Annotated in this window: 99 protein-coding genes and 15 pseudogenes; 88 read left to right on the forward strand and 26 right to left on the reverse strand. The window is 68.4% G+C overall.

Annotated elements, in window-relative coordinates; genetic code table 11:
• Positions 1–470 (forward strand): hypothetical protein (locus L1066_RS21395; RefSeq protein ID WP_235738428.1); only part of this gene is annotated, 470 nt, incomplete at its 5' end.
• Positions 471–953: 483 nt separating this feature from the next.
• Here L1066_RS21395 and L1066_RS28960 read toward each other — a convergent pair.
• Positions 954–1,094 (reverse strand): annotated as a pseudogene (locus tag L1066_RS28960) (S8 family serine peptidase); the annotation flags it as partial.
• A gap of 8 nt (positions 1,095–1,102) precedes the next feature.
• Positions 1,103–2,590: a S8 family serine peptidase gene (locus L1066_RS21400; protein WP_235738429.1), complete on the reverse strand. Its 1,488-nt coding sequence runs from the start codon at positions 2,588–2,590 to the stop codon at positions 1,103–1,105.
• A gap of 158 nt (positions 2,591–2,748) precedes the next feature.
• Here L1066_RS21400 and L1066_RS27130 point away from each other — a divergent pair, with 158 nt between their 5' ends.
• On the forward strand, positions 2,749–3,144 hold the full coding sequence (locus L1066_RS27130) for a cold-shock protein (protein ID WP_312008451.1): 396 nt from the start codon (positions 2,749–2,751) through the stop codon (positions 3,142–3,144).
• 34 nt (positions 3,145–3,178) lie between these two features.
• On the opposite strand, the gene L1066_RS21410 is transcribed toward L1066_RS27130, so the two are convergent.
• Both L1066_RS21410 and L1066_RS21415 read right to left on the reverse strand, forming a co-directional pair.
• Positions 3,179–4,024, reverse strand: a complete 846-nt coding sequence (locus L1066_RS21410; RefSeq protein WP_235738430.1) for an MFS transporter — start codon at positions 4,022–4,024, stop codon at positions 3,179–3,181.
• Positions 4,021–4,584, reverse strand: a complete 564-nt coding sequence (locus tag L1066_RS21415; RefSeq protein ID WP_235738431.1) for a hypothetical protein — start codon at positions 4,582–4,584, stop codon at positions 4,021–4,023. Before L1066_RS21415 ends, L1066_RS21410 begins: the two co-directional genes overlap by 4 nt.
• A 162-nt stretch (positions 4,585–4,746) precedes the next feature.
• Between L1066_RS21415 and L1066_RS21420 the strand changes: the two genes are divergently transcribed.
• Positions 4,747–5,517, forward strand: coding sequence for a DUF3027 domain-containing protein (locus L1066_RS21420; protein WP_235738432.1), 771 nt, complete (start codon positions 4,747–4,749; stop codon positions 5,515–5,517).
• Positions 5,518–5,551: 34 nt separating this feature from the next.
• Here the strand turns inward: L1066_RS21420 and L1066_RS21425 are convergent, their stop codons facing one another.
• Complete coding sequence (locus tag L1066_RS21425; protein ID WP_235738433.1) at positions 5,552–5,827, reverse strand: DUF2530 domain-containing protein; 276 nt, start codon at positions 5,825–5,827, stop codon at positions 5,552–5,554.
• Between the two features lie 103 nt (positions 5,828–5,930).
• On the opposite strand from L1066_RS21425, the gene L1066_RS21430 reads away from it, so the two are divergent.
• From L1066_RS21430 to map, 35 genes and pseudogenes are all read left to right on the forward strand, one after another.
• Positions 5,931–7,397: an NCS2 family permease gene (locus L1066_RS21430; protein WP_235738434.1), complete on the forward strand. Its 1,467-nt coding sequence runs from the start codon at positions 5,931–5,933 to the stop codon at positions 7,395–7,397.
• Between the two features lie 105 nt (positions 7,398–7,502).
• Positions 7,503–7,952: a MarR family winged helix-turn-helix transcriptional regulator gene (locus L1066_RS21435; protein WP_235738435.1), complete on the forward strand. Its 450-nt coding sequence runs from the start codon at positions 7,503–7,505 to the stop codon at positions 7,950–7,952.
• Positions 7,953–7,961: 9 nt separating this feature from the next.
• Positions 7,962–9,275, forward strand: coding sequence for an MFS transporter (locus L1066_RS21440; protein WP_235738436.1), 1,314 nt, complete (start codon positions 7,962–7,964; stop codon positions 9,273–9,275).
• A 134-nt stretch (positions 9,276–9,409) separates the two neighbouring features.
• Positions 9,410–9,784 (forward strand): 30S ribosomal protein S12, encoded by a 375-nt coding sequence (gene rpsL / locus L1066_RS21445; protein WP_235738437.1) that lies wholly within the window; start codon positions 9,410–9,412, stop codon positions 9,782–9,784.
• The gene (rpsG, locus tag L1066_RS21450) at positions 9,784–10,254 is read left to right on the forward strand and encodes a 30S ribosomal protein S7 (protein ID WP_235738438.1); all 471 of its coding nucleotides are present in this window, start codon (positions 9,784–9,786) and stop codon (positions 10,252–10,254) included. Before rpsL ends, rpsG begins: the two co-directional genes overlap by 1 nt.
• 56 nt (positions 10,255–10,310) lie before the next feature.
• The gene (gene fusA / locus L1066_RS21455) at positions 10,311–12,425 is read left to right on the forward strand and encodes an elongation factor G (RefSeq protein ID WP_312008456.1); all 2,115 of its coding nucleotides are present in this window, start codon (positions 10,311–10,313) and stop codon (positions 12,423–12,425) included.
• 85 nt (positions 12,426–12,510) lie between these two features.
• Entirely contained in the window at positions 12,511–13,704 is a 1,194-nt protein-coding gene (gene tuf, locus L1066_RS21460) for an elongation factor Tu (protein ID WP_235738439.1), read from the forward strand.
• Positions 13,705–13,801: 97 nt separating this feature from the next.
• On the forward strand, positions 13,802–15,592 hold the full coding sequence (locus L1066_RS21465) for a DEAD/DEAH box helicase (protein WP_235738440.1): 1,791 nt from the start codon (positions 13,802–13,804) through the stop codon (positions 15,590–15,592).
• The gene (locus L1066_RS21470; RefSeq protein ID WP_235738441.1) at positions 15,513–16,355 is read left to right on the forward strand and encodes an ATP-dependent helicase C-terminal domain-containing protein; all 843 of its coding nucleotides are present in this window, start codon (positions 15,513–15,515) and stop codon (positions 16,353–16,355) included. Before L1066_RS21465 ends, L1066_RS21470 begins: the two co-directional genes overlap by 80 nt.
• 33 nt (positions 16,356–16,388) lie before the next feature.
• The gene (gene ilvA, locus L1066_RS21475; RefSeq protein ID WP_235738442.1) at positions 16,389–17,645 is read left to right on the forward strand and encodes a threonine ammonia-lyase IlvA; all 1,257 of its coding nucleotides are present in this window, start codon (positions 16,389–16,391) and stop codon (positions 17,643–17,645) included.
• 34 nt (positions 17,646–17,679) lie between these two features.
• Positions 17,680–18,333, forward strand: a complete 654-nt coding sequence (locus L1066_RS21480) for a tRNA (guanine(46)-N(7))-methyltransferase TrmB (RefSeq protein WP_235738443.1) — start codon at positions 17,680–17,682, stop codon at positions 18,331–18,333.
• Between the two features lie 475 nt (positions 18,334–18,808).
• Positions 18,809–19,117: a 30S ribosomal protein S10 gene (gene rpsJ, locus L1066_RS21485; RefSeq protein ID WP_008360994.1), complete on the forward strand. Its 309-nt coding sequence runs from the start codon at positions 18,809–18,811 to the stop codon at positions 19,115–19,117.
• Positions 19,118–19,128: 11 nt separating this feature from the next.
• Positions 19,129–19,788, forward strand: a complete 660-nt coding sequence (gene rplC, locus L1066_RS21490; RefSeq protein WP_235738444.1) for a 50S ribosomal protein L3 — start codon at positions 19,129–19,131, stop codon at positions 19,786–19,788.
• Positions 19,785–20,392, forward strand: a pseudogene (gene rplD / locus L1066_RS21495) (50S ribosomal protein L4); the annotation flags it as partial. The gene rplC and the pseudogene rplD, both read left to right, overlap by 4 nt.
• 14 nt (positions 20,393–20,406) lie before the next feature.
• Positions 20,407–20,706, forward strand: coding sequence for a 50S ribosomal protein L23 (gene rplW, locus L1066_RS21500; RefSeq protein ID WP_235738445.1), 300 nt, complete (start codon positions 20,407–20,409; stop codon positions 20,704–20,706).
• Positions 20,706–21,542 (forward strand): 50S ribosomal protein L2, encoded by an 837-nt coding sequence (rplB, locus tag L1066_RS21505; RefSeq protein ID WP_235738446.1) that lies wholly within the window; start codon positions 20,706–20,708, stop codon positions 21,540–21,542. The genes rplW and rplB overlap by 1 nt, the downstream gene beginning before the upstream one ends.
• A 6-nt stretch (positions 21,543–21,548) precedes the next feature.
• Complete coding sequence (gene rpsS / locus L1066_RS21510; protein WP_235738447.1) at positions 21,549–21,830, forward strand: 30S ribosomal protein S19; 282 nt, start codon at positions 21,549–21,551, stop codon at positions 21,828–21,830.
• A gap of 40 nt (positions 21,831–21,870) precedes the next feature.
• Positions 21,871–22,295, forward strand: a pseudogene (gene rplV, locus L1066_RS21515) (50S ribosomal protein L22).
• Positions 22,295–23,131, forward strand: a complete 837-nt coding sequence (rpsC, locus tag L1066_RS21520) for a 30S ribosomal protein S3 (RefSeq protein ID WP_235738448.1) — start codon at positions 22,295–22,297, stop codon at positions 23,129–23,131. The pseudogene rplV and the gene rpsC overlap by 1 nt, the downstream one beginning before the upstream one ends.
• 5 nt (positions 23,132–23,136) lie before the next feature.
• Entirely contained in the window at positions 23,137–23,556 is a 420-nt protein-coding gene (gene rplP, locus L1066_RS21525; RefSeq protein ID WP_235738449.1) for a 50S ribosomal protein L16, read from the forward strand.
• On the forward strand, positions 23,556–23,801 hold the full coding sequence (gene rpmC / locus L1066_RS21530) for a 50S ribosomal protein L29 (RefSeq protein WP_235738450.1): 246 nt from the start codon (positions 23,556–23,558) through the stop codon (positions 23,799–23,801). The genes rplP and rpmC overlap by 1 nt, the downstream gene beginning before the upstream one ends.
• Entirely contained in the window at positions 23,798–24,064 is a 267-nt protein-coding gene (gene rpsQ, locus L1066_RS21535) for a 30S ribosomal protein S17 (protein WP_235738451.1), read from the forward strand. The genes rpmC and rpsQ overlap by 4 nt, the downstream gene beginning before the upstream one ends.
• Positions 24,065–24,182: 118 nt before the next feature.
• A complete protein-coding gene (rplN, locus tag L1066_RS21540; RefSeq protein ID WP_235738452.1) occupies positions 24,183–24,551 on the forward strand; it encodes a 50S ribosomal protein L14 in 369 nt (122 codons plus the stop codon).
• On the forward strand, positions 24,551–24,913 hold the full coding sequence (rplX, locus tag L1066_RS21545; RefSeq protein ID WP_235738453.1) for a 50S ribosomal protein L24: 363 nt from the start codon (positions 24,551–24,553) through the stop codon (positions 24,911–24,913). Before rplN ends, rplX begins: the two co-directional genes overlap by 1 nt.
• A 1-nt stretch (position 24,914) precedes the next feature.
• Positions 24,915–25,475: a 50S ribosomal protein L5 gene (gene rplE / locus L1066_RS21550; RefSeq protein ID WP_235738454.1), complete on the forward strand. Its 561-nt coding sequence runs from the start codon at positions 24,915–24,917 to the stop codon at positions 25,473–25,475.
• 9 nt (positions 25,476–25,484) lie between these two features.
• Positions 25,485–25,670 carry a type Z 30S ribosomal protein S14 gene (locus tag L1066_RS21555; RefSeq protein ID WP_011757321.1) on the forward strand — a complete coding sequence of 62 codons (186 nt, stop codon included), beginning with the start codon at positions 25,485–25,487 and terminating at the stop codon, positions 25,668–25,670.
• 117 nt (positions 25,671–25,787) lie between these two features.
• Positions 25,788–26,207 (forward strand): 30S ribosomal protein S8, encoded by a 420-nt coding sequence (gene rpsH, locus L1066_RS21560; protein ID WP_235738455.1) that lies wholly within the window; start codon positions 25,788–25,790, stop codon positions 26,205–26,207.
• Between the two features lie 32 nt (positions 26,208–26,239).
• Entirely contained in the window at positions 26,240–26,782 is a 543-nt protein-coding gene (gene rplF / locus L1066_RS21565; RefSeq protein ID WP_235738456.1) for a 50S ribosomal protein L6, read from the forward strand.
• Positions 26,783–26,784: 2 nt separating this feature from the next.
• Positions 26,785–27,168 (forward strand): 50S ribosomal protein L18, encoded by a 384-nt coding sequence (gene rplR, locus L1066_RS21570; RefSeq protein ID WP_235738457.1) that lies wholly within the window; start codon positions 26,785–26,787, stop codon positions 27,166–27,168.
• Between the two features lie 36 nt (positions 27,169–27,204).
• Positions 27,205–27,810 (forward strand): 30S ribosomal protein S5, encoded by a 606-nt coding sequence (gene rpsE / locus L1066_RS21575; protein ID WP_235738458.1) that lies wholly within the window; start codon positions 27,205–27,207, stop codon positions 27,808–27,810.
• Positions 27,810–28,001 (forward strand): 50S ribosomal protein L30, encoded by a 192-nt coding sequence (rpmD, locus tag L1066_RS21580; RefSeq protein ID WP_235738459.1) that lies wholly within the window; start codon positions 27,810–27,812, stop codon positions 27,999–28,001. Before rpsE ends, rpmD begins: the two co-directional genes overlap by 1 nt.
• Position 28,002: 1 nt before the next feature.
• Positions 28,003–28,443, forward strand: a complete 441-nt coding sequence (rplO, locus tag L1066_RS21585; RefSeq protein ID WP_235738460.1) for a 50S ribosomal protein L15 — start codon at positions 28,003–28,005, stop codon at positions 28,441–28,443.
• Between the two features lie 179 nt (positions 28,444–28,622).
• Positions 28,623–29,927: a preprotein translocase subunit SecY gene (gene secY / locus L1066_RS21590; RefSeq protein WP_235738461.1), complete on the forward strand. Its 1,305-nt coding sequence runs from the start codon at positions 28,623–28,625 to the stop codon at positions 29,925–29,927.
• Positions 29,908–30,495, forward strand: coding sequence for an adenylate kinase (locus L1066_RS21595; protein ID WP_376707718.1), 588 nt, complete (start codon positions 29,908–29,910; stop codon positions 30,493–30,495). Before secY ends, L1066_RS21595 begins: the two co-directional genes overlap by 20 nt.
• A 4-nt stretch (positions 30,496–30,499) precedes the next feature.
• Entirely contained in the window at positions 30,500–31,321 is an 822-nt protein-coding gene (map, locus tag L1066_RS21600) for a type I methionyl aminopeptidase (RefSeq protein ID WP_235738462.1), read from the forward strand.
• A 74-nt stretch (positions 31,322–31,395) separates the two neighbouring features.
• Here the strand turns inward: map and L1066_RS21605 are convergent, their stop codons facing one another.
• Both L1066_RS21605 and L1066_RS27135 read right to left on the reverse strand, forming a co-directional pair.
• Entirely contained in the window at positions 31,396–32,562 is a 1,167-nt protein-coding gene (locus L1066_RS21605; RefSeq protein WP_235738463.1) for a hypothetical protein, read from the reverse strand.
• Between the two features lie 104 nt (positions 32,563–32,666).
• Positions 32,667–34,649: a beta-propeller fold lactonase family protein gene (locus L1066_RS27135; RefSeq protein ID WP_283095555.1), complete on the reverse strand. Its 1,983-nt coding sequence runs from the start codon at positions 34,647–34,649 to the stop codon at positions 32,667–32,669.
• 223 nt (positions 34,650–34,872) lie between these two features.
• On the opposite strand from L1066_RS27135, the gene L1066_RS21620 reads away from it, so the two are divergent.
• From L1066_RS21620 to rplQ, 10 genes and pseudogenes are all read left to right on the forward strand, one after another.
• On the forward strand, positions 34,873–37,251 hold the full coding sequence (locus tag L1066_RS21620) for an FHA domain-containing protein (RefSeq protein ID WP_235738464.1): 2,379 nt from the start codon (positions 34,873–34,875) through the stop codon (positions 37,249–37,251).
• 16 nt (positions 37,252–37,267) lie between these two features.
• A pseudogene (locus L1066_RS27140) lies at positions 37,268–37,615 on the forward strand (LLM class flavin-dependent oxidoreductase); the annotation flags it as partial.
• Between the two features lie 122 nt (positions 37,616–37,737).
• Positions 37,738–38,343, forward strand: a complete 606-nt coding sequence (locus L1066_RS27145; RefSeq protein WP_283095556.1) for an LLM class flavin-dependent oxidoreductase — start codon at positions 37,738–37,740, stop codon at positions 38,341–38,343.
• Positions 38,344–38,595: 252 nt separating this feature from the next.
• On the forward strand, positions 38,596–38,817 hold the full coding sequence (gene infA / locus L1066_RS21630) for a translation initiation factor IF-1 (protein ID WP_011757309.1): 222 nt from the start codon (positions 38,596–38,598) through the stop codon (positions 38,815–38,817).
• Between the two features lie 83 nt (positions 38,818–38,900).
• Positions 38,901–39,014, forward strand: coding sequence for a 50S ribosomal protein L36 (gene rpmJ, locus L1066_RS21635; protein ID WP_004008316.1), 114 nt, complete (start codon positions 38,901–38,903; stop codon positions 39,012–39,014).
• A 214-nt stretch (positions 39,015–39,228) separates the two neighbouring features.
• Positions 39,229–39,600 (forward strand): 30S ribosomal protein S13, encoded by a 372-nt coding sequence (gene rpsM, locus L1066_RS21640; RefSeq protein ID WP_235738465.1) that lies wholly within the window; start codon positions 39,229–39,231, stop codon positions 39,598–39,600.
• Positions 39,601–39,685: 85 nt separating this feature from the next.
• Complete coding sequence (rpsK, locus tag L1066_RS21645; RefSeq protein WP_235738466.1) at positions 39,686–40,093, forward strand: 30S ribosomal protein S11; 408 nt, start codon at positions 39,686–39,688, stop codon at positions 40,091–40,093.
• Between the two features lie 36 nt (positions 40,094–40,129).
• The gene (rpsD, locus tag L1066_RS21650) at positions 40,130–40,738 is read left to right on the forward strand and encodes a 30S ribosomal protein S4 (protein WP_235738467.1); all 609 of its coding nucleotides are present in this window, start codon (positions 40,130–40,132) and stop codon (positions 40,736–40,738) included.
• Between the two features lie 105 nt (positions 40,739–40,843).
• On the forward strand, positions 40,844–41,863 hold the full coding sequence (locus L1066_RS21655) for a DNA-directed RNA polymerase subunit alpha (RefSeq protein WP_235738468.1): 1,020 nt from the start codon (positions 40,844–40,846) through the stop codon (positions 41,861–41,863).
• Positions 41,864–41,993: 130 nt separating this feature from the next.
• Positions 41,994–42,518, forward strand: a complete 525-nt coding sequence (gene rplQ / locus L1066_RS21660) for a 50S ribosomal protein L17 (RefSeq protein WP_235738469.1) — start codon at positions 41,994–41,996, stop codon at positions 42,516–42,518.
• 799 nt (positions 42,519–43,317) lie between these two features.
• On the opposite strand, the gene L1066_RS21665 is transcribed toward rplQ, so the two are convergent.
• Complete coding sequence (locus tag L1066_RS21665; RefSeq protein ID WP_235738470.1) at positions 43,318–44,841, reverse strand: HNH endonuclease signature motif containing protein; 1,524 nt, start codon at positions 44,839–44,841, stop codon at positions 43,318–43,320.
• Between the two features lie 413 nt (positions 44,842–45,254).
• On the opposite strand from L1066_RS21665, the pseudogene truA reads away from it, so the two are divergent.
• The 3 genes and pseudogenes from truA (at position 45,255) to L1066_RS21680 (ending at position 48,088) form a co-directional block, all read left to right on the forward strand.
• Positions 45,255–46,126 (forward strand): annotated as a pseudogene (gene truA, locus L1066_RS21670) (tRNA pseudouridine(38-40) synthase TruA).
• Positions 46,119–46,715, forward strand: a complete 597-nt coding sequence (locus L1066_RS21675) for a class I SAM-dependent methyltransferase (protein ID WP_235738471.1) — start codon at positions 46,119–46,121, stop codon at positions 46,713–46,715. The pseudogene truA and the gene L1066_RS21675 overlap by 8 nt, the downstream one beginning before the upstream one ends.
• A complete protein-coding gene (locus L1066_RS21680) occupies positions 46,712–48,088 on the forward strand; it encodes an FAD-dependent oxidoreductase (protein WP_235738472.1) in 1,377 nt (458 codons plus the stop codon). Before L1066_RS21675 ends, L1066_RS21680 begins: the two co-directional genes overlap by 4 nt.
• A 25-nt stretch (positions 48,089–48,113) precedes the next feature.
• Here L1066_RS21680 and L1066_RS21685 read toward each other — a convergent pair whose 3' ends face one another.
• Complete coding sequence (locus L1066_RS21685; RefSeq protein ID WP_235738473.1) at positions 48,114–49,064, reverse strand: phosphatase PAP2 family protein; 951 nt, start codon at positions 49,062–49,064, stop codon at positions 48,114–48,116.
• Between the two features lie 271 nt (positions 49,065–49,335).
• Here L1066_RS21685 and L1066_RS21690 point away from each other — a divergent pair.
• Positions 49,336–51,011: pseudogene (locus tag L1066_RS21690) on the forward strand (ABC-F family ATP-binding cassette domain-containing protein).
• Between the two features lie 13 nt (positions 51,012–51,024).
• Here L1066_RS21690 and L1066_RS21695 read toward each other — a convergent pair.
• A complete protein-coding gene (locus L1066_RS21695) occupies positions 51,025–52,299 on the reverse strand; it encodes a S1C family serine protease (RefSeq protein ID WP_235738474.1) in 1,275 nt (424 codons plus the stop codon).
• 116 nt (positions 52,300–52,415) lie between these two features.
• On the opposite strand from L1066_RS21695, the pseudogene L1066_RS28965 reads away from it, so the two are divergent.
• The 4 genes and pseudogenes from L1066_RS28965 to L1066_RS21715 all read left to right on the forward strand — a co-directional run.
• A pseudogene (locus tag L1066_RS28965) lies at positions 52,416–52,706 on the forward strand (acyltransferase family protein); the annotation flags it as partial.
• A gap of 95 nt (positions 52,707–52,801) precedes the next feature.
• Positions 52,802–54,487 (forward strand): acyltransferase family protein, encoded by a 1,686-nt coding sequence (locus L1066_RS27150; RefSeq protein WP_283095557.1) that lies wholly within the window; start codon positions 52,802–52,804, stop codon positions 54,485–54,487.
• Positions 54,488–54,557: 70 nt separating this feature from the next.
• Entirely contained in the window at positions 54,558–56,132 is a 1,575-nt protein-coding gene (locus tag L1066_RS21710; RefSeq protein WP_235738475.1) for a long-chain-fatty-acid--CoA ligase, read from the forward strand.
• Positions 56,133–56,322: 190 nt separating this feature from the next.
• Positions 56,323–57,033 carry an SMP-30/gluconolactonase/LRE family protein gene (locus L1066_RS21715; RefSeq protein WP_235738476.1) on the forward strand — a complete coding sequence of 237 codons (711 nt, stop codon included), beginning with the start codon at positions 56,323–56,325 and terminating at the stop codon, positions 57,031–57,033.
• Between the two features lie 72 nt (positions 57,034–57,105).
• Here L1066_RS21715 and L1066_RS21720 read toward each other — a convergent pair whose 3' ends face one another.
• Positions 57,106–58,425, reverse strand: coding sequence for a citrate synthase (locus L1066_RS21720; protein WP_312008505.1), 1,320 nt, complete (start codon positions 58,423–58,425; stop codon positions 57,106–57,108).
• Positions 58,426–58,782: 357 nt separating this feature from the next.
• On the opposite strand from L1066_RS21720, the gene rplM reads away from it, so the two are divergent.
• The 4 genes and pseudogenes from rplM (at position 58,783) to L1066_RS21740 (ending at position 61,992) form a co-directional block, all read left to right on the forward strand.
• Entirely contained in the window at positions 58,783–59,226 is a 444-nt protein-coding gene (rplM, locus tag L1066_RS21725) for a 50S ribosomal protein L13 (protein ID WP_235738518.1), read from the forward strand.
• 20 nt (positions 59,227–59,246) lie between these two features.
• Entirely contained in the window at positions 59,247–59,747 is a 501-nt protein-coding gene (gene rpsI, locus L1066_RS21730; protein WP_235738477.1) for a 30S ribosomal protein S9, read from the forward strand.
• Between the two features lie 95 nt (positions 59,748–59,842).
• Positions 59,843–61,190, forward strand: a pseudogene (gene glmM, locus L1066_RS21735) (phosphoglucosamine mutase).
• 46 nt (positions 61,191–61,236) lie between these two features.
• Entirely contained in the window at positions 61,237–61,992 is a 756-nt protein-coding gene (locus tag L1066_RS21740; RefSeq protein ID WP_235738478.1) for a DUF8017 domain-containing protein, read from the forward strand.
• Positions 61,993–62,011: 19 nt separating this feature from the next.
• Here the strand turns inward: L1066_RS21740 and coaA are convergent, their stop codons facing one another.
• On the reverse strand, positions 62,012–62,989 hold the full coding sequence (coaA, locus tag L1066_RS21745; RefSeq protein ID WP_235738479.1) for a type I pantothenate kinase: 978 nt from the start codon (positions 62,987–62,989) through the stop codon (positions 62,012–62,014).
• An 87-nt stretch (positions 62,990–63,076) separates the two neighbouring features.
• On the opposite strand from coaA, the pseudogene glmS reads away from it, so the two are divergent.
• Both glmS and L1066_RS21755 read left to right on the forward strand, forming a co-directional pair.
• Positions 63,077–64,920: pseudogene (gene glmS, locus L1066_RS21750) on the forward strand (glutamine--fructose-6-phosphate transaminase (isomerizing)).
• Positions 64,917–65,267 carry a holo-ACP synthase gene (locus L1066_RS21755; RefSeq protein WP_235738480.1) on the forward strand — a complete coding sequence of 117 codons (351 nt, stop codon included), beginning with the start codon at positions 64,917–64,919 and terminating at the stop codon, positions 65,265–65,267. The pseudogene glmS and the gene L1066_RS21755 overlap by 4 nt, the downstream one beginning before the upstream one ends.
• A gap of 15 nt (positions 65,268–65,282) precedes the next feature.
• On the opposite strand, the gene L1066_RS21760 is transcribed toward L1066_RS21755, so the two are convergent.
• Positions 65,283–65,660 carry a hypothetical protein gene (locus L1066_RS21760; protein ID WP_235738481.1) on the reverse strand — a complete coding sequence of 126 codons (378 nt, stop codon included), beginning with the start codon at positions 65,658–65,660 and terminating at the stop codon, positions 65,283–65,285.
• Positions 65,661–65,753: 93 nt separating this feature from the next.
• On the opposite strand from L1066_RS21760, the gene L1066_RS21765 reads away from it, so the two are divergent.
• The 7 genes from L1066_RS21765 to tsaD are packed head-to-tail and all read left to right on the forward strand — an operon-like array spanning position 65,754 to position 71,433.
• Positions 65,754–67,124, forward strand: coding sequence for a bifunctional ADP-dependent NAD(P)H-hydrate dehydratase/NAD(P)H-hydrate epimerase (locus tag L1066_RS21765; RefSeq protein WP_235738482.1), 1,371 nt, complete (start codon positions 65,754–65,756; stop codon positions 67,122–67,124).
• Positions 67,125–67,178: 54 nt separating this feature from the next.
• Positions 67,179–68,336, forward strand: coding sequence for an alanine racemase (gene alr, locus L1066_RS21770; RefSeq protein ID WP_235738483.1), 1,158 nt, complete (start codon positions 67,179–67,181; stop codon positions 68,334–68,336).
• Positions 68,333–68,794 (forward strand): GNAT family N-acetyltransferase, encoded by a 462-nt coding sequence (locus L1066_RS21775; RefSeq protein ID WP_235738484.1) that lies wholly within the window; start codon positions 68,333–68,335, stop codon positions 68,792–68,794. Before alr ends, L1066_RS21775 begins: the two co-directional genes overlap by 4 nt.
• Positions 68,728–69,264 (forward strand): tRNA (adenosine(37)-N6)-threonylcarbamoyltransferase complex ATPase subunit type 1 TsaE, encoded by a 537-nt coding sequence (gene tsaE / locus L1066_RS21780; RefSeq protein WP_235738485.1) that lies wholly within the window; start codon positions 68,728–68,730, stop codon positions 69,262–69,264. Before L1066_RS21775 ends, tsaE begins: the two co-directional genes overlap by 67 nt.
• 2 nt (positions 69,265–69,266) lie before the next feature.
• Complete coding sequence (gene tsaB, locus L1066_RS21785; protein ID WP_235738486.1) at positions 69,267–69,914, forward strand: tRNA (adenosine(37)-N6)-threonylcarbamoyltransferase complex dimerization subunit type 1 TsaB; 648 nt, start codon at positions 69,267–69,269, stop codon at positions 69,912–69,914.
• A complete protein-coding gene (locus tag L1066_RS21790) occupies positions 69,911–70,390 on the forward strand; it encodes a GNAT family N-acetyltransferase (protein ID WP_235738487.1) in 480 nt (159 codons plus the stop codon). Before tsaB ends, L1066_RS21790 begins: the two co-directional genes overlap by 4 nt.
• Entirely contained in the window at positions 70,387–71,433 is a 1,047-nt protein-coding gene (gene tsaD, locus L1066_RS21795; RefSeq protein WP_235738488.1) for a tRNA (adenosine(37)-N6)-threonylcarbamoyltransferase complex transferase subunit TsaD, read from the forward strand. Before L1066_RS21790 ends, tsaD begins: the two co-directional genes overlap by 4 nt.
• Here the strand turns inward: tsaD and L1066_RS21800 are convergent.
• From L1066_RS21800 to L1066_RS28090, 3 genes are all read right to left on the reverse strand, one after another.
• On the reverse strand, positions 71,414–72,715 hold the full coding sequence (locus L1066_RS21800; protein WP_235738489.1) for a hypothetical protein: 1,302 nt from the start codon (positions 72,713–72,715) through the stop codon (positions 71,414–71,416). The two genes, tsaD and L1066_RS21800, sit on opposite strands and share 20 nt — an antisense overlap.
• Positions 72,712–73,278: a SigE family RNA polymerase sigma factor gene (locus L1066_RS21805; protein WP_235738490.1), complete on the reverse strand. Its 567-nt coding sequence runs from the start codon at positions 73,276–73,278 to the stop codon at positions 72,712–72,714. Before L1066_RS21805 ends, L1066_RS21800 begins: the two co-directional genes overlap by 4 nt.
• 99 nt (positions 73,279–73,377) lie before the next feature.
• On the reverse strand, positions 73,378–74,535 hold the full coding sequence (locus L1066_RS28090) for a DUF5005 domain-containing protein (RefSeq protein WP_235738491.1): 1,158 nt from the start codon (positions 74,533–74,535) through the stop codon (positions 73,378–73,380).
• Positions 74,536–74,697: 162 nt separating this feature from the next.
• Between L1066_RS28090 and L1066_RS28095 the strand changes: the two are divergent.
• Positions 74,698–75,809: pseudogene (locus L1066_RS28095) on the forward strand (S-(hydroxymethyl)mycothiol dehydrogenase).
• Positions 75,809–76,417, forward strand: coding sequence for an MBL fold metallo-hydrolase (locus tag L1066_RS21825; protein WP_235738494.1), 609 nt, complete (start codon positions 75,809–75,811; stop codon positions 76,415–76,417). Before L1066_RS28095 ends, L1066_RS21825 begins: the two are co-directional and overlap by 1 nt.
• A 133-nt stretch (positions 76,418–76,550) precedes the next feature.
• On the opposite strand, the gene L1066_RS21830 is transcribed toward L1066_RS21825, so the two are convergent.
• Positions 76,551–77,738: a THUMP-like domain-containing protein gene (locus L1066_RS21830; protein WP_235738495.1), complete on the reverse strand. Its 1,188-nt coding sequence runs from the start codon at positions 77,736–77,738 to the stop codon at positions 76,551–76,553.
• A gap of 204 nt (positions 77,739–77,942) precedes the next feature.
• On the opposite strand from L1066_RS21830, the gene groES reads away from it, so the two are divergent.
• The 7 genes and pseudogenes from groES to L1066_RS21865 all read left to right on the forward strand — a co-directional run bounded on the left by groES (position 77,943) and on the right by L1066_RS21865 (position 84,748).
• Positions 77,943–78,236 carry a co-chaperone GroES gene (gene groES, locus L1066_RS21835; protein ID WP_235738496.1) on the forward strand — a complete coding sequence of 98 codons (294 nt, stop codon included), beginning with the start codon at positions 77,943–77,945 and terminating at the stop codon, positions 78,234–78,236.
• Between the two features lie 94 nt (positions 78,237–78,330).
• Positions 78,331–79,953: a chaperonin GroEL gene (groL, locus tag L1066_RS21840; RefSeq protein ID WP_235738497.1), complete on the forward strand. Its 1,623-nt coding sequence runs from the start codon at positions 78,331–78,333 to the stop codon at positions 79,951–79,953.
• A gap of 79 nt (positions 79,954–80,032) precedes the next feature.
• Positions 80,033–81,232 (forward strand): multidrug effflux MFS transporter, encoded by a 1,200-nt coding sequence (locus L1066_RS21845; protein WP_235738498.1) that lies wholly within the window; start codon positions 80,033–80,035, stop codon positions 81,230–81,232.
• A 43-nt stretch (positions 81,233–81,275) separates the two neighbouring features.
• A pseudogene (guaB, locus tag L1066_RS21850) lies at positions 81,276–82,777 on the forward strand (IMP dehydrogenase).
• A 58-nt stretch (positions 82,778–82,835) separates the two neighbouring features.
• Positions 82,836–83,941: pseudogene (locus L1066_RS21855) on the forward strand (GuaB3 family IMP dehydrogenase-related protein).
• 4 nt (positions 83,942–83,945) lie between these two features.
• Positions 83,946–84,083, forward strand: a complete 138-nt coding sequence (locus L1066_RS21860) for a hypothetical protein (RefSeq protein WP_235738499.1) — start codon at positions 83,946–83,948, stop codon at positions 84,081–84,083.
• On the forward strand, positions 84,062–84,748 hold the full coding sequence (locus L1066_RS21865) for a carbon-nitrogen hydrolase family protein (protein ID WP_235738500.1): 687 nt from the start codon (positions 84,062–84,064) through the stop codon (positions 84,746–84,748). The genes L1066_RS21860 and L1066_RS21865 overlap by 22 nt, the downstream gene beginning before the upstream one ends.
• A gap of 9 nt (positions 84,749–84,757) precedes the next feature.
• Here the strand turns inward: L1066_RS21865 and L1066_RS21870 are convergent, their stop codons facing one another.
• Complete coding sequence (locus L1066_RS21870) at positions 84,758–85,276, reverse strand: hypothetical protein (RefSeq protein WP_235738501.1); 519 nt, start codon at positions 85,274–85,276, stop codon at positions 84,758–84,760.
• A gap of 261 nt (positions 85,277–85,537) precedes the next feature.
• Between L1066_RS21870 and L1066_RS21875 the strand changes: the two genes are divergently transcribed.
• Entirely contained in the window at positions 85,538–87,292 is a 1,755-nt protein-coding gene (locus L1066_RS21875) for a glycerol-3-phosphate dehydrogenase/oxidase (RefSeq protein ID WP_235738520.1), read from the forward strand.
• Here the strand turns inward: L1066_RS21875 and L1066_RS21880 are convergent.
• Together L1066_RS21880 and L1066_RS28970 are read right to left on the reverse strand one after the other, a co-directional pair.
• Positions 87,234–87,704, reverse strand: a complete 471-nt coding sequence (locus L1066_RS21880; RefSeq protein WP_283095559.1) for a TetR-like C-terminal domain-containing protein — start codon at positions 87,702–87,704, stop codon at positions 87,234–87,236. The two genes, L1066_RS21875 and L1066_RS21880, sit on opposite strands and share 59 nt — an antisense overlap.
• Positions 87,611–87,880 (reverse strand): helix-turn-helix domain-containing protein, encoded by a 270-nt coding sequence (locus tag L1066_RS28970; protein ID WP_376707719.1) that lies wholly within the window; start codon positions 87,878–87,880, stop codon positions 87,611–87,613. Before L1066_RS28970 ends, L1066_RS21880 begins: the two co-directional genes overlap by 94 nt.
• 44 nt (positions 87,881–87,924) lie before the next feature.
• Between L1066_RS28970 and L1066_RS21885 the strand changes: the two genes are divergently transcribed.
• The 9 genes and pseudogenes from L1066_RS21885 to L1066_RS21930 all read left to right on the forward strand — a co-directional run bounded on the left by L1066_RS21885 (position 87,925) and on the right by L1066_RS21930 (position 98,743).
• Entirely contained in the window at positions 87,925–88,638 is a 714-nt protein-coding gene (locus L1066_RS21885) for a protein kinase family protein (RefSeq protein ID WP_235738502.1), read from the forward strand.
• 25 nt (positions 88,639–88,663) lie between these two features.
• Positions 88,664–89,047 carry a protein kinase family protein gene (locus L1066_RS21890; RefSeq protein ID WP_235738503.1) on the forward strand — a complete coding sequence of 128 codons (384 nt, stop codon included), beginning with the start codon at positions 88,664–88,666 and terminating at the stop codon, positions 89,045–89,047.
• Positions 89,044–89,292 carry an Rv3169 family protein gene (locus L1066_RS21895; RefSeq protein ID WP_235738504.1) on the forward strand — a complete coding sequence of 83 codons (249 nt, stop codon included), beginning with the start codon at positions 89,044–89,046 and terminating at the stop codon, positions 89,290–89,292. Before L1066_RS21890 ends, L1066_RS21895 begins: the two co-directional genes overlap by 4 nt.
• A pseudogene (locus L1066_RS29355) lies at positions 89,289–90,166 on the forward strand (Rv3169 family protein). Before L1066_RS21895 ends, L1066_RS29355 begins: the two are co-directional and overlap by 4 nt.
• A gap of 206 nt (positions 90,167–90,372) precedes the next feature.
• Positions 90,373–91,682 (forward strand): annotated as a pseudogene (locus tag L1066_RS21905) (aldehyde dehydrogenase).
• 84 nt (positions 91,683–91,766) lie between these two features.
• Positions 91,767–93,381, forward strand: a pseudogene (locus L1066_RS28975) (succinic semialdehyde dehydrogenase).
• Positions 93,381–95,099, forward strand: a complete 1,719-nt coding sequence (locus L1066_RS21920; protein ID WP_235738508.1) for a GMC family oxidoreductase N-terminal domain-containing protein — start codon at positions 93,381–93,383, stop codon at positions 95,097–95,099. The pseudogene L1066_RS28975 and the gene L1066_RS21920 overlap by 1 nt, the downstream one beginning before the upstream one ends.
• A gap of 208 nt (positions 95,100–95,307) precedes the next feature.
• Positions 95,308–96,885, forward strand: coding sequence for a glutamine-hydrolyzing GMP synthase (guaA, locus tag L1066_RS21925; RefSeq protein WP_235738509.1), 1,578 nt, complete (start codon positions 95,308–95,310; stop codon positions 96,883–96,885).
• 205 nt (positions 96,886–97,090) lie between these two features.
• Positions 97,091–98,743 carry an ABC-F family ATP-binding cassette domain-containing protein gene (locus tag L1066_RS21930; protein ID WP_235738510.1) on the forward strand — a complete coding sequence of 551 codons (1,653 nt, stop codon included), beginning with the start codon at positions 97,091–97,093 and terminating at the stop codon, positions 98,741–98,743.
• Between the two features lie 22 nt (positions 98,744–98,765).
• Here the strand turns inward: L1066_RS21930 and L1066_RS21935 are convergent, their stop codons facing one another.
• The 6 genes from L1066_RS21935 to L1066_RS21960 all read right to left on the reverse strand — a co-directional run bounded on the left by L1066_RS21935 (position 98,766) and on the right by L1066_RS21960 (position 103,837).
• Positions 98,766–99,773, reverse strand: coding sequence for a TerC family protein (locus L1066_RS21935; RefSeq protein ID WP_235738522.1), 1,008 nt, complete (start codon positions 99,771–99,773; stop codon positions 98,766–98,768).
• Positions 99,774–100,066: 293 nt separating this feature from the next.
• Positions 100,067–101,110, reverse strand: a complete 1,044-nt coding sequence (locus tag L1066_RS21940; protein ID WP_235738511.1) for an LLM class F420-dependent oxidoreductase — start codon at positions 101,108–101,110, stop codon at positions 100,067–100,069.
• A gap of 68 nt (positions 101,111–101,178) precedes the next feature.
• Positions 101,179–102,366, reverse strand: coding sequence for an acyl-CoA dehydrogenase family protein (locus L1066_RS21945; protein WP_312008525.1), 1,188 nt, complete (start codon positions 102,364–102,366; stop codon positions 101,179–101,181).
• A gap of 33 nt (positions 102,367–102,399) precedes the next feature.
• Positions 102,400–102,921 carry a YbaK/EbsC family protein gene (locus L1066_RS21950; RefSeq protein WP_235738512.1) on the reverse strand — a complete coding sequence of 174 codons (522 nt, stop codon included), beginning with the start codon at positions 102,919–102,921 and terminating at the stop codon, positions 102,400–102,402.
• A 23-nt stretch (positions 102,922–102,944) separates the two neighbouring features.
• Positions 102,945–103,253 carry a hypothetical protein gene (locus L1066_RS21955; protein ID WP_235738513.1) on the reverse strand — a complete coding sequence of 103 codons (309 nt, stop codon included), beginning with the start codon at positions 103,251–103,253 and terminating at the stop codon, positions 102,945–102,947.
• Complete coding sequence (locus L1066_RS21960; RefSeq protein WP_235738514.1) at positions 103,253–103,837, reverse strand: cell wall-active antibiotics response protein; 585 nt, start codon at positions 103,835–103,837, stop codon at positions 103,253–103,255. The genes L1066_RS21955 and L1066_RS21960 overlap by 1 nt, the downstream gene beginning before the upstream one ends.
• Between the last annotated feature and the right edge of the window lie 160 nt (positions 103,838–103,997).

A 103,997-nucleotide genomic window follows, 5' to 3' on the forward strand; every position in this document is an offset into this window, starting at 1 on the left:
CCGTGGTGGTGATCATCAGCTGCGTGTTGTCCCTGCTGGTCACGTTGGTCTGGTTCAGTGGGCTGTCGTTCGAGTTCGACTTCCCCTACCTGATCCTGGCGGTTCTCAAGCGCATCGCCTTCACGGTGCTGCTCACCTGGCTGGCGATGGGCGCCACGGTGCTGATCAGGCACCAGACCTTCTCGCTGGTGATGCTCTACCTGTGGCCTCTCGGCGTGGAGACGATGATGCGGTTGCTGGCGCTGGCCATGGCGGGGGTGACCGGCAACAAGGACCTCTACGACACCACCCGGTTCCTGCCCTTCAACGCGGGTGGGCGGATCATGCAGAACTGGCAGGGCGACTTCCAGGAGAACCTGGACGTGTTCGGTGAGCCGATGAGTGCCGTCGGAGGACTGATCGTCTTCGGAGGCTTCACCGCCGTGGTGCTGGCTGGAAGCTACGCGGCCTTCCTCAAGCGCGACGCCTGACGAGGACGCTGGGCCGGGACGCGCTGCTCCCGGCTCAGCCGACCCGCAGCGGGAAGCGGACGGTGCGCTCGGCGTCGTTGCGCCAGGTGACGAATCCCTGTTCGGGACCGCCGCCACCGGAGACCCGGATGCGGACCGTTGCCCGCTCACCCGGTTCGAGCCGGATCGCCTGGGGAAGACGTCGACGCGGTGCCTGCCGAAACCGGTGGCCCGCACCGACCAGTAGCCCGCACGCTTGCCTGCGTTGGTGAGCGTGCGGGTCACGACGGTGGTGCCGCCGGAGGTGGTCGTGCCGGAGGGCAGGTTGAGGTCGTCGAGCTCGCCACCGAGATGCTTGCGGTAGTGGCCGGACGGCAGGTCGTGGACCAGGACGGTCTTGTCGGCTGCGTCCGCATCGACCAGCCCGGTACCCGAGCGGAGGACGCCGGCACGCACCCGCGTGCTGCTGGTGGTGATCGCGGAGCGGATCCGCGCCGCCGACCACGTGGGTCGGCGTTGGCGCAGCTCCGCGGCCAGTCCGGCGACCAGTGCGCCAGCCGCGGAGGAGCCGCTGATCTGGTCCCCACGAGCCGTGGCCGGCTCCGGGGCTGGTGGCCGCGAGCAGGCCGACCCCGGGGCGACCACGTCGGGCTTCAGGAACTCCGACCCCTTCTGGCCCCTGGCGGACCAGGAGAGGACCTCCGGGAGGAGTCGTCATCGGCGCTGGCCACCAGCCGCGCCCGCAGCTTCCCGGCTGCCATGGCCGTGCGCAGGTGCCGGCCGGCAGCGGTCGAGGTTGACGGTCGGCACCTCGTGCAGGTCGACCGTGAGGTCGACACCGCGGCCGTTGAGCAGCACCATGCCGGCCCCGCCGGCAAGCCGGACCGCGTGGGACTTCTCCAGGCGACTTCCTGCACCCGGCGGCGGCACGACGATCGCTTCCGTCGGCGCGGGCTGCGTCGAGACTCCGCGAGCGGCACTGGGCGGCGCGCGCGGGGAGACCCCGGCAGCGCCAGCTGACGGGCGTCCACGACGGGGACGGAGTCCGCGAGCGCGCGCGGACTGAGGGTGCCTTCGAAGCGGGTGCCGTCGGCGAGTTCGACCGCCCCGGCGGAGTCGCCCGTGCGCGCGGCTCCCACGGTGGTCACCCACGCGGCATCGTGTCCGATCTGGCCACCGTCGTTGCCGGCTGGAGTCACGACCACGATGTCGCTCTCGGCGGCACCGAGTGTCGCCAGGTCGACGGTGTCGAGCCCGGCGCGACCGGTCATCCCGAGGTTGAGCACGTCGACGCCATCGGCGACGGCGGCATCGATCGCCGACACCACGTCGGCAGAGGAGCACCCGTCGTCCTCCGGGTCCGGTGCCTCCCAGCAGGCCTTGTAGACGGCAACCCGCGCATCCGGAGCCGCACCGGAGAACCGCTTGGCCACGTGCCGCGCGGTGCCGGTCGGCGAAGCCCGGTTGCCAGCTGCGAGGGCAGCGACCATGGTGCCGTGACCCTGGTCGTCGGCCGGGGAGAGCGAGGCGCCCGAGCGCAGTCGATCGGCCCCGAAGGCGTCGACGAAGTGACGCGCGGTCACGACCTTGCGATTGCACAGCTCCGCTGCGTCGCGGCAGTCACCGTTGAAGGAATTCGGCAGGCTGCCCAGGGCGGGCGAGTCGGCGAAGACCGGACCGTCCACGTGCAGGCCGCTGTCGACGAAGCCGATGACCGTGCCGCTCCCGCCCGTGCGTACGCCGCTCGGGACGCCCAGCGACGGTGCGGCGGCCTGGGTGGCCGCGAGGCGGCGTACGTCGTCACGCTCGACGAGTCGCACGCCGGGGAGTCTGTTCAGCCGAGCGGCGTCACCGGCGTCGATCTCCACCGCGAAGCCGCTGAGGGCGGTGGTCCAGCGCTGGAGCGGTTCGGGATCGCCGACGAGAGCCAGGGCCTCGTCCTGGCGTCGGAGCAGGCCGGTGCGGTAGTCGGCGGTGCTGAACCCACCGGTGTAGCCGGCGGTGCCGGGGCCGACCATGGTGACCAGGTAGAGGTCGTCGTCGAACGCGGCGACGGAGTTGGCGGGGAGGCGACCGCCTGCGCAGACGTCAGGGCAGCCAGCAGCGCCACCCCGGACAGGGTGAGGCGTCGCAGCGTCCATCGCATCGTGGCCCCCACAGGTCACTCAGACTCCAGAAGGAACCATGGTGGCAGGGAACCGACGCCGCATCAATTCGTTCTTCCACATAGGCTGCGCCGGGTAGTCCCGGACCCCCTGTCCGTGGACCGTGGAGTCATCGGAAGGTTGGTTGGAGTCACGTGCCCACTGGCAAGGTGAAGTGGTACGACGCCGAGAAGGGATTCGGCTTCCTCTCACGAGAGGACGGGCCCGACGTCTACGTGCGCGACGAAGCGCTCCCCGAGGGCGTCAAGACGCTCAAGCCCGGCACTCGCGTCGAGTTCGGGATCGCCCAGGGGCGCCGCGGTGAGCAGGCGCTGCAGGTTCGGGTGCTGGAGTCGCGCGGATCGCTCTCGCGTGAGCAGTCACGCGCCCAGCGCAAGGCACCGGAGACCATGGTCGGCATCGTCGAGGACCTGATCCGACTCCTCGACGGCATCGGCGAGGGCTACCGCCACGGTCGTCACCCGGACCCCAAGGCAGCCAAGCCCACCGCCAAGCTGCTGCGCGCGCTGGCCGACGAGCTGGAGCTCTGAGCTCGGAGCCGCGTCGGGCTCCCGGGCGCGGGGATCAGGCGGCGGGTGGCACCGTTCGGGAAGCGGCGGGCGGTGCCATGCGCTTGCGGATCCGATCGCCGAGCAGGTAGACGGTCCACGCCGCGAGGACGACGAAGGCGACGCCCAGGCCCAGGCGCGGGTTGAGGGGCATCGCCAGGCCCGTGAAGCCGCCGATGACCCAAGCGAACTGCAGGACGGTGTCGGACCTGCCGAACGCGCTGGTCTGCACCTTCTCGTGCACGTGGGCCTGGATGGTCGAGTCCAGCGACAACTTGCCCAGTGACTGGCACATGCCCGCGCACAGGCCGAGTGCGAGCAGCGGGATGAAGCCGTAGAAGAGGGCACAGATCAGCACCATCGTGGCGTCGATGAGCAGCACCAGGACCACGGTGATCGCCGGATTGATCTTCTTCAGGATCGACGCGAGGGCCACGCCGATGGTGTTTCCGGCGCCGGCAGCGCCGATGACCGCACCCAGCAGCAGCTCTGGTCTGTGTTCCCAGCCGTCGATCGGATTGTCTCGCAGCAGGAACGCCATGAACATGGTCAAGAACCCGACCAGGAACTTCGGCCCACAGTTGGCGCGCAGCGCGAAGGCCACCTGCTTGGGGACGCCGTACGTCGCCCGCTTCGGGTTGTCGGCGGCCGACGGACCCGGCATGAGTGCCAGGTGGACCTCGCCGGCCGAGGAGTCGACCCGGGCCGGGAGCAGGATCGCCAGGATGGTCGCGAAGGCGAAGACAGCGAAGCCGTAGCGCAGCACCCACTCGGGGCCGAGCAGCGAGAACAGACCCGCGATGGGAGCTGAGATCGAGGCGCCGACCACGCCGGAGAGCGAGATCCGGGCGTTGGCCTTCACCAGCGTGAACCCCTCGGGGACGAGGCGGGGGCTGCGGCGGCCTTGGCGATGCCGTAGGCCTTGGAGGAGACGAGCACGCCGAGGGCCGCCGGGAAGAGCAACGCCGACTCGGTGATCACGGCGGAGGCGAGGATCCAGCACAGGAACCCGCGCACCGCCATCGTCGCGCCGATCGCCCACCGGCGACCGTGGCTGAAGCGATCGAGGAACGGACCGATCAGCGGTGCCACGATGGCGAAGGGCAGCATCGTGAGCGCGAGGAAGAGGGCCACCTGCCCGCGGGCGTCGCTGGTCGCACCGGCGAAGAACAAGGTGTTGGCCAACGCGATCGCCACGGCGGTGTCGCCAGCGGTGTTGACGGCGTGCACCTCGATGAGGCGATACATCCCCGAGTCGCCAGCCCCTTGGGCGTGCGAGGCCCGCCGGGCGACCCGAACGGTCGCCTTGGAGAAGCGGGCGCTGCCCCTGGCCACGGCCTTGGCGCCGGTCCCCGTCGCCTTGGCGAAGCGGAGGGCGTTCTCGCCGGGGAGCGCTGATGGCTCGCCGGGTCCTCGTCCCACATCGACTGCGTGGGTCGCTCCCGCCTGGGGTCACCGGGCGGCTCCGTGGTCATGTCCCCCATCCTGCCCTGCTCCCTCCGTTCCCATGCCGCTGGCCGAACTCGGCGCGCCTGCTCGGACCCGGCAAGACAATACGCGGCCCCATGGGACACAATCACGCATGTGATCGTCAGCCGCGCCAAGTCAGACCCGACCCTCGCGGCCGCCCTCGAGGTGGCCCGAGCCGCCCTCGTCGAGGACGCAGGCACGACCGATGTCGGGGAACACCTCGGATTCGAGGTCGAGGGGGAGCGCATCGGGTCCCACCTCTTCGCCTGCACCCGCCCCGGATACCGGGGCTGGCGTTGGTCGGTGACCGTGGTCCGCGCGGCCCGGCAGCGCGTGGTCACCGTGGCCGAGGTCGTGTTGATCCCCGGTGCCGAGTCGATCGTCGCGCCGGCATGGGTCCCCTACCGGGAGCGGATCAAGCCCGGCGACCTGTCGCCCGGCGACCTCCTGCCGGTGGACGACGACGACCCGCGGCTGGTGCCGACGTGGTCCTTCGGGGACGACCCGCTGGACGACGAGGCGCAGGCCCAGGTCCGGCGGGTCGCGGGCGATCTCGGTCTCGGCCGGGTGCGCACTCTCTCGCCCGAGGGCCTCGACGAGGCAGCCGAGCGTTGGTACGACGGCCCCGGCGGTCCGGCGACCCCACTCGCGCAGTCTGCCCCGGGACGGTGCTGGTCGTGCGGCTTCCTGGTGCGCATCAGCGGCCACCTCGCGCAGACCTTCGGTGTCTGTGCCAACGGTGACGCGAACGACGACGGCCGTGTGGTCTCGGTCAACCACGGCTGCGGCGCGCACTCCGAGGTCAAGCTCAGCAAGAAGCAGCAGCCGCTGCCGCTGCCCGACCCGGTGTTCGACACCCTGAGCCACGACGTCGAGACCATCTGACCCACGGCGCCGCGTCGTACGACGAGCGTCCGGGTCAGCCTCGGGTGCGTGCTGCCCGACGGCGCCGGCAGTACTCGAGGCCGATGAGACCCAGCCCGAAACCGGACAGGCAGGTCCACAGCCACCACAGCCGGCCGTCGTCCTCCAGGCTCTTGTAGAACGGCAGCAGGGCCACGAAGGCAACCAGCCACAGGCCGGTCCCGACCTCGAGCGTGCGCACCCCGTCGACGTCGAGAGGCGGCACATCGGCGACCAGGAAGGTGCGCTTGCCGATCTCGTGCTCGGTGGGTGGGTCCTCGGGCGGTTTCACCCCTTCACGTTATCGCGCCGCCCGGCTCGTGACGTGCCCGGAGGGCCCCGTGCGTGGAGCCGGGGTGACGTTGCTGAGAGCAATCTGAGAAGGTACGTGTCTCGTGAGCACAAACACCGAGGGCGCGAGCGCGCTGCAACGCTATTTCAAGATCTCCGAACGAGGCTCGACCGTTGGTCAGGAGATTCGTGGTGGCCTCGTCACCTTCTTGACGATGGCCTACATCATCGTCCTCAACCCGCTCATCCTCGGCTTCGTGCCGGACTCGGAGGGCAACTTCCTCGCGGGCGGTACGACGCCCGGTGGCGGGCTCGAGGCGATCGCTGCGGGCACGGCCCTGGTTGCCGGTGTGCTCACGATCTCGATGGGTGCGGTCGCCAACTTCCCTCTGGCACTGGCCGCCGGTCTCGGCCTCAACGCCTTCGTGGCCCAGTCGATCGCCAGGAACTCCACCTGGGGTGACGCGATGGGCCTCGTGGTCCTGGAGGGCATCGTGATCCTGGTGCTCGTGGTCACCGGCTTCCGCAAGGCCGTCTTCCACGCCGTACCGCAGCAGCTCAAGGTGGCCATCTCGGTCGGTATCGGTCTCTTCATCGCGCTCATCGGCTTCGTCGATGCCCGCTTCGTCACGCGGATCCCGGATGCCGCCCTGACCACGGTCCCGGTGCAGCTGGGCGAGAACAACCACCTCGCCGGTTGGCCGGTGCTGGTCTTCGTCGTGGGTCTGTTGCTGATGATCGCGCTGTGGGTCCGCAAGGTCCGCGGCGCCATCCTCATCGGCATTGCCGTCACCACCTTGCTCGCCGTGGTCGTCGAAGCCGTGGGCGATCTCGGCTCCTCCGGTGACAAGGCCGGTGGCTGGGCGCTCAGCGTGCCCACCCTGGACGGCTCGCCCTTCGGCGTGCCCGATCTCGGCACGTTGGGTGAGTTCAACCTGTTCGGCGCCTTCAGCAGCCTTGAAGGTGGCGTGCTCGCCGCGCTGCTGCTCGTCTTCTCGCTGATGCTGGCCGACTTCTTCGACACCATGGGCACGATGACCGCCATCGGCGCCGAGGCCGGTCTCAACGACGAGGAAGGGGTGCCGCCGAACACCCAGCGCATCCTGATCGTCGACTCCGTCGCTGCCATCGCGGGTGGTGCAGCAGGTGTCTCCTCCAACACCTCCTACGTCGAGTCCGCCTCCGGCGTCGGCGAGGGTGCGCGGACCGGCCTCGCCTCCATCGTCACGGGCGCGCTCTTCCTGGCCGCGACCTTCGTGACGCCGCTCGTGGCCGCCATCCCGTCAGAGGCCGCGGTGCCTGCGTTGGTGCTGGTCGGTTTCTTGATGATGCAGCAGGTCAGCGACATCGACTGGCGTGACGTCGAGATCGCCATCCCCGCCTTCCTCACGATCGTCCTGATGCCGTTCGCCTACTCGATCAGCACTGGTATCGGCGCCGGTTTCGTGGCCTACGTCCTGATCAAGGTCGTGGTCGGCAAGGTGCGCGACATCCACCCGCTGATGTGGGTGGTGGCGGCGCTGTTCGTCATCTACTTCGCCTACCACCCGATCAGCGGATGGATCTCCTGACCGTCTGAGACTCCGCCGCTGTGGCCCGCTCCCGACTCGGGAGCGGGCCGCAGTGCGTTGTGACGACTGGAACAATTACTCTGGGTAATGAGTTAGGGTAATGACATGCCCGAATCGGAACTCGACCTCTCCAGCCACTCGGGCCTCGCCGCAGGGCTGAGGCTCGCGGTGATGCGACTGCGTCGCCGCCTCGTGGGTGAGCGGCACCCCGACAACGAGCTGAGCATGAGCGCGATGGCCGTGCTCGGCTGCCTCCACGTCCGCGGTGAGCAGACCGCCGCCGACCTGGCCCGTCACGAGCGGGTGCAACCGCCCACGATGACCCGGATGGTCAAGGCGATGGAGGAGGACGGCTTCGTCGTCAGGCGCCCCCACGAGACCGACGGTCGCCAGATCCTGGTCTCGATCACGGCCCAGGGGCGTGCTGTCGTGCTCGCCGACAAGGAGCGCCGGGATGCCTGGCTCGCCACCCGTCTGGAGCGGATCACTCCGCAGGAGCGTGCCGTCCTGGAGCAGGCCGTCCCGATCCTCACTCGCCTCGCCCAAGGAGACTGACCCGACCTGTTGAGCCCGACCTTCCGTTCCCTCCGCAACCCGAACTACCGGCGCTACGCGCTCGGCAGCCTGGTGTCGAACATCGGCACGTGGATGCAGCGCATGGCCCAGGACTGGCTGGTCCTGGTGCTCACCGGCAGCGGCACGGCGCTCGGCATCACCACCGGGCTCCAGTTCCTCCCGGTGCTGTTGCTGTCGCCGTACGCCGGCGTCATCGCCGACCGGATGTCGAAGCGACGGCTGCTCCAGCTGACACAGCTGGCGATGGGCGTCTCCTCCCTGGCGCTGGGCCTGTTGGCGGTCACCGGGATGGCCGAGGTGTGGCACGTCTACGTCATTGCGCTGCTCTTCGGCATCGGGTCCGCCTTCGACGCACCGGCGCGTCAGTCGTTCGTCTCGGAGCTGGTCGGGCGTGACGACATCACCAACGCGGTGAGCCTCAACTCGGCCACCTTCAACCTCGCCCGCATCCTCGGCCCCGGTCTCGCCGGGCTCCTGGTCGGGGCGCTCGGCGGTGGTGCGCGGGCCACCGGTTGGGCGATCCTCATCAACGCCGTCTCCTACGCTGCGGTGATCTGGCAGCTCGAGAAGATGGACACGGCGCTGCTCCACTCGCCGAAGCCCGCGGCCAGGGAGAAGGGAATGCTTCGAGCCGGTGTCGCCTACATCCGGACCCAACCGCGCATGGTCCTGATCCTGATCATCGTCTTCTTCGCCGGAACCTTCGGCATGAACTTCCAGATCACCTCCGCACTCATGGCCACCGAGGCCTACGGCAAGGGTGCGGGTGAGTTCGGTCTCCTCGGCTCGGTGGTCGCGATCGGGTCGTTGGTCGGAGCACTGCTCGCCGCCCGCCGGGTGCGGGTGCGGATCCGCCTGCTCGTCGGGGCGGGGATCGGTTTCGGTGCCGCCAACATGGTCTCCGCGATCCTGCCGACCTACTGGACCTTCGTGGTGTTCTCGCCGATCGTCGGGTTCTGCATGATCACGCTCCTGAACTCGGCGAACGCGGTGCTCCAGCTCGAGTCCGCGCCGCTGCTGCGGGGGCGGGTGATGGCGATCTACATGACCATCGTGATGGGTGGCACGCCCCTCGGTTCACCCGTGATCGGCTGGGTGGGGGAGACGCTCGGTCCCCGCTGGACCCTCCTCACCGGTGGCGCGCTGACGATCGCCGGGGTGTTCCTGGCCCTGTTCGTCCACGCCCGCATGACTCGGGGCGGTGAACGAGGTGATGGCTCGATTTTGACCGCCCCAATCGCTGCGAGTACCGTTGGTCCTCGTGTCTGGGCCAGCCAGTTCGTTGCGCGTGCGCGGAAATAGCCGTCCGGCTTCACCGCACACGTTCCGACCGGATCCTCGCAACCCCGGCTGAACGCACCACTCGGACACGCAAGTTCCATCGTCCTCGGCAAATGGCCGGGTTCTGAGAGTAGAAAAGAAGGGGAACCACCACGGTGCCCACCATTCAGCAGTTGGTCCGCAAGGGCCGCCAGGACAAGGTGTCCAAGAGCAAGACGCCTGCCCTCAAGGGGTCGCCCCAGCGTCGCGGTGTCTGCACCCGCGTCTACACGACCACCCCGAAGAAGCCGAACTCCGCGCTGCGCAAGGTTGCCCGTGTGCGCCTGTCCAGCCAGGTCGAGGTCACCGCTTACATCCCCGGTGTGGGTCACAACCTGCAGGAGCACTCCATCGTGCTCGTCCGTGGCGGGCGTGTGAAGGACCTCCCCGGTGTTCGCTACAAGATCATTCGCGGCACCCTCGACACCCAGGGTGTCAAGAACCGCAAGCAGGCTCGTAGCCGCTACGGCGCGAAGAAGGAGAAGAGCTGATGCCACGCAAGGGTCCCGCTCCGAAGCGCCCGATCGACGTCGACCCCGTCTACGGGTCGCCGCTGGTCTCCCAGTTGGTCAGCAAGGTCCTTGTTGACGGCAAGAAGCAGGTTGCTCAGCGCATCGTCTACACCGCGCTCGAGGGTTGCCGCGAGAAGACGGGCACCGACCCGGTCGTCACGCTGAAGCGTGGTCTGGACAACGTGCGTCCCGCGATCGAGGTCAAGTCCCGCCGTGTCGGTGGTGCCACCTACCAGGTGCCGATCGAGGTCAAGCCGGGCCGCAGCACCACGCTGGCCCTGCGCTGGCTGGTCGGCTACGCCAAGGACCGTCGTGAGAAGACGATGTCCGAGCGGCTGATGAACGAGATCCTCGACGCGAGCAACGGCCTGGGTGCCGCTGTGAAGAAGCGCGAGGACACTCACAAGATGGCTGAGTCCAACAAGGCCTTCGCCCACTACCGCTGGTGACCTGGCCCACGGGCCCGGATTCACCCCCGCAACTCTTCCGAGGGGACAACACTTAAGTGGCTGTCGACATCACCACGGACCTCAATGTGGTCCGCAACATCGGCATCATGGCGCACATCGACGCCGGCAAGACCACCACCACCGAGCGGATCCTGTTCTACACCGGTATCAACTACAAGATCGGCGACACCCACGAGGGGTCGGCGACGATGGACTGGATGGAGCAGGAGCAGGAGCGTGGCATCACGATCACGTCTGCTGCGACCACGTGCTGGTGGAAGGACCACCAGATCAACATCATCGACACCCCGGGTCACGTCGACTTCACCGCCGAGGTCGAGCGCTCGCTGCGCGTCCTCGACGGCGCTGTCGCCGTGTTCGACGGTGTGGCCGGTGTTGAGCCCCAGTCGATGACCGTGTGGCGCCAGGCGAACAAGTACTCCGTGCCCCGCATGTGCTTCGTCAACAAGATGGACCGCACCGGTGCAGACTTCTTCCGCTGCGTCGACATGATCGTGTCCAAGCTCAACTCGACGCCGCTGGTTCTCCAGATCCCGATCGGTGCCGAGCAGGACTTCCTGGGTGTCATCGACCTGGTGGGCATGCGTGCGCTCACCTGGCGCGGTGAGACCAAGATCGGTGAGGACTACGAGGTCGAGGAGATCCCGGCCGAGCTCGCCGACCAGGCCGCCGAATGGCGCGAGAAGCTCGTCGAGACCCTTGCCGAGACCGACGACGACCTCATGGAGCGCTACCTCGAAGAGGGCGACGTCTTCACCGCCGAGGAGCTCGACGTCGCGATCCGCACCGCCACCCTGGCCGACAAGATCAACCCGGTGCTCACCGGCACGGCGTTCAAGAACAAGGGCGTCCAGCCCCTGCTCGACGCCGTCGTCAAGTACCTTCCGTCGCCGCTCGACATCGACGCCATCAAGGGCCACGCTGTCAACGACGAGGAGAAGGTCATCGAGCGTCAGCCGTCCGACTCCGAGCCGTTCTCCGGTCTGGCCTACAAGATCGCCTCCGACCCGCACCTGGGCAAGCTGATCTATGTCCGCGTCTACTCCGGCAAGCTCGAGGCTGGATCCAGCGTCCTCAACTCGGTGAGCGGGCGCAAGGAGCGCATCGGCAAGGTCTACCAGATGCACGCCAACAAGCGTGAGGAGATCGCGTCGGTCGGCGCCGGCCAGATCGTGGCCGTCATGGGCCTCAAGGACACCAAGACGGGTCACACCCTGTGCGACGCGTCCAACCCGGTGGTCCTCGAGTCGATGACCTTCCCGGCCCCGGTCATCGAGGTCGCCATCGAGCCCAAGACCAAGGGTGACCAGGAGAAGCTGGGTGTCGCCATCCAGCGCCTCTCCGACGAGGACCCGACCTTCACCGTCAAGACGGACGAAGAGACCGGTCAGACCATCATCGCGGGCATGGGCGAGCTCCACCTGGAGATCCTCGTCGACCGGATGAAGCGTGAGTTCCGCGTCGAGGCGACCGTCGGCAAGCCGCAGGTCGCCTACCGCGAGACCATTCGCCAGAAGGTCGCCAACCACTCCTACACGCACAAGAAGCAGACCGGTGGTTCGGGTCAGTTCGCCAAGGTGGTCATCTCCATCGAGCCGAGCATCGACCCCGAGACCGGCCTCGGTGCGGGTTACGAGTTCGCCAACAACGTCTCCGGCGGTCGCGTTCCTCGCGAATACATCCCGTCGGTCGACCAGGGCGCCCAGTCCTCCATGGAGTTCGGCGTTCTCGCCGGCTTCCCGATGGTGGACGTCAAGGTCAGCCTCGAGGACGGCGCCTACCACGACGTCGACTCCTCGGAGCTGGCGTTCAAGATCGCCGGTCAGCAGGCCTTCAAGGAAGCTGCCCGGATGGCAAAGCCCGTGCTGCTGGAGCCGATGTTCGCCGTCGAGGTGACCACGCCCGAGGACTTCCTCGGCACGGTCATCGGTGACATCAACAGCCGTCGCGGTCAGATTCAGGCGCAGGAGGAGCGGCACGGTGACCTCGTGGTCGCGGCCCTCGTCCCGCTGTCTGAGATGTTCGGGTACGTTGGCGACCTGAGGTCCAAGACCTCCGGTCAGGCGTCGTACTCGATGGAGTTTGACTCGTACGCCGAGGTTCCCACGAACGTCGCCGACGAGATCATCAAGAAGGTCCGGGGCGAGTAGTCCCTGACTACCCGCCGGGGGCACTCGGCGTAGCACCCAGCACCACCCCATACGAGTCAAGAAACAACAACAGGAGGAGCCCACAGTGGCTAAGGCGAAGTTCGAGCGGACCAAGCCGCACGTCAACATCGGCACGATTGGTCACATCGACCACGGCAAGACGACGCTGACCGCGGCAATCACCAAGGTGCTGCACGACAAGTTCCCCGACCTCAACGAGGCCTCGGCGTTCGAAGACGTCGACAAGGCTCCCGAGGAGCGTCAGCGCGGCATCACGATCTCGATCTCGCACGTCGAGTACCAGACCGAGAGCCGTCACTACGCGCACGTCGACTGCCCCGGTCACGCCGACTACATCAAGAACATGATCACGGGTGCGGCGCAGATGGACGGCGCCATCCTGGTGGTTGCCGCCACCGACGGTCCCATGCCCCAGACGCGTGAGCACGTGCTGCTCGCCCGCCAGGTCGGCGTGCCCTACATGGTCGTGGCGCTCAACAAGTGCGACATGGTCGACGACGAGGAGCTCATCGAGCTCGTCGAGATGGAGGTGCGCGAGCTCCTCAGCGAGTACGACTTCCCGGGCGACGACATCCCCGTCGTGCGCGTGGCCGCCTACCCGGCGCTCCAGGGCGACGCCAAGTGGGGCGACTCGATCGCCGAGCTCATGCAGGCCGTGGACAGCTACATCCCGCAGCCGGAGCGTGACCTCGACAAGCCGTTCATGATGCCCGTTGAGGACGTCTTCACGATCACCGGTCGTGGCACCGTCATCACCGGTCGTATCGAGCGCGGCATCATCAAGGTCAACGAGGAGGTCGAGATCGTCGGCATCCGCGAGACGTCGGCCAAGACGACCGTGACCGGTGTCGAGATGTTCCGCAAGCTGCTCGACGAGGGCCAGGCCGGTGAGAACGTCGGTCTGCTGCTTCGCGGCACCAAGCGTGAGGACGTCGAGCGCGGCCAGGTCGTCTGCAAGCCCGGGTCGATCACCCCGCACACCGACTTCGAGGCTTCGGTCTACATCCTCTCGAAGGAGGAGGGCGGCCGTCACACGCCGTTCTTCAACAACTACCGTCCGCAGTTCTACTTCCGGACCACGGACGTGACCGGCGTGGTGACCCTCCCCGAGGGCACCGAGATGGTCATGCCCGGCGACAACACCGAAATGAACATCGAGCTGATTCAGCCGATCGCCATGGAGGAAGGCCTCAAGTTCAACATCCGTGAGGGTGGCCGCACCGTCGGCGCTGGCCGCGTCACCAAGATCAACAAGTGACCTCAGGTCACCAGTGATCGACTGATCCGCCTGCAAGGCCCCGGACCCGTGTGGTCCGGGGCCTTGTGCCATTTCGTGGCCCGGCACAATGTGGTGCGTGGGCGCACCGGGGTTCGACGTCGAGACGATCAGCCGGGGCCTCGCCTTCGCCGATGCAGTCGATGACCTCGCAGCTGCTGTCCGGCCCGCGGGGGCGAACGTCGTCGTCGTGGCGCCCCCGGGCACCGGCAAGACCACGGTGGTGCCTGCGGTCCTTGCCGACGCGGTGCGCGGTCGGGTCATCGTCACCCAGCCGCGACGCATCGCCGTCCGGGCAGCGGCGCGGCGGCTTGCCCAGCTCGACCGGACCCAGCTCGGCACCCGGGTCGGATTCAGCGTTCGCGGTGAGCGGGTCCTCGGCCCGGCGGCCCGCGTGGAGTTCGTGACCCCGGGCCTGCTGCTGCGCAGGCTGCTCGCGGACCCGGAGCTCGACGGTGTCTCGGCGGTGGTCCTCGACGAGGTCCACGAACGCCAGCTCGACACCGATCTGCTCCTGGCCCTGCTCGCGGATCTCCGGGCCCTGCGTGAGGACCTGACCGCTGTGGTGATGTCAGCGACCCTGGACGCCGAGCGGTACGCCGATCTCCTCGAGACCACCGGCCGGCCAGCCCGGGTGGTACGGGTCGAGGCTCCTGCCCACCCGTTGACCGTGCGTTGGGAGCCCTGCCCGACGCCCCGCCTCGACGCCCGCGGTGTGAGTCGCGCGTTCCTGGACCACGTCGCGGGAAGCGCCGCACGTGCCCACTCCCAGGAGCTTGCCGCAGACGCAACCACGGATGCGCTGGTGTTCCTACCCGGTGCTGCGGAGGTGGACCATGTGGTCGCGGCGCTCTCCCGCCTTGCCCCGAAGACGGAGGTGCTGGCCCTGCACGGTCGCGTCGACGCCGCGGCCCAGGACCGGGCCATCAGCGGGCGGCGCCACGACCAGCCACCGCGGATCGTGGTCTCCACCGCCCTTGCGGAGTCGTCGCTGACCGTTCCCGGCGTCCGCCTGGTGGTCGACGCCGGGTTGGCCCGTGAGCCGCGAGTGGACCGGGCTCGCGCGATGGCAGGGCTCATCACGCTCGCCTGCTCGAAGGCGACAGCCGTTCAACGGGCTGGCCGTGCGACCCGGCAGGCGCCGGGTGTCGTCGTGCGCTGCTACGAGGAACGCACCCATGCCGGTGCCGCCGACCACCTCACCCCGGAGATCGTGAGCTCGGAGCTGTCCGCGGCGATGCTGCTGCTGGCAGCGTGGGGCACTCCGGGCGGGAACGGCCTCCGCTGGCTCGATCCGCCTCCCGCCGCCGCCGTGGCCGACGCCACGGCCGTCCTCCGTTCGCTGGGAGCCGTCGATGCCGAGGGGCGGATCACCCAGGTCGGCCGACGTCTGGTCGCGATGCCGCTCGATCCGCGGTGGGGAGCGCGTTGCTGGAAGCGGCACGGTCGTACGGCGCCTCCCGTGCCGCCGAGGTCGTCGCTGCTGCATCCGGAGACTTCCGCCCTCGTGGAGGTGACCTCGGTGGGCTGTTGCGTTCGCTGCGAGCGGGACGGCATCCGCAGACGGCTGCCTGGCGTCGCGAGGCGACGAGGTTGGGCCACGTCGCGGCGGGTGAGGCGAAGGCAGCCAGCCTTGCCGGAACGAGTGCAGATGCCTTGGCGCTGGCCGTGGCCACCGCGTGGCCGGAGCGGGTCGCACGCCGCGTCGAGGGCACGACCTACGAGTTGGCCCACGGCACGCGGGCTGCCCTTCCGTCGGACAGCCCGCTGCTGGGGAGGAGTGGCTGGCGGTGGCAGCAGTGGATCGGGCCGAGGGGCGGACCGCGGCCGGCACGGGTGCCGTGATCCGCGCCGCTGTGTCCCTGCCTGACGAGCTCGTGCGCACGTCGCCGCTCCTGAGGGATCGGACGACAGCGGAGTTCGTCGACGGCCGGATACGCGGTCGTCAGGTCCGCAGCCTGGGTGCCATCGTGCTTGCGGTGACACCGGTGCGACTGGGAGCGGCTGAGGGAGGGCAAGCGGTCGCCGAGGCCCTGAACCGTGACGGCCTCGGGATGCTCACCTTCTCTCCGGCAGCCGATGCGTTGCGCCGCCGGTTGGCGTTCCTGCATCGCGAGGTCGCGGCGCCGTGGCCCGCGGTGGACGACGCAGCATTGCTGGGGCGTTGGCAGCAATGGCTGGCACCTGAGCTGCAGCGGCTCGCCGAAGGGGAGTCGGTGGGTCGGCTGGACCTGCTGGATGCCGTACGTCGCCTGCTCCCGTGGCCGGAGGCGGGCAGGCTCGAGGAGCTGGCTCCGGCTGAGCTCCCCGTGCCGTCGGGGCGCCGGGTCCGGGTCCGCTATCCCGGTGTTGGGGAAGGTGGGCCGCCGGTGGTGGAGGTCAAGCTCCAGGAGTGCTTCGGGTTGGCAGTGAGCCCCCGGATCGTCGGGGTGCCGGTGCTCTTCCACCTGCTCTCCCCTGCAGGCCGGCCGGTGGCGGTGACCGACGACCTCGCCAGCTTCTGGTCGGGCGCCTACGCGCAGGTGCGCGCCGAGATGCGGGGACGTTATCCGAGGCATCCGTGGCCCGAGGACCCGTGGACCTCGCCGGCCACCCGGGGCACCAAGCATCCACGGGGCTCCAGAGGCGGCTGAAGCGCCCGGGTACTCCGGCCGTAGGCTTGACCGGTGAGTTCCCCTGAGTTGTCCGCCGCTGGAGTCGAGAAGGCTGCCGCCGTGCTGGCCCCGGTGGTGCACCGCACCCCGCTCGAGCACAGCCCCCGTCTCTCCGAGATCGTCGGGGCCTCCGTCGTGCTGAAACGGGAGAACCGCCAGATCGCGCGCTCCTACAAGGTGCGTGGCGCCTACCACTTCATCAGTGGGCTGTCCGAGGCGGAGCAGGCACGCGGCGTGGTGTGCGCCAGCGCCGGCAACCACGGTCAGGGTGTCGCGTGGAGCTGCGCGCGTCTCGGGCTCCGCGGACGTGTCTACGTGCCCGGCAACACCCCTCGACAGAAGCGTCAGCGCATCCTCGCGCTGGGCGAGGGCGCCGTCGAGCTCGTCGTCGCCGGCAGCTCCTACGACGAGGCCGGTGCCGCAGCACTGGCCGATGCCGAGAAGTCCGGTGCGGTGTTCGTGCATCCCTTCGACGACGCCCGGACCATCTTGGGGCAGGGCAGCGTCGCCGTCGAGTTCATGCAGCAGGCCGAGAAGCCGGTCCACACCGTCGTCGTCCCCGTGGGCGGCGGTGGTCTCCTCTCCGGCATCGCGCTGTGGCTGAAGGAGCGCCACCCCGACGTACGCATCGTCGGTGTGGAGCCCGCAGGAGCCGCAAGCATGCAGGCGGCGATCGCTGCCGGCGCTCCGGTCGCACTGCCGGGTGTGGACACCTTCGTCGACGGCGCGGCGGTCGCCAAGGTGGGAGCGCTGACCTTCCCGCTGGTGCGAGACCTCGTCGACGAGGTCATGTCGGTGGCCGAGGGCGCGGTGTGCACCGAGATGCTGGAGCTCTACCAGGTGGAGGGCATCATCGCCGAGCCGGCCGGTGCGCTGGCCACCACCGCGGCCAAGACCCTCGCCGGCACGATCCCCGCCGACCAGGCGGTCGTCTGCATCGTCTCGGGTGGCAACAACGACGTCAGCCGCTACGCCGAGATCGTCGAGCGCTCCCTCATCCACGAGGGCCTGCGCCACTACTTCCTCGTCACCTTCCCCCAGGAGCCCGGCGCCTTGCGGCACTTCCTCGACGACGTCCTCAGCGAGGGAGAGGACATCGTGGTCTTCGAATACGTGAAGAAGAACAACCGGGAGACCGGCCCGGCAATGGTCGGCATCGAGCTCGAGGAGGCATCCGGTCTCGGTCCCCTCCTGGAGCGGATGGATGCCAGCCCCCTGCAGATCGAACAGGTGCCGCCGGGGTCACCGCTGTTCACCTTCCTGGCCTGAAGCATTCCGGCGCCCTGGCCTAGACTCGACCCTCGTGTCCGAACAACTGCCGCCCGCGCGTCCGCACCTGAAGTTCACCGACGACGGTCGCCGGATGCGTGAGGTCCTGAGCTACTCGCGGCGGGGCAGCCGGTTCACCCCTCGTCAGCAGGAGGCCTGGGACGCCTACGCCGACCGCTACGTCATCGCCGATGAAGCGGTCGACGCGCCGGGTTTCTCGCTCCAGGGCTCCTTCGACTCCGAGCAGCCCCTCATCGTCGAGATCGGTTGCGGGATCGGTGAGGCGACGGCAGCGCTGGCAGCTGCGCGCCCGACGTACAACATCTTGGGCCTGGAGGTCTGGCGGCCCGGCGTCGCCGACTGCGTGGGGCGCTTCGGTGAGCTCGGCCTCGACAACGTGCGCATGTGCAGCGTCGACGCGGTCTGGATCATGGAGCACCTGATCGGTGACGGGCAGCTCGAGGAGTTGTGGACGTTCTTCCCCGACCCCTGGCCCAAGAAGCGCCATCACAAGCGCCGCCTCGTCACCGGTTCGTTCGCCGCCCTCGTCGCAGGCCGGCTCCGGCCGGGAGGGAGTGGCGCCTGGCGACCGACTGGGCCGACTACGCCGGGCAGATGCAGGAGGTCCTCGACGCCGAGCCCGCCCTCTCCGGAGGCGCGGTGCCGCGCTGGGAGGACCGGCCGGTGACTCGTTTCGAGCGCAAGGGTGTGGCTGCGGGGCGCGACATCACCGACCTGCGCTACCGACGCGACTGACGTCACGTCGGCGCCCGTTCAACCGATTTGGTGATGACCCAGATCTCTGCCAAGATGGTCCGGTTGCCTCGGCGGGTCGCCGAGTGCGCTGACAACTTGACCACTGAATCGCGTCTCCTGCAGGTGCCACCGTGGTTTGCCGTCTGTGCACTGCCCTGAGAGATCAGGGGAGACCCGATTCCATCTGACCAACTCGTCAGATGCCGTCAACCACAACTGCTAGGCCCGGCGAGCCCGCGTTTGTCCGAAACTGGACGACACGCCCGACCGCGGGGGTCGGCCGGAGGCCCGGATGTGGTGGACAGGGAAGCAAGAGCGGTCAGGTTCACCCGGATCTGGTCGAGACAAGGAAGGTATGCGGTGCCCGGCAGCGGGCCGGACACGAACGAAGAGGACGAGAGAGACCTATGGCGGGACAGAAGATCCGCATCAGGCTCAAGGCCTATGACCACGAGGTGATCGACACCTCGGCGCGGAAGATCGTTGACACTGTCACCCGCACGGGTGCCAAGGTGGCTGGCCCTGTGCCGTTGCCGACCGAGAAGAACGTCTACTGCGTCATCCGCTCGCCCCACAAGTACAAGGACTCCCGCGAGCACTTCGAGATGCGCACTCACAAGCGTCTCATCGACATCATTGACCCCACGCCGAAGACCGTCGACTCGCTCATGCGTCTCGACCTGCCTGCTGGCGTCGACATCGAGATCAAGCTCTGAGGTAGATCGAGATGACTTTCGAACACAACGTAAAGGGCCTGCTCGGCACCAAGGTGGGCATGACCCAGACCTGGGATGCCGACAACCGCGTCATTCCCGTGACCGTGATCGCCGCCGGCACCAATGTGGTGACCCAGGTGCGCCTCCCCGAGACCGACGGCTACAACGCCATCCAGGTCGGTTTCGGTGACATCGAGGCTCGCAAGGTGACCAAGCCGCTCGGTGGCCACTTCACCAAGGCCGGCGTCACGCCGCGTCGCCACGTCGTCGAGATCCGTACCGCTGACGCGGGCAGTTACTCCGTGGGCCAGGAACTGAGCCCCGAGCTGTTCGCCGCGGGCGACCCGATCGACGTCACCGGCACCAGCAAGGGCAAGGGTTTCGCCGGCGTCATGAAGCGTCACGGCTTCGCCGGCGTCTCCGCTTCCCACGGTGCCCACCGCAACCACCGCAAGCCCGGCTCCATCGGCGCGTGCGCCACGCCGGGTCGCGTCTTCAAGGGCATGCGGATGGCCGGCCAGATGGGTGGCGACACCGTCACCACGCAGAACGTGACGGTTCACGCCGTCGACGCCGAGAAGGGCCTGATCCTGCTCAAGGGCGCCGTCCCCGGCCCCCGTGGCAGCCTCGTGGTTCTCCGCTCGGCAGTGAAGAAGGAGGCCGCCAAGTGAGCGACGTCAAGAAGGCGGCCGTCGAGCTGCCGTCCGAGATCTTCGATGTCGAGGTCAACGTCCCGTTGATCCACCAGGTCGTCGTGGCCCAGCTGGCTGCTGCTCGTCAGGGCACGCACTCCACCAAGACGCGGGCCGACGTCCGCGGTGGTGGTCGCAAGCCCTACAAGCAGAAGGGCACCGGCCGCGCCCGTCAGGGTTCGACCCGGGCGCCGCAGTTCGCCGGCGGTGGCATCGTCCACGGTCCGCAGCCGCGCAGCTACGACCAGCGCACGCCCAAGAAGATGAAGGCTGCCGCCCTGAAGGGTGCCCTCTCCGACCGCGCCCGCAACGACCGCGTCCACGTGGTCGAGGCGCTCGTGGCGGGGAGAAGCCCTCCACCCGGGCCGGCATCGCCGCGCTCACCTCGCTCAGCGACCGGACCAACTTCCTGGTTGTCCTCGAGCGTGGCGACAACGTCACCTGGCTCTCGCTGCGCAACGCCCCGAGCGTGCACATCGTGGCCGTCGACCAGCTCAACACCTACGACGTGCTTCGTGCCGACGACGTGGTGTTCACCCAGGGTGCCTACGACGCGTTCGTGTCCAAGGGCGCCAACAACGCAGAGGAGAGCGGCAAGTGAGCGCCCTGCAGAAGGACCCCCGCGACATCCTGATCGCGCCGGTCGTGTCCGAGAAGAGCTACGGCCTCCTCGACGCCAACAAGTACACCTTCGTCGTGCGTCCCGACGCCAACAAGACCGAGATCAAGATCGCGGTCGAGCGGGTCTTCAACGTGAAGGTGACGTCGGTCAACACGATCAACCGTCAGGGCAAGACCCGTCGTACCCGCAACGGCCTCGGCAAGCGTGCCAACACCAAGCGCGCCATCGTGAGCCTGGCCGACGGTGACCGCATCGACATCTTCGGAGGCAACTGATGGCTATCCGCAAGTACAAGCCGACCACGCCGGGTCGCCGCGGCTCGTCCGTTGCCGACTTCGTCGAGATCACCCGGACCACGCCTGAGAAGTCGCTGACCCGTCCGCTTCCCAAGACCGGCGGACGCAACAACCAGGGCCGGATCACCACTCGGCACCACGGTGGCGGGCACAAGCGTGCCTACCGGATCATCGACTTCCGTCGCTACGACAAGGACGGCGTGCCGGCCAAGGTCGCGCACATCGAGTACGACCCCAACCGCACGGCTCGCATCGCGCTGCTGCACTACGCCGACGGCGAGAAGCGCTACATCATCGCCCCCAAGGGTCTGACCCAGGGCACTCCGGTCGAGGCCGGCGTGGGCGCTGACATCAAGCCCGGCAACAACCTGCCGCTGCGCAACATCCCCGTGGGTACGACGATCCACTGCGTCGAGCTCCGTCCGGGTGGCGGCGCGAAGATCGCGCGTTCCGCAGGCATCAGCGCACAGCTGGTCGCCAAGGAGGGCTCCCGCGCCACACTGCGCATGCCGTCCGGCGAGATGCGCTACGTGGACGTGCGTTGCCGCGCCACGGTGGGCGAGGTCGGCAACGCCGAGCAGTCCAACATCAACTGGGGCAAGGCCGGCCGGATGCGCTGGAAGGGCCGCCGTCCCACCGTCCGTGGTGTCGTCATGAACCCGGTCGACCACCCGCACGGTGGTGGTGAGGGCAAGACGTCCGGTGGACGTCACCCCGTGTCCCCCTGGGGCCAGGCCGAGGGCCGTACGCGCAAGCGCAAGGCCTCCGACTCCCAGATCATTCGTCGCCGCAAGTCCGGCAAGGGTAGGAAGTAACCGACTATGCCTCGCAGCCTGAAGAAGGGTCCCTTCGTCGACGACCACCTCATCAAGAAGGTGGACGCCGAGAACGAGAAGGGCTCGCACAACGTCATCAAGACCTGGTCGCGCCGTTCCATGATCGTCCCGGCCATGATCGGCCACACGATCGCCGTGCACGATGGTCGCAAGCACGTTCCCGTCTTCGTCTCCGACTCCATGGTCGGTCACAAGCTCGGCGAATTCGCTCCCACCCGCACCTACCGCGGGCACGTGAAGGAAGACCGGAAGGGTCGCCGTCGCTGATGCGGCGCGCGACGACTAGGAAACTGGAGATTACGAGCAAATGAGCGTTACAGAGCGCCGGCGCACCAGCGCCCGCCGCGAGTCGCTGCTCGGCGACCAGCCGGGAGCCTTTGCGACCGCCCGCTTCGTGCGGATCACCCCGATGAAGGCCCGCCGTGTCATCGACATGGTCCGTGGCCTCCCCGTGGACGACGCCCGCGCCCTCCTGCAGTTCGCCCCCAGGCGGCCGCGGAGACGGTGCTGAAGGTGCTGGAGAGCGCCATCGCCAACGCGTCCACGACCGAGGGCCTGGCCGAGGGCGACCTTGTCGTCTCGGTGGCTCGCGTCGATGAAGGCCCGACGATGAAGCGCTGGCGCCCCCGGGCCCAGGGCCGGGCCACCCGGATCAACAAGCGCACCAGCCACATCACGCTGGTCGTCCAGCCGGCCGATGCTGTCGCCACCAAGAACGGAAAGGGTGCCTGATGGGCCAGAAGATCAACCCGACCGGTTTCCGGATGGGCATCTCGACGGACCACCGCAGCCGGTGGTACGCCGACAAGCTCTACAAGGCCTACGTCGGTGAAGACGTCGCCATCCGCAAGCTGCTGTCCAAGGGCATGGAGCGTGCCGGAATCTCCCGCGTGGAGATCGAGCGGACCCGGGACCGCGTGCGGGTGGACATCCACACCGCTCGTCCGGGCATCGTCATCGGTCGCCGCGGCGCCGAGGCCGACCGCATCCGCACCGAGCTCGAGAAGCTCACCGGCAAGCAGGTCCAGCTGAACATCCTCGAGGTCAAGAACCCCGAGGTCGACGCCCAGCTCGTTGCCCAGGGTGTTGCCGAGCAGCTGTCCGGCCGCGTGCAGTTCCGCCGCGCCATGCGCAAGGCCATCCAGACCTCGATGCGTTCCGGTGCCAAGGGCATCCGGATCCAGTGCTCGGGCCGCCTCAACGGCGCCGAGATGTCGCGCACCGAGTTCTACCGCGAAGGCCGCGTCCCGCTGCACACGCTGCGTGCCGACATCGACTACGGCTTCTACGAGGCCCGCACGACCTTCGGCCGGATCGGCGTGAAGGTCTGGATCTACAAGGGCGAGGTTGCGGGCACCCGCGCCGAGCGTGAGGCCCAGGCCGCCGCTCGTGCCGGTGCTCCCGGACGTGGCGGCCGTGGTGGCCGTGGCGACCGTCCCGCTCGTGGCAACCGGGGTGACCGTCCGGCTCGCGGCAACCGCGACGCCGGCCGCTCCGAGGCGCCCGCCGAGAACACTGAGGCCGCAGCCCCCGAGGCCGCTGCCAGCAATGCCGGTCAGGAGGGCTGAGCACCATGTTGATGCCCCGTCGTGTCAAGCACCGCAAGCAGCACCACCCCAAGCGCCGCGGTGCGGCCAAGGGTGGCACCAGCCTCGCGTTCGGTGACTTCGGGATCCAGGCGGTGGAGGGTCACTACGTGACCAACCGCCAGATCGAGTCGGCGCGTATCGCGATGACCCGTCACATCAAGCGTGGCGGAAAGGTCTGGATCAACATCTACCCGGACCGTCCCCTCACCAAGAAGCCTGCCGAGACCCGCATGGGTTCCGGTAAGGGTTCGCCCGAGTGGTGGGTGGCCAACGTCAAGCCCGGCCGAATCATGTTCGAACTTTCCGGTGTCGATGAGGACGTGGCCCGTGAGGCCATGCGTCGTGCGATGCACAAGCTCCCGATGAAGTGCCGCTTCGTCACCCGCGAGGCAGGTGAATTCTGATGAGCAGCAAGACCAACTCCGCACACGAGCTCGACCAGCTGAACAACGGTGATCTGGAGAAGAAGCTCAGCGAGGCCAAGGCCGAGCTCTTCAACCTCCGGTTCCAGTCCGCCACCGGCCAGTTGGACAACAACAGCCGACTGCGCACCGTCAAGAAGGACATTGCGCGGATCTACACCGTGATCAACGAGCGCAAGCTGGGCATCCGCAGCAATGCGGAGGCTACCGAGAAGGACGACGCATGAGCGAGAACACTGAGCGCAACGCCCGCAAGGTCCGCGAGGGCCTGGTCGTCAGCGACAAGATGGACAAGACCGTGGTGGTCACTGTTGAGGACCGCGTCAAGCACGCCCTCTACGGCAAGGTCCTGCGCCGCAACACCAAGTTCAAGGCTCACGACGAGCAGAACCAGTGCGGCGTCGGCGACCGGGTCCTGATCATGGAGACCCGGCCGCTGTCGGCCACCAAGCGCTGGCGCGTCGTCGAGATCCTCGAAAAGGCCAAGTGACCCGGCCAGCAGGCCATCCGTCGTGCGGCCCGTGAGGGCCGACTTTCAACACAACTAGTTCGGCAAGGCTTCGCACCGTGAGGGGCGAAGAACCAGCTCGACAACCAGGAGACAATCGATGATCCAGCAGGAGTCGCGACTCAAGGTCGCCGACAACACCGGTGCGAAGGAAATCCTTTGCATCCGTGTGCTCGGTGGCTCGGGTCGGCGCTACGCCGGTATCGGCGACGTCATCGTCGCCACCGTCAAGGATGCGATCCCCGGTGGCAACGTCAAGAAGGGTGACGTCGTCAAGGCCGTCGTCGTTCGTACCAAGAAGGAGCGCCGTCGTCAGGACGGTTCCTACATCAGTTTCGACGAGAACGCCGCCGTGATCCTCAAGAACGACGGGGAGCCGCGTGGCACCCGCATCTTCGGCCCGGTGGGCCGTGAGCTGCGAGAGAAGAAGTTCATGAAGATCATTTCCTTGGCCCCGGAGGTGCTGTGATGACCGCGGCCAACAAGATCAACATCAAGAAGGGCGACACCGTCAAGGTGATCGCTGGCAAGGACAAGGGCGCCGAGGGCAAGGTCATCGCCGTACTCCGCGAGGAGTCGCGCGTGATCGTCGAGGGCGTGAACCGGATCAAGAAGCACGAGAAGGTCGTGAACACCGGCAGTGGCAACACTGGCGGGATCGTGACCACCGAGGCTCCGATCCACGTTTCCAACGTGATGCTCGTCGAGGGTGACGGCGTCACCCGCGTCGGCTTCCGTCGGGACGAGGTCACCAAGCGTCGCGCCGACGGGTCCACCTACACCGCCCAGCGCAGCGTTCGCGTCTCGCGCAAGTCGGGCAAGGAGATCTGAGATGAGCGACACCAAGACCGCGCCGCGGCTCAAGACCCGCTACCGCGAGGAGATCCTCCCCGCGCTGCAGGCCGAGTTCGAGTTCGCCAACGTCATGCAGGTCCCCGGCCTGGTGAAGATCGTCGTCAACATGGGTGTGGGCGAGGCTGCTCGCGACTCCAAGCTGATCGACGGTGCCATCCGCGACCTGACTGCGATCACCGGTCAGAAGCCGCAGGTCACCAAGGCCCGCAAGTCCATCGCGCAGTTCAAGCTGCGTGAGGGCATGCCGATCGGTGCGCACGTCACGCTGCGCGGCGACCGGATGTGGGAGTTCCTGGACCGCCTGCTGAGCCTGGCGCTGCCGCGGATCCGCGACTTCCGCGGCCTCAACGGCAACCAGTTCGACGGCCGGGGCAACTACACCTTCGGTCTCACCGAGCAGGTCATGTTCCACGAGATCGACCAGGACAAGATCGACCGCTCGCGGGGTATGGACATCACGGTCGTCACCACGGCCACCAATGACGCCGAGGGCCGCGCGCTGCTGAAGCAGCTCGGCTTCCCGTTCAAGGAGCAGTGAGAGAAAGCCATGGCGAAGACCGCACTGAAAGTCAAGGCCGCTCGCAAGCCGAAGTTTGCTGTCCGGGGTTACACCCGTTGCCAGCGCTGCGGCCGTCCCAAGGCCGTCTACCGCAAGTTCGGCCTGTGCCGGATCTGCCTGCGGGAGATGGCTCACCGGGGCGAGCTCCCCGGTGTGACGAAGTCCTCCTGGTAATGACCTCGATCGGTGGGCGCCCCCGGGTGTCCCACCGGTCACACCATCCGCAACGATCGCTGAAGGTCGTCTCCTCGAGCGAGGGACGAAACCACGGTGGGAAAGGGCCACTCGGCCATGACGATGACTGACCCCATCGCAGACATGCTCACTCGTCTGCGTAACGCCAACCAGGCGTACCACGACACGGTTGCCATGCCGTTCAGCAAGCTGAAGGCAGGCGTCGCTGAAATCCTCCAGCAGGAGGGTTACATCACCGACTACAACGTGAAGGACAACGTCGACGACGCCGGCGAGCCGGCTGTCGGCAAGACGCTGACCATCACCCTCAAGTACGGCCGCACCCGGGAGCGTTCCATCGCCGGGCTGCGCCGTATCAGCAAGCCCGGCCTCCGGGTCTACGCCAAGCACACGGGACTTCCCAAGGTGCTTGGCGGACTGGGCGTGGCGATCATCTCCACGAGCCAGGGCTTGCTCACCGACCGTCAGGCGAACCAGAAGGGCGTGGGCGGCGAAGTCCTCGCCTACGTCTGGTAATCGCACCGCCGAGACCAGAAAGGAAGAGAAGCATGTCGCGTATTGGCAAGCTCCCCATCGCGGTCCCGTCGGGCGTCGACGTCCAGATCGTCGACGGACTGGTGACCGTGAAGGGGCCCAAGGGCACCCTCAACCACCAGGTTGCGAGCCCGATTGTTGTCGAGCGGTCCGATGAGGGCACGCTCGAGGTCAAGCGTCCGGACGACGAGCGTGAGAGCCGCTCGCTGCACGGCCTGACCCGCACCCTGATCAACAACATGGTCGTGGGCGTCACCGACGGCTTCGAGAAGAAGCTCGAGATCGTCGGCGTCGGTTACCGCGTCCTGTCCAAGGGGCCGGCCGAGCTGGAGTTCCAGCTGGGTTACTCCCACCCGATCCACCTCAAGGCTCCCGAGGGCATCACGTTCAGCGTGGAGAGCCCGACGAAGCTCGCGGTGGCGGGGATCGACAAGCAGCTGGTCGGCGAGGTCGCAGCCAACATCCGCAAGCTGCGCAAGCCTGAGCCCTACAAGGGCAAGGGCGTTCGCTACGCGGGTGAGCACATCCGCCGCAAGGTCGGAAAGGCTGGTAAGTGATCATGGCGATCTCGCTGTCGAACAACAAGCACACCGCTGCTCGTACCAAGTCGCGCCTGCGTCGTCAGGTCCGTGGTCGCAAGAAGCTCCACGGCACTGCCGAGCGTCCGCGTCTGGTCGTCACCCGTTCTGCACGGCACATCACCGTGCAGGTCGTGGACGACCTGGTCGGCAAGACCCTCGTGTCTGCCTCGACCATGGAGACCGAACTGCGGTCCGATTCCGGAGACAAGTCCGAGAAGGCGAAGAAGGTGGGCTCCCTCGTGGCTGCCCGTGCCAAGGAAGCCGGTGTCTCGGCGGTCGTCTTCGACCGGGCCGGAAACAAGTATCACGGTCGCATCGCGGCCCTGGCAGATGGCGCCCGCGAGGGCGGCCTGACGTTCTGATCGCGAAGACGAGCAAGAGAGAGTAGGGAAGTTCTCATGAGCGGAGCCCAGCGCGGACAGCGCGCCGGAGGCGAGCGCCAGGGAGGCGACCGCCGCGGACGCGACGGTCGTAACCAGGGTGCGGACAAGACCGCGTACATCGAGCGCGTCGTCACGATCAACCGCGTTGCCAAGGTCGTGAAGGGTGGTCGTCGCTTCAGCTTCACCGCCCTGGTCGTCGTCGGTGACGGAGACGGTCTGGTCGGTGTCGGTTACGGCAAGGCCAAGGAGGTGCCCGCGGCGATCGCCAAGGGTGTCGAAGAGGCCAAGAAGCACTTCTTCAAGGTGCCCCGGATCCAGGGCACCATCCCGCACCCGGTGCAGGGAGAGAAGGCTGCCGGTGTGGTCATGCTGCGCCCGGCGGCGCCCGGTACCGGTGTGATCGCCGGTGGTCCGGTGCGTGCCGTCCTCGAGTGCGCCGGCATCCACGACATCCTGAGCAAGTCGCTCGGGTCGTCCAACCAGATCAACATCGTGCACGCCACGGTGGAGGCCCTGAAGATGCTCGAAGAGCCCGAGGCCGTTGCGGCCCGTCGTGGCCTGCCCGTCGAGGCAGTCACGCCGGCCGCGCTGCTCAAGGCTCGCGCGGAGGTGGCTCAGTGATGGCCCGCCTCAAGGTCGAGCAGAAGAAGAGCACCATCGGGTGCAAGCAGAACCAGCGCGACACCATGCGCTCGCTGGGTCTCAAGCGCATCGGTGACGTGGTCGTCAAGGAGGACCGTCCGGAGATCCGGGGCATGGTCCACACGATCCGCCACCTGGTGGCGGTCGAGGTCATCGAGGGAGACAACTGACATGACTCTCAAGCTTCACCACCTGCGCCCCGCGCCCGGAGCCAAGACCGCCAAGACCCGTGTGGGTCGCGGTGAGGGCTCCAAGGGCAAGACGGCTGGTCGTGGTACCAAGGGCACCAAGGCCCGGTACCAGGTCCCGGCCGCCTTCGAGGGTGGCCAGATGCCGCTGCACATGCGGCTCCCGAAGCTCAAGGGCTTCAAGAACCCGTTCAAGGTCGAGTTCCAGGTCGTGAACCTGGACAAGCTCGGCGTGCTGTTCCCCGAGGGTGGCACCGTCACCGTCGAGGACCTGGTCGCGAAGGGTGCCGTCCGCGACGGCCACCCGGTCAAGGTCCTCGGTCAGGGCGAGATCTCCGTGGCAGTGCAGGTGAGCGCCAACGCGTTCTCCGGCACCGCCAAGGAGAAGATCGAAGCCGCCGGCGGCACCGTCACGGTGCTCTGAGGACAACGAGCCTCATCTTGATCCGGAACCGCTGGGGCGCGGTGCACGTGCGCGAGCACGTGTCACCGCGCCCCAGCGGCGTCCCCGGACGCACCTGTTCGACCGCCTGTTAGGCTTCCCCGAGCCTGCACCCGGCTCCGCCGTGCGGGCTTTCCCGTGCTTGACGAAAGAGGACCCACGTGCTGAGCGCGTTTGCCAACGCTTTCCGGACTCCGGACCTGCGACGCAAGTTGCTGTTCGTGCTGGGAATCATCATCATTTTCCGGTTCGGTTCGCAGTTCCCGGCCCCTGGTGTGCACGTTGCCAACGTGCAGTCGTGCATCAGCGGCATCGAGGACAGCAACAGCGTCTACAACCTGATCAACCTGTTCTCAGGTGGTGCGCTGCTGCAGTTGACCGTGTTCGCGCTCGGCATCATGCCGTACATCACGGCGTCGATCATCCTGCAGCTCCTGGTGGTGGTCATCCCACGCCTGGAAGCCCTCAAGAAGGAGGGCCAGGCGGGTCAGGCGAAGATCACGCAGTACACGCGTTACCTGACGCTGGGCCTCGCCGTCCTCCAGGCGACCGGCATCATCGCGCTGGCTCGCTCGGGTCAGCTGCTGGTCGGTTGCGACAAGGACCTCCTCCACAACGACAGCATCAGCCTGTTCCTGGTGATGGTCCTGACCATGACCGCCGGAACCGTCGTCATCATGTGGCTCGGTGAGCTGATCACCGAGCGGGGCGTCGGCAACGGCATGTCGATCCTCATCTTCGCCCAGGTCGTGGCGACCTTCCCGTCCGCCCTGTGGCAGGTGCAGTCCACCAAGGGCTGGGTCACCTTCGGCATCGTGATGGTGATCGGCCTGCTCCTCGTGGCTGCCGTGGTCTTCATCGAGCAGGCGCAACGCCGGATCCCGGTGCAGTACGCACGCCGGATGGTCGGACGCAAGATGTTCGGTGGCAACTCCACCTACATCCCCTTGAAGGTCAACCAGGCGGGCATCATCCCCGTCATCTTCGCCTCGTCGTTGATGTATCTCCCGGCGATGGCGGTGCAGTTCAACCAGAACCGCGATCCCCAGCCGAAGTGGGTGGGCTTCCTCAACGACTACTTCGTTGACGGTGGTCACCCCGTCTACATGGCTGTCTACTTCGCACTCATCATCTTCTTCACCTACTTCTACGTGTCCATCACCTTCGATACCCACGAGGTCGCGGACAACATGAAGAAGTACGGAGGCTTCATCCCCGGGATCCGGGCTGGCAAGCCGACCGAGGACTACCTGTCCTACGTGCTCTCCCGGATCACCGCTCCCGGAGCGCTCTACCTCGGTCTTCTCTCACTGGTTCCGTTGATCGCCTTCGCGCTCATCAACGCCAACCAGAACTTCCCCTTCGGCGGTACCTCCATCCTCATCATGGTGGGCGTTGCGCTGGACACGGTGAAGCAGATTGAAAGCCAGCTCCAGCAGCGCAACTATGAAGGGTTCCTCCGCTGATGCGACTCATCCTGATGGGCCCCCGGGCGCCGGTAAGGGCACCCAGGCCAAGGTCATCGCCACGCACTTCCACATCCCCGCCATCTCCACGGGCGACATCTTCCGAGCCAACGTGGCCGGCAAGACGCCGCTCGGTGTCGAGGCGCAGCGCTACATGGATGCCGGTGAGTACGTCCCTGACCAGGTGACGAACGCGATGGTCCGTGACCGGCTCAACCTGCAGGACGCCGAGGGTGGCTTCCTTCTCGACGGCTACCCGCGCACCCTTGCGCAGGTCCAGGAGCTTGACTCCATGCTGGACGATCTGGACAGCTCCCTCGATGCTGTCGTCGTGCTGACGGCCGAACTCGACGAGCTCGTGCAGCGTCTGCTCCAGCGCGCCCACGTCGAAGGCCGCGCCGACGACACCGAAGAGGTCATTCGGCGCCGCCAGCAGGTCTACGCCGAGCAGACGGAGCCGCTGATCGCGGTCTACCGCGAGCGCGGCCTGCTCGTCGAGGTCGACGGCATGGGTGAGATCGACGCAGTCACCCATCGCATCTTCGACTCGCTCGAACAGCCTGCCTGAGCGCATGTTCGGTTCCCGCCGTGTCGAGCTGAAGACGCCCGAGCAGATCGCGCTCATGCGAGTGGCCGGTCTGCTCGTGGGGGAGACGCTCGAGTTGCTGCGTGGCGCCGTCCAGCCAGGGATCACCACCGCCGAGCTGGACGCGCTCGCCGAGGACAACATCCGCTCGGCCGGAGGCGTTCCCTCGTTCAAGGGCTACAGCGAGCCACCGTTCCCGGCCACGATCTGTGCCTCGGTCAATGACGAGGTCGTCCACGGCATCCCCGGTGACCGGGTGCTGGCCGAGGGCGACGTCATCTCCATCGACTGCGGCGCGATCGTCGAGGGCTGGCACGGTGACGCTGCCATCACCGTGGCGGTCGGGGAGGTCCGGCCCGAGGTGGCCGAGCTGCTCCGGGTGACCGAGGAGTCGTTGTGGCACGGGATGGGCGCGGCGAAGCTGGGCGGCAAGGTCAGCGACATCTCCCATGCCGTCGAGAGTTACGTGCGCAGCCAGGGTGACTACGGGATCCTCGAGGACTACACGGGTCACGGCATCGGTAGTGAGATGCACCAGCCGCCAGACGTCCCCAACTACGGCCGTCCCGGCCGCGGCCCCAAGCTGGTACGCGGCCTGGCCCTGGCCGTCGAACCCATGGTCACCTTGGGCACGAAGAAGACCGAGCTCCTCGAGGACGACTGGACCGTGGTCACCGCGGACGAGAGCTGGTCGGCCCACTTCGAGCACACCTTCACCCTCACGCCGGACGGCGCCTGGGTGTTGACCGCCCTCGACGGCGGCAAGGCCCGCCTCGCGGAGTTGGGCGTGCCGTACGGCGGTCACTGACTGCCGTCATGACGTGAGAGAGGCGCTGCACCCGATCGGGTGCAGCGCCTCTTCCACGTGTCAGCGACCGGTGCTCACTTCTTCTTGATCTTCACGGCCTTGGTCTTGACGGCCTTGTTCTTCCAGCCGGTCTTGGTAGCGGTGACCTTGACCCTGAGCTTCTTGCCCTGGTCCTTCTTGGTGGCCTTGTACTTGGCCTTGGTGGCCTTCTTGATGGCCTTGCCGTTGCGCAGCCACTGGTACTTCACCTGCACCGAGGTGTTCCACGCGCCCTGGGTGACCTTGAGTGTCTTGCCGACCTTGGTCTTGCCCGTGATCACGGGCTTCTTCTTGCTCTTGATCTGCTGGTGCACCGGAGCCGGCTCCTCTGGTGCACCGCTCACCTCGAACTCCCCGGCGACGACGACGTTGCGGGTGATGTCGGCACCCTCCTGCAACTGCTGGCCGCTCCAGAGCCGGACCCGGTAGGTCTTGTCGCCGAAAGCGACGGTCGAGCCGTCAGGACCTGTCGTGGTGCCGTCCGGAAGCCGTACATCGACACTGAAGTCGCCGGGAGCGCTGAAGGCCGCAGAAGGAACCAGCCCCCAGATGCGCGCATTGCCGTGCGGCTGGTGTGCCGGCAGGTGTTGGGCAGCGACGATCGCCGAGGTGCCGGCCTCTTCGATCACGATGCCGACCGTCGAGGATGCCGTGCCAGCACGGTTGGTCCAGCCCGTCCCGGACACGCTGATCGTGTCCCCGGGCGCCTCCGCGCCAGAGGCGTCGAGGTGAGCGGTGTAACTGGTGACGGTGCTGAAGATCGTGCAGACGGTGGTCACCGGCTGATTGTCGAGAAGGTTGATGGTGTGCTCGCCGCCCTCGGTGGCCTTGCCGTCCTTCTGGAAGCGGGGGACCAGCACGGGCTCGGAAGTGAACGAGCCGTCGTTCCCGACCAGGATGCGGGTCCGGGTCGCCTCTGCGACGTTCTCGTCCGGGTCGGCCCCCAGCTGGCCGTAGGCGTCGTGATCCATCTTGACAGCCAGCCTCTGGCCGGGGGTGAAGCCGTGCCCTGACAGGTGTAGTTCCTCGCCCGGTACGACAGCGATTGCCTCGTCGACGGTCAGCACGGCCGTGCTTGGGTTCGGATCGTTGCAGGTGGCGGCTTGCGCCGACTGGATGCCGGGGCCCACAGGGGCCAGGAGCGCGAACAGGACGGCGCCGGCAGTCAGGAGGACGGCCGGTCGCGGGTGGTGGAGTGCCATGGATTCCTCAGGTCTGGGCGATGCGGTGGGCCGAAGAGCGAGCCAGGGGCGGCCTCCTGGTCTTGGGGCCGCCCCTGGCGGGTGTCATGCGTACGGCAGGTGCGTCACTTCTTCTTGATCTTCACGGCCTTGGTGGTGATCGACTTGCTCTTCCAACCGGCCTTGGTCGCGGTGACCTTGACCTTCAGCTTCTTGGCCTTGTCCTTCTTGGTGGCCTTGTAGGTGGCCTTGGTGGCGCCCTTGATGGCCTTGCCGTTGCGCAGCCACTGGTACTGCACCTTGACCGAGGTGTTCCACGTGCCCTTGGTGACCTTCAGCTTCCTCCCGACCTTGGTCTTGCCCTTGATGACGGGCTTCTTCTTGCTCTTGATCTGCTGCGCGACCGGCGTCACCGGCGACGCGTCGACGCTGAAGGGCAGCTGGATCGAGCGCCCGGTGTCGCCGGTGGCCAATGAGCCAGTCAGGAAGCGGAACGTGTGATCGCCGGCGTTGAAGGCCGGGTCGGAGCCGTTGGCACCGCTCGTGGTGCCGTCGGGCAGTTGGAGGTCGACGCTGAAGGTGCCGTCGGCGTCGGCGTCGATGGTGGCCCAGGTCGTGGCATCGGGGCCGCGTCCGGGGATCTCGATGATATCGGTGACGCGGCTGAAGCCGCCATCGTCGATCTTGACCCCGAGGGTGGAACCGGCGGTGCCGTCCTTGGTGAACCAGCCTTCACCCTCGAGGGCGATCTTGCCGCCGACCACGGCGTCGCTGGCCACGCGCACCTCGGCGGCCGGGGTGATCTTGGTGATCGAGTCGATCGCGACCTCGCGGGTCTCGGTCTCGCCGGAGTCGAGGTTGACCGCGTAGTCCACGTTTCCGGTGGTGGCGCCGGCCTTGTCGACCATGTAGGCGGACCCGCCGGCGACGGTCAGGTGGTTGGCCGACTTCGTGATGCCGTCGGGCTGGATCGTCTCGATGACCTCGCCGCCGTTCCTCACGTCGACGACCGTGACCGAGCCGTTGCTGAAGTCGGCGACGTAGACGAGACCGCGCTGGCGGTCGACGTCGACTGCCAGCGCGCGCGGGCCGGTCTCGACGGAGTACTTCAGCTCGTTGGTCCCCAGGTCGAAGACGTTGAGGCTGTCCGGGTTGGTCCCCTGGGTCTGGTTGACGGTGTAGAGCTCGCCCGCACTCGGGTCTACGGCAACGCTTGACGGCTGCAGGGCGCCGACACCGTCGGACACGACGGTCGCGTTGGGGATCGGGTGCGCCTCGACCGAGAAGTCGTTGGCGGGGTCGACCACGTAGTACTGGTCGGCTCGGAAGTCGTTGGAGTAGATCCTGCCGGTGGCCTCATCGATCTCCAGGCCCATGGTCACGGCATATGCGGAGTCACCGGCGACCGGGTAGTCCTCGCGGGCCGGGATCGCGATCTCGCGGATGGGCTCGATCACGTCGCCTGCGGCGACGTCGGTGGAGTACACCGTGATGGAGGACTCGGACGCACCGCCGCGATTGGCCGCCGTCACGTATGCGAGGTTGCGTTCCTCGTCGACAATGACTTCACGGGGGTGATTGATCGCGACCTGGCTGATCGTGCCCTCGTCAGCGAGATCGAAGTCGTACGTGCCGGCGACGTACTCGAGGCTGTCGCGGTCGAAAACGCTGACCTGGTTGTCGCGGGTGTTGGTCACCCAGACGTTGTCGTGGGCGTCGTCGACGTAGATGCCGTGGGTGCTGAGCCACTTGGTCTGGATGCCGTCGGTGCCGTGTTTGAGCTTCGGCAGCGTTGCCGTCGCTTCGACCTCGAGGGTCTCCGGGTTCACTCGCGCCAGCGTGGCGACGGTGACCGGAGGGCGGCCCTGGGCGGAGGTGAGGAAAAGGTCACCGGTGTCGTCGGACACGGCGATCTGGTATTGGCCGGCGATGCTTGCCTTCGTCGTGGTGGTGAAGGCCAGCTCGGTGCGAGCGGTGGTATCGCTCTCGGCCGCGGTGGCCGCGTTCGTCGCCGCTCCGACGAACGCGGCACCGGTCGCGAGCAGGGCCAAGGAGGCAAGTGCCGCGGCAGGACGGCGCACGCGGGCCATCTGGGAAGAGTGGGGCATGGGTTTTCCTTCTCGGGAGAAATAAGGCAAGGCTTACTATAGTCAGATGTTAGGCGAATGACTCTTCCCCTGCTCGATGGGCGGACGTCCTCCACGCGAGAAGGCGGTCGTCGGACCGGCCACGAGGCTGGGTGCACTGGCGTTGCGGACCCCGGGGCCCGGAGGGTGCATGCCCTAAGGTGGTGCGGTCGCCCGCGCCCACCACGAGGAGCTACTGCCCACCATGGCCCCAGCGCACCCGCTGCCAGCGCTCCGGTTGACGTGGCCCGGCGGCAGCCGCGACTTCACCACGCCCGTGGTCAGCATCGGTCGTGTCGCGGGCGTGGACCTGGTGCTGGACCATCCCGACATCTCCCGCCGGCACGCCGAGTTCCGGCGTACATCACAGGGCTGGTATCTCGTCGACCTGCAGTCGACCAACGGCACGGCGCGAGACGACCGACGGATCGTGCACGACCTCATCGGACCCGGGACGACGGCGCGTATCGTCTTCGGCGGCGTGAACGGGGTGCGGGTGCTGGCCGAGGTGCAGCCGTTGCCGCTGCGGCAGGCGCAGCGACCCGTGCCACCGCAGCACCACGTCGCGTCGCCCCCGTGGACCCCGGCACCCGCGGTCCTGCCCGGCCGTTATGCGGACGGGCACACCGTGTTGCCCGGCAACCAGCCGCTGAACCGCTCGGTGACGATCGGGCGCTCCAGCACCTGCGACGTGGTGATCGATGACGCACTCGTCTCCCGGCAGCACGCGACCATCGTGCTCGGGCCGCGTCCGGTGCTGCGCGACCTCAACAGCTTCAACGGCACCTACGTCAGCGGCCGCCGCCTGCAGGGGGAGGTGACGCTGGTGCCGGGCACGGAGGTCGGCTTCGGCAACCAGACCTTCGTGTGGACCGGCAGCAACCTGGCGGCCAAGGCCGGACGTCGTGACCTCACCCTGCACGCCCGGGACCTGACCACCGTGGTGAAGGGTGGGCGACGGTTGCTCGACCAGATGAGCTTCGAGCTCGGGCCATCGTCACTGACCGCCGTCATCGGTCCCTCGGGCGCGGGCAAGTCGACCCTGCTCGGCGCCCTGACCGGTTCGAGCCCGGCGACTCGCGGTCAGGTCATCTGGCAGGGCGCGGACCTCTACACGCACTACGAGCAGTTGCGCTTCCAGATCGGTCTGGTGCCCCAGCAGGACATCCAGCACCCGCAGCTGACGGTCCGTCAGGGTCTCAACTATGCCTCGATGCTTCGGCTCCCGCCCGACACCAAGGCAGCAGAGCGTGCCCAGCGGGTCAACACCGTCGTTGCGCAGATGCAGTTGGAGAAGCAGGTCGACAACCGGATCGGCACCCAGCTCTCGGGCGGTCAGAAGAAGCGCGTGTCGATCGCGACGGAGCTGCTCACGGCGCCGCCGCTACTCTTCCTCGACGAACCGACCTCGGGCCTCGACCCCGGCCTCGACCGCGATGTCATGCACCTGCTGAGGGGCCTGGCCGACGAGGGTCGGGTGGTGATGGTCGTGACCCACTCGGTGCTGGCCCTCGACGTGTGCGACAACGTGCTGGTGCTCGCCCCCGGCGGCCGCCAAGCCTACTTCGGGCCTCCCGCCGGGGTGCTGGAGCACTTCGGGTGCAGGGACTACCCCGAGGTCTTCGACCTGCTCGACGAGCCTGATCTCTGGCAGCGGATTCCGCCGCCGGCCTCGGTCGACACCGCGCGCCTGCCCGTGGTGAACGCCCCGGTCGCGCATCCGCCGGTGCAGTCGCTGAGTCGACAGCTGTGGACCCTGGTGCGACGCAACCTCGCCGTGACCGTCGCCGACAAGATGTTGCTGGCGATGCTGGTCATGATGCCGCTGCTGCTCGGGGGCCTCAGTCGGGTCGTCCAGGGCGACGCCGGTCTCTCGATCCTGGACACTGCCAATGACTCCGGCGTGCTCAGCCATCGCGAGGCGCTGCAACGCCTGACCATCCTCATCGTGGCCGCTGCGCTGATGGGCACGGCGGTGACGATCCGCGAACTGGTCAAGGAGCGGGCGATCTTCCAGAGGGAGTACGCCGTGGGGCTGTCCCCGGGGGTCTACCTGGCCTCCAAGGTGATGGTGCTCGGCACGGCCTGCTTCGCCCAGGGCATGGTGGTCACGTGGATCGCGATGGCGGGCCTGCCCGGGCCCGACGACAACGGTGTGCTCGGGTTGGGACTGCTCGAGATCGCCCTGGCCATCGGCACGGTCACGTTCGCCATGGCGGTGCTGGGGTTGGCTGTCTCCGCCGTGGTGACCTCCTCGGAGCAGACCATGCCCGCACTGGTGGGCCTCGTCATGCTGCAACTGGTCCTGTGCGGTGCGCTGGTGCCGGTTGCCGGCCGCGCCGTCCTGGAGCAACTGGCCTGGCTGGCCCCTGCGCGCTGGGGTTTCGCGGCGGCCGCCTCGTCGGTCGACCTGGACGCTGCCTCACGCCAGGCCAATGATCGTGGCGCGGAGGAGGAGCTCGACGGGCTCTACCAGGCCACTGCCGGACAGTGGTTCCTCGACATGACGGTGCTGTGGATCCTGGTCGGGGTGTTGGTTGCCGCAGCCTTCCTGCTCGTGCGCAGGAGCGCCGTACGCCGTTGACGTCCGCAGGGTGGGAATGTTGCGGCGAGCGATCGCGTTGGCCATCCATGTGAGTGCAACTGGTCCTTCCCTGTCCGTGCTCGACCTCGTGCCGGTGCGCAGCAACCAGTCGTCGGTGGACGCGGTCGCAGCCTCGCGCTCGTTGGCGAAGGTGGCCGACCGTCTCGGCTTCGAGCGCTACTGGGTCGCCGAGCACCACAACATGCCCGCTGTCGCGGCGACCAACCCGCCGGTGCTGATCAGCCTCCTGGCTGCCGTCACCGAGCGGATTCGACTGGGTTCTGGGGGAGTGATGCTGCCCAACCATGCCCCGTTGGTGGTGGCCGAGCAGTTCGCCCTGCTCGAGGCCGCCTTCCCCGGGCGGATCGATCTGGGCATCGGCCGGGCGCCCGGCACCGACCCGGTCACCAGCTGGGCCCTGCGCAACGGAGCGGGGAGGAGGCCGTCGCCCGCTTCCCCCAGTACGTCGACGACGTCATCACCCTCATGTCCCCGGCAGGTGCCGGGGTGCGGGTGTCCGGACGCAACCACGAGCTGCGCGCCACGCCCAGGGCCGAGCACGTGCCCGACCTGTGGCTCCTCGGGTCGTCGGACTACTCGGCGCGCCTGGCCGCGGAGCGAGGCCTGCCCTATGTCTTCGCCCATCATTTCTCCGGGCAGGGAACGGCGGAGGCCCTGGAGCTCTACCGGAGCCAGTTCAAGCCGTCGCAGGCCTGCCCGGAACCACGCACCTTCCTGACCGTCAACGTGGTCGCTGCCGACTCCGAGGCGGAGGCGCAGCGTCTCGCCCTCCCGCAGTTGCAGTCCATGCTGTCGTTGCGTACCGGTGCGCCCCTGCAACCCCAGCGGTTGGTGGAGGAGGCTGCTGCGGTGGAGACTCCCGCGGCGCACCAACCGCTTCTCGACGCGATGCGTTCGCGTTGGGTGATCGGTGACGGCGCCCAGGTGCGTGGCAGGTTGACGGCGCTGGCTGAGGAGTTCGGCGTCGACGAGGTGATGGTGCATCCCGTCGCGGGGGCGCATGCGGGCGAGCCGGCCGACCGTGCGCCCGCACGGGAGCGCACCCTCGAGTTGGTGGCGTGCGCAGATTAGGGAAAGCGCGGCCGATCGGGCTAGACTGAGCGACTGGCCCAACGTGGGTCTGTTTCGTGTTGCCCAACGGCTGTCCGGCCAGTGGGGTCGACGTCCTCGTGGGCGGCGATCACCGGTGTCCGGCCAGGGTGCCACGGAGCGGTTCCGCGAGGTCCACCCGGCGCGTCCGGGAGGTTCCCGGGTCAGCCACATGGGCCCACGCCCGCGTGGTGCAGAAAACGGTAGAACACACACGAGCGGATTGCGGAGGACATGCCGAAGAAAGAAGGCGTGATCGAGATCGAGGGCACCGTCGTCGAGGCGTTGCCCAACGCGATGTTCCGAGTGGAGCTGTCCAACGGCCACAAGGTTCTCGCACACATCAGCGGCAAGATGCGGCAGCACTACATCCGGATCCTCCCCGAGGACCGGGTGGTGGTGGAGCTCTCGCCCTACGACCTCACCCGCGGCCGGATCGTCTACCGCTACAAGTGATCGGCGCTGGACCCACCTTCGTGGACGGGTCCGGTTCCGCGTGACTTGGTCCAACAGCCGAACCAAGAAGAAAGGCTTTCCTCGTGAAGGTCAACCCGAGCGTCAAGCCGATCTGTGACAAGTGCAAGGTGATCCGTCGCCACGGCCGCGTCATGGTGATCTGCGAGAACCCGCGCCACAAGCAGCGGCAGGGCTGAGTCGGTCCCGGCGCCGGTCCGCCGGCGGGGCACTGACGCAACACCCGGATCAGTTCCGGCTCGCAACAACTGAAGATGAATCAGTCCACGTGATTGCTCAGGCACGCAAGTGTCGAACCACCTCCGGTGCGGATGGCCGGAGCCGGACTGGCCCAGGAGGGTCAGGACCGGGTGCATCACGACCACACCACCGCAGAAGAAGGGAAACGCCATCATGGCTCGCCTTGCAGGGGTCGACCTCCCGCGCGAAAAGCGCATCGAGATCGCACTCACCTACATCTACGGCATCGGCCGTACCCGTGCCCAGCAGCTGCTCGAAGCGACGGGTGTCAACCCGAACCTCCGGGTCCACGAGCTGGGTGACGAGGAGCTGGTCAAGCTCCGCGACGAGATCGACGCCAACTTCAAGATCGAGGGTGACCTCCGTCGCGAGGTCCAGGCAGACATCCGCCGCAAGATCGAGATCGGCAGTTACCAGGGTCGCCGCCACCGCATGGGCCTCCCGGTCCGCGGTCAGCGCACCAAGACCAACGCCCGCACCCGCAAGGGTCCGAAGCGGACTGTCTCCGGCAAGAAGAAGAAGTGATCGCTGCCTGACGTCGGCCTCCGTGCCACGACAGCCGCGAGCACCTCGTCTCGAACTCACTCGACCAGAACCTCAGGAGTAGTACATGCCTCCCAAGAGCCGCAGCGCGGCCGGCGCCAAGAAGGTGCGCCGCAAGGAGAAGAAGAACGTCGCTCAGGGCGAAGCCCACATCAAGAGCACGTTCAACAACACCATCGTCACCATCACCGACCCCACCGGTGCGGTGATCTCGTGGGCCTCTGCCGGCACCGTCGGCTTCAAGGGCTCGCGCAAGTCCACGCCGTACGCCGCTCAGATGGCTGCTGAAGCCGCTGGTCGTCGGGCGATGGAGCACGGCATGAAGAAGATCGACGTCTTCGTCAAGGGTCCCGGCTCCGGCCGCGAGACCGCGATCCGTTCGCTTGGCGCCATCGGCCTCGAGGTCGGCACCATCCAGGACGTCACGCCCACGCCCCACAACGGATGCCGGCCGCCCAAGCGCCGCCGCGTCTGATCGCCTACGTCGAAGACTTTGCAAGGAGACTAGAAAATGGCCCGTTACACCGGCCCCATGACGCGCAAGTCGCGTCGTCTCGGCGTCGACCTCGTCGGCGGAGACCAGGCGTTTGAGCGCCGTCCCTACGCTCCCGGCCAGCACGGCCGTGCGCGTATCAAGGAAAGCGAATACCGCAACCAGCTGCACGAGAAGCAGAAGGCCCGCTTCTCGTACGGCGTGATGGAGAAGCAGTTCCACCGTTACTACGTCGAGGCGGCCCGCCGCCCCGGAAAGACCGGTGACAACCTGCTGCAGCTCCTCGAGGCCCGCCTCGACAACGTTGTCTACCGTGCCGGCTTCGCCCGGACCCGTCGTCACGCCCGCCAGCTGGTCGTGCACGGTCACTTCAAGGTGAACGGCAAGAAGGTCGACATCCCGTCCTACCAGGTCGCTGCCCACGACGTGATCGACGTGCGGGAGAAGAGCCTGGAGATGACCCCGTTCATCGTGGCTCGTGAGACCCACGGCGAGCGCGTTGTGCCGGCTTGGCTGGAAGCCCTCCCGAGCCGTATGCGGATCCTTGTCCACCAGCTCCCCGTGCGGGCGCAGATCGACATGCCGGTCCAGGAGCAGCTGATCGTCGAGTTCTACTCGAAGAAGTAATCGCCTGCCCGGTCCTCCGCGCTTGTGCGGAGGACCGGATCTTCCCATCGATCACCGTAGTTCGGGCCCATCAAATGGTGGGTGGGCCCGGGAAGGACAACATCAGTGCTTATCGCTCAGCGCCCGACCCTGTCGGAAGAGTCCGTTGACGAGTTCCGCTCGCGGTTCGTGATCGAGCCGCTGGAACCCGGCTTCGGCTACACGCTTGGCAATTCGCTCCGCCGTACCCTGCTCAGCTCCATCCCCGGTGCAGCGGTCACGAGCATCAAGGTGGACGGCGTCCTCCACGAGTTCTCGACCATCGAGGGCGTGAAGGAAGACGTCACCGAGGTGATCTTGAACCTCAAGGGCCTGGTCGTCTCCTCGGAGCACGACGAGCCCGTCACGATGTACCTGCGCAAGCAGGGCGCCGGTGACGTCACCGCCGCCGACATCGCGCCTCCGGCCGGTGTCGAGGTGCACAACCCCGACCTGAAGCTCGCGACGCTCTCCGACAACGGAAAGCTCGAGATGGAGCTCGTGGTGGAGCGTGGCCGTGGCTACGTCAGCGCCGTGCAGAACAAGGGTGCTGACAACGAGATCGGCCGGATGCCGGTCGACTCGATCTACTCGCCCGTCCTCAAGGTCACCTACAAGGTCGAGGCGACGCGTGTTGAGCAGCGCACGGACTTCGACCGTCTGGTGATCGACGTCGAGACCAAGCCGTCGATCCGTCCTCGCGACGCGATCGCCTCGGCTGGCAAGACCCTGGTCGAGCTGTTCGGCCTCGCCCGCGAGCTGAACGTCGAGGCCGAGGGCATCGACATCGGCCCGTCGCCGGTCGACGAGCAGTTGGCTGCCGACCTCGCCCTCCCGGTCGAGGACCTGCAGTTGACCGTTCGCTCCTACAACTGCCTCAAGCGTGAGGGCATCCACACCGTGGGTGAGCTCATCTCCCGTTCGGAGCAGGACCTCCTGGACATCCGGAACTTCGGTTCCAAGTCCATCGACGAGGTCAAGGGCAAGCTGGTCGAGATGGGTCTGTCCCTCAAGGACAGCGCCCCCGGCTTCGACGCCGCAGCGGCTCTCGCGGCCTACGGTGACGAGGACGACGACGCCAGCTTCGTCGAGGACGAGCAGTACTGAGTTGAACCGTGCGAGCGTGTCGCCTCCGGCGGCACGCTCGCACATCAGCACCATCACATTCGTCAATCCGGTACCTGATACGGCCGGCTAACCCGGTACCTGACACGGCCGGGCAGAAAGAGAGAGCATCATGCCTACTCCCACCAAGGGAACCCGCTTCGGCGGCAGCCCGGCGCACCAGCGCCTGATCCTGGCCAACTTGGCCACCGCGCTCTTCGAGCACGGCCGGATCGTCACCACCGAGGCCAAGGCCCGCCGGCTGCGCCCGGTGGCCGAGAAGCTCATCACCAAGGCCAAGAAGGGCGACCTGCACAACCGTCGCGAGGTCCTCAAGACCATCCGTGACAAGGGCGTCGTGCACGTGCTCTTCACCGAGATCGCTCCCACGTTCGCGGAGCGTCCCGGTGGCTACACCCGGATCACCAAGATCGGCCCCCGCAAGGGTGACAACGCGCCGATGGCCGTCATCGAGCTGGTGACCGAGGCCTACGAGCCGAAGGCTCGCGCCCCCAAGGCCGAGGCTGCTGCCCCGGTCGAGGAGCCGGCCGCCGAGGTCGTCGAGGAGACCGCCGAGGTCGAAGCAGCAGAAGAGACCGCTGAGGAGACCACCGAGGCCCCGGCCGAGGAGTCTGCTGAGGAGTCCAAGGACGCCTGAGTCCGTCTCGTCCACGAGGCCCGTCATCCGCGAGGATGGCGGGCCTCGTGGCATTTCGCCCACTCCCGTTGGTCGAGCCCGTACCCCGTTGGTCGAGCCTGTTTGCCGTTGGTCGAGCTTGTCGAGACCACGCCCCGGGCCGTGCTGGTACCCCGTTGGTCGAGCTTGTCGAGACCACGCCCCGGGCCGTGCTGGTACCCCGTTGGTCGAGCTTGTCGAGACCCTGCACGTGGGTGTCGAGACCACGGCCCCGGGCCGTGCCGTCCGGGGCAACCTCCCTCGCTGGGGCGGCGCGTCGTGCGCGCGGCTCTTTGGGTGGGTTGCGTGGGGTGGGCGCCCGCCGCGGCCAAGCCCCTTGACGCTCCGTCGGCAACCCCGGACGTCCCACCCCGCACCTGTACTCCGTTGGTCGAACCTGTCCCCCGCTGGTCGAGCCTGTCGAGACCATGTACGCCTGTTGGGTCGACCTGTACGTCGTTGGTCGAGCTTGTCGAGACCTTGCCCCGCGGGTCAGAGGGTCTCGACAGGCTCGACCACCGGGATCCTGTTCTCGAGCCCATGGCATCCCCGCCGGTCGAGCTTGTCGAGACCGCACGCCGCCGGTCGAGCCGCACGCCGCCGGTCGAGCCGCACGCCGCCGGTCGAGCCCGTACTCCGGTGGTCGAGCCGTACTCCGGTGGTCGAGCTTGTCGAGACCTCTCCCATGCTGGTGGCGTGCCTGTGCCCCGGGAGAGCGTGTGTTCTCCCGGGGTGGGCGGGTGGATCCTGTTCGGCAGGCGCTGCTTGTGACCGGTGGTGCTCAGCGGGTCTCGCTGATGTCGCTGGTGTTGGTGGTGTCGTGGGTGCCTCGTGGGGTGACCAGCCAGGTCCTGCCGTGCTGGCTGGTCCAGATATAGGTTCCGTCCCTGGCCCGGCGATAACGCCAGCGGCCGTGGGTCTTCATCAGGTGGTGACGCCGACACAACGGCGCCAGATTCTCCGGCCGGGTTTGCCCGGGTGGGCCACCCTCACCGGGTGGGAGATACGGGTCGATGTGGTCCAGATCGGCGTCCCAGCTGGAGCGTTCACAGTTGGGGTAGACACAGTGTGGGTCACGGAGTCGGACGAGGGTGTCCATCCATTCGGGTGGATCATGTCGATCCACTGCATCGGTGCGGTTCAGGTCGACGACTGGGGTGATGGTCGCGAGGGAACCGTGGCGGGTGATCCAGTCTCGTAGTTGGGTGGTGAGGATCTGTCCGAGCCGGTCGGTGGAGGCGATGCCGTCGCCGTCCAACCCCAACTCGTGGGGGTCGAGGCCCAACGCGAACAGGTCGGCGAGGTTGACGTGGGCCATCACCCGCAGTCCACGCCGGCGTCCGAACGGGCCCGGTGTCGTGGCCAACCGACCCGGCTTCACCCCGATCCCCGGGTTGCCCAGCACCGGCTCGCCACCCGCTGCCGCAGCGCCGTCCGTGCTGTCGGTGCTGCTGCTGTCGCCGGCGCTGGTGGCGTTGCCGGTGTAGTCGAGGGTGGGTTGTTCGGTGTCGTCGGTGAGCCGTCCGATCGCTTTGGCACGGCGTTGGTCGACTGGTGTCGGTGTCTCCGAGGTTCCGCATCGGCTTCGGCCTCGGCAGTTGAGGAGGTCCAGGAATCGGGTCAGGTCCAAGGAGTCACCGACGGCTTGGAGCTCGGAGGTGCCAGCGATCCCGCCGGCTCCTTCTTCTTGTCCGGCTTGGGGGTGGTGCAGCCACACTCCCCAATCAGCCTTCCCCTTCGCCGCGCTTGGGTCCTTCACCAGCTCGGGGTGGAACTTCGCGATCGCCATCGCCAACCACTTCTCGATCGTCGGCCACCCGGTGAGGCCGGTCGCGGCGAGGTGCTCGTCGAACCACCGTGCAGCGGCGTACGACAGTTTCCTCGTGAGCAGGGCGACACGGCGGGCGTTCCACCCCGGCACCTCCAGGGCCTCGACCTTCGCCCACAGCTGCGGCAACCGGTGGACCAGGTCCAGGGCGTCGGCGACCAACGCGAACCCGGCACTACGTGAGATCCCGGCCGAGGCGGCGAGTTCCTCGACCGCGAACAACGCGACATCAGGGGTGCCGTCACCCGAGATCGGCTGTCTCACAGTCGGTGGGAAACAGGGTCTCGTCACCCACCACCGCCTTCGGGTGCTCCGGAGACGGCGGGTGCATGATCGCCCACTGGTAAGCCAGACCGCAGCTTGCTGCGGATCGCCTTCAGCTCGACGACCCGGTTCTTCGGCGAGGAAGCCGAGCAGGGTCCCGCCATCGAGGTCAGAGACCTCGTACGGCTGGTGGCGGGCGTCGATTTCGATCATGGAACCAGTCCAACATTTGGCTCCGACACAACCCGACGATCACGAACCCAACCTGTGGACAACCACCAGCCGGCGCTGCCGGGACGAGGTCTCGACAAGCTCGACCACCGGTCCGGTCTCGACGGGCTCGACCTACGGTCCGGTCTCGACAGGCTCGACCTCCGGGCTGGGTCTCGACAGGCTCGACCTCCGGTCTGGTCTCGACAGGCTCGACCAACGATCCGGTCTCGACAGGCTCGACCAACGATCCGGTCTCGACAGGCTTGACCAACGAACGGTCTCGACAAGCTCGACCAACGATCCGGTCTCGACAGGCTCGACCAACGAACCGAGCTTGACCAACAGGGGTGGGCGGCGAGGATCACGCGGTGACGGGAGGCGTGGGCAGTTGGCGAACCGGCGCGGGTGAGAGGATGCCGGACGTGCGGATCAGGATCGACCTTGCCTACGACGGCACGGACTTCAAGGGATGGGCCAGACAACCGGGACTGCGGACCGTGCAGGAGGAGTTGGAGGCCGCCCTGGTCACCGTGCTCCGCACCGAGGGGGTCCGGGTGACCTGCGCCGGGCGCACGGACGCCGGCGTACACGCCCGGGGGCAGGTCTGTCATCTCGACCTCGATGACGACGTGCTGGTCAGGGCGGGACGTGCTCGGAGTCATGGTTCGACCGACCCGTCGGCCTTGGCGGCCCAGGTGGCACGACGGGTGAACGGGATCCTCCCCGGTGATGTGAGGGTGTCCTCGATGTCTCTCGCACCGGAGGGTTTCGATGCTCGATTCTCGGCGATCTGGCGCCGATACGCCTACCGGATCGCCGACACCCCGGAGACGATCGATCCACTCACCCGCAACCACGTCCTCACCTGGGGCCGCCCCTCGACGCCGCGGCGATGAACGAAGCGTCGCGCTCCCTGCTCGGGCTCAAGGACTTCGCGTCGTTCTGCAAGAAGCGCGAAGGCGCCACCACCATCCGCACGTTGCTCGACCTCGAGTGGGAGCGCGTCGACGGCCACCTGGTCGGAACTGTTCGTGCCGACGCGTTCTGCCACAACATGGTGCGCTCGCTGGTCGGCTGCCTGATGGCGGTGGGGGACGGGCGCCGCGAGCCGACGTGGGCTGCCGAGGTGCTGGGAGCCGCGCGCCGCAATCCCGCGGTCTCCGTCGCGCCTGCCCACGGGTTGACGCTGGAGGAGGTTGGCTATCCGGAGGGCGCCGAGTTGGTCGCACAGGCCGAGCGGGCGCGCAACAAGCGGGAGCCCTGGGAAGGTGGCACGCGTGAGTGAGCACTATTTCAGCGCCGACCCGACGGCGGAGTTCCGGCGCGAACCGGTCGAGGCCCGCGTGTGGGGTCATGACTTGCTGCTCTCGAGCAGTTCAGGCGTCTTCTCCAAGGGCCATCTCGACATCGGCACCTCCGTGCTCCTGCGACACACGGATCCGCCGGTGGCTGGTCGGGTGCTCGATCTCGGTTGTGGGTACGGCGTGATCGGGTTGGGCATCGCGGTTGCATCTCCCGAGGCAGTGGTCACCGGGGTCGACGTCAACGAGCGCGCCTTGTTGCTGGCCCGCGAGAACGCCGAGGCGTTGGGAGTGTCCGACCGGTTCTCCGCGCACCTGCCCGACGACGTACCGGAGGGAGAGTTCGACGAGATCTGGTCGAACCCGGCCGTCCGGATCGGCAAGGAGGCAATGCACGAGATGCTGCTGCGCTGGTTCGCCAGGCTCACCCCGGACGGACGCGCGGTGATGGTGGTCGGCAAGAACCTCGGCGGAGACTCCTTGCAGCGATGGTTGGGGGAGCAGGGCTACCCGACGACCAGACTGGCGAGTGCCAAGGGATTCCGGGTCCTGGAGTCCAGGGTGGCGCGATGACTCGGTCGCGGATGGTGGTCGTCGGCGGTGACGCCGCTGGGATGAGCGCTGCCCACCAGGCGCTGCGCTCGGCCCAGCAGCACGGTCGCGAGCTCGAGGTGACCGTGCTCGAGGCAACCGAGGACACGAGCTACTCGGCCTGCGGCATTCCCTACTGGATCTCCGGTGAGGTGGATTCGCGCAGATCGCTGATCGCGCGCACCCCCGAGGTGCACCGGCAACTGGGTGTCGACCTACGCACGGGCGCCCGTGCGACGCACGTCGACCACGATGCCGGCGAGGTGCACTGGGTCGGTCCCGACGGGGAGCAGCGGCTCGGCTACGACGACCTCGTCATCGCCACCGGCGCCCCGTCGATCGTGCCGGACTGGGCGCGTGACGCGTCGGGTGCTCCGGGCAGGGGCGTCCAGGTGGTGAAGACGCTGGACGACGGTGCCTGGTGGATCCGGGCACTCGCTGGGGCACCGAAGCATGTGGTGGTGGCCGGCGGCAGCTACATCGGCCTGGAGATGGCCGAGGCCATGCTGGCGCACGGTCACCGCGTGACGCTGATGACCCGTTCCCGGGTGATGAGCAACCTGGACGAGCCGATGAGCGACCGGGTGGCAACTGCCCTCGACGTCGGCGGCGTCACGGTGCACACCGGGGCCGCGGCCTCAGGCGTCGAACGTGCCGCCGACGGTTCGTTGGCCGCGGTGCTGGCCGGCGACCTGCGTGTCGAGGCCGACCTCCTGGTGTTGGCGATCGGGGTCACGCCCGCCACCGAGATCGTGCAGCACCTCGACCTGCCCCGCTCGCGCCGTGGAGCGCTGCGCCCGGATCCGCACGGGCGTCTCGCCGACGGGCTGTGGGCTGCGGGGGACTGCTGCGACGTGCGGCACCGGATCACCGGTGACTGGGCCTATCTGCCCTTGGGCACGCACGCCAACAAGATGGGTCGTGCGACCGGCGACACCATCGGTGGCGGTGACCTCACCTTCCCGGGGGCACTCGGAACCGCCATCACCCGTTTTGCCGCGGGAGCGGCGTACGCGGAGATCGCACGCACGGGTCTGGGGCTGGTGGAGGCGCAGGAGGCCGGCTTCAAGGCGGTCGAGGTGACCACCGACGGTACGACGGCGAGCGGCTACCACCCGGACGCCCAACCGATCGCGCTGAGCGTCGTGGGCGAGCAGGGGACCGGTCGACTGCTCGGTGCGCAGCTCGTCGGTGGACGAGGCTCCGCCAAGCGGATCGACACCGTCGCCATGGCGCTGTGGAGCGGCTCGAGCGTGGCAGACCTGGCGTGGGCAGACCTGGCCTACGCGCCGCCGTTCGCCACGGCGTGGGAGTTCGTCTCACTGGCTGCCCGCAGGCTCGCCGAACGGCTCTGAGGGCGCGCGACGACGACCGGTCCGGTCAGGAGCCTCTGCTGCGTTCCCAGCGGTTGCACGCGGCAATGACCAAGATGGCCAGCGCGGCACCGGCAATGGTGTCGATGACGTAGTGCTCGCCGTAGTAGATGAGTCCGAAGGACATCGTCAGCGGGTAGAGCAGGGTCAGCCACGACCATGCGTTGCGGTAGCGCTGGATCAGGTAGAACGAGATCAGGAAGGCGGTGCCGGCGTGCAGGGACGGCATCGCCGCCACCGGGTTGCCGACCCCGGTGAGGATCAGGTGGTAGCGGCCCAGCCCGGTGTCGCCCCAACCACGGCTGGTGAGGCGCAGGACCTGCTCCTCGAGGTATCCGTCGCGACCCGCCATCCACGGCGGCGCCATCGGGTAGACGACGTAGATCGCCAGACCGGCGAAGTTGAGGCCGATGTAGCGGCGCATCCACTTCAGCCACTCACCGCGGTTGCGCAGCCACAGCACCACGGCGAGGACCAGGCCGAAGATGAAGTGGGTGGAGTAGACGATGGTGAAGACCAGGTCGTACCACCGGGCGCCGGCGTGCGGGTCACAGTCCACGCTGCACAGTCGGTCCTGCAGCCAGGCAGTGGGCAGTTCGCCGCCGAACATCCACTTGTCGGCGTCGACGGGGAACTGGAACGCCACGGGCATCGCATAGAGCTCGTCGGCGAGGCCGCGGCCGTAGAAGTAGACGACCAACGCGAGGAGGGGCGCCCACCAGTCCCGGATGAAGCCCAGGTGGTAGCGCCACGGCTCCTCGATGTTCCAGGCGATCGTGCCGAGCCACAGCCACACGAAGATCTGCACCGTGTCGCTGGGAATGCCGAAGTTGATCGTGAAGATCGTCAGCAGGATCCCGAAGACCGTCATCGACGCGAAGCGCGTCCTGGGGCGGGTGACTCCGCGTCTGGGAACGTCGACGGCGGCGTCGTTGATCTGCTCGGTGCCGCTCGCCATGCGCGGAATATTACGTCACCACCCCCAGCCGCCGACGAATCGAGGTCCGGTGATGAGGAGGCATGTCGTCCGGATTGAGAAGGTCGCAACACATTGGCCGTGTCCTGCGTCTGCGGGGCATGGAGGTGGCATTGACGGCGCCGCGAGGACAGTTCACTCGGATGCCGAGCCCGACTTCGGGCAGCGGCGGCACTGGGCGGCGATGCCCTGATCAGCCAGCCGCGGGAAACCCGGGTGCACGGATGCGATCCTCAAGGGACAATCGACTCCCGTGGGACACATCGAGGCGGCCGGTATCCGTTATGAACTGCCTGACGGGCGGGTGTTGCTGGACGAGGTGTCCTTCCGGGTCGCGGACGGCGCGAAGGTCGCGCTGGTGGGTGCCAACGGTGCCGGCAAGACGACCCTGCTGCGGATCATCACGGGTGAGCTGACGCCCCACGCCGGCGCCATCACCCGTTCCGGTGGACTCGGTGTCATGAAGCAGATGGTCGGGCGTGGTGCCACCTCGGTCGCCGAGCTGCTGCTCTCGGTTGCTCCGGAGCGGGTCCGGAGCGCAGCTGCGGAGGTCGACGCCTGCGAGCTGGCACTGATGGAGGCCGACGACGAGGCGACCCAGATGCGTTATGCCACCGCGCTGGGGAGTACGCCGACGCTGGTGGCTACGACCTCGAGGTGGTCTGGGACGTCTGCACGATGGCAGCCTTCGCCGTGCCGTTCGACCGGGCCAAGTACCGCTCCCTCGACACCCTCTCGGGCGGGGAGCAGAAGCGACTCGTCCTCGAATACCTGCTGCGCGGGCCCGACGAGGTGCTGCTGCTCGACGAGCCCGACAACTTCCTCGACGTGCCGGGCAAGATCTGGCTCGAACAACGGATCCGGGAGTCGGCCAAGACGATCCTCTACATCAGTCACGACCGCGAGTTGCTCAACAACACCGCCACGCGGGTGGTCACCGTCGAGCTAGGTGCCGCAGGCAACCGGGTGTGGACGCACCCGGGCGGGTTCGCTTCGTACCACCAGGCCCGGCAGGACCGCTTCGCGCGCTTCGAGGAACTGCGCAGGCGCTGGGACGAGGAGCACGCCAAGCTCAAGGCGTTGGTGCTGCGGCTGAAGGTCAAGTCCGAGTACAACGACGGCATGTCGAGCCAGTACCGGGCGGCCCAGACGCGCTTGCGGAAGTTCGAGGAGGCGGGACCGCCGACCGAGCAGCCGCGCGAACAGCAGGTGACGATGCGCCTGACCGGTGGCCGCACGGGCAAACGAGCCGTGGTCTGCGAACAACTCGAGCTGAGCGGCCTGATGAAGCCCTTCGACCTGGAGGTCTGGTACGGCGAGCGGGTGGCGGTGCTCGGCTCCAACGGCTCCGGGAAGTCGCACTTCCTGCGACTGCTCGCCGCCGGCGGAAGCACCCCGGAGAAGGAGCACGAGCCTGTCGGCGAGGTGGAGATCGCGCCGGTGGAGCACCGCGGTGTCGCGCGGCTCGGGGCGCGGGTCCGGCCCGGCTGGTTCGTGCAGACCCACGCGCATCCCGAGCTGGTGGGCCGGACCCTGGTGGAGATCCTGCACCGCGGTGACGACCACCGGAACGGGCTGCCGCGTGAGGCGGCTTCGCGGGTCCTGGACCGCTACGAGCTGGCACACGCTGCCGAACAGCCCTTCGACTCGCTCTCCGGCGGCCAGCAGGCACGGTTCCAGATCCTGTTGCTGGAGCTCTCCGGCGCCACTCTGCTGCTCCTCGACGAGCCGACCGACAACCTCGACGTGCAGTCGGCGGAGGCGCTCGAGGAGGGCCTGGCCGCCTACGAGGGCACCGTGCTCGCCGTGACCCACGACCGCTGGTTCGCCCGCGGCTTCGACCGGTTCCTCGTCTACGGCGCTGACGGCACCGTGCGCGAGACGCCCGAACCCGTCTGGGACGAGGGACGCGTCGCGCGCGCCCGCTGACCCCGTTCGTGGGTCAGGCGCCGGTGGCGTCGGAGCCGAGGGTCAGCGTGGTGGTGCTTTCCTTGCCTCCGCGGACGTAGGTGATCTCCACCTGGTCGCCGGGACGATAGGCGCGGATGTTGGCGATGAGGGCATCCGAGCCCGTGACGGCGTGGTCGTCGATCCTGGTGATCACGTCGCCGCGTTGCAGGCCCGCCTTGTCGGCAGCGGAGCCCTCCGTCGACTCCTGGATCTGCGCGCCGGTCGCGCCGGTGTCGTCGGTGCGCACGTCGGACACGCTGATGCCGAGCCGGGCGTGGGTGGGCTCCTCGCCGTTTCGGATCTGCTCCACGATCGGCATCGCGGCATCGATCGGGATGGCGAAGCCAAGGCCGATGGAGCCGCTCTCGGCGGTCTGCCCGTAGGCGTCGGTCGTGCCGGAGGTGCGGATGGAGGAGTTGATCCCCACCACGTTGCCGGACATGTCGATCAGCGGTCCACCGGAGTTGCCCGGATTGATCGCGGCGTCGGTCTGGATGGCCGGGTAGGCGGTGGTGTTCCCGGACTGGTCACGCGCCACCTCGACCGGGCGGTTGAGGGCGCTGACGATGCCCGAGGTCACCGTGGCGTCCAGGCCGTAGGGCGAGCCCACCGCGACGACACCCTGGCCGACGGCGAGATTGGCGGACTTGCCGAGCGTGGCTGGGGTGAGATCGGACACGCCCTCGGCCTTGATCACGGCGAGGTCGGTGAGACTGTCGGAGCCGACCAGGGTCGCCCTCGCGCGGCTGCCGTCGCTGAACGCCACGACCAGCTGACCGCCGCCCGCCGCGATCTCGGTCACGTGGGCGTTCGTGAGGATCTCACCATCCGAGCTGAGGACGATCCCGGAACCCGAGCCGCTGCCGCCCTGGCCGGACACCTCGATCTGCACCACGCTCGGCATCACCTTCGTGGCGGCGTCCTGCACCGAACCTTCGGTGGCGACGGTGGTGCCGGTGTCGACGACCCGGGCGGTCTGCACATTCGAAGACGCCTGGGAGTCCTCCTGCTGCGACGTCCACAGCGCGGCGCCGCCGACGCCGGACGCCCCGCCGACCAGGAGCGCCGCGACCAGCAGTCCGACGACGCCGCCCTTCCTCCGTCCCCGGTCGGGCACCGGCCCGAAGGCAGACGGCGCCGGGCCGACCGGCGAACCCGTCGGCGGCGGGTACGCCGGACCTTGGGATGCGCCGTAGGTCGGCAGCTGGCTGGTGGCCGCGTGCTGGTCGGCCTGGGACGGGCTGGGGTGCGAGGTCTCTTCGTGCATGACATCCACGGTGCTCCGTCTCCCTGTGAACGGGCTGAGAACCTGCCGTCGGAATGCCAAGACTCCTGCGAGGCCCAGTTGGTCACGTCCTGACAAGCCTTGTAGCGTCGATTCACATGCAATGGGGATACCGGCCCGAACTCGATGGCCTGCGCACCCTCGCTGTCGTGATCATCGTGTTCTTCCACGCGGGCGTGGCAGGGTGGGGCAACAGTTTCATCGCGCTCGACCTGTTCTTCGTCCTCTCCGGGTTCCTGGTCACCAACGTGGTGCTCACCGAAATCGACAAGACGGGTTCGCTGAAACTCGGCGCCTACTACGCACGCCGGGTCCGGCGACTGCTCCCGGCCGCGGTCGTCGCGATCCTCGTGACCAGTGTGATCTTCCTGCTCGTGGCCTCCCAGCCCGAGCGGCTCCCGCTGATCCGTCACGCCCAAGCCGCGCTGGTCTACCTCGCGAACTGGCAGTTCATCGCAGAAGCGGGGACTACTTCGCCGGAGACATGCGCTCGTCCCCGTTCATGCACTACTGGTCCTTGTCGATCGAGGAGCAGTTCTACATCCTCTTCCCGCTGCTCATCCTCCTGGTGCACCGGTTCTTCCCCGGCAAGGGCAAGGCCCTGTTGGTGGCCTTCGGTGCGGTTGCGGGCCTGTCGGTCATCTCGCAGCTGTACTGGGGCCAGGTCGACCCGAACCGCGCCTACTACGCCACCGACGCGCGGATGTTCCAACTGATGGCGGGAGCGCTCCTGGCAGTGGCGCTGCGGGAGTTCGCGTCCGTCGCCACCCGCCGGGCGCAGGCACTGTGGTTCCGTCGCGGGCGAACCCTGGCCATCGGTGGAGTGGTGGGTTACCTGATCTTCGGCAGTTCACTGATCTCGATGTCGGTCTCGCACCGCAACCTGGTCGCCACCTTCCTCGCCGGCGCGATGGTCGTGGGTCTCTACTGCGCTCCGGGGTCGAAGGTGGCGCGGCCGTTCGCGCTCCCGGGCGTCGTCTATCTCGGCAAGATCTCGTACGGCACCTATCTCTGGCACTGGCCGATCATCCTGCTGCTCAACACCTTCTTCGACGCCCGCCCGATCGTGGTGGCGGCCACGGCAGGCGTCGCCGCGATGGCGCTGGCCTCACTCTCCTACGAACTGCTGGAGACGCCGATCCGGCGCGGCAAGCGCCTCAACCCGATCCCGTGGCGGACCGTCGCCGGAGGCCTCTCCGTCTCCGTCCTGGCCGCTGTCGTCATCGTCGAGCCGATCCTGGGAAGCGCGCGCCCTCCCGCCGTCACGGTGTCGACAGCAGGGGGCGATCGGGTGATGGTCGACAGCGAGGCAGCTTCCGGCCTGGCCCGATCGGTACCCAAGCTGGACTACGAGAAGATCGACCGGATGCGAGGCACCACGGGCGAGCAGTGCACGCCGGATGACGTGACGTCGTGCGTCCGCGTCGACGGTGACGGCCCCCACGTGGTGTTGGTCGGGGACAGCCAGGCCCGCACGATGGTCCCAGCCCTCACGAAGCTCGCGAAGGAGCGAGGGTTCAAGCTGTCGACCAGCATCGCTCTCTCGTGCCCTTGGCAGGCTGGTCTCTACAACGGCCGAACGGGCCAGGCCGACTGCAAGGAGACCCGCAAGGACTTCTACGAGGAGACGCTCGCCGCGATGAAGGCCGATGTCGTGGTGCTGTTCAGCCTCGCTCGCAGCGACTCGTCGTGGGAAGGCGTCCTCGTCGACGAGGACGGCAACAGCGGCGATCTCCACGCGATGCAGCTGGAGGCGACCGCGCGCACCGCCGACCTGATCGAGGCCGCCGGGGCCCAAGCCGTCTTCGTGCACAGCGTCTTCGGCACCGAGGGGTGGGACCGGGAGGGGTTCAATCCGCTCGACTGCTTGGCCAGGGCGAAGGACCAGGGTGGCTGCGCGGTCACTCCGCCGCTGGACCGACCCGTCGTCGACGGCTTCTACGAAACGCTCGCCACCAGCCGCGACGCCGTCCACTCGGTGGACTTCAACGAACTGATCTGTCCCGGCGCGCCGTACTGCAGCCCGATTCTCGACGGGGCCGTCGTCTGGCGCAACGAGAACCACCTCACCACCCAGGTGTGGAACGCCGTGCGTGACCAGATGTGGGAACGGCTCGAGAGCAGTGGTGCGTTCGAAGACCTGACGTTCTCGGGCGTCGCCTCCGGCTGAGGCCTTGCCGTCGTCGGTGATCTCGGTCACAATCGCGGCACCACGACGGCCGGACCCTGGGAGGAACCCCGTGACCGCTGCACCCGCGCACACCCGAGTCCACGATCGCCTGGCGCACTGGGCCAACGCCACGCCCGACGGCGAGGCGATGACCTACCTCAACCGAACCTGGACGTGGAAGGAGTGGGACGAGCGCGTACGCCGCGCCGCGAGCGGGCTCCGGGCGCTCGGGATCGGTCGCGGCGACGTCGTGTCGTTCCTCGACAAGAACCACCCGGCGTGTGTCGAGATCAGCTTGGCAGCTGCGTCGATCGGTGCCGCGAACGCGATCATCAACTGGCGACTGGCCGGTGACGAGGTCGACTACGCGGTCAACGACTCCGGTGCGAGGGTGCTCTTCGTGGGCGTCGAGCTGGCGCCGACGGTGGCGGCCATCCGCGATGAGCTCACCCAGGTCGAGCAGATCATCACGGTCACGCCGGACGGCGCGGAAGGTGACGAGTACGAGGCGTGGCTGGCCTCGCACGAACCGGCGGAGGCAGCGCTGGACGTCGCTGAGGACGACGTCTGCCTGATCATGTACTCCTCCGGCACGACGGGCCGCCCCAAGGGCATCATGCTGACCCACCGCAACATGGTGACCCACACGATCGCCGCCCATGACGGCTGGGGTTTCGAGCCCGGTGACAAGTCGATGGTCTCGATGCCGCTCTTCCACGTGGGTGGGTCGTCCTACGTGCTCTTCGGCATCCACGACGGGATCCCCAGCGTGATGACCCGCGAGCCCGACGGCGCATCGCTCGCCGGTGCGATCCTCGCCGGTGCGAACCGCACCTTCCTGGTGCCGGCCGTGCTCGCCCAGGTGCTGCAGGCCGGCCCTGACGCGGTGAAGCTCTTCGGCGCGCTGAAGACCTACACGTACGGCGCGTCACCGATGCCGCCGCCGTTGCTGCGAGCGGCCATGGAGGCCTGGCCCGACACGGACTTCATCCAGGTCTACGGGCTCACCGAGGTCGGCGGTGTCGCCACGCACCTGATGCCCGAGCACCATCACGACAAGGACCACCCCGAACGGCTGCTGTCAGCCGGGATCCCGCTGCCGGGCATGGAAGTGCGGATCGTCGACCCGGCCACCCTCGACGACGTGGCGACGGGGGAGGAGGGTGAGATCTGGCTCCGCTCGGCGCAGGTGATGAAGGGGTTCCTCAACAAGCCCGAGGAGACCGCGAAGTCGATCACCGAGGACGGCTGGTTCCGCACCGGTGACATCGGGCGGATGGACGACGGCGGTTTCGTCTACGTCCACGACCGGATCAAGGACATGATCATCTCCGGCGGCGAGAACATCTATTCTCCCGAGGTCGAGCGGGTCCTTGCCGAGCACCCTGCGGTGATGGAGGTGGCGGTGATCGGCGTGCCCGACGACACGTGGGGCGAGGTCGTGAAGGCCATTGTGGCGCCCAAGCCCGACGTCGAGACGAGCGAGCAGGAGCTCATCGACTTCGCGCGTGAACACCTCGCCCACTTCAAGTGCCCGCGGTCGGTGGACTTCCTCGATCTGCTTCCGCGCAACCCCAGCGGCAAGATCCTCAAGCGCGAGCTGCGCAAGGAGCACTGGGAGGGGCGCGACTCGGCGATCGTCTGATCGACGCCGCGAAGAGAGACTTCCATCCAGCGGGAGTCTCCCGTTCCGTGGTTGCGCTGATGGACAGGGTGCGGGCACGGAAGGAGAACATCATGCCCACACTCACCACCGTCGCTCGTGACCTGGGGTTCTGCGAAGGACCAGTTGCGCTGCCCGACGGTTCCGTTGCCGTCAGTTCGATCAGTCTGGGGTGCGTGCACTTCGTCCGCCCGGACGGGAGCGTCGACCGGGTCGACACCGGGGAGGGGCCAACGGCCTCGCGGCCGCCGCGGACGGCACGGTCTACGTCGCCCAGAACGGCGGCGCGTGGCACGGCTCGGGCCCGGCGCCGGGCGGCGTGCAGGTGATCCACGACGGCCGGGTCGACTACCTGGTCGAGGTCGACGGCATCCCCAACGATCTTGTCTTCGGCCCGGACGGTCGTCTGTGGGTGACCGACCCGGTACGCGAGTTCACGTGGCACAACGGTGACGGTGGCGGTCCCGGACGGGTGCTCGCCGTCGACGTGTCGAGTGGCGCGGTCGAGGTGGTGCTGGAGGAGGGGCCGGTCTTTCCCAACGGCCTGGCCTTCGCCGCCGACGGGGTGCAGCTGCTGCTCACGGCCACGAGCTCGGCACAGGTTCTGGAGTACGACGTGACGACGGCTGGCCTGGTGGGTGGCCGGGCGCTCGCCCGGATCCTCGACGGCCACCCCGACGGCTGCACGCTCACCGAGCGGGGGCTCTGGGTGGCCACGACGAGTGGGCATCGACTCGACCTGATCGGACTCGACGGCACCCTGCTCGACAGTGTCTCGCTGGGTGCGAGGTCGCTACCCACCAACGTCTGCCCCGATCACGACGGTACCGGCCTCTATGTCACCGCGTCGTTGCAGGGGGCCCTGGTGCACGTGACCTTCTGAGCGACGTACTGCCACCCGGAACGAGAGAACCCCGTGACGGTGCGAGTCACGGGGTTCTTCGGTTGCCTCAGGTCAGGCCCAACGCTCCTCGGCGGGAACGAAGGTCAGCTGCCGGTCACCGGTGTAGATCTGCTTCGGACGAGCGATCTTCTGCTCCTTGTCCTGGATCAGCTCGTTCCACTGGGCAAGCCAGCCCGGGGTGCGGCCGATCGCGAAGAGGACGGTGAACATCTCCGGCGGGAACTGCAGGGCCTCGTAGATCAGGCCCGAGTAGAAGTCCACGTTGGGATACAGCTTGCGCTTGATGAAGTACTCGTCCTCGAGCGCGATCTTCTCGAGCTCCTGGGCGATCTCGAGGAGCGGGTTGACCCCGGTGACCTCGAAGACGTCGTCGCAGGCCTTCTTGATGATCGTGGCGCGCGGGTCGAAGTTCTTGTAGACCCGGTGGCCGAAGCCCATGAGCTTCTCGTTGCCGGCCTTCACGCCCTCGATGAAGGCGGGGATGTTCTCCTTGCTGCCGATGCGGCGCAGCATCCGGAGCACTGCCTCGTTGGCGCCGCCGTGCAGCGGGCCGTAGAGGGCAGCGACACCCGCGGCGACCGCGGAGTAGGGGTCGACCTGCGAGGAGCCGACCGACCGGACGGCGTTGGTCGAGCAGTTCTGCTCGTGGTCTGCGTGCAGGATGAGGAGCACGTCGAGGGCCTTGGCCAGGCGCGGGTCGGCGTCGAACTTCTGCTCGCTCATCTTGAAGAGCATCGAGAGGAAGTTCTCGGTGTAGCTGAGCTCGTTGTCGGGGTAGACGAACGGCTTGCCCTGCGCGTGGCGGAAGGACCAGGCGCCGAGCGTCGGCATCTTCGCGATCATGCGGACGATCTGCATGTGGCGGTTGGCCGGGTCATCGATGTTGCGCGCGTCCGGGTAGAACGTCGACAGGGCGCCGACGGACGCCATCAGCATGCCCATCGGGTGCGCGTCGTAGCGGAACCCGTGCATGAAGCTCTTGACGTTCTCGTGCACGAACGTGTGGTAGGTGATCTCGTGCACCCAGGCGTCGTACTGCTCCTTGGTGGGCAGCTCGCCGTGGATGAGGAGATAGGCGACCTCGAGGAAGTTGGACTTCTCGGCCAACTGCTCGATGGGGTAGCCCCGGTACTCCAGGATGCCCTTGTCACCGTCGATGAAGGTGACGGCACTGCGACACGACGCAGTGTTGACGAAGCCGGGGTCATAGACCGCGAGGCCGGGCTCTTCGTCGGACGTGCGGATCTTCCCGAGATCGGCGGCGCGAATGGTGCCATCGACGATCGGGACCTCGTATTCGCTGCCCGTACGGTTGTCGCGAACGGTCAGGGAAGCTGCCGGGTCGGCAGCGGCGGCCGGTGCGTCTGTCACGTCGGCTCCTGTCTGCTAAGTGTGTGTGGACACTCGGTGGAGGGTCACGCTCAACCTATTCCCCTTGCCGCTTCGTTGCGAACGAGGGTTGGGTTTGACCCGCTCTGTGAGACGGAATCGCTCACCGTCGTGGCAGCGTGGACCGGGACGGGAACCCGCCTCGGGAGTGAGCGCCTCGGCGTTTTGACCCGGGGAGCACGGGCCGCCTAAACTTGCCGATCGCGTCTCCTGCCGTGCCCTCTTGGGTGCAGACCCGGACGAAGTGGAACCGGGCAGTGTTCGTCAGAAGACGTCGGCACCACCACCTGGCCAAGCACCCTTGGCCGGGCCCAACGAACTGAAGTGGAGCAACTGACGTTGCGTACTTACAGCCCCAAGCCCGCTGACATCCAGCGCGAGTGGCTCGTCATCGACGCCACCGACATCGTGCTCGGCCGCTTGGCAGTCACCACCGCGAACCTGCTTCGCGGCAAGCACAAGCCCACCTTTGCCCCGCACGTCGACGGTGGCGACTTCGTCATCATCATCAACGCGGAGAAGGTTGCCCTCTCCGGCACCAAGAAGACCACGAAGATGGCCTACCGCCACTCGGGTTTCCCGGGTGGTCTGTCTGCCACTCCGATCGGCGAGCTGCTCGAGAAGGACGCCCGCAAGGCCGTCGAGTCGGCCGTTTGGGGCATGCTCCCCAAGAACCGCCTCGGTCGCCAGATCCTGAAGAAGCTCAAGGTCTACTCCGGCCCCGAGCACCCGCACGCGGCCCAGCAGGCCAAGCCGTTCGAGATCACGCAGATCTCCCAGTGATCGCAGACAAGGACATTTTCGTGACTGAGAACGTGACTGAGGTCGAGGAGACCTTCGAGACCAACGCCGAGGGCGTTGCCTACACCTCCGAGAGCGAGGCCTCCGCCGACGCTCCGCTGAAGCCGGCGACCATTGCTCCCGCCGCGGCCACCGGCCGTCGCAAGGAGGCCGTGGCCCGGGTGCGCATCGTGCCCGGCACCGGTGAGTGGACCGTCAACGGCCGCAACCTCGACTCCTACTTCCCGAACAAGCTGCACCAGCAGGTCGTCAACGAGCCCTTCGCTGCGCTGCAGCTCGAGGGTCGCTTCGACGTCATTGCCCGCATCCACGGCGGTGGCATCACCGGCCAGGCCGGTGCCCTGCGCCTCGGCGTCGCCCGTGCGCTCAACGACGTTGACCTCGAGGCCAACCGCCCGACCCTGAAGAAGGCCGGTCTGCTCACTCGTGACGCCCGCGTCATCGAGCGCAAGAAGGCTGGTCTCAAGAAGGCCCGCAAGGCTCCGCAGTTCAGCAAGCGCTGATTCACGCAGACGCGTCGCGTGCCGGACACTAGAGTGTCCGGCGCGCGACGCGTTCGCCATTTCTGGCCGTACCACCATCGACGAGGGGACCATTCGTGGGCAAAGTGTTCGGCACCGACGGCGTCAGGGGACTGGCCAATCGGGATCTCACCGCCGAGTTGGCTCTCGATCTCTCCGTCGCCGCGGCCCACGTGCTGGCCGAGCGGGGCGAATTCGCGGGTCACCGCCCCCTCGCCGTCGTCGGTCGCGACCCCGGATCTCCGGGCAGTTCCTCGAATCGGCCGTGGTCGCGGGCCTGTTGTCGGCAGGGGTGGACGTCGAACTGCTCGGCGTGCTGCCGACCCCAGGCGTTGCCCATCTGACCAAGACCCTCGGGGCAGATCTCGGCGTGATGATCTCCGCCTCCCACAATCCGATGCCCGACAACGGGATCAAGTTCTTGGCGCGAGGCGGGGAGAAGCTCGACGACGCCATCGAGGCAGCCATCGAGGCGCAGCTGGAGCAGGACTGGGAACGACCTGTCGGTGGCGCCGTGGGCAGGGTGAGCGAACGTAGTACGGCCGTGGACGACTACGTCGCCCACCTGATCCGGACCACCAACAAGCCGTTGACCGGTCTACGGGTCGTGCTCGACTGCGCCGAAGGCGCCGCGTCGGAAGCGGGCCCGCGGGCGCTCAGCGGCGCGGGTGCAGACGTGACCGCCATCCACGCTCAGCCGGACGGCCTCAACATCAACGACCGTTGTGGGTCGACGCACCTGGCCGACCTGCAGGCTGCTGTCGTCAAGGACGGTGCCGATGTCGGTTTCGCCCTCGACGGTGATGCGGACCGTTGCCTCGCCGTCGACGCCGAGGGCAACGTGATCGACGGCGACCAGATCCTCTCGATCCTGGCCGGAGCGCTGCGTGACTCCGGCAGGCTCCGCTCCGACACGGTCGTCGCCACGGTGATGAGCAACCTCGGTTTCGTACGGGCGATGGACGCCGCCGGCGTCTCGGTCCGCCAGACCAAGGTCGGCGACCGCTACGTGCTCGAGGCGATGCGCGACGGCGGCTACAACCTGGGGGCGAACAGTCCGGTCACGTGATCATGAGTGACCACGCCACCACCGGGGACGGCGTCCTCACGGCGCTCCACCTGCTCGAACGCATGGCGACCACCGGGTCGAGCATCAAGGAACTCGCCTCGGTCATGACCCGGCTTCCACAGGTGCTGGTCAACGTGCCGGGAGTCGACAAGGCCCGTGCCGAACGCGACGAGGTGCTCGTCGCCGCCGTCGCCGAGGCCGAGGCGGAACTGGGTGACCAGGGCCGCGTGCTGCTGCGCCCGTCCGGCACCGAGCCGCTGGTGCGGGTGATGGTCGAGGCGGTCGCCGAGGGCCATGCGAAGGCAGTGGCCGACCGCCTTGCCGACGTGGTGCGCGAACGGCTCTCGCTGGCCTGACGCCCGTCGGTGTCGTCGTGACCCGGCGACTTCGTAGGCTGTCCCCATGACTCGCGATGCCAGGCTGCTCGGGGGAGCAGTCCGTGCGTTGGCGGTGCTCGCTGTGGTGAGCACGCTGGGTGCCGGCATCGGTGCGGCTGTCGTGCAGGCCGGGGAGGAGCCCGGTGCGTCGGCCGAGCGCTCACCCACGGAGCCGGTCGCGACGCCGGTCGAGGACCCCTTCGTGGAGGAGCCCCGAGGTGGCTTCCGCTACGAGAGGTGGGTGTTCCAGCGCAACGGAGACGGTGTGACCTATCGGATCCCCGGTGGCTGGCACGTCCGACCGGTGCACGACCAGGTGACGGCCACTGACGCGACCGGCGAGGTGCGCGGACGCGGCAATCTCGCGGCGAACTACTACGGCAACCGCTGCACCGACGAGGTGGCGCGGGCGGGAGCCTGGACCCTGTTGGCCGAACCGGTCCCCGGCGACGACGCGGCGGCCGCGGCCGAGGAGGCAGTGGTGGCCTGGGCGAACGGTTACAACCACAACCAGAGCGGAACCCTCACGGCAGACATCTCCGACCCGGTCACCGAAACGGTCGAGCTCGCCGACGGGGACGAGGCGGTGCGCAGCTGGGTCAGCATCGACACCAGCGTCTTCGGCAGTGCGTGCGTCCCCGACCGGACCGAGATCGCGGTGACCACGGTGCCGCACGGCGACGAGCTGGTCAGCCTGGTTCAGGGACGCCACGTGCTGGAGACCGGCGGTCTGGGTGACGCCGACTGGAGCGCGATCTCCCTCTCGCTCGCGGTGAAGTGAGCCGAGCCCGCTGCTCGACTCAGAGCTTGCGAAGCCTGACGTAGCGCACCGAGTGGTCGTTGGCCTTGCGCAACACGAGCGTCGCCCGCGAGCGCGTGGGCAGCACGTTCTGCACCAGGTTGGGCTCGTTGATCTCTGCCCAGATTCGGCGTGCCTCGGCCACGGCGTCCTCCGTGGAGAGGTTCGCGTACTTGGAGAAGTACGACGCCGGGTCGCGGAACGCGGTCTCGCGCAGCCGAAGGAAGCGCTCGACGTACCACTGCCGGATGTCGGTCGTGGCGGCGTCGACGTAGACCGAGAAGTCGAAGAAGTCGCTGACCGCAAGTCCGGTGCGACCGTCGTCCCGGATCGCTGCCGGCTGGAGCACGTTGAGGCCCTCCACGATCACGATGTCAGGGTGCTTGACCGTGACTTTCTGATCAGGAACGACGTCGTAGATGAGGTGGGAGTACGTCGGTGCGAGCACCTCGTCCTTGCCCGACTTGATGTCGACGACGAAGCGCAGCAGCGCCTTGCGGTCGTAGGACTCCGGGAACCCCTTGCGATGCAGGATGCCGCGGCGTTCGAGCTCCGCGTTGGGAAGCAGGAAGCCGTCGGTCGTCACGAGGGCCACGGACGGATGGGCGGGCCAGTGGGCCAGCATCTGCTGCAGCACACGTGCCGTCGTGGACTTGCCGACGGCAACGGAGCCGGCGAGGCCGATCACGAACGGGGTGCGCTCCCGCTGTGGCTGGGCCAGGAACTCCTGCTGCTTGCCGTGCAGCGCGCCGGCTGACTCGACATACATGCTGAGCAGCCGGGAGAGGGGCAGGTAGACCTGCTCGATCTCCTCGAGATCGAGCTCGTCGCCGAGGCCACGGATTCGTTCGATCTCCTCAGCGCTCAGCGGCTGCTCGGTCTGGGTGGCCAGCTCGGCCCAAGCGGAGCGGTCCAGTTCGACGTAGGGCGAACTCTCCCGCTGTTGGTCACGGGGCTCCGGACCGGCGGAGGAGGGCATGGCGGGTATTCTTGCAGTCGTTGTGCGTGCCCAACTTCTGGGTCCGCGACCTCAGCCCGTCAGGGCGGATCGGGGAGAACCCAGAGCATGTGCGGAATCGTCGGATACGTAGGTGGACAGCAGGCACAGAACGTCGTTGTCGACGGGCTGCGTCGCCTCGAGTACCGCGGTTACGACTCCGCCGGCATTGCCCTGGTCCACGACGGCCGGATCGTCAGCGACAAGAAGGCTGGCAAGCTGGCCAACCTCGAGAAGGCGATCTCCGACCGTCCACTGCCTGAGTCGAACACCGGCATCGGCCACACGCGGTGGGCCACCCACGGTGCGCCGACCGACGCCAATGCCCATCCGCACCTCGGCAACACCTCGCGATTGGCGCTCGTGCACAACGGCATCATCGAGAACTTCGCCGAACTGCGCCGGGAGATCGAGGCAGCCGGTCACGTCCTCAGCTCGGAGACCGACACGGAGGTCGCTGCCCACCTGGTGGAGGCGGAGCTCGAGTCGGGGCTGGGGCTCACCGAGGCGATGCAGCGGGTCTGCCGTCGGCTCGAAGGTGCCTTCACCCTCGTCGCCGTCGACTCCGCCGACCCGAGCCGGGTCGTGGCCGGACGGCGCAACTCCCCGTTGGTCGTCGGCCTGGGAGTGGGGAGAACTTCCTCGGCTCCGACGTGGCCGCCTTCATCGAGCACACCCGCGACGCCCTGGAGCTCGGACAGGACCAGGTCGTGACGATCACCCGCGACGGTGTCGAGGTCACCGGCTTCGACGGCAGCCCCGCCGAGGGCACCCGTTACCACGTCGACTGGGACCTGTCGGCCGCCGAGAAGGACGGCCACGACTGGTTCATGCGCAAGGAGATCTTCGAGCAGCCGTCCTCGGTCGCGGCAGCCCTGCTGGGGCGGCACACCGAGGACGGTCGACTGCAGCTCGACGAGATGCGTATCGAAGACTCCGAGCTGCGCGAGATCGATCGCATCATCGTGGTCGGGTGCGGCACCGCGGCCTACGCCGGGCAGGTCGCAAAGTATGCGATCGAGCACTGGACCCGGATCCCGGTCGAGGTGGAGCTCGCCCACGAGTTCCGCTACCGCGACCCCATCCTGACGCGCAAGACGCTCGTGGTGGCCATCAGCCAGTCCGGCGAGACGGCGGACACCCTCATGGCGATCCGCCACGCTCGCGCCCAGCAGTCCAAGGTGCTGGCGATCTGCAACACCAACGGCGCCACCATCCCCCGCGAGTCGGATGCCGTCATCTACACCCACGCCGGTCCAGAGATCGGGGTGGCATCCACCAAGGGCTTCTTGACCCAGATGGTCGCCTGCTACCTGCTCGGCCTCTATCTCGCCCAGGTGCGGCGCGCGATGTTCGGCGACGAGATCGCCTCCGTCGTGCGCGACCTCGAGCAGTTGCCCGCGCAGGTCACCCGGGTGCTCGACAACGCCGGTCAGGTCTATGACCTGGCCGAGGACCTGCTCGGTTCCAAGGCGGTGCTGTTCCTCGGGCGGCATGCCGGTTATCCGGTCGCCATGGAGGGGGCACTCAAGCTCAAGGAGCTCGCCTACATGCACGCCGAGGGGTTCGCCGCCGGCGAGCTCAAGCACGGTCCGATCGCGCTCATCGAGCCCGGACTTCCCGTCTTCTGCGTCGTGCCACCCCGTGGCCGCGACCAACTGCACGGCAAGATGATCAGCGCGATCCAGGAGATCCGTGCCCGCGGTGCCCGGACGATCGTGCTCGCGGAGGAGGGCGACCCGGCCGCCGGTGACTACGCCGACACCCTCATCGAGCTCCCCAAGGTGCCCACCTTGATGCAGCCGCTGGTGGCGGTGCTGCCGCTGCAGCTCTTCGCCTGCGAGCTGGCCACCAAGATGGGGCACGACGTCGACCAGCCGCGCAACCTCGCCAAGTCGGTCACCGTCGAATGATCGTCGGGATCGGCACCGACGTCGTCGACGTCGACCGGTTCGCAGCCTCGCTCGACCGGACGCCGGCACTGCGGGGCAAACTCTTCACGCCTGGGGAGGCGGTGCTCCCGTTGCGCTCCCTGGCGGCGCGCTTCGCGGCCAAGGAGGCGCTGGCCAAGGCACTGCAGGCTCCGCCGGGCATGGCCTGGCACGACGCCGAGGTGATCCGGGAGGAGAGTGGTCGGCCGCGGTTCGAGATCCGCGGCACCGTGCTGGAGGTGGCCACCACGTTGTCGGTGCAGCGTGTCCACCTGTCGCTCACCCACGATGCCGGCATCGCCTCCGCCTACGTGGTCCTGGAGGGCTGACCTCCCGGCCGACTCTCAGCTCGCGCGCAGCAGCGTGAGGATTTCGTCGAGCGACTGGTCCACCTTGTCGAAGCGTTGGTCGACTTGCTCGAAGCGTTGGTCGACTTGCTCGAAGCGTTGGTCGATCCTGTCGAAACGGTTGTCGTGACCGTTGAGGCGACTTCCGTGCTGCATGGACTCGGCCCGGAGCTGCTCCAACAGGACGGTGTGCTCGTCCAGACGCCCACGCAGTCCGGTCAGCTGCACGGTGTGCTCATCCAGGCGACCCCGGAGGCCGGCCAGCTGCACGGAGTGCTGGCCCTGGGTGGTCGTGATGCCGGACAGCAGTTCGTAGATCTCCAGCACATCGTGCTCGAGTTGCTTCACCTTGCGCCCCAGGTTGTCGGTCGTCATGTGCTCGACGGTAAGTGGTTCGGCAGGAGGAAGCCAGCCCGTTCCGGGTGCCTGTGGAAAAGCAGTGCAGAAGCGCACCGGTAGCGTGAGGCCATGCGCAGCGCCCACACTGCCGCGGAGGTCCGAGCCGCCGAGGAGCCCCTGCTGTCCAGTCTCCCCGACGGCGTGCTCATGCAGCGGGCAGCGGTCGGTCTCGCACATGCGCTCGTCGACTTCCTCGACGGCGCCTACGGGCGGCGGGTGCTGTTGTTGGTGGGCCCCGGCAACAACGGCGGTGACGCGCTGTGGGCCGGCGCCCACCTGGCTCGCCGGGGTGCGGTGGTCGACGCCGTCCTGCTGGCCGAGCAGGTGCATCCCTCGGGGCTTGCCGCGTTCCGGGGCGCGGGCGGGCGGATCGGCCTGCCCTCCGTGCGACCGGACGTGGTCGTGGACGGGATCGTCGGCATCGGTGGTCGGCCCGGACTCGGGCAGGCCGCGATCGATGCCCCTGGCCTGCCTGGCCGGACGTGCCCGTGGTCGCCGTCGACGTGCCGAGTGGCGTCGACGTCGACACCGGGAGACGCCGCTGCAGCACGTGACGGCGGCGCTCACGGTCACCTTCGGCACTGGGAAGGTCGCGCACCTCGTCGACCCGGCGGCACAGGCATGCGGTGCGGTGCAGTACGTCGACATCGGGCTCGACCTGCCCGCCGCAGAGGTGACGGCTCTCCAGGCCGCCGACGTCGCCGCGCTGCTGCCACGCCCCGCCTCCGACGGGCACAAGTACACGCGCGGAGTGCTTGGTGTCCGCGCCGGCTCGGACACCTATCCGGGTGCGGCTCTGCTCTGTCTCGATGGGGCGCTCGGCCTCCCGGGATGGTCCGGTACGTCGGTCCTGACGTCGTGGCGACCACGGCCAGGAGTCGCCATCCCGAGGTGGTCGGCGCCGGGCGGGTCCAGGCGTGGGTGGTCGGGCCGGGGAGCGACGAGCGGGCAGCGGCCGAGCTCGCCGCGGCCCTGGCGGACGAGGTGCCGGTGCTCATCGACGCCGACGCCCTCTCCCACGTCCGGTCGCCCTTGCCGGTACCTGCCCTGCTCACGCCGCATGCCGGCGAACTGGCCGCGATGCTCGGCGTCGAACGCGGTGCCGTCGAGACGCGGCAGTTGCACCACGCCCGGGCGGCTGCGGAGAAGTGGGGCGCGGTCGTGGTGCTGAAGGGCCGACGTACCCTCATCGCGCATCCCGACGGGAGGGTGCGGGTCAACCTCACCGGCACGCCCTGGCTGGGCACCGCGGGGGCCGGAGACGTGCTGGCGGGACTCACCGGCGCGCTGCTCGCCTGCGGGCTCGATCCGTTCGAGGCAGGCGCAGTCGGAGCGTGGCTCCACGGGACCGCTGCGACCGTCGCGTCCGGTGGCGGACCGGTCACCGCGAGCGGCGTGGCGGCCGCGATCTCGACCGTGGTCCGGACCATGTCGAGCTGACGACCGGCGAGACCCTGCGTCGGGAGCGGCGGTCGACCTGAGAAACTGGGGGGCATGACCGCCTCCGCCCGCGCTGAGATCGTGGTGGATGTCGCGGCGATCCGACACAACGTCCGTCGTCTCCGACAACTCGTCACCCGTCCCGATGGCGCCGCCCCCGCCTGCATGGCGGTGGTCAAGGCCGACGGCTACGGCCACGGCATGGTGCCGGTCGCGAAGGCGGCGCGCGAAGCCGGCGCCGACTGGCTCGGCGTGGCGACCCTCGAGGAGGCTGTCGCACTCCGAGATGCCGGCGACACCGGGCCGCTGCTCGCCTGGCTGGCTGTCCCCGGAGAGGACCACGCCCCGGCGCTGGAGCGTGACGTCGACGTGGCGTCGTACTCCCTCACCCAGCTCACGGCAATTGCCGATGCTGCCCGCCGGACGGGGCGGACGGCCCGGGTGCACCTCAAGATCGACACCGGGCTGAGCCGGGGCGGCGCGACCCGTGACGACTGGCCGGCACTCGTCGACGCTTCCGCGGCACTGGAGACCACCGGCGCCGTCGAGGTGGTCGGCATCTGGTCGCACCTCGTCGCCTCCGACGAACCCGACCGAACGATCAACGACGAACAGGAGCAGCGGTTCCGCGACGCGGCGAGCGTCGCCGAGGCGGCCGGCCTGCGCCCGCGCTGGCGGCACCTGGCCAACAGTGCCGCCGGCCTGCTGCGGCCGTCAGCGCACTTCGACATGGTGCGCTTCGGGATCGCCACCTACGGGCTCGACCCGGCACCCGGAGAGACCCACGACCTCGGGCTGGTGCCGGCCATGACCGTGCAGGCGCGCCTGGGCATGGTCAAGCAGGTGCGCGCGGGCGATGGGGTCTCCTACGGGCACCAGTGGGTCGCCGACCGCGACACCCTGCTCGGGTTGGTCCCCGCTGGCTATGCCGAGGGCATTGCGCGCGCCGCGGGCAACCGCGCCGAGGTCTGGGCCGATGACGCCCGCCGCCCGGTCCGCGGCCGCATCTGCATGGACCAGTTCATGATCGACCTCGGGCCCGACAGCACCCTCGCCGCAGGCGACCGCGTCGAGCTCTTCGGTACCGGCCACGACGGTGCCCCCACCGCGCAGGACTGGGCCGAGGCCTGCCACACCATCAACTACGAGATCGTCACCCGGATCGGCGGTCGTTTCGCCCGGGTGTACGTCGACAGTGAGGTCACGCAGTGACGTTGCAGGTCCGCCGGGTCGACCAGTCGAGCGCCGGGGCCGTGCACGACGTGATCCGTCGTGCCTTCGGCGGCCGGGCTCCGCTCGATCCACCCGCGTCCGCCCTCGTGGAGACCGTCGAGACCGTGTCCGCCGCGCTCGCCGAGCGCGGCGGACTGTTGGCGACGCTCGACGGAGAGCCGTCCGGATGCATGGTCTTCGGGCCGGCCGACGACCCGGCGCTCTACCTCACCCGCTTCGGTGTGGTGCCCGACGCGCAGGGGACCGGAGTTGCCGGCGCGCTCGTGCGGGCTGCCGAGCGGAAGCTCGCCGCGGCGGCCATGCCGGCATGCAGGTCGTGGCCCGCGTGGAGTTGCCGGCCAGCCTCGCCTTCTGGGAGCACCACGGGTTCGTGCGCACCGGCCACCAGGGCGTCAACGTGCACCTGCTGCGGCTCTTCGAGAGCAGCCGGCGACTGACCACCCCCGAGGAGGCCGAGGACTTCGGCAAACGACTGGCCGGGGTGCTGCGTGCCGGCGACGTGATCATCCTCAGCGGCGAGCTGGGTGCTGGCAAGACCACGCTCACGCGCGGTCTCGGCGCCGGTCTGGGGGTGCGCGGCGACGTCACCTCGCCGACGTTCGTCATCGCGCGGGTGCACCCGTCGACCGGGTCAGGACCCGCCCTGGTGCACGTCGACGCCTATCGGCTCGGGGGCATCGATGAACTCGACGACCTCGACCTCGACACCTCACTGAACGACGCGGTCACGGTGGTCGAGTGGGGCGAGGGCATCGCCGAGGCGCTGGCCGACGATCGCCTGGAGCTTCGCATCGAGCGAGCCCTGGGCGACGATGCCGCCGGTTCGGTCGAGGACGACGACCCGCGTGAGGTGCTGCTGCGCCCGATCGGACTGCGTTGGCTCGACACCTCTCTCGATAGGCTCTGACCGTGCTGCTCGCCCTCGACACCTCCTCGCCCCGCGTCACGGTGGCGATCACCGACGGTGACATGGTGCTCGCCGAACGGGTCTCCGACCAGACGATGAAGCATGGCGAGCTCCTGGCACCCCTGATCGCCGAGACCGTCGCCGAAGCCGGCCTGATCATGCCTGACGTCACCGCCATCGCGGTGGGGGTCGGGCCGGGGCCCTTCACCGGCCTGCGGGTCGGCCTGGTCACCGCCCGTACCCTCGCCCACGTGCTCGAGGTGCCGGTCTACGGCGTCTGCTCGCTCGACGTGTTGGCTGCGGAAGCGATGGCCGAGGGTGCGGTCGGCGGGGACTTCCTCGTCGCCACTGACGCCCGTCGCAAGGAGGTCTACTGGGCTTCCTACGTCGAAGGGCGTCGGGTCGAGGGACCCGAGGTCGAGCGCCCCGCGGACCTGGCCGACCGGCTGACGCCGGGCACCCCGGTGGTGGGGGAGGGCGCTGCGCTCTACCCCGATCTGCTCGGCGATCCGGTGGGACCGATCCGCGCCTCCGCCGGCTGGCTGGGCCGGATCGTCGCGGAGGAGGCGGCCGAGCTGCTCGACCCCGAGCCGCTCTATCTGCGTCGCCCCGACGCGGTCGCAGCGCACGCCCCCAAGAAGGTCTCGTGACCGGGCCCGCCACGACGGAGCTCCGCGCCGCCGGCGAGGTCGATCTCGAGGCGATCGTCGCCCTCGACGTCACCGGTTTCGCCGCGGACGCGTGGGACCGGGATGCCTGGGCCGCCGAGCTCGACGGCCCCGGCCGACGGGTCACCGTGGCCGTCCACGACGGCGCGGTGGTGGGCGTCCTGGCGACCATGACCCTGGGCGACGTGAGTGATCTGGTGCGGGTCGTCGTACGCCCGGACGCGCGGCGCAGCGGCGTGGCCCGAGCCCTGCTCGACGACGCGTTCGGTGCGGCGAGGGCCGCTGGTGCGGACCGCATGCTGCTCGAGGTCTCGGCGCTCAACCGGGGTGCGATCGGCTTCTACGTCGACGCCGGGTTCACCCAGATCGACGAACGGCCCCGCTACTACAAGGACGGCTCTGCCGCGCTGGTGCTGCGGCGCGCGCTCGGCCCGTCGTGCAACTGGAGTCCCTCATGAGCGACGAACCCCTGGTCCTCGGCATCGAGACCTCCTGCGACGAGACCGGTGTCGGCATCGTCCGCGGCCACACGCTCCTCGTCGACGAGGTGGCCAGCAGCGTGGAGGAGCACGCCCGCTTCGGCGGCGTGGTTCCCGAGGTCGCCTCGCGCGCCCACCTCGAGGCGATGGTGCCCACGATCGAGCGTGCCTGCGAGAAGGCCGGCATCGCCCTGCACGACGTCGACGCCATCGCCGTCACCGCCGGACCGGGGCTGGCCGGTGCGCTGCTCGTCGGGGTCGCCTCGGCGAAGGCGCTCGCGCTCGGCCTCGGCAAGCCGTTGTACGGCGTCAACCACCTGGCTGCGCACGTCGCCGTCGACCAGCTCCAGCACGGTCCGCTCCCGGAGCCGTGCATCGCGATGCTCGTCAGCGGTGGCCACTCCTCCCTCCTCAAGGTCACCGACATCACCACGGGGGTCGACCCGATGGGTGCAACCATCGACGACGCGGCCGGGGAGGCCTTCGACAAGGTGGCGCGGCTGCTCGGCCTGCCGTTCCCGGGTGGCCCGCACATCGACCTCTCGGCGGAGTCCGGTTCGAGCGTCGCGATCGACTTCCCGCGGGGGCTCACCTCACGGCGCGACCTCGAGCGACACCGCTTCAACTTCTCCTTCTCCGGCCTGAAGACCGCGGTCGCCCGGTGGGTGGAGGCTCGGGAACGCTCCGGTGAGCCGGTGCCGGTGGCTGACGTCGCCGCGTCGTTCCAGGAGGCCGTCTGCGACGTACTGGTGCGCAAGGCCCTCGACGCTGCGAAGACACAGGGCATCGACGACATCCTGATCGGCGGCGGCGTGGCCGCAAACACCCGGCTCCGGGCGATGGCCACCGAACGCGCAGCCGGCCTCGGCATCCGGGTGCGGGTGCCGAGGCCCGGGCTGTGCACCGACAACGGTGCGATGGTCGCAGCGTTGGGCGCGGAGATGGTGGCTCGGGGCCGGACACCGTCGGCGCTGGACCTGCCGGCGGACTCCTCCCAGCCGGTCACCACCGTCCTGGTCTGACCCGCGGAGTACTGCTACTTGGCGGGTCAGCCGCCGAGGATGAGGCCGAAGTCGCCGGACTCCACCGGTCCGACGGCCAGTTCTGCCTCGCCGCCGGTGCCGATCCGGACAACGTACCAAGTCTTCTGGTCCTCCTCGGCCATCGCCACCAGCACATGGTCGTCGTCCTCCCACACCGCTTGCCCGAAGGAAGGCAGGGCGGGGTCGTCCGGGGCAGCGGAGTAGTTGATGAAGTCGAGCAGGGGTTGCCCCAGTCCTCACCGAGGATCGCGAACTCCATGCTCCCGAAGCCCGAGAGATAGTCAGGGTCGGCCAACACCCTACTGCCGTCGGGCGAGAAGTCCCCGGGCGTGAGCTCGCAGGTGCGGGCCTGCTCTACGCCGTCGGCTCCGAAGATCGCGCTGCAGCTGCGGGCATCGGTCAGGGCCACCTGCCGGATGCTCGAGCCTTGAGCACTCACCGACAACGTGCGCTCCGGACGACCCGGGCTGGGGTCGCTGATCTGTCCGTCCTGCCACACCCTGCTGTCGAGCCGGTCCTCGCTGTTGGCGGTGGTCAGGTTGAAGTGCACGACCCCGTCGTCGGTGACGCCGACCGGGAAGACGGTTTGGGTCTCGTCGGCGTTGGTGAAGATCTTGCGGGTCTCTCCGGTGTCGTTGTCGTGCAACATCAACGTCTGGTCGTTGTTGTAGAGCACCTTGCTCCGATCGGCGGAGATGCTCATGAAGCCGTTGGAGGGAAAGGTCTCGACCGGCTTGCCCTGGCTGTCGAGCACGGATGTCTGCATGCGGTCGCTGCCGGGCGCGGCAGCCAGCCAGCCGTCGTCCCACGGCACGATCGCGTTGATGTCGCCGTCGACGGTGAGCACCCGCCCGTCTGCGGTGTGCAACTGGTCCTCGATCAGCCAGTCGACCGTTGGGGCGTTGCCTTGCGGCAGATCGCGCGGATCGAGGGAAGGGAGGCCGAGCCCGGACTTGTCCAGGTGGTCGTTCTCGGTGCCGGGCTCGATGCTGGGAGTCGGGCCGTCGCGGTGGAAGGTGGGTACGGCCGCGACGAGGTCGGTGCTCTCCTGGCCGCGATCGGTCCCGGCGAGCCAGACGCCGCCGCCGACTCCGACCACTGCCACCGCAGCTGCGAGGGCGGTGGCCGCCGCCCGCCGCCGGCGGAGGCGACCTGCGTTGCGACGTACCTCGTCGAAGGAGATCCCCTGCGGGTCCAGGGCATCGGCCTGCTGGTGCAGATCCTCGGCCAGCCGGCCACCGAATTCGTCGTGGGTGTTCATTTCTCCTCCTCCCCGGAGGTCGTGGGGACGATGCCGCTCTGCGCGGCATGGGTGCGCAGGGTGGCCATGGCGCGGCTGGCCTGGGACTTGACGGTGCCGGGTGAGACGCCGAGTGCATCAGCGATCTCGGTCTCGGTGAGCTCCTCGTAGTAGCGCAGCACGATGACGGCACGCTGCTTGCGGGGGAGCTGTTGCACGAGGCTCCAGAGCTCGCCACGCTGGCCTTCGTCATAGTGGTCGTGCACCCCGAACTGCTCCGGGAGCTCGTCGCGCGTCACCTCCCGTTTCTTCCACGGGCGGCGCCACAACGAGTTGTGCTCGTTGACGAGCACCCGACGGGCGTAGCCGTCGACCGAGTCGCGTCGCTCGATCCGGTGCCACGCGAGATAGACCTTGGCCAGGGTGGCCGACACCAGGTCCTCGGCGGTGTGGTGGTCGCCGGCGAGCAGGTAGGCAGTGCGGTGCAGGGCAGGCTGACGCGCTGTCATCCAAGCGCTGAACTCGGCGTCGCGTTCGGCACGTGATGCCGTCATCGTCGCCCGCTGCGGGGTCGCGGTGTGCACGGTGTCCTCACCATCCCTTCCCACCCAAGACGCAAAGGGGTGGGGAAGGGTTGCATCGGCGAGGAGAGATCTTCGGACCGGTCGTGGATCACGTCGACCTCATGGGAGGGGGACCCGGGCGAAGACCGGGCGGTAGCGGCTCGGCTCGGCGCGGATCTCGTCGAGGCCGCCCCCGTTGCGGCTCCAGCTCACGACCACCGTGCCGGGCTCGGGAAGGAGGTGCGGGTGAGCCAACGCCATGTATTGCAGGTTGTCAGGCGTCGATGGGATCTGCAGTGCCGCGGGGGTCGCGACGAACGGCCCTTGGGGCGCATCGCCCTTCCAGATCACCAGGTCGGTGCCCAGGAAGTCGTTGCGCTTGCTCACCGCATACCAGTGGCGGTCGCGGCGGAAGACGGTGAGAACCCGGGAGACCCCGCCGTCCGCGGGGATGATCGCAGCCGACGCCGCGGGGTCATCGCCCCAGCGCCTGCCGTCCCAGTACTGCCAGCGCGTCGGATCGGTGATGTCGGGGAGTTTGAGGCGGGCCACGTGCAGTGCCCAGCCGGTCGAGTCGTCCGAGGGGCGTGAGGTGCCGTAGACATGGATCCACCGATTGCGGACCACGACTGCGACGCCCCAGGCGGGGGTCTGGTCGCTCGCGGTGGAGGCGACGTCGACCACCTGCTCGAGTTCCGGCGTACCGCCCGTGGGGACCCAGAACTCGGCGAGCGCGGTGCCGGGCGTGGTGAAGTCCCAGGTGCCGTCTCCGTGGCCGACCACGCGGAAGAGGCCCACGGCCACCCGATCACCGCCCTCGACGGCGATGTGGTCGATCGTCACCGGCCAGTAACCGGTGCCGTCGGCTGCATCGGGGATCACCGCGCCTCCGTCAGGTGTGGAGATCGTGCGGACGCACTCGTCGTCGACGATCAGCGCCGAGTTGCGCACCATGGTCGGTCCGGCCGCCCCGGCGGCGCGGATGGTGTCGCCGAAGACCCACATGCTGCGACCGTCGCTCAGCTCGACGCTTGCACCGACGTCTGCACCCACGTCGCTGCCGACCGTGCGGGCCCGGGTGAGCCACTGGTTGAGCTCTGTCACCGAGTCGGGCCGCGCGGCCACGCAGCCGAGCCCGAAGGAATCGTCCGGCTCGTCGCCGGCCTCCTTCACCTCCAGGGCACGGTTCACGCTCAGGCCGAAGAGCACGAACGTGATCGGGACCAGCGCCACGACAGCGACCACCACAACGATGAGGCGGAGCGTCGTACGGCGCACCCCGCCACCCTAGTCCGTCGACGTCGCCCAGATGCTGGCCGAGGGCGCGCCGGTGCTGGGCGAGGGCGCGCCCGGTGGTGGCAACGTACGACCGTGCCGCCCGCTCCGCCTGGGGCTGGCTATCCTCGGGCCTGCCGACTCGTTACGTCATTTGGAGGAACCGTGCAGCAGGTGCAAGCAGTCGTGGCGCTGGCCAAGGGCCAGCCCGTCACCCTCACCACGATCAACGTCCCGGACCCCGGCCCGGGCGAGGCCGTCGTGAAGATCCAGGCCTGCGGGGTGTGCCACACCGACCTGCACTACCGCGAGGGCGGGATCAACGACGAGTTCCCGTTCCTGCTCGGCCACGAGGCGGCGGGGATCGTGGAGTCCGTGGGCCCCGACGTCACCTCCGTCGCGCCCGGCGACTTCGTGGTGCTCAACTGGCGTGCCGTGTGCGGAGAGTGTCGTGCGTGCCTGCGCGGCGACCTGCACTACTGCTTCAACACCCACAACGCGACGCAGAAGATGACCTTGGCCGAGGGTGAGCTGGCCGGGACCGAGCTCTCCCCGGCGCTGGGCATCGGTGCCTTCGCCGAGAAGACCCTCGTTGCCGCTGGCCAGTGCACGAAGGTGGACCCGGCGGCGCGACCCGCCGCTGTCGGTCTGCTCGGTTGCGGCGTGATGGCTGGTATCGGCGCCGCCATCAACACCGGTGCGTTGACACGTGGCAAGTCGGCTGCAGTGATCGGTTGCGGAGGCGTGGGTGTTGCCGCGGTCGCCGGCGCCGCGCTGGCCGGGGCGAGCCCGATCATTGCCGTCGACATCGACCCGAAGAAGCTGGCAAAGGCGAAGGAGATGGGTGCGACGCACACCGTCGACTCGTCGGCAGTGGACGCGATCGAGGAGATCAAGCGGATCTGCGCCGAGACCTACGCCGGCGCTGAAGGCGCCGACGTGGTCATCGAGGCGGTCGGTCGCCCCGAGACGTGGAAGCAGGCGTTCTACGCCCGCGACCTGGCGGGGTCGTCGTCCTCGTCGGTGTGCCGACGCCGGACATGTCGGTACCCGAGCTGCCGCTGATCGACGTCTTCGGTCGCGGCGGTGCGTTGAAGTCGTCGTGGTACGGCGACTGCCTGCCGTCGCGCGACTTCCCGATGCTGGTCGACCTCTATCAGCAGGGTCGTCTCGACCTCGACGCCTTCGTGTCGGAGGAGATCGCCATCGGCGACATCGAGGCAGCATTCGAAAAGATGCACCATGGCGACGTGCTGCGTTCGGTCGTGGTGCTCTGATGACTGCTCGTATCGACCACGCGGTCTCGTCGGGCACCTTCAGCCTCGACGGTGAGACCTTCGACGTGGACAACAACATCTGGGTCGTGGGCGACGACGCGGAGTGCATCGTGATCGATGCGCCGCACTCCGTCGACGACATCCTCGCCCTGGTGGGGGACCGCAACGTCAAGGCGATCGTGTGCACCCATGCCCACGACGACCACGTGCGGGTGGCGCCGGCGCTTCGAGCGGTGACCAAGGCCCCGATCCTGCTGCACCCCGACGACCGGGTGCTCTGGGAGCTCACGCACACCGACGAGCTCTGGGACGCCGACCTCGCCGATGCCCAGGTGATCTCCGTCGGCGGTGTCGACCTGCAGGTCATCCACACCCCGGGACATGCGCCCGGGGCGGTTTGCCTGTACGCCGCCGACCTGGGATGTGTCTTCACCGGTGACACGCTCTTCAATGGAGGGCCCGGAGCCACTGGGCGTTCGCACAGCGATCGTGGCACGCTCGAGGGCTCGATCAGGGCCAAGCTCTACGGTCTGCCCGACGACACCGTGGTCCACACCGGCCACGGTGACGACACCACCATCGGTGCGGAGAAGGCGCTGCTCGGCTGACGGTCGACCCGGGATGGGAGATCCCGGCGATCCGGCCCGCTCGGGACGGATCGCTGGTGGTCTCCCGGGCGACTTCTGCGCGCCTTCGTCGACCACTTGCGCGCACTCGGCGACCGTTTGCGCGCCTTCGGCGTCAGGGGAGTGGGGCGACCAGGAGGGCGGCGCCGGCGCCGGCGATGCGGGTGAGGACGAGGGTCGCGGGGGTGCCTCCGGAGAGCGCGAGACGTTTGCGCAGCTGCTCGGGGACGACGTCGACACCCCGGGTCTTGATGGTCAACGTGCCGATGTCTCGGGCGCGCAGGGCCGCCTTCAGCTGCTTCTCCCGGTAGGGGAGGTGCTCGAGAACCCGGTAGCCGCGGGCGAACGGCGTGCGGAACTCGTCGTCGGAGGTCACCCAGGCGATGTGCTCGTCGATGAGGCCGCCGCGTACGCCGGCCGCCACCGCGGTCACGAGGCCGGCGCGGATCACGGCCCCGTCGGGCTCGTAGACGTAGTCGCCCAAGGCGCGAACCGGACGCGGCTGGCCGACGTAGGGGTCGTCCTCCTCGGTCATGCTGGCGAGTCCGCCGCGGCTGATCACCGTCGCGCGGTGGCGACAGGTGGCCAAGGCCCCGGACCAGAGAGCTGCTTCCTTCACGTCGCCACGATCGCTGACCCACTCGGCCTCGACCGACGCCGGGACGAGATCGTGGTCGATGCCCGGCGCCACCTTCACCACCGACGACCGGGTGAGCAGCTCCTGCACGAACGACCACGGAGGGGTCCAGCCCTCGACGTCGAAGACGCGTCCCCGCTTGCCCCGGCGGGCCGGGTCGGCGAAGACCGCGTCGAAGGCGGTCAGGTCGAGCATGGTGCCGTCTGCGACGGCCACGGCTCCGCCCAGCTCCAAGGCAGCGAGGTTGGCTTCGGCGACCGCAACCCGGACCGGGTCCAGATCGACACCGGCAACCGTCAGGCCAGCCCTGGCGAAGGCGATGAGGTCGCCGCCGATGCCGCAGCCCAGGTCGATGACGCTGCCCGGCTGCGCGGTCGCCAAGCGACGGGCGCGGTGCGTGGCCACGGGCGCTCGAGTGGCCTGCTCCAGGGCGTCAGGTGTGAAGTACATCCGTGCCGCGTCGTCGCCGAACTTCGCCTCGGCCGCCTGCCGCAGCCTGACCTGGGTGAGCGCGGCAGCAGCACGCTCAGGAGCACTCTCGTGGCGCCGTACCTCCGTGGCGGTGCGGACCGGATCCCCGGCGTGCTGGTCATGCGCCGTCGCCGCCGTCTCCAGCAGCTGCTGGCCGGGATCGGTGAGCAGCCACCGGAAGGTCTCAAGGTCCACGGGATCATCCTTCCAGCCCCTGCCTCTGGCACTCGGTTGGCCTGAGTGCTAGCGTCTGCATTGGCACTCTCACCCTGAGGGTGCCAGCGCTTGCTCGAAGGTATGACCCCCGCGACGGCACACCCCAGCGCAGGCCCAAACGTTGTGCGGTTTCCATCCGCCATCCGTGTCAGTTCCAGTGGAGAAAGTGGAGGTTGATCCGAAGTGTCGGTCAACATCAAGCCCCTCGAGGACCGCATCGTCGTCAAGCAGCTCGAAGCTGAGCAGACCACGGCTTCCGGCCTGGTCATCCCGGACACCGCGAAGGAGAAGCCCCAGGAGGGCGAGGTCGTCGCGATTGGTCCCGGTCGTGTCGACGACAACGGCAACCGCGTCCCCGTCGACGTGGCCGTCGGTGACAAGGTCATCTACAGCAAGTACGGCGGCACCGAGGTCAAGTACGCCGGTGGCGAATACCTGATCCTGTCCGCACGCGACGTGCTGGCGATCGTTTCCTGAATTCCTGAGTAGTCCCTGACGAACTTGTCGTGCCGGAGCTGATCCGACTACAAGTTCGTCAGGGACTATCTCCCTTTCTGAGCCAAGGAGAGACATGCCGAAGATCCTGGAATTCGACGAGAACGCTCGTCGCGCGCTGGAGGCGGGCGTCGACGCCCTCGCCAACGCCGTCAAGGTGACGCTGGGCCCCAAGGGCCGCTACGTCGTCCTTGACAAGAAGTGGGGCGCCCCCACGATCACCAACGACGGTGTGACCGTCGCGCGTGAGGTGGAGTTGGACGACCCGTTCGAGAACCTGGGTGCGCAGCTCACCAAGGAGGTTGCCACCAAGACCAACGACGTCGCCGGTGACGGCACCACGACGGCCACCGTGCTCGCCCAGGCGATGGTGCACGAGGGCCTGCGCTCGGTTGCCGCCGGTGCCAACCCGATGGGCCTCAAGCGTGGCATGGACGCTGCCACCGAGGCCGTCGGCAACGCGCTGCGCGACGCCGCCCGCGACGTCGAGTCCAAGGAGGACATGGCGTCCGTCGCCACGATCTCCAGCCGCGACTCGGTCATCGGCGAGCTGCTCGCCGAGGCCTTCGACAAGGTGGGCAAGGACGGTGTCATCACCGTCGAGGAGTCCAACACCATGGGCACCGAGCTCGAGTTCACCGAAGGCATGCAGTTCGACAAGGGCTACATCTCGGCCTACTTCGTGACCGACCCCGAGGCCATGGAAGCGGTCCTCGACGACCCCTACATCCTCCTGCACCAGGGCAAGATCGGCTCGGTCGCCGAGCTCGTCCCGCTCCTGGAGAAGGTCATTGCCACGGGCAAGTCGCTCTTCATCCTCGCCGAGGACGTCGAGGGCGAGGCGCTGTCGACCCTGGTCGTCAACAAGATCAAGGGCACCTTCAAGGCCGTTGCCGTGAAGGCCCCGGCCTTCGGTGACCGTCGCAAGGCCATGATGCAGGACATCGCGGTGCTGACCGGTGGCCAGGTCGTGTCCCCCGAGGTCGGTCTCAAGCTCGACCAGGTCGGCCTCGAGGTGCTCGGTCAGGCCCGTCGCATCGTGGTCACCAAGGACAACACGACCATCGTCGACGGCGCCGGCGACGCGGCCGCGGTCGAGGGTCGGGTCAACCAGATCAAGGCGGAGATCGAGAACTCCGACAGCGACTGGGACACCGAGAAGCTGCAGGAGCGCCTGGCCAAGCTGGCCGGCGGCGTCTGTGTCATCAAGGTGGGCGCTGCCACCGAGGTGGAGCTCAAGGAGAAGAAGCACCGCATCGAGGACGCTGTCTCCGCGACCCGCGCCGCCATCGAGGAGGGCATCGTCGCAGGTGGTGGCTCCGCCCTCATCCACGCGGTCAGCGTGCTCGAGGACGGCCTCGGCCTGACCGGTGACGAGGCGCTCGGTGTCCGCATCGTGCGTCGCGCCGCCGACGAGCCGCTGCGCTGGATCGCCGAGAACGGCGGTGTGAACGGCTACGTCGTGACCACCAAGGTGCGCGAGCTCGGCGTCGGCCAGGGCTACAACGCCGCCACCGAGGAGTACGGCGACCTGGTCGCCCAGGGCGTGCTCGACCCGGTGAAGGTGACGCGATCCGCACTGGTCAACGCCACCTCCATCGCCGGCATGCTGCTCACCACGGAGACCCTCGTGGTGGACAAGCCGGAAGACGAGGACGACGCGCCGGCAGCGGGCCACGGCCACGGGCACGGACACTGATCTGAGCTCGAAACCAGCAACCCAGGATCCGCCCGGGACCGACATCGGTACCGGGCGGATCTGGGTTCTCCTGGTGCTGTTGGCCAGCTTGAGCATGCTCGGCCCCTTCAGCATCGACACCGCCTTCCCGGCCTTTGCCGAGATGCGGGGTGAGTTCGACGTCGGCGCGGCCGAGATGCAGTGGGTGGTCAGCGCCTACATGCTGGCCTTCGCCCTCATGAGCCCCTTTCACGGGCCGCTCTCCGATGCCATCGGTCGCAAACCGGTGATCGTCGTCGGGGTGGGCGTCTATGCGCTCGCCTCGGTGGGCTGTGCCCTGGCCGGCTCGCTGGAGGTGCTCCTGCTCTTCCGAGTGGTGCAGGGGCTGGCAGCAGGCGGAGGGGTGATCGTCTCCCGGACGGTGATCCGTGACGTCTTCGAAGGCCCCGAGGCGCAGCGGCTGATGAGCATCACGATGATGATCTTCGGCATCGCGCCCGCCCTCGCACCGATCATCGGCGGCGGTCTGATCCAGCTCGGCCCGTGGCACGTGATCTTCTGGTTCCTTGCGCTGCTGGCCCTCGTGATGAGTACGTCGGCACTCGTCCTCCTGCCCGAGACCCACCCGGCCGAGCGCCGGACCCCGCTGCGGCCCGGGGCGTTGCTGCACAGCTTGGCGCTGCCGCTCAAGGACGCGGTCTTCCACCGCATCGCCTGGTCCGCCGCGCTCTCCTTCGGGGGTCAGTTCCTCTACATCGGGGCGGCCGCGATCTTCGTCGTCGACCTGTTGGGCAAGGGTGAGACCGACTTCTGGATGCTCTTCGTGCCGATGATCGGCGGCATGGTGATCGGCTCCTTCGTCAGCAGCCGTACGGCTGGCCGGATCAGCAGTCGCGTGCTCATCACCGGGGCGTTGAGCGTCTCGCTGGCCGGCGCGGTGGTCAACGTGGCGCTGGCGCTCGGTCCGCTCGAGGCAGGGCTTCCCTGGGCGGTCATCGGCCCGGCGGTCATCGGCCTGGGATCGGGGGCGGCCTACCCGGTCCAGCAGTTGGCGCTGCTCGACCTGCACCCGACCGCTCGTGGCGGTGCGGTCTCGCTCTTCACCTTCTTCTCGCTCGGGCTCAACGCGCTGCTCGCGGCCCTGGTCACCCCGCTCGTGACCGACAGCGTCCTCCACCTCGCCCTGACCGCGCTGGTGATGGTGAGCGCCGGTCTGCTGCTGTGGCTGTGGCACCTCCGCGTGAGCGCGCCACCCGTGGCCCCGCTCACGCCCGATCCGGTCCCAGAAGTCGGGGCGTGAGCCGCCGACGGATGGTGCCGGTGGCACCCACTAGACTGGAGCAGTGGAGATCCCTGAGAAGTTCGCCCCCTCGGTCTGACCTACGACGACGTCCTGCTCCTTCCGGGGTACTCCGACCTCGCCCCGGACGAGATCGACACGACGAGTCGGCTGACGCGGGAGATCTCCTTGAAGGTCCCGCTGGTGAGTGCCGCGATGGACACCGTCACCGAGTCGCGCATGGCGATCGCGATGGCGCGTGAGGGCGGTCTCGGCGTGCTGCACCGCAACCTCTCGATCGAGGACCAGGCCTACCAGGTCGACCTCGTCAAGCGCACCCAGACCGGGATCATCTCCAACCCGGTCACGATCGGCCCCGACGCAACCCTCGAGGAGCTCGACCAGATCTGCGGCGAGTACCGCGTCTCCGGGCTCCCGGTCGTCGATGCCGACAACCTCCTCCTCGGCATCATCACCAACCGCGACCTGCGCTTCACCCCCGTCGCCGAGTGGGCCACCACCAAGGTCAACGAGATGATGACGCCGATGCCGCTCATCACCGGCCATTCCAGCATCGAGCGCGACGAGGCCACCGCGTTGCTGCGGGCACACAAGCGTGAGCGCCTTCCGCTGATCGACGACGCCGGGCACCTCACCGGGCTCATCACGGTCAAGGACTTCGTCAAGGGCGAGCAGTTCCCCAACGCGTCGTACGACGCCGACGGCCGTCTGCTCGTCGGCGCGGCCATCGGCTACTTCGGAGATGCGTGGACCCGTGCGACGACGCTGATCGAGGCGGGCGTCGACGTCCTGGTCGCCGACACCGCGCACGGCCACGTCCGGATGCTGCTGGAGATGGTCGAGCGGCTCAAGACCGACCCTGCCACCAAGCACGTGCAGGTGATCGGCGGCAATGTCGCCACCACCGAGGGGGCGCAGGCGTTCGTCGACGCCGGTGCCGATGCCGTCAAGGTCGGCGTGGGACCTGGCTCCATCTGCACAACCCGCATCGTCACCGGCGTGGGCGCGCCGCAGATCTCCGCCGTGTACGCCGCCGCGCAAGCCTGCAAGCCGGCCGGGGTCCCGGTCATCGCCGACGGCGGCATGAAGCACTCCGGTGAGATCGCCAAGGCCATCGTCGCCGGCGCCGATGCCGTCATGCTCGGCTCGCTCCTCGCCGGCTGCGAGGAGTCACCGGGCGAGCTGGTCTTCGTCAATGGCAAGCAGTTCAAGGCCTACCGCGGCATGGGATCGCTCGCTGCCATGTCCAGCCGTGGCAAGAAGTCCTACTCCAAGGACCGTTACTTCCAGGCGGAGGTCACCAGCGACGACCAACTGGTGCCCGAGGGCATCGAGGGCCAGGTGGCCTACCGTGGTCCGCTCGGTCAGGTCGTGCACCAGTTGACCGGCGGCCTGCACCAGTCGATGTTCTACGTCGGCTCGCGCACCGTGCCGGAGCTCCAGGAGCTGGGGCGGTTCACCCGGATCACCTCGGCCTCGCTGAAGGAGAGCCACCCCCACGGCGTGCAGATGACCGTCGAAGCGCCCAACTACAGCGGTATCTGAGTCTCGAACCTTCGACAGGCTCACGACGACGCAGGCTCGACCACCGAAAGAAGGAAAGTTGACTGAGATCGAGATCGGGCGCGCCAAGCGCGCCCGCCGTGCCTACTCCTTCGACGACATCGCGATCGTGCCGTCGCGGCGCACTCGTGACCCCGAAGAGGTGAGCACCGCCTGGCAGATCGATGCCTACCGTTTCGACCTCCCGGTCATGGCAGCGCCGATGGACTCGGTCATGTCGCCGGAGACGGCGATCGCCTTCGGACGCATGGGGGCCTCGGCGTCCTCGACCTCGAGGGGCTCTGGACCCGTTACGACGACCCCACGCCGCTGTTCGACGAGGTGGCGACCCTTCGGGGTGTCGCCGCCACTCGCCGGATGCAGGAGATCTACTCCGAGCCCATCAAGCCCGAGCTGATCACCCAGCGCCTGCAGCAGATGCGTGAGGCCGGGGTGACCGTGGCCGGCTCGTTGTCGCCGCAGCGCACCAAGGAGTTCGCCAAGGCGGTCGTCGACGCAGGCGTCGACATGTTCGTCATCCGCGGCACCACGGTGTCGGCTGAGCACGTCTCGAGCCAGGCCGAACCGCTGAACCTCAAGGAGTTCATCTACGAGCTCGACGTCCCGGTCATCGTGGGTGGCTGCGCCACCTACCAGGCAGCACTGCACCTCATGCGCACCGGCGCCGCCGGTGTGCTGGTCGGTTTCGGCGGCGGCGCTGCCCACACCACCCGCACGGTCCTGGGCGTCGCCGTGCCCATGGCCTCCGCCGTGGCCGACGTGGCAGCTGCGCGGCGCGACTACCTCGACGAGTCGGGCGGCCGCTACGTGCACGTCATCGCCGACGGCTCCATCGGTCGCTCCGGCGACGTCGCGAAGGCGATCGCCTGCGGTGCAGACGCGGTCATGGTCGGATCTCCGCTGGCGCGGGCCGATGACGCCCCCGGTCGTGGTTTCCACTGGGGTGCCGAGGCGTGGCACGGCAAGCTCCCGCGGGGCGAACGTGTCGAGTTCGGCACCATCGGCTCACTCGAGGAGATCCTCTTCGGTCCCTCGCGCGTCGCCGACGGCACCATGAACCTCATCGGCGCACTGCGCCGTTCGATGGCCACCACGGGCTACACCGAGCTCAAGGAGTTCCAGCGCGTCGGCGTGGTCGTGGTCTGACGCCGTGAACCTGCGGGTGGCGACGGGCCAGGCGGCCGCGGTGGCCGGCGACGTGCCGGCCAACGTGACCACGTCGGTGACGCTCGCCCGCGAGGCGGGGAGCAGGGCGCCAGGCTGCTCGTGCTGCCCGAGGCATTCCTGACCGGCTACTGCCGCTCGGCCTTCGCAGGGCCCGTGCCCTTGGAGTCCGAGCTGCCCACGTTGCTCGCGCCCCTGCGCGCGGTGGCGAGCGACCACGGCATCACCGTGGTGGTGGGTACGCCGCTCGATCGGGCCGGGCGGCGTACGCTCGCGACGGTGGTGGTGGGTGCCGACGGTTCGGTGGCGGCGCCCTACGACAAGCAGCACCTGTCCGGTTACGAGCGCGACCACTTCGACGCGGGCGGGCACGGCTCATCACTGGTCGTCGACGGCTGGGAGCTCGGGCTGGCGATCTGCTACGACGCCTCCTTTCCCGAACACGCCCGGGCAGCGGCGGCGGACGGCGCGCTCGGCTACCTGGTCTCTGCGGCGTTCTTCCCCGGCGGGGCCGAGCGCCGCGATCTCTATGCCGCGGCGCGAGCCCTCGACAACGGGGTGTACGTCGTCCTCTCCGGTCTTGCCGGACCCTGCGGCGACGAGGAGTTCATCGGGGGATCGGCGATCTTCGATCCCGAGGGTCGGGTGCTCGCCCGCGTCGCGGGAGAGCGGGGCATCGTGGTCGCCGATCTCGACACCGCGGTGGTGCGCGACGTCCGGGCCCGGCACCCGATGCTGCGCGACCGGCGTGTCGACCTGGGCCCGCGCAGCGTCACCGGGCAGGCATGACGCGCAACGTCACCTGACGTCGGCGGCCGCCGGAGCCTCGATCATGACGGGCTCGTCGAAGGCGCTGAGCACGGTCTCGCTCGAGTCCTTCTCGCCGCCGATGACGAAGGAGCCGGTCATCTTCACGACGCGATCCTCGGAGTCGAGCCACAGCTGCAGCGTGACGCTCTCCGGTAGGTCGGGATCGGTGAGCTCGTCGCTGTCGTCCGCATCGAGGCGGAGCACCACCTCGTAGACACCGGCCCTCGACCCCGCGTGGTCCTGCTCGCCGACGAAGGTCACCGACTCCGCTTCGTCGAGCGCCTCGTCGACCTGGGCGTAGGGATCCGAGGCGTCGTCGACGTCGTCGCGTTCGGACTGCACCCACTTCTCGCCCATCTTCGTCCAGCTGTCGGATCCGATCGCGATGATCTCCACGGGCGAACCCCCGAGATCGGCGGTGACGTGATAGCTCGTCGGGTCCTGGGTGTAGTCGAAGTCGCCCGTGCTGGAGCCGTGGAAGGTGGTGCCCTCGTTGGTCGATTCCACGTGGACCGTCTCCACCTTCTCCGCCCCGGCCCTGACCTGCGTCCGGAACTCGGCGACATCGACGTCCGATCCGTCGGCCGGGGTGGAGGTGAGGTCATCGGCGGCGTCGTCATCGCTCTCGTCGCCGCAGCCGACGAGGGCGAGCGCGAGCAGGGGAGGCTGGCCAGGGCGGTGGCACGACGCGGCGACATGTCAGCGATCCTGCCTCCGTACTCGGTGGCTGAAACCCGCCGGGCATGGGCGGCCTGCCACACTGGCCCCATGAGGCCGACTCAGCCAGCCGACCGTGAAGCCGAACCCGGGGTGCTCAGCCCGGCAGCGCGTGAGCAAGCGCTCGTCGACCTGGCTGGTACCGCCGAGGCGGGAGCCGAGCTCGATGTCCTGGTCGTCGGAGGGGGAGTGGTGGGCGCCGGCACGGCACTCGACGCCGTGACGCGCGGCCTGAGCACCGGCCTCGTGGAGCAGCGCGATCTCGCCTCGGGCACGTCGAGCCGGAGCAGCAAGCTGGTGCACGGCGGTCTGCGCTATCTCGAGATGTTCGACTTCGGGTTGGTCCGCGAGGCGCTGGAGGAGCGCGGCCTCCTGCTCACCCGGCTGGCACCGCACCTGGTGAAGCCGGTGCCGTTCCTGTATCCGCTGCACAGCGCTGCGGAACGGCCGTACGTGGGCGCCGGCCTCGCGCTCTACGACACGATGGCGCGGGTCGGCAAGTACGACGTCGGACTACCGCGCCACCGCCACCTGCTGCGTCGCCACGTGGCCCGGATCGCGCCCGACCTGCGGACCGACGAGATCACCGGTGCGATCAAGTACTACGACGCCCAGGTCGACGATGCTCGCCTCGTGATGACCCTTGCACGGACGGCTGCCCGCCATGGCGCCCATGTGGCCACCCGCACCCGGGTGGTCGGCTTCCTGCGCGAGGGCGACCGGGTGGTGGGGGTGACCGCCCGTGACCTCGAGAACGGGCGCACCTTCGACGTACGCGCCCGGGTGGTGGTGAACGCCGCGGGAGTCTGGACCGACGACATCCAGGAGATGGTCGGCGGTCGCGGTGCGCTCAACGTGCAGGCCAGCAAGGGGATCCACCTGGTCGTGCCGCGTGACCGGATCCGGTCGGAGTGCGGCTTCATCACGCGCACCGAGAAGTCGGTGCTCTTCGTGATCCCGTGGGGCCGGCACTGGATCATCGGCACGACCGACACGGCCTGGGACTACGACCTGGCCCATCCGGCAGCGTCGCGGGCCGACATCGACTACGTGCTGGGTCACGTCAACACGATCCTCAAGGAACCGCTCGGCCACGACGACGTCGAGGGTGTCTACGCCGGACTGCGACCCTTGCTCACGGGCGAGTCCGAGCCCACCTCCAAGATCTCGCGTGAGCACACGGTGGTGACGCCGGTGCCCGGCTTGGTGATGATCGCCGGCGGCAAGCTCACCACCTATCGGGTGATGGGCAAGGACGCCGTCGACGCGGCCGCCCACTCGCTGCGCACGACCATCAACGCCGTCGTGCCCGAGACGATCACCGACCGGGTGCCGCTGCTGGGCGCCGAGGGTTATGAGACTCGCTCCAACCAGCGGGTCGCACTCGCACGGCGTGCCAAGGTCCACGTCAGTCGGATCGACCACCTGCTCGACCGCTACGGCGGGTTGGTCGACGACCTGGTGGAGATGTTGGCGCGGCAGCCCGAGCTCAACGCCCCACTCCCGGGCGCCGACGACTACCTCGCCGCCGAAGCGGTCTATGCCGTGACCCACGAAGGCGCGCAGCACCTCGACGACGTGCTCGTGCGGCGTACCCGCATCTCGATGGAGACCTTCGACCGCGGCGTCGCGGCTGCTCGGCCCGTGGCCGAACTGATGGCGCGTGAACTCGGCTGGCCCCAGGAGCGGGTGGAGGAGGAGGTGGACCATTACCTGCGTCGGGTCGAGGCCGAGCGGTTGAGCCAGCTCAAGATGACCGACCAGGAGGCCGACGAGGCGCGGGTGCGCCCACGGCATCCGGCCTGACGCCGTGCAGCACGATGCTGACGACCTGGTCCTCCCACACCTCGTCGATCGGCTCCCCGGGCTGTAGCAGCAGGCGCAGCACCACCGCCCCGGCGACGATTTCGAGCACTCGGTCGGGGTCGGTGTCGGGGGAGAGGTGGCCCGCCTCGACCGCCTCGCTCAGCCATCGCCGCAACCCCGCGAACACGCCGGTCTGGAACCGTTCGAGCAGGCGCTCGTGCAGTTCGGGATGGGCGGCGATCTCGGTCATCAGCCCCGGAAACGCGGCGCGAGCGACCGGCGTGGCGAAGATGGCGCGGGCTCCCCGGGCCAGGGCCTTCAGGTCGGTGCGCAGATCGCCGCTGCTCGGGGGAGCGCGGTGAACCCCTGGGGGATCGCCACTTCGTGGACCAGGTGCGCCTTGCTCGGCCAGCGGCGATAGATCGCCGGGGTGGTGGTGCCGGCGCGCTGCGCGATCGCACCGAGCGTGACGCGGGCATAGCCCCGCTCGACCAGGAGTTCTGCGGCCGCCTCCAGGACGGCGGTGTCGATCCGGCGATCACGTGGTCGTCCGCTGGGGGCAACGGGGGTGGTCCCGCGGCGCTCGATCTGCTTTCATTACGCCCAACATCGTAATGGGTGAGCGAGGTCACATGGAAGAGTCGTTGTCCGCCGACATGCAACTCCAGCGGAGCAGCCGCGCGCCTGAGGAGGTCGCCGCCCGGATCGCTGCTTGGCTCGCCGAGCAGGTGGGCAACCCGGTCACCGCCGAGGTGGTCGGTGGGGTCAACGCCAACGGCCTCTCCTCCGACACCTTGGTGCTCGACGCCGCCTGGGCGGGCGGTGGCGGCCGCTTCGTCACCCGGGCCGCGCCCACGGTCGCCGACGTGCCGGTCTTCCCGGTCTATCGACTGGGTCACCAGAGCGAGGTGATGCGCCTGGTGGGCGAGCTCAGCGACGTGCCGGTGCCCGAGATCGCGTACGTCGACCTCGAGGGTCGAGCGCTCGGCACCCCACTCTTCCTCATGCAGTACGTCGAGGGAGTGGTTCCGCCCGACGTGCTGCCCTACAACTTCGGCGACAACTGGTTCGCCGATGCGTCGCTCGACCAGCAGCGCTGCCTGCAGGAGGAGACGATCGGGGTCATCGCGGCCCTGCACGGCATCCCGGACGCGACCGAGACCTTCGGCTTCCTGGTCGAGGGACAGCAGGGCAGCGCGGGTTCGCCCGAGCAGCACCTGGGCAGGGTGCGTGCGTGGTACGAGTTCGCGGCCGCAGGCGTCGGGCGCTCTCCCTGGTGGAGCGTGGTCTGGCCTGGTTGGCCGAGCACCCGCCGGCGCTGGCCCGTCCCGACGAGGCCGTGCTGAGCTGGGGGACTCGCGGATCGGCAACGTGCTCTATCGCGACTTCCGACCAGCGGCGGTGCTCGACTGGGAGATGGCCTGCCTCGGTCCGCGCGAGCTCGACGTCGCCTGGCTCATCTTCGCCCACCGCGTCTTCGAGTCGATCACCGAACTGCTCGGCGCCGCGGGGATGCCCCACCTGCTGCGTGAGGAGGACGTGGTCGCCGCCTACGCGCAGCGCACGGGCGTCCAACTGGGTGATCTCACCTGGTTCCACGTGCTCGCGGGGGTCCAATGGGCCATCGTCTTCCTGCGCACCGGTGCCCGGCAGGTGCACTTCGAGGAGATCGACCCACCGGACGACGTGGAGAGTCTCTTCCACCACCGGTTGCTGTTGGAACGCATCCTGGACGAGGTCGGAGCGCCGGTGTGATCGGGCCACTCGACGAGTTCCCACTGCATCAGGCACCGCTGCCGATGGCATGGGTGGCCAGCAGCGACCGCAACTTCTACGACCGGTGGTATTTCAACGCGCACGACCGGAGCGGTGAGGTGGTGTGGATCCTCGGCGCCGGCTACTACCCCAACCTCGGCACCAAGGATGCCTTCGTGCTGCACCGCGCTGCAGGGAGACCACGGCCGTCCATCTCGGTGACGCGATCGACCAGGACCGGATGAACCCGCACGTGGGGGCCTTCCGGATCGAGGTCCGAGAGCCGTTGCAGGAACTGCGGGTGGTGCTCGAGGAGACCGACGGGATGGCGCTCGACCTCACCTGGCGCGGCTCCTTCCCGGTCGTGCAGGAGTTGCCTCACCTGATGCGTCAGGGCAGCCGGATCACTCTCGATGCCCAGCGCTTCGCGCAAGTGGGTACGTGGGAGGGAACCCTGGTGCTCGACGGGGTGGAGACTGCTGTGGATCCCGGCACCTGGGTGGGCACCCGCGACCGCTCCTGGGGGATCCGGCCGGTGGGGAGGCGGAGCCGGCGGGCCGCCCCGCCGACCCGCCCTTCGAGGGCATGTGGTGGCTCTACCTGCCCCTGCGTTTCGAGGAGTTCGCGGTGGTGCTCATCATCCAGGAGTCGCCCGACGGGTTCCGGACGCTCAATGACTGCACCCGAGTGTGGGCCGACGGGCGAGTGGAGCAGCTCGGCTGGCCCCAGGTCCGCATGGACTACCTCTCCGGCACCCGCCGTCCTCGCACCGCCGTCCTCGAGTGCGTCGGTGCCGACGGACAGCCGATCCGCCTGGAGGTGGCGGCGCTGCTGGAGGCTCCCCTGCACGTCGGTGGTGGCTACGGCGGTGATCCCGACTGGACCCATGGCATGTGGAAGGGCCCCGGCTTCGCGGAGCGGGTCCGCTATGACATGTCTGCCCCGGAGGTCGCCGGGCGCGAGATGTTCGGTGTCGTCGACCACGTCGGCCACGCCCTGTTGCACGAGGGGGTCGGTGCTGATGCCGTGGCCCACGAGGGCTGGGGCCTCTTCGAGCACGGTGCCCTCGGACGCCATGACCCCAGCGGGTTCAGCGACTGGTTCGACCTCGCTCCCTGAGTGCGTCGAGACGTCACCCCGCCTGTCCGTCCCAACTGACCAGCCCACCAGGAGATCCGCGCCATGACGCTCGACCGAGACAGCTTCTTCATCAACGGCACCTGGGCGGCGCCCGCGAGCGACGCCGTCCTCGAGGTGGTCTCACCGCACTCGGAAGAGGTGGTGGCACGTGTGCCGGAGGGAGCGTGGCCGACATCGATGCCGCGGTGGCAGCGGCCCGCGACGCGTTCGACCACGGCCCGTGGCCGCAGATGTCGCCTGCGGAACGGATCGCGGTGCTGGAGCGCTTCTCTGGCCTCTACAGCGCAAAGTTGACCGAGATGGCCGAGCTGATCACCGTCTCCATGGGGTCGCCGACCTCCTTCGCCAACCTCGCCCAGTCGCCGGCACCGTGGATGCAGATCGAGGCCTTCCTCGGCATCGCCCGCGAGTTCGACTGGGAGGCCGAGCGGCCCGGGGTCCTCGGCGCGCCGGTGCTGGTACGTCGTGAGCCCGTCGGTGTGGTGGCGGCGATCCCGCCGTGGAACGTGCCCCAGTTCACGATCATGTCCAAGGTCGTGCCTGCCCTGCTCGCCGGCTGCACGGTCGTGGTCAAGCCTGCGCCCGAGACGCCCTTGGACGGCTACCTGATGGCGGAGTTGCTTGCCGAGGCCGGCGTACCCGAAGGGGTGGTCAACATCGTCGCCGCCGGGCGCGAGGTGGGGAGCACCTGGTGCGCCACCCGGGCGTCGACAAGGTCGCCTTCACCGGGTCGACCGCTGCCGGCCGCCGGATCGCCTCGATCTGCGGTGAACAGCTGAAGCGGGTCAGCCTGGAGCTCGGTGGCAAGTCGGCAGCGATCGTGCTCGATGACGCTGACCTGTCCACCACGATGGAGGGCTTGAAGTTCACGGCGCTGATGAACTCCGGACAGGCGTGTGTGGCCCAGACCAGGATCCTCGCCTCTCGCGGCAACTACGACGCCGTGGTCGAGGCGCTGACGGAGGCGGTGGGTGCGATGCAGGTGGGTGATCCCATGGACCCGGCCACCGAGATCGGGCCGTTGGTCGCCCGGCGGCAGCAGGAGCGGGTCACCGACTACATCAGGATCGGGCAGGAGGAGGGTGCTCGGCTGGTGCTCGGCGGCGACGGCCGCCCCGACGGGCTCGACACGGGCTGGTACGTGCGTCCGACGATCTTCGCCGACGTGGACAACCGGATGCGCATCGCCCAGGAGGAGATCTTCGGGCCGGTGCTCTCGGTGATCGCCTACGACGACGTCGACGACGCGGTGCGCATCGCCAACGACTCCGACTACGGGCTGGCAGGCACGGTGTGGACCAACGATCGTGAAGCCGGTCTCGACGTCGCCCGCCGGGTGCGCGCCGGGACGTACGGCGTCAACACCTACACGATGGACTTCGCGGCTCCCTTCGGAGGTTTCAAGGCCTCAGGGGTCGGTCGGGAGTTCGGACCCGAGGGACTTGCGCACTACACCGAGGTGAAATCCGTCTACCTGGAGGCGCCCTCCGCGTGACGCCGACCGAGTTGACAAAGAGTGGAGGTATGTAAATCCGGACGAGGGGTTACCAAGCAGTAGCCGGTCGCATACGCTCGCAGCATGAGCCAGCAGACCCCTCAGCCGGAGCCGCTCGTCGGTGCGCCGTTCGACCCCGAGCACGACCCGCGCGGAACCTATGCGTTCGAGCCGGAGTACGCCGCCTCGCTCACGTCCCGGATCCTCTCCACGACCGGCGAATCCGTTGTCGGGCACAGCCCCGGCAATGCCCAGCCACTGGCGTCGATCCCGCAGTCGAGTGACGAGGACGTGCTCGAGGCGTTCGCCCGGGCCCGTCGTGCGCAGGCGGCGTGGGCGCGCACCAGCCTCGACCACCGGGCCGAGGTGCTGTCGCGCCTGCACAAGCTCGTGCTCGACCGAGCCGAGGAGATCTGTGACGTCGCCGTCTGGGAGTCCGGCAAGGCGCGCAAGGACGCCTACCTGGAGGCCTACCACGTCGCGCTGACCGCGCGATACTACGCGCGCACGATCCACCGCCACCTGGACGCCGAGCGGCGACCCGGCGTCGTACCCCTGGCCACCCGGATCGACGTCAACCGGGTCCCGAAGGGGTCGTCGGCATCATCTCCCCTTGGAACTATCCGTTCACGATGGCGCTGTGCGACGGCCTTCCGGCGCTGATGGCGGGCAACGCGGTCGTGGCCAAGCCCGACAGCCAGACCATGCTCACGGCCCTCCTGGGCGCTCGGCTCCTCGAGGAGGCCGGCTTCCCGAAGGACCTGTGGAGCGTCGTCGCCGGACCCGGGTCGCGCGTCGGCTCCCGGATCATCGAGAACGCCGACTATGTCTGCTTCACCGGTTCCACGGCGACCGGCAAGCGAGTGGCCGCCGGTTGTGCGGAGCGGCTGATCGGCTGCTCCCTCGAGCTGGGGGCAAGAACCCGATCATCATCCTGCGTGACGCCAACATCGAAGTGGCCGCCGAGGGGGCCACCCGAGCGGCCTTCTCCAATGCCGGCCAGCTCTGCGTCTCCACGGAACGGATGTTCGTCGCCGACGAGATCTATGACCGGTTCGTTGAGCGCTTCGTGGCGCGTACCGAGGCCATGGTGCTCGGTCCGGGTCACAACTGGGAGACCGACATGGGATCGCTCATCTCCCAGGACCAGCTCGACACGGTGACGGCCCATGTGGCCGATGCGGTCGCCAAGGGCGCCAAGGTGCTCACCGGTGGCCGCCACCGTCCCGACCTCGGACCCTTCTTCTTCGAGCCGACCCTGCTCGAGGGCGTCACCGAGGAGATGACCTGCTTCGGCAACGAGACGTTCGGTCCGGTCATCTCGCTCTACCGCTTCCATGACGAGACGAAGGCGATCGCCAAGGCCAACGAGGGCAACTACGGCCTCAACGCCTCGATCTACAGCCGCGACGGCAAGCGCGCTCGCGCCATCGCCCGCGAGATCAAGTGCGGCACCGTCAACATCAACGAGGGCTACGGCGCCACGTTCGCCTCGCTCGATGCTCCGATGGGCGGCATGAGGCAGTCCGGGACGGGGCGTCGCCAAGGCGCCGAGGGCATCCACCGCTACACCGAGGTGCAGTCCGTCGGCACGCAGCGCGGCTGGGGCTTCCGCCCCGTGCCGGGCATGTCCAACCGCACCTTCGCCAAGGTGCTCGAGGTCAACGAACGCCTCATGAAGAAGCTGGGGAGGGCCTGATGTCCGGAGCCACGCACTACGACGTCCTCGTCGTCGGCTCGGGATTCGGAGGGTCGGTCTCCGCGTTGCGCCTGACCGAGAAGGGCTACAAGGTGGGCGTCCTCGAGGCGGGTGCCCGTTTCGACGACGATGACTTCGCCGACAACTCCTTCGACCTCAAGCGGTTCCTCTTCCGCCCCGAGGCCGGTTGCTACGGGATCCAGCGCATCGACATGGTCAAGGACTGCCTCATCCTCGCCGGTGCCGGGGTGGGAGGTGGCTCGCTGGTCTACGCCAACACACTCTACGAACCCCTGGATGCGTTCTACCAGGACAAGTCGTGGGCCCACATCACCGACTGGAAGTCCGAACTCGCGCCCTACTACGACCAGGCCAAGCGGATGCTGGGTGTCAACACCTACCCGTTGCACACCCCTTCCGACGAGGTGATGCAGAAGGTCGCTGCCGAGATGGGCGTCGCCGACTCGTTCCATCCCACCCCGGTCGGTGTCTTCTTCGGTGGCCCTGGTCAGCAGCCGGCCGATCGAGTGGCCGACCCCTACTTCGGTGGTGCCGGACCCGATCGCAACCCGTGCCGCAACTGCGGCGAGTGCATGACCGGGTGCCGTCACAACGCCAAGAACACCCTGGTCAAGAACTACCTCTACCTGGCCGAGCGCAACGGCGCCGTCGTCCACCCGCTCACCACCGTCACTCGGGTCCGGCCGCGTGCCGAGGGTGGCTACGTCATCGATGCCCGCTGGACCAAGGCAAAGCTGTCGCGACGCTCGGCGGTCAAGCAGTTCACCGCCGACCAGGTGATCTTCTCCGCCGCCGCCATCGGCACCCAGAAACTGTTGCACAAGCTCAAGGCGAGTGGCGACCTGCCCGGCATCTCCGACCGACTCGGCATGCTCACCCGCACCAACTCCGAGGCGATCCTCGGTGCCATCGCCCCCAACGACGACGTCGACTACACCCAAGGCGTGGCGATCACCTCGTCCTGGCACCCCGACGAGGTCACCCACATCGAGCCGGTCCGCTACGGCAGGGGCAGCAACGCCATGTCGTTGCTGCAGACGGTGCTCACCGACGGCGACGGTCCGGGCCCGCGCTGGCAGACCTGGCTGAAGGAGCTGTGGAAGGAGAAGAAGAACGTCGCGAAGCTCTATGACCTTCGGCACTGGTCCGAACGCGCGGTCATCGCTCTCGTGATGCAGACGCTCGACAACTCGATCACCACCTTCCGGCGTACCGGACCCTTCGGTATCTCCTGGCTGTCGTCGAAGCAGGGGCACGGCGCCCCCAACCCGACCTGGATCCCGCAGGCCAACGAGGCCGTACGCCGGATGGCCGACGTCATGGGCGGAGGCACCGCGGGCGGCACCATCGGGGAGCCGTTCAACATGCCGCTCACCGCGCACTTCATCGGCGGTTGCACCATCGGTGACTCCGCCGAGTCCGGGGTGGTCGACCCCTACCAGCGGCTCTACGGCCACGAGGGGTTGCACATCGTCGACGGCTCGACCATCTCGGCCAACCTGGGGGTGAACCCGTCGCTGACGATCACCGCCCAGGCCGAGCGGGCCATGGCCTTCTGGCCCAACCACGGCGAGCCCGACCTGCGCCCTCCGGTCGGCACCGGCTACCAGCAGATCGACCCGGTGCGCCCGGCGCAACCGGTGGTCCCGGACGATGCCCCCGCGGCGCTCCGACTTCCCATCGTCGGGGTCAGCTGAACCTCGGCGTAACTCGCCGTCACGCGGATCGTTGGGTCATCGGGTCCGTCAGTCATGCTCCCTCCCACGACGGACCCGATGCTCAGGCACTGTCCATCAGATGCGTGGGCCACCAGGGCTCGGCCATCCTCCCTCCCCGGCCGGGCCCTGGTGCATTTGCAGCACTAGACTTCGGCTCACGTCCCGCTGTACGTCGAAAGGCTGTTCCATGACCGTTGGGTCCGAGCACGATCTGGTGCTGGTCGTCGACTTCGGGGCGCAATATGCGCAACTGATCGCACGGCGAGTGCGTGAGGCGCGCGTCTATTCCGAGATCGTCCCGCACACCATGCCGGTGGCGGAGATGCTGGAGCGCAACCCCAAGGCGATCATCCTGTCCGGCGGGCCGTCCTCGGTCTACGCCGACGGTGCGCCCGGGATCGACGCCGCGATCTTCGACGCGCAGGTTCCGGTCTTCGGCATGTGCTACGGCTTCCAGTTGATGGCCGCCGCCCTGGGCGGCGAGGTCGCTCCCACCGGTGCACGTGAGTACGGGCGTACGCCGGTCAAGGTGAGCGCGGCCGGCACGTTGCTGGCCGAGATCCCCGCCGAGCACAACGTGTGGATGTCGCACGGTGACTCCGTCGTCGCCGCGCCGGAGGGGTTCTCGGTGCTCGCCTCCACCGACGTCACGCCGGTGGCTGCCTTCGAGCACGTGGGCCGGCAGCTGGCCGGCGTCCAGTGGCACCCCGAGGTGCTGCACTCCGAGCACGGCCAGAAGGTGCTCGAGCACTTCCTCCACAGCATCGCCGGCTGTCGGCAGACGTGGACCATGGTCAACATCGTCGAGGAGCAGATCGAGCGCATCCGGACGCAGATCGGAGAGTCGGGGCGCGCCATCTGCGGCCTCTCCGGTGGCGTCGACTCCGCTGTGGCCGCCGCCATCGTGCAGCGTGCCATCGGTGAGCGTCTGGACTGCGTCTTCGTCGACCACGGACTGCTGCGCAAGGGTGAGGCCGAGCAGGTCGAACGCGACTTCGTCGCCGCCACCGGTGTGAAACTCCACGTCGTCGACGCGCAGGAGACCTTCCTCGACGCGCTGGCGGGGGTCACCGACCCGGAGACCAAGCGCAAGATCATCGGCCGCGAGTTCATCCGCGCCTTCGAAGGTGCCGAGGCCGCCGTGCTGGGCGAGGCCGCCGCCGATGGTGACAAGGTCAGCTTCCTGGTGCAGGGCACGCTTTATCCCGACGTGGTGGAGTCGGGCGGCGGTGCTGGCACCTCCAACATCAAGTCGCACCACAACGTCGGCGGCCTTCCCGAAGACCTCGAGTTCGAGCTGGTCGAGCCGCTGCGGACCCTCTTCAAGGACGAGGTGCGCCTCGTCGGCGAGCAGCTCGGCCTGCCCGCCGAGATGGTGTGGCGCCAGCCGTTCCCGGGACCGGGGCTGGGCATTCGCATCATCGGTGAGGTCACCAGCGACCGGTTGGCGTTGCTCCGCGAGGCCGACGCGATCGCCCGTGAGGAGCTCACCAACGCCGGGTTGGACCGCGACATCTGGCAGATGCCGGTGGTGCTGCTCGCCGACGTACGCTCCGTCGGTGTGCAGGGCGACGGTCGCACCTACGGCCATCCGATCGTGATCCGCCCGGTCACCTCGGAGGACGCCATGACCGCCGACTGGGCCCGGCTTCCCTACGAGGTGATGGAGCGCATCTCGACGCGCATCACCAACGAGGTGGCCGAGGTCAACCGGGTCGTCGTCGACGTCACCTCCAAGCCCCCGGGCACCATCGAGTGGGAGTGACGGAAGCCTCGTGCAAATGAGGTGCGGGGGCCAGGCCCCCGCACCTAGGCTTGTCCCCATGTTCCTCGGAATCGCTTCGATGAGGTTGCGCACCGCCTGACCGGCGGTGCATCGAGTCAACCCTCCCTGCCCGCCGCTGCCGGATCCCTGCCGGGCGGCGTGATCGCACGCGCCCGGCTCCGTCAACGAGCTGGAGCGAACTCCTGTGAACAACCCCGTCCCGGGCCGTCTTGGCCCCGCCACGAACCTTCTTCCCGCGGGCTCCGCGGCACAACTACGTGCAGAAGGGCTGGCCGTCACCCTCGGTGGCCGACAGCTCTTCGCCGACCTCGACCTGACCGTCACCGCGCGCTCGCGGCTTGCCCTCGTGGGGGAGAACGGGCGAGGCAAGACCACGCTGCTGCACGTACTCGCCGGTCTGCACCAGCCCGACCACGGGCAGGTGCACCGGGTCGGCACGGTCGGCCTCTCCCGCCAGTCCATGTCGGTGCACGACGGCCAGACCGTGGGCACGCTCGTGGCCGAGGCCGTCCACCGTGCCCACGCCGCGTTGGTGCGCCTCGATCGTGCCACCGAACTCCTGGCCGAGGACGGTGACGGTGCCGCCGAGGAGTACTCCGATGCGCTGGAGGCCGCCACCTTGCTGGACGCGTGGGACGTCGACCGCCGGGTCGACATCGCCCTGCAGGCGCTCGACGCCTGCCGGGACCGGGAACGACCCTTGGCGACCTTGTCGGTCGGTCAGCGCTACCGGGTGCGGTTGGCCTGCCTGCTCGGTGCGCCAGCGGACATCCTGCTGCTCGACGAACCGACGAACCACCTCGACGCGCAGGGTCTGGACTTCCTCACCGAGCGGCTGCGCTCCCATGTCGGGGGAGTCGTGCTCGTCAGTCATGACCGGGCGCTGCTGGCCGACGTCGCACGCGAGTTCCTCGACCTCGATCCGACCGAGGACGGCCGAGCGCACCTGCACGTGGGCGGATACGACTCCTGGCGTGAGGGCAGACGTCGGGAGCGGGAGACCTGGGAGCAGGAGTACGCCGCCCAGCAGGTCGAGGAACGCCGCCTCACCCAGGCCGCGCAGCAGGCCAGGGACCGACTCAGCACTGGCTGGCGACCGGACAAGGGCACCGGCAAGCACCAGCGGCAGTCCCGGGCGCCTGGCCTCGTGCGTGCGTTCAACCGGGACCTGGAGGCACTCGAGGAGCATCGCCTCACGGTCCCCGTGCCCCCGGCACGGTTGCGGTGGCCGGACCTGCCCGGTCACCACGGCGCGCTGGTGCGCTGCACGGAGGTGACCGTCGCCGGTCGCCTTGCCCGGCCGATCTCACTCGAGATCGACGGCGGCGACAAGCTGCTCGTGACCGGACCCAACGGAGCGGGCAAGTCCACGTTGCTGGGGTGCCTCGCCGGAGTCGTCGCCCCGGACACCGGCGAGGTCTGGCGTCGTCGCGGCGCCGGCATCGGCGCCCTGATCCAGGAGGTGCCGCGCTGGCCCGACGATGCGACCGCGGACCGGCTCCACGAACGTCAGGTCGGTCGGCTCGTCTCGGCCGGCGAGGTGAGCGACGACCGGGTGGTCGCCCTCGGTGCCACGGGCCTCCTCGACCGGGAGGCCCGCCGTACGCCCGTGGGACGCATGTCGGAGGGACAACGTCGGCGCCTGCATCTCGCCCTGGAGCTCGCGGCACGCCCCCAGCTGTTGGTGCTGGACGAGCCGACCAATCACCTCTCCATGGCGCTGGTCGACGAGCTCACCGAGGCCGTGTGCGCGACCGGGGCCGCGGTGGTGGTCGCGACCCACGATCGCCAGCTGGTGCGGGACCTGGCGTCGTGGCCCGAGTTGCGACTGGGGTGATGCGGACTGCGCTTGGTGTCGCTCAGCCCCGGGCGTCCTGCTTGCGAGTGGCGGCCAGGCTGACCACGGCGGTGACGGCCAGGGTGCCGACGATGACGATCAGGGAGAACCAGATCGGGATGTCCGGGGCCCACGTGATGTGCTCACCGCCGTTGATGAACGGCAGCTCGTTCTCGTGCATCGCGTGCAGCACCAGCTTCACGCCGATGAATGCCAGCAGGAACGCCAAGCCGTAGGAGAGGTAGATGAGGCGCTGCAGCAGGCCACCGATGAGGAAGTAGAGCTGTCGCAGACCCATCAGGGCGAACATGTTGGCGGTGAAGACCAGGTAGGGATCCTTGGTCAGGCCGTAGATGGCCGGGATCGAGTCGAGCGCGAAGAGCAGGTCGGTGGTGCCGAGAGCCAGGACCACGAGGAACATCGGCGTGATCAGCCGCTTGCCACCCTCCTTGATGGTCAGTTTCGTGCCGTGCCACTCGCTGGTCGCCGGAAGATGGGTCTCGGCGAACTTCACCAGCTTGTTCTCCTCGAACTCCTCCGTGTCGTCGTGCTGCCCCTCGCCGGCGAGCTTCATGGCCGTGTAGACGAGGAAGAGTCCGAAGATGTAGAAGACCCACGAGAACTGGTTGATCGCGGCGGCACCGACGATGATGAAGGCAGCTCGCATGACCAGGGCCAGCACGATGCCGATCATCAGGGCGGTCTGCTGGTACTGCCGCGGCACGCCGAACTTCGTCATCAAGATGATGAAGATGAAGAGGTTGTCGACCGACAGGGAGTACTCGGTCAGCCAGCCCGCGAAGAACTCGGGACCGGGCTTGGGGGAGAGGTCGTGGGGCTCGGCGAACATCCACAGCACCACACCGAAGATGATCGCCATGCCGACGAAGACCGCCAGGTGGCGACTGACCTCACGCATGGTCGGCTCGTGCGGCCGACGGGCGATGACGAGCAGGTCGACCGCGAGCACCGCGACCAGCACCACGATGGTGATTGCCCAGACGAGTGGTGAGGCGACGGAGTCGCCCATGATGGCATTCACTGTGTTGTGTCTCCTCCGGAGTGGAATGGTCGACGCGACAGAAGGCTACGCCGACAAGGGTGGACTCCGGAGGTCTCTTCCGCCCAGCCTGTCGCGCGCGTCGGTGAGGCGGCGTACGTCAGGCCGGACCGGCGCGCCGGGCCAGCTGGGTGTGCCTGGACCGTGATGACGACGCCACCGCAAAGGGAATACTCCCCTCCAAGTTTGATGCGCGCACATCCTCGCACGCCCCCTGTTCGACCCCTACATCGCCCGTCGGGACTGTCCCGAGAGAGGGCGGGTCAGGAGGCCCATTCCTTGAGCTGCGAGACGATGCCGGCGGGGTCGTCGCCGACGGGGTGGACGTTGAGGCTGGTGACACCGGCCTCCTGGAAGGCGGCGATCCGCTCCTTGACGTACGACGCGGGGCCGACCAGGTTGGCGGCCTCGAGCCACTCGGTGGGGACGAGGGCCTCGGCTTCCTTCTTCTTGCCGGAGAGGTAGAGGTCCTGGATCTCCGCGGCTTCCTTCTCGTAGCCGTAGGCACGGGCCACGTCGTTGTAGAAGTTCTTGCCCTTGGCGCCCATGCCACCGACGTAGAGGGCGAAGAGCGGACGGGCGAAGTCGATGAGTGCCTTGGTCTCCGGACCCTCGCCGATCGCGACCATGCCACCGGCGACGATCTCCATGGAGGAGCCCAGGCTCGCATCGCGGCGCGAGTAGCCGGCGGTGAGCGCGTCGCCCCAGACCTCGTTGAAGCGCTCGGGCCAGAAGAGGTGCGGGAGCCAACCGTCGGCGAGCTCCGCAGCCTGCTCGACGTTCTTCGGTCCCAGGGCGGCGACATAGATCGGGATGCTCGGACGCTCGGGCTTGGTGAGGAGCTTCAGCGGCTTGCCGAGGCCGGTGATCGCGCCGGCCTCCTTGCCGAGCGGCAGGTTGATGATGCCGTCGTTGACCAGCGGCTCGCGGCGCATCCCCTTGCGGAGGATGTCGATGATCTCGGCGGTGCGCGCCAGCGGCTTGGAGTAGGGCACGCCGTGGAAGCCCTCGATCACCTGAGGTCCTGACGCGCCGAGGCCAAGCAGGGCCCGGCCGCCGCTGACATTGTCGAGGCCGGTCGCGGTCTGCAGCAGGGCGCCGGGGGTCCGCGAATAGATGTTGAGGATCGCGGAGCCGATCTCGACCGTCTCGGTCTTCGCGGCGAGATAGCCCATCAGGGTGGGGGAGTCGAAGCCGTAGGCCTCGGCCACCCACACGGTGTCCAGGCCGGCCTTCTCGAGGGCGACGACCTGGTCCGCGGCCTGCCGCGGGCTGCCGTCGTAGGCGAGCATGGTGGAGATCTTCATCAGGTTTCTCCTGAGGTGGTGGGAGTCTGCTCCGAGGTTAGTGGTCGTTCACGGGCGCGGTGGGCTGATCACAGCCCCAGCGATCGGCCGATGATCTCCTTCTGGATCTCGGTCGTGCCGCCGTAGATGGTGGAGATGCGGCTGTCGAGGAAGGCCTTCGCGACCGGGTACTCCATCATGTAGCCGTAGCCGCCGTGCAGCTGCAGGGTCTGGGTAACCAGCTTGTTCTGCAGTTCGGTCGCCCACCACTTGGCCATCGAGGCGCCTTGGGGGTCGAGGTCGCCGCTCAGGTGCTTGCGGATGCAGTCGTCGACGAAGACGCGGGTCACCTGGGCCTCGGTCGCCATCTCGGCGACCAGGAAACGGTTGTGCTGGAACTTGCCGATCGGCTTGCCGAAGGCTTGGCGCGTCTTCGCGTAGTCCACGCTGATCTCGACCATCAGCTCGCACGCCGCAGCGGCCTGGGCGGCGATGATCAGTCGCTCCTGCTGCAGGTTCATCATCAACGAGATGAAGCCGCTGCCCTGCTCGCCCAGCAGGTTGGCCTTGGGCACGCGGACGTCGGTGAACGAGAGCTCGGCGGTGTCCTGGGCGTGCAGGCCGATCTTGTCGAGGTTGCGGCCCCGTTCGAAGCCCTCCATGCCGCGTTCTACGACCAGCAGGCTGATGCCCTGGTGACCGGCGTCCGGATCGGTACGGCACACGACGATCACCAGGTCGGCGTTGATGCCGTTGGAGATGAAGGTCTTGGAGCCGTTGAGCAGGTAGTGGTCACCCTGGTCGACGGCGGTGGTGCGAATGCCCTGCAGGTCGCTGCCGGCACCGGGCTCGGTCATCGCGATCGCGGTGATGATCTCGCCACTCACGGTGCCGGGAAGCCAGCGCCGCTTCTGCTCATCGGTGGCCAACGAGCTGAGGTAGGGCACGATGATGTCGGTGTGCACCGAGAAGCCCGGACCACTGCACCCGGCTCGGGTCTGCTCCTCGGAGAGCACGACGTTGTAGCGGAAGTCGTCGACGCCGGCACCGCCGTAGTCCTCGTCGACGTCGAAGCAGAGCAGGCCCGCCTCTCCGGCCCTCAGCCACAGATCGCGGGGGACGATGCCGTCCTTCTCCCATTGGTCGTGGTGGGGGACGACCTCACGCTCGAAGAAGGTGCGGACGGTCTTGCGGAAGTCTTCGTGCTCCGCCTCGAAGAGGGGGCGGGGGAGTCGTTCACGGGGCAGGTCCCTTCGTCGGAGCGGGTCTCCTGAAATCTAACAGTGACAGTGACACTGTCAATACAGGATTCAGGTGGCGAGACCGAGGACCTCGGCCCGCGGCAACTCGGCGAGCGCCCGCCCGGGGAGGAACAACTTCGAGTGCCGCACCCCAGAACCGATGCAGGCGAGCTCGACGTCGACGGCCCGGCTGTCGATGAGCAGTCGCCAACCCTCTGGCAGGCCGATGGGCGAGATGCCGCCGTACTCCATGCTGCTCTCCGCCACCGCTCGGTCCATCGGGAGGAAGGACGCCTTGCGTACGTCGAGGGTCCGCTTCACGACCCCGTTGACGTCTGCGCGGGTGTCGGCGCGCACCAAGCAGGCGGCGATCCGCTCGTGGCCGTCGCGTTTGCCGGCGACCAGCACGCAGTTGACGGATCCGGACATCGGGAACTCGTAGGCCTCGCACATGGCCGCGGTGTCGGCGTACGCGGGATCGATCTCGGCGACCTGCGCGAGCGTCGCCGGCGGCCACTCCTTGAGGGCGCCGGCGACGGGTGCACCGAGCAGGTCGGGGTGATCCAGGGCAGGAAGGAGGCTGAGTCGCATGCTCCCATCGTGGCACCCAAGGCTCAGGTGCTGCCCTCGCGACGCTTGCGCTTGCGCAGGTTGCTCTGGGTCGCGGCAACCAGGCCGACCGCCCCGGCGACGACCCAGGGGAGGGGCGTCAGCCAGCGGATGTCGGAGTTCGCCACCGTGTCGGTCATGAGCAGCGCCCACACGGCGAGGAGTCCGGCGAAGGCGACCCCCATGACGAGGTGGCCGGTGTTGACGGGATGCTTCCAGGAGTCCGTGGTCTCGCCGGGGGTCTCGAGGTCGGTGTCCATGACCCGGGTCCTTTCGTGGTCGTCGTGGAAGAGCGGCTGGGTCGGGTCGGTCATCAGCGGTTCGCCTCCACCAGCTCGACCGAGATCTCCCCGAAGGTGAGGTCGGCGCGGATGTCGAGGGTGGGTACTGCGTCGCCGCCGTCGTGGGAGGCGCGCAGGGTCGGGTCCCACCCGCTGCTCTTGCGGTCGAAGGCGCGGATCTCACCGGCGCCGTCGATGTCTGCGTCGAGGTTGACGTCGAGGTCGTCGACCGGGATCCGGATCTCGATCCGGCCTGCGTCGCCGTCGATGCGGATGCTGCGTCCGTCGAGCTCCTCGAGGTCTTGGATCGCGCTGAGGTCGAGGACGATCTCGCCGGCGCTCATCTCGTAGAGGGAGTCGAGTTCGGCGGCGCTGGTGGGCGCGGCATGCACCTGGGTGCCGTCCCACCTGTCGGCCACGGTGCCACCGATCAGCCCGAAGGTGGCGATGAAGCCCAACAGGATCAGTCCGCCAGCGCGCCCGAAGAAGGCGCCGACGAGGAGTGCGACGGCGATGATGCCGAGGGCCAGTGCCGGGTAGGCGGAGCCGTGGACCTCGACGCCGGCAGCGTCGACGATGCCGAGCACGCCGAGACTCAGGACCACGAGCGGCAGCACGAACCAGAAGAGGATCGGCCGCGCTTGCGCGGGTCACGGGGCGATCGGGGCGCCGGGGCGCCACGGCGGGAAAGGGGCCGGTGTAGGGCGCGGCGGGCCCAGCGTCGGTCGACGGGTGCTCCCCGCCCGAGCCGCTGCTCCCGTCGCAGAGCGTCGCGGC

The organism is Nocardioides alcanivorans, assembly GCF_021555175.1.
Taxonomy (GTDB): Bacteria; Actinomycetota; Actinomycetes; order Propionibacteriales; family Nocardioidaceae; genus Nocardioides; species Nocardioides alcanivorans.

What these genes read in the sequence shown, in the direction of transcription:
- L1066_RS21400 (WP_235738429.1), bottom strand. Translation starts at nt 2,590, where the DNA reads ATGGACGCTGCGACGCCTCACCCTGTCCGGGGTGGCGCTGCTGGCTGC.
- L1066_RS21435 (WP_235738435.1), top strand. Translation starts at nt 7,503, where the DNA reads ATGCCCGAATCGGAACTCGACCTCTCCAGCCACTCGGGCCTCGCCGCA.
- rpsG (WP_235738438.1), top strand. Translation starts at nt 9,784, where the DNA reads ATGCCACGCAAGGGTCCCGCTCCGAAGCGCCCGATCGACGTCGACCCC.
- rpsJ (WP_008360994.1), top strand. Translation starts at nt 18,809, where the DNA reads ATGGCGGGACAGAAGATCCGCATCAGGCTCAAGGCCTATGACCACGAG.
- rplC (WP_235738444.1), top strand. Translation starts at nt 19,129, where the DNA reads ATGACTTTCGAACACAACGTAAAGGGCCTGCTCGGCACCAAGGTGGGC.
- rplB (WP_235738446.1), top strand. Translation starts at nt 20,706, where the DNA reads ATGGCTATCCGCAAGTACAAGCCGACCACGCCGGGTCGCCGCGGCTCG.
- rpsS (WP_235738447.1), top strand. Translation starts at nt 21,549, where the DNA reads ATGCCTCGCAGCCTGAAGAAGGGTCCCTTCGTCGACGACCACCTCATC.
- rpsC (WP_235738448.1), top strand. Translation starts at nt 22,295, where the DNA reads ATGGGCCAGAAGATCAACCCGACCGGTTTCCGGATGGGCATCTCGACG.
- rplP (WP_235738449.1), top strand. Translation starts at nt 23,137, where the DNA reads ATGTTGATGCCCCGTCGTGTCAAGCACCGCAAGCAGCACCACCCCAAG.
- rpmC (WP_235738450.1), top strand. Translation starts at nt 23,556, where the DNA reads ATGAGCAGCAAGACCAACTCCGCACACGAGCTCGACCAGCTGAACAAC.
- rpsQ (WP_235738451.1), top strand. Translation starts at nt 23,798, where the DNA reads ATGAGCGAGAACACTGAGCGCAACGCCCGCAAGGTCCGCGAGGGCCTG.
- rplN (WP_235738452.1), top strand. Translation starts at nt 24,183, where the DNA reads ATGATCCAGCAGGAGTCGCGACTCAAGGTCGCCGACAACACCGGTGCG.
- rplX (WP_235738453.1), top strand. Translation starts at nt 24,551, where the DNA reads ATGACCGCGGCCAACAAGATCAACATCAAGAAGGGCGACACCGTCAAG.
- rplE (WP_235738454.1), top strand. Translation starts at nt 24,915, where the DNA reads ATGAGCGACACCAAGACCGCGCCGCGGCTCAAGACCCGCTACCGCGAG.
- L1066_RS21555 (WP_011757321.1), top strand. Translation starts at nt 25,485, where the DNA reads ATGGCGAAGACCGCACTGAAAGTCAAGGCCGCTCGCAAGCCGAAGTTT.
- rpsH (WP_235738455.1), top strand. Translation starts at nt 25,788, where the DNA reads ATGACGATGACTGACCCCATCGCAGACATGCTCACTCGTCTGCGTAAC.
- rplF (WP_235738456.1), top strand. Translation starts at nt 26,240, where the DNA reads ATGTCGCGTATTGGCAAGCTCCCCATCGCGGTCCCGTCGGGCGTCGAC.
- rplR (WP_235738457.1), top strand. Translation starts at nt 26,785, where the DNA reads ATGGCGATCTCGCTGTCGAACAACAAGCACACCGCTGCTCGTACCAAG.
- rpsE (WP_235738458.1), top strand. Translation starts at nt 27,205, where the DNA reads ATGAGCGGAGCCCAGCGCGGACAGCGCGCCGGAGGCGAGCGCCAGGGA.
- rpmD (WP_235738459.1), top strand. Translation starts at nt 27,810, where the DNA reads ATGGCCCGCCTCAAGGTCGAGCAGAAGAAGAGCACCATCGGGTGCAAG.
- rplO (WP_235738460.1), top strand. Translation starts at nt 28,003, where the DNA reads ATGACTCTCAAGCTTCACCACCTGCGCCCCGCGCCCGGAGCCAAGACC.
- L1066_RS21595 (WP_376707718.1), top strand. Translation starts at nt 29,908, where the DNA reads ATGAAGGGTTCCTCCGCTGATGCGACTCATCCTGATGGGCCCCCGGGC.
- map (WP_235738462.1), top strand. Translation starts at nt 30,500, where the DNA reads ATGTTCGGTTCCCGCCGTGTCGAGCTGAAGACGCCCGAGCAGATCGCG.
- L1066_RS21605 (WP_235738463.1), bottom strand. Translation starts at nt 32,562, where the DNA reads ATGGCACTCCACCACCCGCGACCGGCCGTCCTCCTGACTGCCGGCGCC.
- L1066_RS27135 (WP_283095555.1), bottom strand. Translation starts at nt 34,649, where the DNA reads ATGCCCCACTCTTCCCAGATGGCCCGCGTGCGCCGTCCTGCCGCGGCA.
- L1066_RS21620 (WP_235738464.1), top strand. Translation starts at nt 34,873, where the DNA reads ATGGCCCCAGCGCACCCGCTGCCAGCGCTCCGGTTGACGTGGCCCGGC.
- L1066_RS27145 (WP_283095556.1), top strand. Translation starts at nt 37,738, where the DNA reads ATGTCCCCGGCAGGTGCCGGGGTGCGGGTGTCCGGACGCAACCACGAG.
- infA (WP_011757309.1), top strand. Translation starts at nt 38,596, where the DNA reads ATGCCGAAGAAAGAAGGCGTGATCGAGATCGAGGGCACCGTCGTCGAG.
- rpsM (WP_235738465.1), top strand. Translation starts at nt 39,229, where the DNA reads ATGGCTCGCCTTGCAGGGGTCGACCTCCCGCGCGAAAAGCGCATCGAG.
- rpsK (WP_235738466.1), top strand. Translation starts at nt 39,686, where the DNA reads ATGCCTCCCAAGAGCCGCAGCGCGGCCGGCGCCAAGAAGGTGCGCCGC.
- rpsD (WP_235738467.1), top strand. Translation starts at nt 40,130, where the DNA reads ATGGCCCGTTACACCGGCCCCATGACGCGCAAGTCGCGTCGTCTCGGC.
- rplQ (WP_235738469.1), top strand. Translation starts at nt 41,994, where the DNA reads ATGCCTACTCCCACCAAGGGAACCCGCTTCGGCGGCAGCCCGGCGCAC.
- L1066_RS21665 (WP_235738470.1), bottom strand. Translation starts at nt 44,841, where the DNA reads ATGATCGAAATCGACGCCCGCCACCAGCCGTACGAGGTCTCTGACCTC.
- L1066_RS21680 (WP_235738472.1), top strand. Translation starts at nt 46,712, where the DNA reads ATGACTCGGTCGCGGATGGTGGTCGTCGGCGGTGACGCCGCTGGGATG.
- L1066_RS21685 (WP_235738473.1), bottom strand. Translation starts at nt 49,064, where the DNA reads ATGGCGAGCGGCACCGAGCAGATCAACGACGCCGCCGTCGACGTTCCC.
- L1066_RS21695 (WP_235738474.1), bottom strand. Translation starts at nt 52,299, where the DNA reads ATGCACGAAGAGACCTCGCACCCCAGCCCGTCCCAGGCCGACCAGCAC.
- L1066_RS27150 (WP_283095557.1), top strand. Translation starts at nt 52,802, where the DNA reads ATGCGCTCGTCCCCGTTCATGCACTACTGGTCCTTGTCGATCGAGGAG.
- L1066_RS21740 (WP_235738478.1), top strand. Translation starts at nt 61,237, where the DNA reads ATGACTCGCGATGCCAGGCTGCTCGGGGGAGCAGTCCGTGCGTTGGCG.
- coaA (WP_235738479.1), bottom strand. Translation starts at nt 62,989, where the DNA reads ATGCCCTCCTCCGCCGGTCCGGAGCCCCGTGACCAACAGCGGGAGAGT.
- L1066_RS21755 (WP_235738480.1), top strand. Translation starts at nt 64,917, where the DNA reads ATGATCGTCGGGATCGGCACCGACGTCGTCGACGTCGACCGGTTCGCA.
- L1066_RS21760 (WP_235738481.1), bottom strand. Translation starts at nt 65,660, where the DNA reads ATGACGACCGACAACCTGGGGCGCAAGGTGAAGCAACTCGAGCACGAT.
- L1066_RS21765 (WP_235738482.1), top strand. Translation starts at nt 65,754, where the DNA reads ATGCGCAGCGCCCACACTGCCGCGGAGGTCCGAGCCGCCGAGGAGCCC.
- alr (WP_235738483.1), top strand. Translation starts at nt 67,179, where the DNA reads ATGACCGCCTCCGCCCGCGCTGAGATCGTGGTGGATGTCGCGGCGATC.
- tsaD (WP_235738488.1), top strand. Translation starts at nt 70,387, where the DNA reads ATGAGCGACGAACCCCTGGTCCTCGGCATCGAGACCTCCTGCGACGAG.
- L1066_RS21800 (WP_235738489.1), bottom strand. Translation starts at nt 72,715, where the DNA reads ATGAACACCCACGACGAATTCGGTGGCCGGCTGGCCGAGGATCTGCAC.
- L1066_RS21825 (WP_235738494.1), top strand. Translation starts at nt 75,809, where the DNA reads ATGACTGCTCGTATCGACCACGCGGTCTCGTCGGGCACCTTCAGCCTC.
- groL (WP_235738497.1), top strand. Translation starts at nt 78,331, where the DNA reads ATGCCGAAGATCCTGGAATTCGACGAGAACGCTCGTCGCGCGCTGGAG.
- L1066_RS21875 (WP_235738520.1), top strand. Translation starts at nt 85,538, where the DNA reads ATGAGGCCGACTCAGCCAGCCGACCGTGAAGCCGAACCCGGGGTGCTC.
- L1066_RS21885 (WP_235738502.1), top strand. Translation starts at nt 87,925, where the DNA reads ATGGAAGAGTCGTTGTCCGCCGACATGCAACTCCAGCGGAGCAGCCGC.
- L1066_RS21920 (WP_235738508.1), top strand. Translation starts at nt 93,381, where the DNA reads ATGTCCGGAGCCACGCACTACGACGTCCTCGTCGTCGGCTCGGGATTC.
- guaA (WP_235738509.1), top strand. Translation starts at nt 95,308, where the DNA reads ATGACCGTTGGGTCCGAGCACGATCTGGTGCTGGTCGTCGACTTCGGG.
- L1066_RS21935 (WP_235738522.1), bottom strand. Translation starts at nt 99,773, where the DNA reads ATGGGCGACTCCGTCGCCTCACCACTCGTCTGGGCAATCACCATCGTG.
- L1066_RS21940 (WP_235738511.1), bottom strand. Translation starts at nt 101,110, where the DNA reads ATGAAGATCTCCACCATGCTCGCCTACGACGGCAGCCCGCGGCAGGCC.
- L1066_RS21950 (WP_235738512.1), bottom strand. Translation starts at nt 102,921, where the DNA reads ATGCGACTCAGCCTCCTTCCTGCCCTGGATCACCCCGACCTGCTCGGT.
- L1066_RS21955 (WP_235738513.1), bottom strand. Translation starts at nt 103,253, where the DNA reads ATGACCGACCCGACCCAGCCGCTCTTCCACGACGACCACGAAAGGACC.